The sequence below is a fragment of the Pantoea sp. SGAir0430 genome (genome assembly GCF_043549295.1).
This window is the reverse complement of the sequence record NZ_CP039427.1, coordinates 229554-344896: the sequence shown is the minus strand read 5'-3', so window position 1 is coordinate 344896 and position 115343 is coordinate 229554. Positions and strand designations below refer to the sequence as shown.

107 protein-coding genes, 1 tRNA gene and 3 pseudogenes (2 of these 111 cut by a window edge) are annotated in these 115343 nt (G+C 58.6%); 27 read left to right on the top strand and 84 right to left on the bottom strand.

Going from position 1 to position 115343, the window contains the following annotated elements; genetic code table 11:
* Together pta and E7738_RS01735 are read left to right on the top strand one after the other, a co-directional pair.
* Positions 1-1226 carry the 3' portion of a phosphate acetyltransferase gene (pta, locus tag E7738_RS01740; RefSeq protein WP_176428128.1) on the top strand. It extends 919 nt beyond the left edge of the window, so the window shows 1226 of its 2145 coding nt (coding positions 920-2145); the start codon falls outside the window, past its left edge; it ends in the stop codon at positions 1224-1226.
* A gap of 146 nt (positions 1227-1372) precedes the next feature.
* Entirely contained in the window at positions 1373-2632 is a 1260-nt protein-coding gene (locus E7738_RS01735; RefSeq protein WP_372772175.1) for a 4-aminobutyrate--2-oxoglutarate transaminase, read from the top strand.
* Between the two features lie 45 nt (positions 2633-2677).
* Here the strand turns inward: E7738_RS01735 and yfcD are convergent, their stop codons facing one another.
* Both yfcD and yfcF read right to left on the bottom strand, forming a co-directional pair.
* Complete coding sequence (gene yfcD / locus E7738_RS01730) at positions 2678-3223, bottom strand: NUDIX hydrolase YfcD (protein ID WP_021509200.1); 546 nt, start codon at positions 3221-3223, stop codon at positions 2678-2680.
* A gap of 105 nt (positions 3224-3328) precedes the next feature.
* The gene (yfcF, locus tag E7738_RS01725) at positions 3329-3970 is read right to left on the bottom strand and encodes a glutathione transferase (RefSeq protein WP_021509199.1); all 642 of its coding nucleotides are present in this window, start codon (positions 3968-3970) and stop codon (positions 3329-3331) included.
* Between the two features lie 204 nt (positions 3971-4174).
* Here yfcF and E7738_RS01720 point away from each other — a divergent pair, with 204 nt between their 5' ends.
* Positions 4175-5071 (top strand): TIGR01777 family oxidoreductase, encoded by an 897-nt coding sequence (locus tag E7738_RS01720; RefSeq protein ID WP_021509198.1) that lies wholly within the window; start codon positions 4175-4177, stop codon positions 5069-5071.
* 17 nt (positions 5072-5088) lie between these two features.
* Here the strand turns inward: E7738_RS01720 and E7738_RS01715 are convergent, their stop codons facing one another.
* Entirely contained in the window at positions 5089-5976 is an 888-nt protein-coding gene (locus tag E7738_RS01715; protein ID WP_058775816.1) for a LysR family transcriptional regulator, read from the bottom strand.
* 172 nt (positions 5977-6148) lie between these two features.
* Here E7738_RS01715 and E7738_RS01710 point away from each other — a divergent pair, with 172 nt between their 5' ends.
* Positions 6149-7018 carry an MBL fold metallo-hydrolase gene (locus tag E7738_RS01710; RefSeq protein WP_394516031.1) on the top strand — a complete coding sequence of 290 codons (870 nt, stop codon included), beginning with the start codon at positions 6149-6151 and terminating at the stop codon, positions 7016-7018.
* Positions 7019-7074: 56 nt separating this feature from the next.
* Here the strand turns inward: E7738_RS01710 and E7738_RS01705 are convergent, their stop codons facing one another.
* Positions 7075-7839: a meso-2,3-butanediol dehydrogenase gene (locus tag E7738_RS01705; protein ID WP_021509195.1), complete on the bottom strand. Its 765-nt coding sequence runs from the start codon at positions 7837-7839 to the stop codon at positions 7075-7077.
* A 278-nt stretch (positions 7840-8117) separates the two neighbouring features.
* Between E7738_RS01705 and E7738_RS01700 the strand changes: the two genes are divergently transcribed.
* From E7738_RS01700 to E7738_RS01690, 3 genes are read left to right on the top strand one after another with little or no spacing between them, the layout of a single operon-like run.
* A complete protein-coding gene (locus tag E7738_RS01700) occupies positions 8118-8867 on the top strand; it encodes a gluconate 2-dehydrogenase subunit 3 family protein (protein WP_236569506.1) in 750 nt (249 codons plus the stop codon).
* Positions 8868-10634, top strand: a complete 1767-nt coding sequence (locus E7738_RS01695) for a GMC family oxidoreductase (RefSeq protein WP_104188552.1) — start codon at positions 8868-8870, stop codon at positions 10632-10634.
* Positions 10631-11845, top strand: coding sequence for a c-type cytochrome (locus tag E7738_RS01690; protein ID WP_394516030.1), 1215 nt, complete (start codon positions 10631-10633; stop codon positions 11843-11845). The genes E7738_RS01695 and E7738_RS01690 overlap by 4 nt, the downstream gene beginning before the upstream one ends.
* Before the next feature lie 49 nt (positions 11846-11894).
* On the opposite strand, the gene E7738_RS01685 is transcribed toward E7738_RS01690, so the two are convergent.
* Genes E7738_RS01685 through dalD form a run of 3 tightly spaced genes read right to left on the bottom strand, consistent with a single transcriptional unit; the run spans position 11895 to position 16069 of the window.
* Positions 11895-13175 (bottom strand): MFS transporter, encoded by a 1281-nt coding sequence (locus E7738_RS01685; protein ID WP_288422057.1) that lies wholly within the window; start codon positions 13173-13175, stop codon positions 11895-11897.
* 29 nt (positions 13176-13204) lie between these two features.
* Positions 13205-14674 carry a xylulokinase gene (xylB, locus tag E7738_RS01680; RefSeq protein WP_104093065.1) on the bottom strand — a complete coding sequence of 490 codons (1470 nt, stop codon included), beginning with the start codon at positions 14672-14674 and terminating at the stop codon, positions 13205-13207.
* 12 nt (positions 14675-14686) lie between these two features.
* A complete protein-coding gene (gene dalD / locus E7738_RS01675; protein WP_031280035.1) occupies positions 14687-16069 on the bottom strand; it encodes a D-arabinitol 4-dehydrogenase in 1383 nt (460 codons plus the stop codon).
* 196 nt (positions 16070-16265) lie between these two features.
* Here dalD and E7738_RS01670 point away from each other — a divergent pair, with 196 nt between their 5' ends.
* Positions 16266-17213: a sugar-binding transcriptional regulator gene (locus E7738_RS01670; protein ID WP_282996024.1), complete on the top strand. Its 948-nt coding sequence runs from the start codon at positions 16266-16268 to the stop codon at positions 17211-17213.
* Between the two features lie 102 nt (positions 17214-17315).
* Here the strand turns inward: E7738_RS01670 and hisP are convergent, their stop codons facing one another.
* The 15 genes from hisP to E7738_RS01595 all read right to left on the bottom strand — a co-directional run bounded on the left by hisP (position 17316) and on the right by E7738_RS01595 (position 31402).
* A complete protein-coding gene (gene hisP / locus E7738_RS01665; protein ID WP_058769896.1) occupies positions 17316-18089 on the bottom strand; it encodes a histidine ABC transporter ATP-binding protein HisP in 774 nt (257 codons plus the stop codon).
* Positions 18090-18097: 8 nt separating this feature from the next.
* Positions 18098-18814, bottom strand: coding sequence for an ABC transporter permease (locus E7738_RS01660; RefSeq protein ID WP_021509186.1), 717 nt, complete (start codon positions 18812-18814; stop codon positions 18098-18100).
* Positions 18811-19497 (bottom strand): histidine ABC transporter permease HisQ, encoded by a 687-nt coding sequence (locus tag E7738_RS01655; RefSeq protein WP_282996022.1) that lies wholly within the window; start codon positions 19495-19497, stop codon positions 18811-18813. Before E7738_RS01655 ends, E7738_RS01660 begins: the two co-directional genes overlap by 4 nt.
* 193 nt (positions 19498-19690) lie before the next feature.
* On the bottom strand, positions 19691-20473 hold the full coding sequence (argT, locus tag E7738_RS01650; RefSeq protein WP_031280032.1) for a lysine/arginine/ornithine ABC transporter substrate-binding protein ArgT: 783 nt from the start codon (positions 20471-20473) through the stop codon (positions 19691-19693).
* A gap of 274 nt (positions 20474-20747) precedes the next feature.
* The gene (locus E7738_RS01645; protein WP_058769895.1) at positions 20748-21317 is read right to left on the bottom strand and encodes a UbiX family flavin prenyltransferase; all 570 of its coding nucleotides are present in this window, start codon (positions 21315-21317) and stop codon (positions 20748-20750) included.
* A gap of 113 nt (positions 21318-21430) precedes the next feature.
* A complete protein-coding gene (gene purF / locus E7738_RS01640; protein ID WP_021509182.1) occupies positions 21431-22948 on the bottom strand; it encodes an amidophosphoribosyltransferase in 1518 nt (505 codons plus the stop codon).
* A gap of 33 nt (positions 22949-22981) precedes the next feature.
* Entirely contained in the window at positions 22982-23467 is a 486-nt protein-coding gene (gene cvpA / locus E7738_RS01635; protein WP_021509181.1) for a colicin V production protein, read from the bottom strand.
* A gap of 250 nt (positions 23468-23717) precedes the next feature.
* Positions 23718-24467 carry a cell division protein DedD gene (gene dedD / locus E7738_RS01630; RefSeq protein WP_325923928.1) on the bottom strand — a complete coding sequence of 250 codons (750 nt, stop codon included), beginning with the start codon at positions 24465-24467 and terminating at the stop codon, positions 23718-23720.
* Positions 24457-25725: a bifunctional tetrahydrofolate synthase/dihydrofolate synthase gene (folC, locus tag E7738_RS01625; RefSeq protein WP_215800803.1), complete on the bottom strand. Its 1269-nt coding sequence runs from the start codon at positions 25723-25725 to the stop codon at positions 24457-24459. Before folC ends, dedD begins: the two co-directional genes overlap by 11 nt.
* 72 nt (positions 25726-25797) lie before the next feature.
* On the bottom strand, positions 25798-26706 hold the full coding sequence (accD, locus tag E7738_RS01620; protein ID WP_021509178.1) for an acetyl-CoA carboxylase, carboxyltransferase subunit beta: 909 nt from the start codon (positions 26704-26706) through the stop codon (positions 25798-25800).
* 132 nt (positions 26707-26838) lie between these two features.
* Positions 26839-27501: a DedA family protein gene (locus E7738_RS01615; protein WP_010617492.1), complete on the bottom strand. Its 663-nt coding sequence runs from the start codon at positions 27499-27501 to the stop codon at positions 26839-26841.
* 27 nt (positions 27502-27528) lie between these two features.
* Positions 27529-28341, bottom strand: coding sequence for a tRNA pseudouridine(38-40) synthase TruA (gene truA, locus E7738_RS01610; protein WP_058758421.1), 813 nt, complete (start codon positions 28339-28341; stop codon positions 27529-27531).
* Entirely contained in the window at positions 28341-29351 is a 1011-nt protein-coding gene (locus tag E7738_RS01605; protein ID WP_394516029.1) for an aspartate-semialdehyde dehydrogenase, read from the bottom strand. Before E7738_RS01605 ends, truA begins: the two co-directional genes overlap by 1 nt.
* A gap of 77 nt (positions 29352-29428) precedes the next feature.
* Entirely contained in the window at positions 29429-30565 is a 1137-nt protein-coding gene (gene pdxB, locus E7738_RS01600; RefSeq protein ID WP_394516028.1) for a 4-phosphoerythronate dehydrogenase PdxB, read from the bottom strand.
* 57 nt (positions 30566-30622) lie between these two features.
* A complete protein-coding gene (locus E7738_RS01595; protein WP_394516027.1) occupies positions 30623-31402 on the bottom strand; it encodes an AraC family transcriptional regulator in 780 nt (259 codons plus the stop codon).
* A 95-nt stretch (positions 31403-31497) separates the two neighbouring features.
* Here E7738_RS01595 and E7738_RS01590 point away from each other — a divergent pair, with 95 nt between their 5' ends.
* The gene (locus E7738_RS01590; protein WP_088517062.1) at positions 31498-32403 is read left to right on the top strand and encodes a DMT family transporter; all 906 of its coding nucleotides are present in this window, start codon (positions 31498-31500) and stop codon (positions 32401-32403) included.
* Here the strand turns inward: E7738_RS01590 and E7738_RS01585 are convergent.
* Both E7738_RS01585 and tctD read right to left on the bottom strand, forming a co-directional pair.
* Positions 32390-33766, bottom strand: coding sequence for a sensor histidine kinase (locus E7738_RS01585; protein WP_394516026.1), 1377 nt, complete (start codon positions 33764-33766; stop codon positions 32390-32392). The genes E7738_RS01590 and E7738_RS01585 overlap by 14 nt on opposite strands.
* On the bottom strand, positions 33757-34428 hold the full coding sequence (gene tctD / locus E7738_RS01580) for a transcriptional regulator TctD (RefSeq protein WP_394516025.1): 672 nt from the start codon (positions 34426-34428) through the stop codon (positions 33757-33759). The genes E7738_RS01585 and tctD overlap by 10 nt, the downstream gene beginning before the upstream one ends.
* A 132-nt stretch (positions 34429-34560) precedes the next feature.
* Between tctD and E7738_RS01575 the strand changes: the two genes are divergently transcribed.
* From E7738_RS01575 to flk, 4 genes are all read left to right on the top strand, one after another.
* Entirely contained in the window at positions 34561-35526 is a 966-nt protein-coding gene (locus E7738_RS01575) for a tripartite tricarboxylate transporter substrate binding protein (RefSeq protein WP_241492952.1), read from the top strand.
* An 11-nt stretch (positions 35527-35537) separates the two neighbouring features.
* On the top strand, positions 35538-35969 hold the full coding sequence (locus E7738_RS01570) for a tripartite tricarboxylate transporter TctB family protein (RefSeq protein ID WP_222986394.1): 432 nt from the start codon (positions 35538-35540) through the stop codon (positions 35967-35969).
* A gap of 12 nt (positions 35970-35981) precedes the next feature.
* Positions 35982-37490 carry a tripartite tricarboxylate transporter permease gene (locus tag E7738_RS01565; RefSeq protein WP_058775828.1) on the top strand — a complete coding sequence of 503 codons (1509 nt, stop codon included), beginning with the start codon at positions 35982-35984 and terminating at the stop codon, positions 37488-37490.
* 118 nt (positions 37491-37608) lie between these two features.
* Positions 37609-38640: a flagella biosynthesis regulator Flk gene (gene flk / locus E7738_RS01560; RefSeq protein ID WP_021509167.1), complete on the top strand. Its 1032-nt coding sequence runs from the start codon at positions 37609-37611 to the stop codon at positions 38638-38640.
* A gap of 14 nt (positions 38641-38654) precedes the next feature.
* Here the strand turns inward: flk and E7738_RS01555 are convergent, their stop codons facing one another.
* Positions 38655-39098 (bottom strand): rhodanese-like domain-containing protein, encoded by a 444-nt coding sequence (locus tag E7738_RS01555; protein ID WP_058769886.1) that lies wholly within the window; start codon positions 39096-39098, stop codon positions 38655-38657.
* A gap of 86 nt (positions 39099-39184) precedes the next feature.
* On the opposite strand from E7738_RS01555, the gene E7738_RS01550 reads away from it, so the two are divergent.
* Positions 39185-40603 (top strand): MocR-like pyridoxine biosynthesis transcription factor PdxR, encoded by a 1419-nt coding sequence (locus E7738_RS01550; RefSeq protein WP_394516024.1) that lies wholly within the window; start codon positions 39185-39187, stop codon positions 40601-40603.
* 62 nt (positions 40604-40665) lie between these two features.
* Here the strand turns inward: E7738_RS01550 and fabB are convergent, their stop codons facing one another.
* Positions 40666-41886 carry a beta-ketoacyl-ACP synthase I gene (gene fabB, locus E7738_RS01545; protein WP_021509164.1) on the bottom strand — a complete coding sequence of 407 codons (1221 nt, stop codon included), beginning with the start codon at positions 41884-41886 and terminating at the stop codon, positions 40666-40668.
* Between the two features lie 155 nt (positions 41887-42041).
* Between fabB and mnmC the strand changes: the two genes are divergently transcribed.
* Positions 42042-44054, top strand: coding sequence for a bifunctional tRNA (5-methylaminomethyl-2-thiouridine)(34)-methyltransferase MnmD/FAD-dependent 5-carboxymethylaminomethyl-2-thiouridine(34) oxidoreductase MnmC (gene mnmC / locus E7738_RS01540; RefSeq protein WP_394516023.1), 2013 nt, complete (start codon positions 42042-42044; stop codon positions 44052-44054).
* 29 nt (positions 44055-44083) lie between these two features.
* Here the strand turns inward: mnmC and E7738_RS01535 are convergent, their stop codons facing one another.
* From E7738_RS01535 to prmB, 6 genes are all read right to left on the bottom strand, one after another.
* A complete protein-coding gene (locus E7738_RS01535) occupies positions 44084-44365 on the bottom strand; it encodes a YfcL family protein (RefSeq protein WP_010617478.1) in 282 nt (93 codons plus the stop codon).
* Positions 44366-44398: 33 nt separating this feature from the next.
* A complete protein-coding gene (locus E7738_RS01530) occupies positions 44399-44944 on the bottom strand; it encodes an elongation factor P hydroxylase (RefSeq protein ID WP_058775832.1) in 546 nt (181 codons plus the stop codon).
* A 66-nt stretch (positions 44945-45010) separates the two neighbouring features.
* The gene (locus tag E7738_RS01525; protein WP_152390613.1) at positions 45011-45808 is read right to left on the bottom strand and encodes a sulfite exporter TauE/SafE family protein; all 798 of its coding nucleotides are present in this window, start codon (positions 45806-45808) and stop codon (positions 45011-45013) included.
* Between the two features lie 9 nt (positions 45809-45817).
* A complete protein-coding gene (gene mepA / locus E7738_RS01520) occupies positions 45818-46642 on the bottom strand; it encodes a penicillin-insensitive murein endopeptidase (RefSeq protein WP_394516323.1) in 825 nt (274 codons plus the stop codon).
* Between the two features lie 8 nt (positions 46643-46650).
* Positions 46651-47736 (bottom strand): chorismate synthase, encoded by a 1086-nt coding sequence (gene aroC, locus E7738_RS01515; RefSeq protein WP_058758410.1) that lies wholly within the window; start codon positions 47734-47736, stop codon positions 46651-46653.
* A gap of 46 nt (positions 47737-47782) precedes the next feature.
* Positions 47783-48715: a 50S ribosomal protein L3 N(5)-glutamine methyltransferase gene (prmB, locus tag E7738_RS01510; RefSeq protein WP_021509157.1), complete on the bottom strand. Its 933-nt coding sequence runs from the start codon at positions 48713-48715 to the stop codon at positions 47783-47785.
* Positions 48716-48868: 153 nt separating this feature from the next.
* Here prmB and smrB point away from each other — a divergent pair, with 153 nt between their 5' ends.
* Positions 48869-49417 carry an endonuclease SmrB gene (smrB, locus tag E7738_RS01505; protein WP_021509156.1) on the top strand — a complete coding sequence of 183 codons (549 nt, stop codon included), beginning with the start codon at positions 48869-48871 and terminating at the stop codon, positions 49415-49417.
* Positions 49418-49706: 289 nt separating this feature from the next.
* On the opposite strand, the gene sixA is transcribed toward smrB, so the two are convergent.
* From sixA to E7738_RS01485, 4 genes are all read right to left on the bottom strand, one after another.
* A complete protein-coding gene (sixA, locus tag E7738_RS01500) occupies positions 49707-50189 on the bottom strand; it encodes a phosphohistidine phosphatase SixA (RefSeq protein WP_021509155.1) in 483 nt (160 codons plus the stop codon).
* 195 nt (positions 50190-50384) lie between these two features.
* Entirely contained in the window at positions 50385-52514 is a 2130-nt protein-coding gene (gene fadJ / locus E7738_RS01495) for a fatty acid oxidation complex subunit alpha FadJ (RefSeq protein WP_394516022.1), read from the bottom strand.
* Entirely contained in the window at positions 52514-53824 is a 1311-nt protein-coding gene (gene fadI, locus E7738_RS01490) for an acetyl-CoA C-acyltransferase FadI (protein ID WP_021509153.1), read from the bottom strand. Before fadI ends, fadJ begins: the two co-directional genes overlap by 1 nt.
* 168 nt (positions 53825-53992) lie before the next feature.
* The gene (locus tag E7738_RS01485) at positions 53993-54289 is read right to left on the bottom strand and encodes a YfcZ/YiiS family protein (protein WP_309786691.1); all 297 of its coding nucleotides are present in this window, start codon (positions 54287-54289) and stop codon (positions 53993-53995) included.
* Between the two features lie 358 nt (positions 54290-54647).
* Between E7738_RS01485 and fadL the strand changes: the two genes are divergently transcribed.
* A complete protein-coding gene (fadL, locus tag E7738_RS01480) occupies positions 54648-55931 on the top strand; it encodes a long-chain fatty acid transporter FadL (protein WP_021509151.1) in 1284 nt (427 codons plus the stop codon).
* A 71-nt stretch (positions 55932-56002) separates the two neighbouring features.
* Here fadL and mlaA read toward each other — a convergent pair whose 3' ends face one another.
* Genes mlaA through ccmA form a run of 10 tightly spaced genes read right to left on the bottom strand, consistent with a single transcriptional unit; the run spans position 56003 to position 63762 of the window.
* On the bottom strand, positions 56003-56770 hold the full coding sequence (mlaA, locus tag E7738_RS01475) for a phospholipid-binding lipoprotein MlaA (RefSeq protein ID WP_021509150.1): 768 nt from the start codon (positions 56768-56770) through the stop codon (positions 56003-56005).
* A gap of 35 nt (positions 56771-56805) precedes the next feature.
* Complete coding sequence (gene ccmI, locus E7738_RS01470) at positions 56806-58017, bottom strand: c-type cytochrome biogenesis protein CcmI (RefSeq protein WP_394516021.1); 1212 nt, start codon at positions 58015-58017, stop codon at positions 56806-56808.
* Positions 58017-58472, bottom strand: a complete 456-nt coding sequence (locus tag E7738_RS01465) for a cytochrome c-type biogenesis protein (protein WP_021509148.1) — start codon at positions 58470-58472, stop codon at positions 58017-58019. Before E7738_RS01465 ends, ccmI begins: the two co-directional genes overlap by 1 nt.
* Positions 58469-59026: a DsbE family thiol:disulfide interchange protein gene (locus tag E7738_RS01460; RefSeq protein WP_010617464.1), complete on the bottom strand. Its 558-nt coding sequence runs from the start codon at positions 59024-59026 to the stop codon at positions 58469-58471. The genes E7738_RS01465 and E7738_RS01460 overlap by 4 nt, the downstream gene beginning before the upstream one ends.
* The gene (locus E7738_RS01455) at positions 59023-60981 is read right to left on the bottom strand and encodes a heme lyase CcmF/NrfE family subunit (RefSeq protein WP_058769877.1); all 1959 of its coding nucleotides are present in this window, start codon (positions 60979-60981) and stop codon (positions 59023-59025) included. Before E7738_RS01455 ends, E7738_RS01460 begins: the two co-directional genes overlap by 4 nt.
* Complete coding sequence (gene ccmE, locus E7738_RS01450) at positions 60978-61463, bottom strand: cytochrome c maturation protein CcmE (RefSeq protein WP_021509145.1); 486 nt, start codon at positions 61461-61463, stop codon at positions 60978-60980. Before ccmE ends, E7738_RS01455 begins: the two co-directional genes overlap by 4 nt.
* Positions 61460-61693: a heme exporter protein CcmD gene (gene ccmD, locus E7738_RS01445; RefSeq protein ID WP_031280028.1), complete on the bottom strand. Its 234-nt coding sequence runs from the start codon at positions 61691-61693 to the stop codon at positions 61460-61462. Before ccmD ends, ccmE begins: the two co-directional genes overlap by 4 nt.
* Positions 61690-62430, bottom strand: coding sequence for a heme ABC transporter permease (locus E7738_RS01440; RefSeq protein WP_031280027.1), 741 nt, complete (start codon positions 62428-62430; stop codon positions 61690-61692). Before E7738_RS01440 ends, ccmD begins: the two co-directional genes overlap by 4 nt.
* A 58-nt stretch (positions 62431-62488) precedes the next feature.
* Complete coding sequence (ccmB, locus tag E7738_RS01435) at positions 62489-63148, bottom strand: heme exporter protein CcmB (RefSeq protein WP_058758454.1); 660 nt, start codon at positions 63146-63148, stop codon at positions 62489-62491.
* Positions 63148-63762 (bottom strand): cytochrome c biogenesis heme-transporting ATPase CcmA, encoded by a 615-nt coding sequence (gene ccmA, locus E7738_RS01430; RefSeq protein ID WP_394516020.1) that lies wholly within the window; start codon positions 63760-63762, stop codon positions 63148-63150. Before ccmA ends, ccmB begins: the two co-directional genes overlap by 1 nt.
* A 243-nt stretch (positions 63763-64005) precedes the next feature.
* On the opposite strand from ccmA, the gene E7738_RS01425 reads away from it, so the two are divergent.
* Positions 64006-64947 (top strand): formate/nitrite transporter family protein, encoded by a 942-nt coding sequence (locus tag E7738_RS01425; RefSeq protein WP_394516019.1) that lies wholly within the window; start codon positions 64006-64008, stop codon positions 64945-64947.
* A gap of 88 nt (positions 64948-65035) precedes the next feature.
* A tRNA-Arg gene (locus E7738_RS01420) sits at positions 65036-65110 on the top strand.
* A 34-nt stretch (positions 65111-65144) separates the two neighbouring features.
* Here E7738_RS01420 and E7738_RS01415 read toward each other — a convergent pair.
* The 29 genes and pseudogenes from E7738_RS01415 to E7738_RS01275 form a co-directional block, all read right to left on the bottom strand.
* Positions 65145-66509, bottom strand: a complete 1365-nt coding sequence (locus E7738_RS01415) for a VasL domain-containing protein (RefSeq protein ID WP_394516018.1) — start codon at positions 66507-66509, stop codon at positions 65145-65147.
* Positions 66510-66563: 54 nt separating this feature from the next.
* A pseudogene (locus E7738_RS01410) lies at positions 66564-67344 on the bottom strand (GIY-YIG nuclease family protein); the annotation flags it as partial.
* A 103-nt stretch (positions 67345-67447) separates the two neighbouring features.
* On the bottom strand, positions 67448-68212 hold the full coding sequence (locus tag E7738_RS01405; RefSeq protein ID WP_394516322.1) for a transcriptional regulator: 765 nt from the start codon (positions 68210-68212) through the stop codon (positions 67448-67450).
* Between the two features lie 67 nt (positions 68213-68279).
* Positions 68280-68918, bottom strand: coding sequence for a hypothetical protein (locus E7738_RS01400; protein ID WP_394516017.1), 639 nt, complete (start codon positions 68916-68918; stop codon positions 68280-68282).
* Between the two features lie 823 nt (positions 68919-69741).
* Positions 69742-70197 carry a type VI secretion system baseplate subunit TssE gene (gene tssE / locus E7738_RS01395; RefSeq protein ID WP_394516016.1) on the bottom strand — a complete coding sequence of 152 codons (456 nt, stop codon included), beginning with the start codon at positions 70195-70197 and terminating at the stop codon, positions 69742-69744.
* Positions 70197-70742 (bottom strand): type VI secretion system lipoprotein TssJ, encoded by a 546-nt coding sequence (gene tssJ, locus E7738_RS01390; RefSeq protein WP_031280024.1) that lies wholly within the window; start codon positions 70740-70742, stop codon positions 70197-70199. The genes tssE and tssJ overlap by 1 nt, the downstream gene beginning before the upstream one ends.
* The gene (tssG, locus tag E7738_RS01385) at positions 70720-71805 is read right to left on the bottom strand and encodes a type VI secretion system baseplate subunit TssG (protein WP_394516015.1); all 1086 of its coding nucleotides are present in this window, start codon (positions 71803-71805) and stop codon (positions 70720-70722) included. Before tssG ends, tssJ begins: the two co-directional genes overlap by 23 nt.
* Complete coding sequence (gene tssF / locus E7738_RS01380) at positions 71769-73523, bottom strand: type VI secretion system baseplate subunit TssF (protein WP_394516014.1); 1755 nt, start codon at positions 73521-73523, stop codon at positions 71769-71771. The genes tssG and tssF overlap by 37 nt, the downstream gene beginning before the upstream one ends.
* A gap of 41 nt (positions 73524-73564) precedes the next feature.
* Positions 73565-75166 (bottom strand): type VI secretion system protein TssA, encoded by a 1602-nt coding sequence (tssA, locus tag E7738_RS01375; protein ID WP_021509127.1) that lies wholly within the window; start codon positions 75164-75166, stop codon positions 73565-73567.
* Positions 75163-78603 (bottom strand): ImcF-related family protein, encoded by a 3441-nt coding sequence (locus E7738_RS01370; protein WP_031280023.1) that lies wholly within the window; start codon positions 78601-78603, stop codon positions 75163-75165. The genes tssA and E7738_RS01370 overlap by 4 nt, the downstream gene beginning before the upstream one ends.
* A complete protein-coding gene (locus tag E7738_RS01365) occupies positions 78587-79645 on the bottom strand; it encodes a hypothetical protein (RefSeq protein ID WP_081035989.1) in 1059 nt (352 codons plus the stop codon). The genes E7738_RS01370 and E7738_RS01365 overlap by 17 nt, the downstream gene beginning before the upstream one ends.
* A gap of 77 nt (positions 79646-79722) precedes the next feature.
* A complete protein-coding gene (locus tag E7738_RS01360; RefSeq protein WP_021509124.1) occupies positions 79723-79980 on the bottom strand; it encodes a PAAR domain-containing protein in 258 nt (85 codons plus the stop codon).
* A gap of 18 nt (positions 79981-79998) precedes the next feature.
* A complete protein-coding gene (locus E7738_RS01355) occupies positions 79999-82449 on the bottom strand; it encodes a T6SS phospholipase effector Tle1-like catalytic domain-containing protein (protein WP_394516013.1) in 2451 nt (816 codons plus the stop codon).
* Complete coding sequence (locus E7738_RS01350) at positions 82437-82970, bottom strand: DUF3304 domain-containing protein (protein ID WP_394516012.1); 534 nt, start codon at positions 82968-82970, stop codon at positions 82437-82439. The genes E7738_RS01355 and E7738_RS01350 overlap by 13 nt, the downstream gene beginning before the upstream one ends.
* Before the next feature lie 101 nt (positions 82971-83071).
* Positions 83072-83258 (bottom strand): annotated as a pseudogene (locus E7738_RS01345) (hypothetical protein); the annotation flags it as partial.
* Positions 83246-83779: a DUF3304 domain-containing protein gene (locus E7738_RS01340; protein WP_394516011.1), complete on the bottom strand. Its 534-nt coding sequence runs from the start codon at positions 83777-83779 to the stop codon at positions 83246-83248. The gene E7738_RS01340 and the pseudogene E7738_RS01345, both read right to left, overlap by 13 nt.
* A gap of 101 nt (positions 83780-83880) precedes the next feature.
* Positions 83881-84067: pseudogene (locus E7738_RS01335) on the bottom strand (hypothetical protein); the annotation flags it as partial.
* The gene (locus E7738_RS01330) at positions 84055-84588 is read right to left on the bottom strand and encodes a DUF3304 domain-containing protein (RefSeq protein ID WP_264251161.1); all 534 of its coding nucleotides are present in this window, start codon (positions 84586-84588) and stop codon (positions 84055-84057) included. The gene E7738_RS01330 and the pseudogene E7738_RS01335, both read right to left, overlap by 13 nt.
* A 57-nt stretch (positions 84589-84645) precedes the next feature.
* Positions 84646-85431, bottom strand: a complete 786-nt coding sequence (locus tag E7738_RS01325) for a DUF4123 domain-containing protein (protein ID WP_241798990.1) — start codon at positions 85429-85431, stop codon at positions 84646-84648.
* On the bottom strand, positions 85432-87810 hold the full coding sequence (locus tag E7738_RS01320) for a type VI secretion system Vgr family protein (protein ID WP_394516010.1): 2379 nt from the start codon (positions 87808-87810) through the stop codon (positions 85432-85434).
* Positions 87807-90464: a type VI secretion system ATPase TssH gene (gene tssH, locus E7738_RS01315; protein ID WP_394516009.1), complete on the bottom strand. Its 2658-nt coding sequence runs from the start codon at positions 90462-90464 to the stop codon at positions 87807-87809. The genes E7738_RS01320 and tssH overlap by 4 nt, the downstream gene beginning before the upstream one ends.
* A 172-nt stretch (positions 90465-90636) precedes the next feature.
* Positions 90637-90918, bottom strand: coding sequence for a type II toxin-antitoxin system RelE/ParE family toxin (locus tag E7738_RS01310; protein WP_071813636.1), 282 nt, complete (start codon positions 90916-90918; stop codon positions 90637-90639).
* Positions 90919-91152: 234 nt separating this feature from the next.
* Positions 91153-91644 (bottom strand): type VI secretion system effector Hcp, encoded by a 492-nt coding sequence (gene hcp / locus E7738_RS01305; protein ID WP_021509115.1) that lies wholly within the window; start codon positions 91642-91644, stop codon positions 91153-91155.
* Between the two features lie 3 nt (positions 91645-91647).
* Positions 91648-93354, bottom strand: coding sequence for an OmpA family protein (locus E7738_RS01300; RefSeq protein ID WP_394516008.1), 1707 nt, complete (start codon positions 93352-93354; stop codon positions 91648-91650).
* Positions 93351-94040, bottom strand: coding sequence for a type VI secretion system protein TssL, short form (gene tssL, locus E7738_RS01295; RefSeq protein WP_394516007.1), 690 nt, complete (start codon positions 94038-94040; stop codon positions 93351-93353). The genes E7738_RS01300 and tssL overlap by 4 nt, the downstream gene beginning before the upstream one ends.
* A complete protein-coding gene (gene tssK / locus E7738_RS01290) occupies positions 94037-95377 on the bottom strand; it encodes a type VI secretion system baseplate subunit TssK (protein WP_394516006.1) in 1341 nt (446 codons plus the stop codon). Before tssK ends, tssL begins: the two co-directional genes overlap by 4 nt.
* Positions 95378-95394: 17 nt before the next feature.
* A complete protein-coding gene (gene tssC / locus E7738_RS01285; protein ID WP_394516005.1) occupies positions 95395-96942 on the bottom strand; it encodes a type VI secretion system contractile sheath large subunit in 1548 nt (515 codons plus the stop codon).
* A 33-nt stretch (positions 96943-96975) separates the two neighbouring features.
* On the bottom strand, positions 96976-97473 hold the full coding sequence (tssB, locus tag E7738_RS01280) for a type VI secretion system contractile sheath small subunit (protein WP_132464887.1): 498 nt from the start codon (positions 97471-97473) through the stop codon (positions 96976-96978).
* A 615-nt stretch (positions 97474-98088) separates the two neighbouring features.
* A complete protein-coding gene (locus E7738_RS01275; RefSeq protein WP_058770793.1) occupies positions 98089-98952 on the bottom strand; it encodes a helix-turn-helix domain-containing protein in 864 nt (287 codons plus the stop codon).
* A 182-nt stretch (positions 98953-99134) separates the two neighbouring features.
* On the opposite strand from E7738_RS01275, the gene E7738_RS01270 reads away from it, so the two are divergent.
* The gene (locus E7738_RS01270) at positions 99135-100034 is read left to right on the top strand and encodes a DMT family transporter (RefSeq protein ID WP_021509108.1); all 900 of its coding nucleotides are present in this window, start codon (positions 99135-99137) and stop codon (positions 100032-100034) included.
* A 36-nt stretch (positions 100035-100070) separates the two neighbouring features.
* On the opposite strand, the gene E7738_RS01265 is transcribed toward E7738_RS01270, so the two are convergent.
* Entirely contained in the window at positions 100071-100310 is a 240-nt protein-coding gene (locus tag E7738_RS01265; RefSeq protein ID WP_021313687.1) for a hypothetical protein, read from the bottom strand.
* 280 nt (positions 100311-100590) lie between these two features.
* On the opposite strand from E7738_RS01265, the gene E7738_RS01260 reads away from it, so the two are divergent.
* Together E7738_RS01260 and E7738_RS01255 are read left to right on the top strand one after the other, a co-directional pair.
* Positions 100591-101808: an L-lactate MFS transporter gene (locus E7738_RS01260; RefSeq protein WP_371221196.1), complete on the top strand. Its 1218-nt coding sequence runs from the start codon at positions 100591-100593 to the stop codon at positions 101806-101808.
* Between the two features lie 281 nt (positions 101809-102089).
* On the top strand, positions 102090-102242 hold the full coding sequence (locus tag E7738_RS01255; RefSeq protein WP_021509106.1) for a hypothetical protein: 153 nt from the start codon (positions 102090-102092) through the stop codon (positions 102240-102242).
* A 73-nt stretch (positions 102243-102315) separates the two neighbouring features.
* On the opposite strand, the gene E7738_RS01250 is transcribed toward E7738_RS01255, so the two are convergent.
* The 4 genes from E7738_RS01250 to E7738_RS01235 all read right to left on the bottom strand — a co-directional run bounded on the left by E7738_RS01250 (position 102316) and on the right by E7738_RS01235 (position 104910).
* Positions 102316-102597: a membrane lipoprotein lipid attachment site-containing protein gene (locus E7738_RS01250; protein WP_021509105.1), complete on the bottom strand. Its 282-nt coding sequence runs from the start codon at positions 102595-102597 to the stop codon at positions 102316-102318.
* A gap of 254 nt (positions 102598-102851) precedes the next feature.
* Positions 102852-103655 (bottom strand): hypothetical protein, encoded by an 804-nt coding sequence (locus E7738_RS01245; RefSeq protein WP_104093031.1) that lies wholly within the window; start codon positions 103653-103655, stop codon positions 102852-102854.
* Between the two features lie 9 nt (positions 103656-103664).
* A complete protein-coding gene (locus E7738_RS01240; protein ID WP_127834392.1) occupies positions 103665-104117 on the bottom strand; it encodes a universal stress protein in 453 nt (150 codons plus the stop codon).
* Between the two features lie 7 nt (positions 104118-104124).
* Entirely contained in the window at positions 104125-104910 is a 786-nt protein-coding gene (locus tag E7738_RS01235) for an IclR family transcriptional regulator (protein WP_021509102.1), read from the bottom strand.
* 149 nt (positions 104911-105059) lie between these two features.
* Between E7738_RS01235 and E7738_RS01230 the strand changes: the two genes are divergently transcribed.
* The 3 genes from E7738_RS01230 (at position 105060) to ypdK (ending at position 107969) form a co-directional block, all read left to right on the top strand.
* Positions 105060-106661, top strand: a complete 1602-nt coding sequence (locus E7738_RS01230; RefSeq protein WP_394516004.1) for an MFS transporter — start codon at positions 105060-105062, stop codon at positions 106659-106661.
* Positions 106662-106666: 5 nt separating this feature from the next.
* Positions 106667-107695 carry an efflux RND transporter periplasmic adaptor subunit gene (locus E7738_RS01225; protein WP_394516003.1) on the top strand — a complete coding sequence of 343 codons (1029 nt, stop codon included), beginning with the start codon at positions 106667-106669 and terminating at the stop codon, positions 107693-107695.
* 202 nt (positions 107696-107897) lie between these two features.
* On the top strand, positions 107898-107969 hold the full coding sequence (gene ypdK / locus E7738_RS01220; protein ID WP_006120362.1) for a membrane protein YpdK: 72 nt from the start codon (positions 107898-107900) through the stop codon (positions 107967-107969).
* Positions 107970-108011: 42 nt separating this feature from the next.
* Here the strand turns inward: ypdK and alaC are convergent, their stop codons facing one another.
* The gene (gene alaC, locus E7738_RS01215; protein ID WP_150361607.1) at positions 108012-109247 is read right to left on the bottom strand and encodes an alanine transaminase; all 1236 of its coding nucleotides are present in this window, start codon (positions 109245-109247) and stop codon (positions 108012-108014) included.
* A 119-nt stretch (positions 109248-109366) separates the two neighbouring features.
* Positions 109367-109891 (bottom strand): GNAT family N-acetyltransferase, encoded by a 525-nt coding sequence (locus tag E7738_RS01210; RefSeq protein ID WP_031280018.1) that lies wholly within the window; start codon positions 109889-109891, stop codon positions 109367-109369.
* 467 nt (positions 109892-110358) lie between these two features.
* Here E7738_RS01210 and E7738_RS01205 point away from each other — a divergent pair, with 467 nt between their 5' ends.
* Together E7738_RS01205 and E7738_RS01200 are read left to right on the top strand one after the other, a co-directional pair.
* Positions 110359-112050: a sensor histidine kinase gene (locus tag E7738_RS01205; RefSeq protein WP_058781787.1), complete on the top strand. Its 1692-nt coding sequence runs from the start codon at positions 110359-110361 to the stop codon at positions 112048-112050.
* Positions 112047-112775 carry a LytR/AlgR family response regulator transcription factor gene (locus E7738_RS01200; RefSeq protein ID WP_021508252.1) on the top strand — a complete coding sequence of 243 codons (729 nt, stop codon included), beginning with the start codon at positions 112047-112049 and terminating at the stop codon, positions 112773-112775. The genes E7738_RS01205 and E7738_RS01200 overlap by 4 nt, the downstream gene beginning before the upstream one ends.
* Before the next feature lie 35 nt (positions 112776-112810).
* Here the strand turns inward: E7738_RS01200 and glk are convergent, their stop codons facing one another.
* Both glk and E7738_RS01190 read right to left on the bottom strand, forming a co-directional pair.
* Entirely contained in the window at positions 112811-113776 is a 966-nt protein-coding gene (gene glk / locus E7738_RS01195; RefSeq protein ID WP_058758366.1) for a glucokinase, read from the bottom strand.
* A gap of 154 nt (positions 113777-113930) precedes the next feature.
* Positions 113931-115343: the 3' portion of an alpha-keto acid decarboxylase family protein gene (locus tag E7738_RS01190; protein WP_104188604.1), read on the bottom strand. 249 nt of this gene lie beyond the right edge of the window; the window shows 1413 of its 1662 coding nt (coding positions 250-1662); its start codon lies off the right edge, out of view; it ends in the stop codon at positions 113931-113933.

The window sequence follows — 115343 nt, the reverse complement described above, 5'->3', positions numbered from 1 at the left end:
GCTATCAGATTGAAGCGCCGATCGCCCGTCTGTGCGAACGCGCCTTCCAGACCGGCCTGCCGGTGTTCATGGTAAAAACCAACACCTGGCAAACCTCGCTCAGCCTGCAGAGCTTCAATCTGGAAGTGCCGGCTGACGACACACAGCGCATTGAAAAAGTGCAGGAGTATGTGGCCGGCTTTATCAATGCTGACTGGGTTGAATCGCTGACCGCCACGTCCGAACGCAGCCGTCGTCTGTCACCGCCGGCATTCCGTTATCAGCTCACCGAGCTGGCGCGTAAAGCCGGCAAGCGCATTGTCCTGCCGGAAGGCGACGAACCGCGTACCGTTAAAGCGGCAGCGATTTGTGCCGAGCGCGGCATCGCCACCTGTGTGCTGCTGGGCAATCCGGATGAGATTCAGCGCGTGGCCGCAGCGCAGGGCGTTGAGCTCGGTAAAGGCATTGAAATTGTCGATCCGCAGGTGGTGCGTGACAACTACGTGCCGCGCCTGGTTGAGCTGCGTAAGAGCAAAGGCATGACCGAAGTGGTCGCGCAGGAGCAGCTGGAAGATAACGTGGTGCTGGGCACCATGATGCTGGAAAGCGGCGAAGTTGACGGTCTGGTCTCGGGCGCGGTTCACACCACCGCCAACACCATTCGTCCGCCGTTGCAGCTGATCAAAACCGCGCCGAACAGCTCGCTGGTCTCCTCGGTGTTCTTCATGCTGCTGCCAGAGCAGGTGCTGGTATACGGCGACTGCGCCATCAACCCGGATCCTAATCCGGAACAGCTGGCCGAGATCGCGATTCAGTCCGCCGACTCCGCCAAAGCCTTCGGCATCGATCCACGCGTAGCGATGATCTCCTACTCTACCGGTAACTCCGGTGCCGGTAGTGACGTAGAGAAAGTGCGTGAAGCAACGCGCATTGCGCAGGAAAAACGCCCGGATCTGGTAATCGATGGCCCGCTGCAGTACGACGCCGCGATCATGGAAGACGTCGCCAAGTCTAAAGCGCCGAACTCAGCGGTGGCCGGACGTGCGACGGTATTTATCTTCCCGGATCTCAACACCGGTAACACCACTTACAAAGCGGTGCAGCGTTCTGCCGACCTGATCTCCATCGGGCCGATGCTGCAGGGCATGCGCAAACCGGTTAACGACCTGTCACGCGGTGCGCTGGTCGATGATATCGTCTACACCATTGCGCTGACGGCGATTCAGTCGCAGCAGGCTGAAGGCTAATCCCCTTCCCCGCTCCGCATCAGCACGCCCGCCCGGGCGTGCTTTTTTTTATCCTGCGCCACAACCCTGCCCGTATAAACGCACTGGCAAAATCCCGCCTGCGCGCTAACACTGATTACACTCTCCCGCGACTTACGAGGTCAGCAATGAGCAACAGTGATGTGCACAGCCGTCGGTTACAGGCCACGCCGCGTGGTGTGGGCGTGATGTGTGATTTCTTTGCGGCGAAAGCCGAAAACGCCACGCTGTGGGACCAGCAGGGGCGCGAATATATTGATTTCGCCGCTGGCATTGCGGTGCTCAATACCGGCCACCGGCATCCCAAAGTGCTGGCGGCGGTACAGCAGCAGCTGACGTGCTTCACCCATACCGCGTTTCAAATCGTGCCGTATGAGAACTACATTCACCTTGCGGAGCGTCTGAATGCGCTGGTGCCGATTGAAGGCGCCGTGAAAACCACCTTCTTCTCTACCGGCGCCGAGGCGGTCGAGAACGCGGTTAAAATCGCGCGCGCAGCCACCGGCCGCCCGGGGATTATCGCCTTCAGCGGCGCGTTCCACGGTCGCACCAATATGACCATGGCGCTGACCGGCAAAGTTCTGCCTTACAAAACCGGCTTCGGCCCGTTTGCCAGCCCGGTGTTTCACGCGCGCTACCCCAATGCGCTGCATAACGTCAGCGTGCACGATGCGCTCGACAGTCTGGAGACGATTTTCCGCAGCGATATCGCGCCACAGCAGGTGGCGGCCATCATCTTTGAACCGGTTCAGGGCGAAGGCGGATTTTATGTCGCGCCGCCAGAGTTTGTGACGGCGCTGCGTCAGCTGTGCGATCGCCACGGCATCCTGCTGATCGCCGATGAAGTACAGAGCGGTTTTGCGCGCACCGGCAGGCTGTTTGCCAGCGAATATTATGAGGTGCAGCCGGATCTGATCACGCTGGCGAAAAGTCTGGCAGGCGGGTTTCCGCTGTCGGCGGTAAGCGGCCGGGCCGCGGTGATGGATGCACCGGAGCCGGGCGGTCTGGGCGGCACTTATGCTGGCCATCCGCCGGCAATTGCCGCCGCGCATGCGGTGCTGGATATTATCAGTGAGGAAAACTTGTGCGAGCGTGCGCAATGGCTCGGTACGCAGCTGGCGGAAGCGTTGAACGGCGCCGGATGCCGTGCGCTGGCCGAGGTACGCGGTTATGGCTCGATGATGGCGGCGGAATTCCATGACGCCAGCGGCCGGCCCTCGGCGGAGATCGCCAAAGCGATTCAGCAGCAGGCGCTGGCCGAAGGATTGATCCTGCTGACCTGCGGCGTGCACAGCAACGTGATCCGCTTTCTTTATCCGCTAACCATTCCGGACGCCCAGTTCAGCACAGCGCTGAATATTCTCACCCATATTCTCAGCCAGCATTAAACACAAAAGGCACCCTTAGGGTGCCTTAATGCGGAAGCGCAGGAATCAGGCTTCGCTGCTTTGCTTACTGCGCACCGCGTCACTGTTGCGGCTCAGCCACAGCGACAGGGCTTTGAGTGAATCATCGGTGAATTCATCACAGCGGGCGGTGATCTCTTCCGGCGTCATCCAGAACACTTCATCCACTTCCTCTTCCTGCATGGCAAACGGACCGTGCGACACGCAGCTGAACAGTCCACCCCATACGCGGCAGTGCTGATCTTCGAAGTAGAATTTGCCGTGCTCGGCGAACGGGACATCGGCGATGCCGAGCTCCTCTTCCGCTTCACGACGGGCGGATTCCAGCAGGTCTTCACCGCTTTGCACTACGCCGCCCGCAGTGGCATCCAGCATACCCGGCATGAAATCTTTGCTCTCGGTACGGCGTTGCACCAGAATCTTGCCCATGCCGTCGTGCACCACAATATAGGTAGCGCGATGGCGCAGACATTGCGCACGCATCTGCGCACGGCTGGCCTGCGCAATCACTTCGTTTTCTTCGCTAACGATATCCACCCACTCGATACCGTCACCTGCCGTTTGATCCACCATCCGGTAACCCTTTCTCTGTTTTCGGCGTGCCCAGCACGCGCCTGTTTGCGATGCTTTATTAGAATGAGCGCTAAGGTAAAGCGTTCTTTTCGTCGCCGCAAGGTTTTAGCGTGCTTTACCCGACTCGGCCAGCCACAGCTGCACCGAGGCGCGCTGCCACTGGAATTCTGCATAGTGCTGCAGCTTCACCGGCAGCGGATCGCCGTGCAGCGCCAGCCGGTTAATCATCACCGCCAGGTCGGTGTCGGCAATCGACCACTCGCCAAACAGGTTCTGTTGGCCGTCCGGCAGCAACCGCTGCACCGCGGCAATCAGTTTACTGGCGGCCTGTTCGCCAGCGGGCGTGAGCGGAGCAAAGCGTTCAGCAGCAAACAGCACTTCGGTAGGTCGCTCCGTGCGCAGCGCCAGTAAATCGCTGCGCAGCCACGCCTGCACTTCGCGCGCGTGAGCACGTTTTTCGCGATCGCGCGGATAGAGGCGCTCAAACTCCGGCGCCGGAAAACGCTCTTCGAGGTATTCGGCGATGGCCGAGGATTCATTCAGGCTGACATCATCAATTTGCAGCGTGGGCACACGGCAGGTCAGCGACAGGCCGCGGTATTCATCGTCAAGCTGTGCATTGCGCGACAGGTCAACGCGCCTGACCGTAAAGGGAATGCCCTTCTCGGTAAGCGCAACATAAACTGACATGGCATACGGGCTAAAAAAACAGGAATCGGACCACAACGTAATGGCGGGATAGTTCATCAGCTGCCTCGGCTAAGCGTCAGGTGTGCATCATGTTTACCGATTTTTGCCGGCTAAGGCAATGGCGCGCTGGTCCGATGTTTTGCCGCAGGACCAAGGCAAACTGGCGGTTTTTCACCATAAGCGTAAGCGCTGTCACGCCGCAGCGGCACTTCTCTTCTATGCTCAATTCAGAGCAGATAATTAATGACAGGGAGACTAAACATGCACCTGCTAATTACCGGTGGTACCGGCTTGATAGGTCGCCATTTAATTCCGCGCCTGCTGCAGCTGGGCCATCAGGTGAATGTGGTAACGCGTGACGTGGCGGCCGCGCGGGAAAAACTCGATGCGCGCGTGATGCTGTGGTCGGGCATTAACCAGCAGTCCGATCTCAATGCTATTGACGGCGTCATCAATCTGGCGGGAGAACCGATTGCCGACAAGCGCTGGACCGAGCAGCAAAAGCAGCGCCTGTGCGAAAGCCGCTGGCAAATCACTGAACAGATCGTCTCGCTGATCCACGCCAGCAGCAATCCGCCGCGCCTGTTGATTTCCGGCTCGGCCACCGGCTTTTATGGTGATACCGGCGATGTGGTGGTGACCGAGGACGATCCGGGCCACGAGGAGTTTACCCACACCCTGTGCGCCCGCTGGGAGCAGCTGGCGCTGAAGGCGCAAAGCGAGCGCACCCGCGTGTGCCTGCTGCGCACCGGCGTGGTGCTGGCGCGCGAGGGTGGCGCGCTGAGCAAAATGAAGCTGCCGTTCAAACTTGGCGTCGGCGGACCGATTGGCAGCGGCAAACAGTACCTGCCGTGGATCCACGTGGACGATCTGGTCAACGCCATCCTGTGGTTGATCGATAACGATCAGTTGCAGGGCCCGTTTAACATGGTGGCGCCTTACGCGGTGCGCAACGAGCAGTTCGCCGCCACGCTGGGCCAGGTGATGCATCGTCCGGCCTTTATGCGCACCCCGGCCAGCGCCATCAAACTGATGATGGGAGAATCCGCCGTGCTGGTGCTGGGCGGGCAGCACGTGCTGCCGAAGCGGCTGGAGGAGTCCGGCTTTGGTTTCCGCTGGTACGATTTGCAGGAAGCGCTGCAGGATGTCGCCGGCTGATGCATCTCCGCTCAGGCTTACCGCGGCGCCACGGCGGGCGTGTGGCAAAGCTGCTGCAGGAAACGCGCCGTTAACGGTCGGGCATCCTGCCTGCGCCAGACGGCATACAGCACGATCTCCAGCGCCAGATCGGGTAGCGGCATCAGCACAACGTTATCCGGAACGATGCGCGCCAGGCTGTGCTGGATCAGGGTGAAACCCAGCCCGGCTTCGACACAGGCAAGCGCCGCCAGCGGACCATTCACTTCAAAACGAATATCCGGCTGGAAGCCGGCGCGCTGGCAGGCTGCCAGCAATCGCGCCCGCGCGGCAGGGTTGAGATTTTCCTGGTCGGCAATCCACGCCCGGCCGTGCAAATCAGCCGCCACGGGTGCGGTCAGCGCACTGGACGCTGGCATCGCCAGCAGCACCGGTTCGGTCGCGATCTTCTTATGCACAAAATCCGCGTCGTCGTGCGGCAGCGTATGCACAATGGCAATATCGATCGCCCCCGCCTCTAACCGGGCAATTTGCTGTGCGGAACGTAACGCATGCAGCCGGACATCAATGCCCGCCCCCGGTGCCAGCCGTGCCAGCGCCGCGGGCAGCAGGCGCGAGTGAATAGCCGCCTCCACATATCCAATATCCAGCCGCCCGACGTCCCCCTGCTGCAGATGCTGCGCATACTCTTTTAACCGTTCGTGATGCTGCAAAAAGGGCGTCACCTCGGTGAGAAAGCGCTTACCCTCGTCCGTCAGGCGCAGACGTTTCTTTTCACGGTGAAACAGCACCATGCCCAGTTCGCTTTCCAGCTGCTGAATTTGCCGGCTAAGCGGTGACGGCGAAATATGTAACCGTTCCGCAGCCTGACCAATATGCTCCAGCGCCGCGACAGTGGCAAAGGCGCGCAAAATTTTTATGTCCATGACAATCCGGGTCTCAACTCTGTCAAAAATGACACTGGTCACCTTAACGGTGTTAGCGTCATTATCGCGCTGACAGCCACTGACGCAGCATTATCATCGCGCTAATCCGCCGCGAAAATTGCCGCGTTATTTTGTTTAACGTGAACGAGTAAATTAGCGCACAGAGATCATTATGAGCCAGGCAATATTTTCATACACCATCGGGAAATATCAGGTCAGCGCCATCAGCGATGGCACCATGCAAGCCAGTCTGAGTTTATTAACGGATATTCACCACGACGATGCGGTCGAACTGCAACGTCAGGCAGGCATAGCACAGCCGGGCGACATCCATGTGTTTTGTTATCTGATTCGCGGTCAGGGACGCGTGATTCTGGTGGATACCGGGATGGGAAAACGCGATGCGCAGAGCGGCAAATTACTGCCTCATCTGCAGCTGGCCGGGGTGACGCCGGACGACATCGATACCCTGTTATTAACCCATGCGCACCCCGATCATATTGGCGGCTTGCTGGACAGCGCGGGTCAGCCGGTCTTTCGCCATGCCCGGCTCTGCCTCAGCCACAGCGAAGCCGCCTTCTGGCAGGATGATGCGGCGATCAGCCAGCTGAGTGAACGCGCGCAGTTAAACGCGGCGCTGGTGCGGCGCACGCTGCAGGCTTATAGCCCGCGGCTGCAGCTGATGGCGGATGAGGAGATCAGCCCGGGAATCCGTGCGCTGGCGTTGCCCGGTCATACCCCGGGGCATTGCGGGTTTCGCATTGATTCAGACGGCGAGCGTTTATTGATTTGGGGTGATATTGTGCATTACCCGCCTGTTCAGCTGGCCTGCCCGCAGGTTTCCATTGCCTTCGATATCGATCCCGTCATGGCCAGAGAGACGCGCCAGCGTATTTTGCAGCAGGTGGCAGCGGAAAATACGGTGATTGCCGGTATGCATTTTGGCGCGTCTGGCTTTGCCAGAATCGTGGCGTTAGAGAACGGCGGTTATACGGCCAGCTATGTGTCAGCGTGTCACGATGGCGAAGCGGGTGAGCCATGACGGAATAACAGGCGGATTGACGGTGACAGTACACCTGACTCTCCGCCTGTTATCACTCACGCCTGTTTCGGCTGGCCGTTCGACGCCGTCAGACCGCCATCGACCGGCAGGTTAACGCCGGTGATATAACGCGCGTCGTCGCTGGCGATGAAAGCAATCGCGCTGGCGATATCTTCCGGTTCACCGGCGCGGCCCAGCGGAATACGGTCATAGAAGCGTGCGAGCAGCGCCTCATCGTTTTTCATCTCTTCGGTGAGATCGGTGAAGGTAAAGCCCGGGCAAACGGCGTTAACGCGCACGCCGTCGGTGCCATAATCCATCGCCAGCGCACGGGTAAAATTGGTCACCGCGCCCTTGGCGGCGTTGTAGACACTCATGCCCCAGTCGCCGCCCAGTCCGGATACCGACGAGGTATTCACCACGTTGCCTTTACTGTTGAGCAGCGCGGGCATAAAGAAGTGGGTGCAGTAAAATACACCGTCGAGGTCAGTGCTCATCAGCGATTTCCAGTCCGCTATCGACACTTCGTGAATTTTGCCCTGCACGATGCTGCCGGCGTTATTCACCAGCACATCCACGCGTCCATACTGCTGCTGCACTTGCTCTGCCAGCTGTTTAACCTGATCCGCATCGCCGACGTCGCAGGGTGCCACCAGATGCTTCTCGCCGCTCAGCGTGCTCAGCACCTGCTCCAGCTTGTCGCGGGTTCTGCCCACCAGCACCACCTGTGCGCCTTCACTGGCGAAACGCTGCGCCGCTGCGGCACCAATGCCGGATCCGGCTCCGGTAATCACCACCACTTTCTCTGCAAAGCGCGACATATTTCCTCCTGGTTATTTCGTGGTTGAAACGGTTAAGCCTGGCAGCCAGCGCGCTGAGTTCAAGCGAAGCCTGCAGATTTAACGTGGCGCTTAGTTCAGAAAAAAACCGGCGGATTATCAAATAGTGCACTTTTTTGTACGGTTATTGGTCGTCACCACCCAGCCCGTCTACAGTTAACATTCGCCATAAAAATTTACAAAAACTGAAGATTCCGGACCGCTGTGCCGCCGCGCACGCCGGCCGGTTACGCCTTATCTTGTTACTCTGTCTGGAAGCGATGATGAAAAAACGAGCCAAAACCCTGCCCGGTGTCACACGACGCCAGGTGCTGACCTGGTCGACGCTGGGCGTTGCCGCTGGCGTCACCCGCGCCGCCGATGCTGTCTCCCTCAAGGGCGCTCCCGGCTGGACACCCTTCGCCGATAACCCACCGGAACAGTTCCAGGCTCAGGGCTGGCTGTTCTTCACCGAAGAAGAAGCGCGCACCGTGGAGGCCATGGTTGAGCGCATTATCCCGGCGGACGAGCTGAGCGTGGGCGGCAAAGAAGCCGGCTGCGCTGTCTTTATCGACCGCCAGCTGCACGGCTTTTATGGCACCTTCGAACGTCTCTACATGCAGGGCCCGTTTCAGCAGGGCACCACCGAGCAGGGCGACCAGTCGCCGCTGGTGCCGCAGCAGCGCTATCGCCAGGGGCTGGCGGCGCTCAACCGCTACGTGCAGCAAACCTCGCAAAAGAACTTTGTCGATCTGACGCCAGCGCAGCAGGACGCGCTGCTGGCAGACATGGAAGCCGGTAAGGTGCATTTCAGCGGCTTTGATGCGCAGTCGCTGTTTCTCGAGGTGCTGAACAACACCATGGAAGGTTTCTTTGCCGATCCGATCTACGGCGGCAACAAAGACATGGTGTCGTGGAAGATGCTGGGCTTTCCCGGCGCGCGCTACGACTATCGCGAATACATTGAGCGCCATAACGAAAATCTGGGCTTAGAGCCGATCAGCATTGCGCAATGGAAAGCACGGGGATAGATGATGAAGAAATTACCGAAAACCGATGTGGTGGTGATTGGTCTCGGCTGGGCCGGATCGATTATCGCCAATGAACTGGCCGACGAAGGCCTGGAAGTGATCGGCATTGAGCGCGGCCCGTGGCGCGACACCGCGCGCGACTTCAATATTGGCACCGTCACCGACGAGCTGCGCTACGTGATGCGCGAAGAGCTGATGCTACGTACGCGGCAGAACACCTGCACCATGCGCAACAATCCGTCGCAAACCGCCCTGCCGATGCGCACCTGGGGCTCGTTCCATCCGGGCAACGGCACCGGCGGCGCGGGCAATCACTGGGCCGGCATTACCTTTCGCTTTCAGCCGGAAGAGTTTCGCCTGAAAAGCCACCTGACCGAACGCTACGGCGCCAGTGCCATTCCGGATGAGCTGGTGCTGCAGGACTGGGGCACCAGCTGGGAAGAGATGGAGCCGCACTACATGCAGTTTGAGCGCGTGGCCGGCACCTCGGGTTACGCCGGCAATATTCAGGGAGAGAAACGGGCGGGCGGCAATCCGTTCGAAGGTGCGCGGTCGGCCGACTATCCGACGCCGCCGCTGCGCCAGCCCTATGGTCCGACGCTGTTTGCCGAAGCAGCAAAAAATCTCGGCTACCAGCCCTTTCCGGTGCCCTCCTCGCTGGTCTCCGAGGCGTACACCAATCCCTATGGCGTCACCATGGGTCCCTGCACCTTCTGCGGCTTCTGCACCAACTACGGCTGTGCCAACTACTCGAAAGCCAGCGCCATCACCACCGTGCTGCCGGCGCTGATGCGCAAAGAGAACTTTACCGCGTACACCAACTGCGAAGTGCTGGAAGTGCTGACCGATGCCAGCGGCAAACAGGCCACCGGCGTCACCTACATTGATTCCTCCGGCGATAAGTGGGAACAGCCAGCCGATCTGGTGATCGTCGCCGCCTTTACCTTTGAAAACGTGCGCCTGATGCTGCTCTCCGGCATTGGCCAGGCTTATGATCCGGTCACCAATAAAGGCACCACCGGTCGCAATTACGCCTACCAGACCGCCAACGGCGTCACGCTGTTTTTTGACAACAAAAACTTTAACCCGTTTATCGGTGCCGGCGCGGTGGGCATGGGCATTGATGAATTCAATAATGATAATTTTGACCACAGCGGTCTGGGCTTCTTCGGCGGCGGCAGCATCCGCGTGACGCCCATCGGCTCGGCACCGATTGGCTACCGGCCGCTGCCGCCCAACACGCCCAAATGGGGCTCGAAGTGGAAACGCGCGCTGAAAGATAACTACCTCAGCACCATGTCGATTGGCTGCGAGGCCAGCAGCTACACCACGCGCACCAACTATCTGTCGCTCGATCCCAACTACAAAGATCCGCATGGCAGACCGCTGCTGCGCATTACCTTCGACTTTGCGGCGAACGATCTGAAAATGGCGCAGTACTGCACGGGTAAAGTGGCGGAAATCGCTAAATCGATGAACCCGCGCGAGATGATTGTCAAACCGATGACCGGCCACTGGAGCAGCGTGCCGTATCAGTCGTCGCACGTGGTTGGCGGCTTTATCATGGGCAGCGATCCCTCAACCAGCTCGGTCAATAAACATCTGCAGGTGTGGGATGTACCGAACCTGTTCGTGGTGGGCGCGTCAGCCTTTCCGCAAAACCCGGGCTATAACCCGACCGGCACCGTCGGCGCGCTGGCATTCAAAGCGGCGCATGCGATTCGTCACTACTATCTGCAACGTCCCGGGGAGATGATTACCGCATGAAAACACGCCTCTCTCTGTGCGCTGCCGCGCTGCTGCTCACCAGCTTTGTGTCTCACGCCCAGCCGGAATACGATCAGTACGCGCGCGGCAGCTATATCGCCACGCTGGCGGACTGTACCGCCTGCCACACCGCCGATCCGCAGCAGCCGTTTGCCGGGGGCGTCAGGTTGCAGACGCCGTTTGGTACGCTGGTCGGCGCTAATATCACGCCGGACCGCGAAACCGGCATCGGCAACTGGCGCTATGAAGATTTCCGCCGCGCGATGACCGAGGGCATCGGCCACGGCGGCAAGCGTCTGTACGGCGCGATGCCGTTCACCGCGTACACCAAAATGTCGGATAAGGATCTGCAGGATTTGTGGGCATGGATGCAGACGCTGCAGCCGATACACAACCCGGTCGAGACCAATCAGCTGCCCTTCCCTTTCAACATCCGCACCAGCCTGATGGTGTGGAACTGGATCAACTTTGACCAGGGCACGTTCCAGCCGGACGCCCGTCAATCCGCCCAGTGGAATCGCGGTGCGTATCTGGTGCAGGGCGCGGGCCACTGCGGCACCTGCCACACGCCGAAAAACCTGCTCGGCGGCGATAAAAATGGCGCGTTTCTGCGCGGTGAAGTGGTCGAAGGCTGGATGGCGCCGGACATCACCGCGAACCCGCACAGCGGGCTGGGCAAATGGAGCCAGCAGGATATCGTCAGCTACCTGCGTACCGGCGTGAACCGTTTCGATATCGCTTCCGGTCCAATGGCCGACGCGGTGCGTCACTCCACGCAGCACTGGCGCGATGAAGATCTGCAGGCGGTGGCGGTGTACCTGAAAAGCGGTGAATCGCGTGATGAGCAAGCGCCCGCCGCACTTGCCGCGACGGACGATCGCATGAAGCTGGGCGCGCAAATCTATGCGGCGATGTGTTCAGCCTGCCACAGCCCGGGCGGTCGCGGTGAGAAGAATATCTTCCCGCAGCTGGCGGACAATCCGTTGCTCAATCAGGATGATGCCACCTCGCTGATTCGGGTGGTCGCCGCCGGCAGTCGCGGTGTCGATACCGATGCCCGCCCCACGGCACCGGCAATGCCGGCCTTTGCCGGCACGCTGGGTGATGAGGAGATCGCCGCGGTGGTGAGCTACATCCGCAACAGCTGGGGAAATGCCGCCGCACCGGTCAGCGCTGACGACGTGAAGAAAGTGAAACAGAAGCTGGAATAGCGCCGTGTCAGCACCGGCAGCGGCGGCTGCCGGTGCGACAGGCTCAGCTTTAGCTGCGCTGCTGCACCACCGACGACTTCACTGCTGACGCCTCTCGCGTGTGTCCCGGCTGCGGCACGCGAATGATAAAGGTCAGCACGCCGGCGAACAGGTAGAGCGCGGTATAGGCCCACACCACCCCGACGATATCGAAGAACGGCAGCAGCAGTGAAGCAATCGCCGGGGCAACAAAGTTACTCAGCCCGGCCGACAGATTGTAAATCGATACCGCTGCGCCCTTATGATGCGGTTCCAGCGTCGGGAACACCGCGGTCATTGGCACAAAGGCAGCGACAAAGATCCCCAGCATGATCGCCGGAATCAGCGCCACCCAGAAATTATGCCCGGCATACAGCGGCAGGTAGTAAAACGCCAGGCTGGAGATCGCCATACCGAGACAGCCGAACCAGCGCACCTGACGGATCCAGCCCAGCTTCTCACCGGTAATGCCCCAGAAAATATTGGTAAAGATAGTGACGAAGAAGAACACCGCCCAAATCTGCAGCCATTCGGAGATGGTAAAGCCGAGCCGATCGACAAACAGCAGCGGCATGATGATGGCAAATCCGAACAGCGACAGCGTATTGATGATGCGGATCAGGCAGGCATAAAACACATGCTGGTTGGTGAACAGAATGGTTACGGCACGCGACATCTCCGTCATCTTATCGCGCAGCGGCAGATTAACGCGTGAACGATCCACCGGCACGTTGCGCAGGCTGAAGTAGGCCAGCACACCGCCGCACGCCACCCAGACAATCGCCAGCCATAAGGTGCCGGTTTCGCCCAGCATCGGGATGGTCAGGCTCGGCAGATAGCTGCCCACCACGCCAATCCCCACGGAGTACATCGCCCAGAACCAGCCGGTGGCGGCGGCCAGCTTGTCACGCGGCAGCACCTGCACCAGCATCATCATGAACGAGTAGATAAACAGCGGATAGGCCAGGCCGCGAATGCCGTAGAACAGCACCATCAGCGGATAGTTACGCAGCCCGAGCCCCAGCGACATAAACAGCGCATGCATGACGATCCACAGCACAAAGCCAATCATCATGGCGCGCTGCGGCGTAATCAGCTCCGCCACCACGCCGGAGGCCCACGCCGCCAGCGCGGCGGCCAGACCATAAAACGTAAACACCACCGCCGACTGGGCCGGCGAAAAGCCCATGTCAGTGATGTGGCGCGACAGGAACGCCATTTCGAAGCCGTCGCCGGCCATGAAAATGGCGATGGCCATAAAGCCCCAGAACATCTTTTTCGGTAAGCCAAACCAGTATGCGTTCGATTGCATGACAATCTTCCTTCCGTTCGCTAATCCGATCAGGCAGGCAGCAACGCGCGCGCCTGCTGTTGTTGTACATAGAGTTCACGGAACAGGCGCAGCCGCTGCTGCAGCACGGCCCCGCGCGCCGCATCGGGCTGATAGCGCGCCTGCACCGGCGGCTTCAGGCACACGTCGGCTTCACTGCCGCCGTCGGCCAGCCACGCCAGTCGCGCCGCACCCAGCGCGCCGGAGGCGCTGGCCGGATGGGTCACTATCGGCAGCTGCAGCACGTCGGCAATCAGCTGCGCCCACAGCGTGCTGCGCGCACCGCCGCCGGTCAGGCTGCACTGCTGAATCTGCTGCTGCGTATCGCCCAGCACCGCCAGACCATCCGCCAGGCCAAACGCCACGCCCTCAATCACCGCATAGCCGAGCAGCGCGCGCGGCGTTTCGTGGCGTAAATGGAAAAATGCCCCGGTCGCCTGCGGATCGTTATGCGGCGTGCGTTCGCCGGAGAGATACGGCAGAAACAGCGGTGCCTGACGCAGCTGTTCCGCGCTGAGCTGTGCCATCTCGTCCATCAGCTGGCTTTCGGTGACCGACAGCAGATTGCACAGCCAGCGCAGACAGCTGGCGGCGCTGAGCATCACGCTCATCTGGTGCCAGCGTCCCGGCAGCGCATGGCAGAAAGCGTGCACGCCGGATTGCGGATCGGCGCGCAGCCGATCGTTAACCACAAAAATCACGCCCGACGTGCCGAGCGAGATAAAGGCATCGCCCGCATTAACCGCACCGACGCCCACCGCCGACGCGGCATTATCACCGCCGCCGCCGGCCACGCTCACCGTGGCGGCTAAGCCCCATTCGCTGGCCAGATCGGCGCGCAGCGTGGCGCTGACCGCGCTGCCCTCAACCAGTTCGGGCATCTGCGCGCGCGTCAGCCCGCTAATTGCCAGCAGTGCGTCAGACCAGTCGCGCTGCGCCACGTCGAGCCACAGCGTACCGGCGGCGTCCGACGGCTCGCTGACAAAGCGCCCGGTCAGACGCCAGCGCAGGTAATCCTTCGGCAGCAACACCTTGTCGATGCGGCGGAAGATTTCGGGCTCATGTTCCGCCACCCAGTGCAGTTTCGGCGCGGTAAAGCCGGGCATAATCAGGTTGGCGGCGATTTCCATCATCTGCGGATGCTGCTGGCGCAGCGCATCACACTGCGCCGCGCTGCGCGTGTCGTTCCACAATATGCACGGCCGCAGCACCTCACCGGCGGCATCCAGCAGCACGGCGCCGTGCATCTGACCGGAGAGACCGATGGCGCGAATCGCGGCCCACGCGTCCGGCGCCTGCTGGCGCAGCCCGGCGATCGCCTGACCACACGCCTGCCACCAGCGCTCGGGATCCTGCTCCGCCCAGTGCGGATGCGGGCGCTGCACGCTGAGCGTGGCGTGATTCGACGCCACAATCTCGCCCTGCGGGTTAACGATCAGCGCTTTGAGTTCAGAGGTGCCAATATCAATGCCGAGATACATGCTGTGCGCTCCTTACACCGTCGCCGGCTGCAGCAGTTGCTGCTCAATGGCGTCTACGCTGCGCGTCACCAGCGCATGAAAAGCGCGGTCATCGGCCAGTTCGGCAAACAGCGCGCGGTCGCTGAGGAAGGTTTGTAGCGCATTCTCGCCGCTCAGCTGCTGGCGCAGCGCGTCAGCATTGAGCACGCCATCCTGATACGCATACGGCAGCTGGTTGCTGGCCCAGCGTTGCAGGAACAGGTAGAACAGCGCCGGCAGCACGGCGGTAGCGGTCGGTTCTGCGCCGCGCTGATAGCATTCGCGCAGCGTCGGCGTCACCATGCCGGGGATTTTCGATAGCCCATCGGCACCAACGCGCTGGTTGGTATCTTTGATATAGGGATTGCTAAAGCGCGCCAGCACCACGTCGCGATAATCCGCCAGATCGAGCGGGCTGGGCGACAGCGACGGGATCACGTCCTGCGTGATGTAGTCATACGCCAGCTGATAAATCGCAGGCTGACGCGTGCTGTCATCAATGTAGTCATGGCCGGTGAGCGTGCCGGCCCAGGCAATCGCTGCGTGCGTGGCATTGAGAATGCGGATTTTCGCCTCTTCCCACGGCAGCACCGACGCCACCAGCTCCACGCCCACCTTTTCCAGCGCCGGGCGTCCGGCGATGAAATCATCCTCAATCACCCACTGGATAAACGATTCCGCCATCACCGCCGCGCCATCGTCTTTGCCGGTGGCCGCTTTGACGCGTTCGGCGACATCCGGCGTGGGGCGCGGCGTGATGCGATCCACCATGGTGTTTGGCGAAGTGGTGTTATCGCGCACCCAGCTGGCCAGCGCACTGTCGCCCTGCGCGGCGAGAAACGCCAGCATGCCGTGACGAAAACGTTCGCCGTTGTGACGCAGGTTGTCGCAGTTGAGCAGCGTGACCGGCGCACCGCCGCTGGCCACGCGCTGGCGCAGAATGCGGGTCAGCGCGCCGTAAATAGTGCGCGCCTCACCACGGAGATCGGCCTGGATATCCGCCTGGCTGAGATCGAGCTCATGCGCCGGCGTCAGGTAATAACCGGCTTCGGTCACGGTAAAACCGATCACTTTTGTCTCAGCGCTGGCGCCCTGTGCCACCAGCGCACTGATCTCCGCGTCCCACGGCAGAATGGTGCGCAGCGAAGTGATGGTTTCATACGCGCGCTCGCCCTCCGGCGTCACGGTTTCCAGCACGTACTCGCCGTTTTGCGCCTGCAGCTGGTTGAGCAGCGCTACCGCATCGCCGCGGATGTTGCCGAGCGCGATGCTCCAGCTGTCATCGCCCTGCTGGCGCAGCTGGTGCAGATACCACGCCTGATGCGCGCGGTGAAAAGAGCCTGCGCCGATATGCATCCACACTGATTTCGTCGTCATAGTCGCCTCGAAATAAACATTTGCCACAATTGAGGGCATTTGCCCGATGAGGCGTAGCATAGTCGCCGCCGGGGCGATCGTTCTGCGAGATCCATCACATTTAATACTTTTGCTCTTTTTTAGGGCTTTTGCTCAGTTAACGCTTCAGGGGCAAGACGCGATAAACTGGCGTATCGGAGTTTGACGGAACAAGGCGATGAGCAGAGAAGAGAAGAAGCAGGAGCTGGCGGCGCGGGCAGCGTGGATGTATTACGTGGCGGGCGTCACGCAGCAGGAGATTGCGCGCGCGCTGGGCTTATCGCGGCAGGTGGCGCAGCGGCTGGTCTCCAGCGCGCGTGAAATGGGCATGGTCAGCGTGAAGATCGACCATCCGGTCACGCACTGCCTGCATCTGGCGCGCGAGATCGAACAAAAGTTTGGCCTGACGCTGTGCCGCGTGGTGCCGTCAGCCGGGCTGGATGATGAGGCGATTCAGCAAATGCTGGCGGTGGAAGGCGCGGCGGTGATGGCGCAGTTTATCAACGAAGAGACGCCGCAGGTGTTTGGCATCGGTTCCGGCAAAACGCTGCGCTCAATGATTGATGCGCTGCCGTGGGTTGAACGGCCACAGCATCAGTGTGTGTCGATGATCGGCGCGATTGCGCGTGACGATTCCGGTACCCGCTACGACGTACCGCTGAAAATGGCGGAGAAGATGCAGGGCAAATATTTCTTCATTCCGGCGCCGCTGTATGCTGACACGCCGCAGGATAAGACGATGTGGGTGCAGCATCAGGTCTATCAGCGCGTCACCCAGCGTGCGCTACAGGCGAACGTGGCGTTTGTCGGCATTGGCGAAGTAATGCCGGGCTGCCCGCTCAATGCCGAAGGCTTTATCACCGATGCGCAGGTAGAAGCGCTCAACGCGCGCGGCGTGGTAGGTGAAATGCTGGGGCATTTTTTCAATCGGCAGGGAGAGCGGGTGTACGGCGAAACCGATGAGCTGCTGACCAGCGTGCTGCTGGAGAGCCAGACGCAGCGCAATATCATCGGCTTTGCCGGCAGCGCGCGCAAATACGCAGCGATTCACGCCGCGCTGCACGGCGGCTGGATCTCCGGGCTGGTGACGGATGAAGACACCGCGCTGAAACTGCTGAATGATTAATTAAAAATTTCTGTGATTCGTCGCGGCGCGCTGTATCGCGTGGATTTGTCCGCCGCATCGCCGGGAAACGCGCAGTACATTGCGCCGCTACGGTTCAGAAACCTATTTCAACGATCCCTTCAAAAACTGCTGCAGGCGCGGGCTTTTCGGGTTGCCGAACAGTTCGTCTGGCGCGCCCTGCTCTTCGATTTTGCCCTGATGCAGGAAAATCACGTGGTTGGATACGTGACGGGCGAACTCCATCTCGTGCGTTACTACCACCATGGTTTTGCCCTCTTCGGCCAGCTTCTGCATGATGCGCAGCACTTCGCCTACCAGCTCCGGATCGAGCGCCGAGGTCGGTTCGTCAAACAGCAACACTTCCGGCTCCATCGCCAGCGCGCGGGCAATCGAGACACGCTGCTGCTGGCCGCCTGACAGATGCACCGGGTATTTGGCACGCGCGCGCGCATCAATACCGACTTTATCGAGGTATTTAATTGCCCGCTCACGCGCTTCGGCTTTGCTCAGCCCCAGCACCTGAATCGGTGCTTCAGTGACGTTATCCAGCACCGTCATGTGGCTCCACAAATTAAAGTGCTGGAACACCATGGTCAGCCGGGTACGCAGCGAACGCAGCTGCTCCTTGTTGGCCACTTTCAGCTGGCCATCGGTGTCGCGCACCAGGTTTATCGCCTCGTTGTTAACCGCGATGGTGCCTTCACTCGGCTTTTCGAGGAAGTTGATGCAGCGTAAAAAGGTACTTTTCCCGGAACCGGACGAGCCAATAATGCTGATCACATCGCCGGCGTTGGCCTGCAGCGACACGCCCTTCAGAACTTCATGTTCACCGTAACGCTTATGCAGTTCGGTAACGCTTAATTTATTTTCAGCCATAGTCATACTCAGTGCGACGAAGAGGGTTTCACATGCGCGAGGAAGCGGCGCTCCGCAAGGCGGAACAGGCTAATCAGCACGTAAGAGATAATCAGGTACAGCACCGCAGCGATGCCGAACGCGGTGAACGGCTGATAGGTCGCCGAGTTGATATCGCGCGCGATTTTTAGCAAATCCGGCACGGTGGCGGTGAACGCCAGCGCGGTGGAGTGCAGCATCAGAATCACTTCATTGCTGTAGGCGGGCAGCGCGGTGCGCAGCGCCGACGGCAGAATGATGCAGCGGTAAAGTTTAAACGGCGAGAAACCATAGGCGCGCGCGGCTTCGATTTCACCGTGTGGCACGGCGCGAATGGCACCGGCAAAAATCTCGGTGGTATAAGCACAGGTGTTCAGGGTAAATGCCAGCAGCGTACAGTTCAGGCCGCTGCGGAAGAAGGCGTTCAGCAGCTCGGAGCCTTTCACCACCTCCAGCGTGTACATGCCGGAATAGAACACCAGCAGCTGCACATACAGCGGCGTGCCGCGAAACACATAGGTAAACAGCCACACCGGCGTGGAGATATAGCGATTTGGCGACACGCGCGCGATGGCCAGCAGCACCGCAAGGCTGCCGCCAATTACCACGGAAAGAATCAGCAGCCACAGCGTGATGGCCACGCCGGTAAAACGGTAACCGTCGGTCCAGAGCAGTTGTTTCCAGTACTCCTGAATAATCTCGATCATAACTCTGCCCTTTTCACCCCTACCGAGTAGCGGCGTTCAAGCCACCACAGCACGCCGTTGGACAGCGTGGTAAACACCAGATAAATCACCCCGGCAACAATCGCGAAGTAGAACGGTTGCCAGGTACTTTTGCCAGCCAGCTGCGTGGCTTTTACCACATCTTCAAGGCCGAGCAGCGACACCAGCGCGGTGGCTTTGAGGATCACCTGCCAGTTGTTGCCGATGCCGGGCAGCGCAAAGCGCATCATCGCCGGGAACAGAATGCGACGGAAAGTTTGCGAGCCGGTAAAGCCGAAGGCGGTGGCGGCTTCAATCTGCCCTTTCGGCACCGCGAGAAACGCGCCACGGAAGGTTTCAGTGAAGTAAGCACCGTAGATGAAGCCGAGCGTAATAATACCGGCCACCATCGGGTCGATATCAAACTGCGCCATGCCGAGCGCATCGGTTACGGCGTTGAGGGCAATCTGCAGACCGTAAAAGATCAGCAGCATCAGCACCAGGTCGGGCACGCCACGGATGAGCGTGGTGTAGCCTTCAAAAATCATCGCCAGCGGGCGATTGCGGGAGAGTTTGGCGCCGGCCCCTATCAGGCCCAGCACCACGGCCAGTACCACCGAGCTGAGCGCCAGCTCAAGGGTCACCAGCGTGCCTTTGAGAATTACTTCAGAATAGCCATAAAACATGGGTTCGATCCTGTCGTGAGGGAAATAAACAAACGCTGTCCAACAACACACGGACAGTCCTGACCAGGATGTGAATCACGGAAGGATGGTGGCAAGCGTATGAACTCCGGGAGTTTACATAAGTAAGCGCCCGGAGTGAATAGTTATGACCCACGTTAGCGTGACTCAATACACCCGTTCAGGAACAGGAGTCTTAATCGCCGTAAACGTTGAAATCAAAGTACTTCTTCGCAATCTTGTCGTAGGTACCGTCTTTGCGCATGTCGTTAAAGGCTTTGTCAATGGCAGCTTTCAGATCGGCGTCATCTTTACGCAGGCCCATACCGGTGCCGACGCCAAAGATTTTGTCATCTTTCACCGCAGGACCGGCGAACGCGTAGTTTTTCCCGACCGGCTGCTTAAGGAAGCCTTCGCTCGCCTGCACTTCATCCTGGAACGCCGCATCAATACGGCCAGCGTTCAGGTCCTGATACACCAGATCCTGGTTGGCATACGGCGTGACGGTCACCCCTTTTGGACGCCAGTATTCATTGGCGTAGGTTTCCTGCGTGGTGCCCTGCAGCAGGCCGATGTTCTTGCCCTTCAGCGACTCAATGGTCGGCTGCAGTTTAGACCCCTTCGGCGCCACTAAACGCGCGTTCGCTGCATACAGTTTTTCCGAGAAGGCGATCTCTTCCTGACGTTTCTCGGTGATCGAGAGTGAAGAGATGATGGCGTCGATCTTCTTCGCTTTCAGCGACGGGATCAGCGCATCGAAATCACTTTCCACATAAGTACATTTGGTCTTGATACGCTTACAGATCTCGTTGGCCAGGTCGATATCAAAGCCAACCAGCTGGCCCTGCGCGTTCTTGGACTCAAACGGCGGGTAAGTTGGATCGGTCCCGATGCGCAGCGACTGCGGTACCGCTGCGAACACGCTCGCAGCGCCGGACATAGCCAGCATCAGAGAAAGAGCCAGAACTCGCTTTTTCATAGGTAACCCTCAAGTGAAGTGCTTATTGTTATGTGGTGCGTGATGTGTTTGCGCTGAATGTTTTGCAGGTTTCATGCCAGTTGTGCAAATCGGCGAAACTGTGCGCAGGCGCACTAAATACCGCGTCCATCTGGGACGCAAGCACTTAGTTTGTGAGGGAAATATAACAGCGGTGTGAGGAAGAAAAAGTGAGATTGTTAACTTTTGGTGCACAAGATGCACGAACAGTGATCGGCCCCGCGCTTTTGCACGCATTCAGTGCATTATTGCACCATCATGCACCCTGCCAGCGGGTAAACAGATCTTCCGGCAGCTCGATATCAAACTGATCCAGCACGCGGTTGACCGTCTGATCAATCAAATCGTCGATGCGCTGCGGGCGGTGATAAAACGCCGGCACCGGCGGCATAATCAGCGCGCCGAGTTCGGCGGCCGTGGTCATCATGCGCAGATGACCGAGATGCAGCGGGGTTTCCCGCACGCACAGCACCAGCCGGCGCTGCTCTTTCAGCACCACGTCGGCGGCGCGCGTCAGCAGACTGTCGCTGTAGCTGTGCACAATGCCCGACAGGGTTTTCATGGAACACGGCAGAATTGCCATACCCAGCGTCTTGAACGAGCCGGACGAGATGCTGGCGGCGATATCGCGCACATCGTGCACCACATCGGCCAGCGCCTGCACGTCACGCAGGCTGTAATCGGTCTCCAGCGCCAGCGTTTGCCGCGCCGCCGGGCTCATCACCAGATGGGTTTCCACTTCGGCTAACGGTTGCAGCACCTGCAGCATACGCACGCCGTAGATCGCGCCGCTGGCGCCGGAAATACCAATGATGAGTCGTTTCATAATTCAGCCCTGCTGCAAAAGAGTGCGCCAATAATAGCCGCTCCGCCGCCATAAATACAAAAACAAACAGGGCGGGATTGCGCCCGCCCTGTTTCGTCTGCCTGAGACTGACCTTAACCTTCGTTATGCAGTTCCAGGTTCTCCACTTCGTTCTGACGCGCAATCGCTTTGGCATCGTCGTTACGCAGCGACTGCAGATATTCCAGATACTGCAGGTCAACGTCTTTGGTGACGTAGATGCCGTTGAACACTGAGCATTCGAACTGGGCAATATCCGGGTTCTCTTCACGCACCGCGTCGATCAGATCCTGCAGATCCTGGAAAATCAGCGCATCGGCTTTAATCAGCTGACGAATCTCTTCCACTTCACGGCCGTGCGCAATCAGCTCGGTAGCGCTCGGCATATCGATGCCGTAGACGTTAGGGAAGCGAATCTCCGGTGCCGCCGACGCCAGATAGACGCGCTTCGCGCCCGCTTCACGCGCCATCTCGATAATCTGCTCAGAGGTGGTGCCGCGCACAATCGAGTCATCCACCAGCAGCACGTTTTTATCGCGGAACTCAGCGCGGTTGGCGTTGAGCTTACGGCGTACCGCACTGCGGCGCAGCTGCTGGCCCGGCATGATAAAGGTACGGCCCACGTAGCGGTTTTTCACAAAACCCTGGCGGTACGGCTTATCAAGAATACGGGCGATCTCGAGCGCGGTATCGGTCGAGGTTTCCGGAATCGGGATCACCACGTCAATATCAAGATCTTCCCACTCGCGGGCAATTTTCTCGCCCAGCTTGGTGCCCATGCGCACGCGTGCGCTGTAGACGGAGATCTTGTCGAGGAACGAGTCCGGACGCGCAAAGTAAACGTACTCGAACAGGCACGGATTGCTTTTCGGATTCTCTGCGCACTGGCGCGTCGAGAGCTGACCCTGCTCGGTGATGTACACCGCTTCGCCTGGCGCAACGTCACGAATAAATTCGAAGCCGAGCGTATCCAGCGCCACGCTCTCTGAGGCCACCATGTATTCGGTGCGGCCATCGGCCAGCTCACGCTTGCCCAGTACCAGCGGACGGATACCGTTAGGATCGCGGAACGCAACCATGCCGTGACCGATAATCATCGCCACCACGGCGTAAGCGCCGCGCACCTGCTGATGCACCGCCGCCACGGCAGCAAAAATGTTGTCAGCTTCCAGCGGATAGTGCTGAAAGCGATCCAGCTCCTGAGCAAAGATGTTGAGCAGGATTTCGGAATCTGAGGTGGTATTCACATGACGGCGACCGACTTCGAACAGCTGCTTGCGCAGTTCATGGGCGTTGGTCAGGTTACCGTTGTGAGCCAGCGTGATGCCGTACGGCGAGTTCACGTAGAAGGGCTGCGCTTCAGAGGCGCTGGAGCTGCCGGCAGTCGGATAACGCACGTGGCCGATACCCATATTTCCCTGCAAACGCTGCATGTGGCGCGCTTCAAACACGTCGCTGACCAGGCCATTGGCCTTACGCAGACGGAAGCAGTTCAGCGCATCGATGGTACAAATGCCGGCGGCATCCTGCCCGCGGTGCTGCAGCACCGTTAACGCGTCATAGATCGACTGGTTTACTGGCATAAAACCGGTGATACCAACAATACCGCACATGTTGTCATTTCCTCATTAGCCGCACTCCCGGTGTTACCGGGGTAAAAAACTCGACGTGCTTTTCAGGTAATCGAAAAACCACCTGATGATGTAACTGAACTGGGGAATGAGTTGAGACTGTTGCCAGTCCGGACTTTTTGAAAAGCCGGTGAATGTATCAAGGAAGAAGAGAATGGCGGATACAATCAGCACGCCACGCAACGCCCCGAAACAGACCCCCAACACCCTGTCGGTTCCCGACAAGCCGGTTTTCTCAACCAGCGAGCCGATCACATAGTTCACGATGGCACCCACAATCAGGGTGGCAACGAATAACACCGCGATGGCGATGCCGTTGCGAACCAGTTCGTCGTCAAAACCTGTAAACCAGACTGCAAGGTAGGCGTAGTAATGACTGGCGACAAAAAACGCGCATCCCCAGGTAACAAGAGATAAGGCTTCCCGGACAAACCCGCGAATCAGGCTGACCAGAGCCGAAAAACCAACTACCGCAATAATGACGTAATCAATCCAGATCATGAACGCTTCCAGTACAGTGCATTTGCACCCCTGCATCCAGTTCGGGGCGCATTCTAACAGAAAAAGAAAACGTTTGCGTAGGGTTTTCCGGTTCTGTCCCGAGAAAAAGGGCGATGAAAAAAACTTTCCTCGCCCTTGTTGATGTCAGCCATTTAACCTGCTGATATTGCATAAATTTTCAGTAACGCTTCGCTAAAAAACACGCCAAAAGCCGCGCCTGTTTCTGCTATCGGCGCGGCTTATCAGTTGATCAGCGTGTGCTGTACGGCTTCACAACACCGCCGAGGCCGGAGATGCCTTTCAGCTCACCGAGTGCGCCCTGCAGTTTCGCTTTGGACGCATCCGGCCCCACGTAAATGCGAGTGATCTGCCCCTGCACCGGCGTCGACGGCACGGTAAAGGCACGATAGCCGGAGAGCCGCAGCTGCGCCACGATCTCATTCACTTTGGCGGCGTTCTTCAGGGCACCAAGCTGCACCACATACGCCTGTCCTGCTGGTGCGACCGGCTCGCTCTGCTTCGGCGTTTCCGCCGCTTTGGGCTGCTCTGTGGCTTTGGGCTGTTCTGTCGCTTTCGGTTGTTCTGCCGGCTTCGGTTTCGGCTGCTCCACCGGTTTAGGCTTCGGCTGCTCGACCGGCTTCGGCTTCACCTGCTCTGCCGGTTTCTGCTGCTGGTGCACCGGCGGCGGTGTCACGACGCTGGGCTGGCTGTTTTGCGCTGGCTGCGTGCTGCCGCTGGCGGCACTGCTCTGCGTTGCGCTGCTGGCGGGCGCCTGCTGCGCCGCGCTCGCGCCTTCCGGCGGCTGCGACGGCAGCGGCTGCGTCACCGGCGGCACCATTTCGCTGTCCTGCTGATCGTCAGGCTTTGGCACCAGCGGAATCGCCGCGAACTCCTCTTTATAATGCTTTTTCTTACCATCCAGCAGACCCGGTAACACGATGACGCCAATCGCCACCAGAATCACCGTACCCACTAAACGATTCTGAAACTTACTTGCCACTGCCGTTCTCCGCTGCCATCGATTGCATTACCTGCGCCACGGTGTGGAACGAGCCGCACACCAGAATCACATCGTCGGGCTGAGCCTGCTGCCGCGCCGCCTGCCACGCGGCTTCAACGCTCTGCCAGGCGCTGCCGCCCTGCAGATGCGCCATCAGCTCATCAGCGGACGCGCCGCGCGGGCCGTCGAGCGGCGCGCAGTACCAGCGGTTGACCTGCGGTGCCAGCGCGGCCAGCGTCCCGGCGATATCCTTGTCGTGCAGCATGCCAACCACCGCATGCACCGTGCCGTGTGCCGGCAGCTCAGCGAGACGTGAAGCCAGATAATAAGCCGCATGCGGATTGTGTGCCACATCAAGGATCACGCGCGGCGCGGTGCTGACCGTCTGGAAACGTCCCGGCAGAATCGCCAGCGGCAGATGCTGACGAATCAGCGCCTCGCTCACCGTCAGGCCGGAAGCGCGCAGCGCCGCAATGGCGGTGGCCGCGTTAGGGAGCGGCACCTGGGGCAGCGGCAGATCGCGCAGTTCACCCTGGGCATCCTGCAGCGTCCAAGTGTCGCCCTCGCGCTGCCACTGCCAGTCGCGGTTAATTTGTAACAGCTGCGCACCCTTCTCCGCGGCCACCTGGGCAATGGTGTCGGGCATATCGGCCTCGCCGACCACCGCCGGTTTACCGCCGCGGAATACGCCGGCCTTCTCGCGGCCGATGCTGGCGCGATCCGGCCCCAGCCAGTCGGTGTGGTCCAGCGCAATGCTGGTGATCACCGCCACGTCGGCGTCGACAATGTTTGTCGCATCCAGCCGGCCACCCAGCCCCACTTCCAGAATCACGACATCCAGCTGCGCTTCACGGAACAGATTGAGCGCGGACAGCGTGCCAAACTCAAAGTAGGTGAGCGAAATATCGCCGCGTCCGGCCTCAATGGCGGCAAAGCTGGCGCTGTGCCGGGCTTCATCCAGCTCAGCGCCCTGCACGCGCACGCGTTCGGTGTAACGCACCAGATGCGGCGAGCTGTAGACGCCAACGCGATAGCCTGCGGCCATCAGCAGGGTTTCCAGCGTACGGCAGGTGGTGCCTTTGCCGTTGGTGCCGGCGACGGTGAAGACAAACGGAGCGGGTTTTAGCAGGTCGAGGCGTGCGGCGACGCGCTGAATACGGTCCAGGCCCAGATCGATAGCCTGAGAATGCAGATGCTCAAGATAATGAAGCCACGTGGCCAGAGGCGACGTGGCTTGCGGGAGGTGAAGAGTGTCCATGTGCCCTGTTAGCTCTTTACGATGTGGTGCATGAATAAAAAGGCGCATCACTCTGCGCCTTTCGGTTGCCTGTCAGGCTTCGTTGCTCTCCGGCTCAGCCGCAGTCGGGCGATCACCATCCTGCAGCGGTGCCGGCAGGTTCATCATTTTCGCCAGCAGGCTGGCCAGCTTAAAGCGCATTTCCGGACGACGGATGATCATGTCGATCGCGCCTTTTTCGATCAGGAACTCACTGCGCTGGAAGCCCGGCGGCAGCTTTTCACGTACCGTCTGTTCAATTACGCGTGGGCCGGCAAAGCCGATCAGCGCTTTTGGCTCAGCGACGTTCAAATCGCCCAGCATCGCGAAGCTGGCGGAGACGCCACCCATGGTCGGGTCGGTCAGTACCGAAATATACGGCAGACCGCGCTCCTGCATTTTTGCCAGCGCCGCACTGGTTTTCGCCATCTGCATCAGCGACTGCAGCGCTTCCTGCATACGCGCACCACCAGAGGCGGAGAAGCAGATCAGCGGGCAGTTGTCTTCCAGCGCCTGCTCAACCGCACGCACGAAACGGGCGCCGACCACCGAGCCCATTGAGCCGCCCATAAAGGAGAACTCAAACGCGGCAGCCACCACCGGCATACCGTGCAGCTGGCCTTTCATTACCACCAGCGCATCTTTCTCGCCGGTCTCTTTCTGTGCCGCAACCAGACGATCTTTGTACTTCTTCGAGTCGCGGAACTTGAGCAGGTCTTTCGGTTCCAGCTCGCTACCCAGCTCTGTCATCGAACCTTCATCCATCAGGCTATGCAGACGCTCGCGCGCGTGCATACGCATGTGGTGGTCGCACTTCGGGCAGACTTCAAGGTTGCGCTCCAGCTCGGCGCGGTACAGCACCTGACCACAGCTATCGCATTTGGTCCACACCCCTTCCGGGATGCTGGCTTTGCGCGAAGGCGTGGTAGTGCTTTTATTCAGTATGCGTTCAATCCAGCTCATTGATGACCTTTCTGTTTAATGCTGACCTGGTCCAGTCTTGTCGTTACTGCTGAAATCACCTTCAGCAGGCCGTAAATGTCGCTCATTAAACCACAACCCGTTCACGCTGTGGATAAAAATCTGGTAACAGGCTTACTGCGACTTGTGCTGACGCGCCTGGCGGCGGTGACGCCACACTTCAATCACGCCTGGCAGTACCGAGACAATGATGATGCCGACAATCAGCAACTTAAGGTTTTCCTGCACCACCGGCAGGTCACCAAACAGGTAACCGGCATAGGAGAATAGCAGGACCCACAGCAGCGCGCCTGTCACGTTAAAGAGCGCGAAGTGGCGATAAGACATGTGTCCCATTCCCGCCACAAAGGGGGCAAAGGTTCGCACGATTGGCACAAAGCGCGCAAGTATAATGGTTTTGCCGCCGTGGCGATCGTAAAACGCGTGGGTTTTGTCGAGGTAGCTGCGGCGGAAAATTTTCGAGTTCGGGTTACTGAACAGCTTCTCGCCAAACAGCCGGCCAATGGTGTAGTTAACCGCGTCGCCGAGGATCGCGGCAATCACCAGCAGCGTCACCATCAGGTGCACGTTGAGGTCGTTGCCCGGCAGCGCCGCCAGCGCACCGGCGACGAACAGCAGCGAATCACCCGGCAGGAACGGCGTAACCACCAGCCCGGTTTCACAGAACAGAATCAGGAACAAAATGGCGTAAATCCAGATGCCGTACTGCGCCACCAGCTCGGCCAGATGCACGTCAATGTGCAGAATGAAATCGACGATAAAGTGGATAAACTCCATAACAGCTAACTCCCTGACACTTTCCGATTAAAATGAATCCGCGAGGAACAACGGTCCCAGCGCAGGCTGAGGTAACGCAAACTGAGCAGGGTAATCCACCGCCACCAGATACAGCCCTTCGGCTTTCGCCGTTGCCGCCGCCAGCGTACGATCTTTTGCCGCCAGCAGCGTGGCCATCCACGTTTCCGGCTGATTGCCGCAGCCAATCTCCAGCAGACTGCCGACGATATTGCGTACCATGTGATGCACAAAGGCGTTGGCTTTGATATCGACAATCACGTACGGCCCCAGGCGCGTGACGTTGAGATGCATCACGTTGCGCCACGGCGTGCGCGACTGGCACTGCACTGCACGGAACGAGGTAAAATCGTTCTCACCCAGTAAAGCCTGGGCGGCGCGGTGCATTTTTTCCGCATCCAGCGGATGGTAAAAATGGGTAATGCCGTTGCCGAGAATCGCCGGGCGCAGCCGCTGGTTGTAAATCACGTAGCGATAACGGCGCGCGGTGGCGCTGAAGCGCGCATGAAAGCTTTCCGGCACCGCTTTCACCCAGCGCACCGCAATATCGTCTGGCAGGTTGGCGTTCACGCCCAGCGTCCAGGCGCTGTCGGCACGCGAGGAGGTGGTCTCAAAATGCACCACCTGGCCGGTGCCGTGCACGCCCGCGTCGGTGCGTCCGGCGCAGAACACGTTCACCGGGTGATTGGCCACTTTCGCCAGCGCTTTTTCCAGCTTTTCCTGCACGCTGCGTACTTCATTCTGGCGCTGCCAGCCGTAGTAACGGCTGCCGTCATACTCAATGCCGAGCGCCAGCTTAAACGGGGTCGCGTCTTCCAGCATTAATACAGATACTCCTGCACCAGCTTCTCTGCAGTTTTCACCGCCATCAGCGCGCCGCCGAAGCGGATGTTGTCGGCCACCGACCAGAACTGCAGCAGCTCCGGGATGCCGTAGTCGTTGCGCACGCTGCCGATGCTCAGGGCTTCATTGCCGGAGGCGTCGCTGACCGGCGTCGGGTAATCACCGTCGTCGCTCAGGCTGATATCGTCGGCGCGCGCCAGTTCGTCACGCGCTTCCTCCGCCGACAGCGGCCGCAGGTTTTCGATATAGACGATCTGCGCGTTGCCGTAGAACACCGGCGCCTGCACGCTGCTCACCGCAATCGGTAATCCTTCGTCCTGCAGCACTTTACGCACCTGATCGACCAGCCGGCGCTCGCTCGCCACGCTGCCGGCACTGTCCGCCTGCTGCGGCAGCAGGTTGAACGCCAGCTGGCGGCCAAAATAGTGCTCATCGGCCGGTACGCCGTTCAGCAGCCGCGCGCTTTCACCGGCCAGGCCGTCTACCGCCGCTTTGCCGTGGCTGGAGACCGACACCAGGTTGGTCACCTGCAGACGGCCTAAACCGGCGGTATCCACCAGCGGTTTGATGGCGCTTAACAGCTGGCTCACCAGCGCATCGGCCACGGTAATGATGTTGCGATTGCGGTAATCCGCCAGCACCTGTGGATTGACATCCGGCACCACCAGCGGCACGTCCGGCTCCAGCGCGAACAGGTCGCTGCTGTCGATTACCAGGCAACCCTGGCTGGCGGCTTCTTCAGCATAACGCGCCGACGCCTCGCGACCGGCGGTAAAGAACGCCAGCTGCGCCTGCGACCAGCCAAATTCCGCCGCATCCTGCACGCGCAGCGAGCGACCGTCAAAGCGCACGCTTTCGCCGGCGCTGTTTTCACTCGCCAGCAGATATAACTCACCAACCGGGAACTGGCGTTCCGCCAGCAGTTCCAGTACAGCGTTCCCTACTGCGCCTGTCGCGCCCAGTAGCGCAATATTCCAGCCGTCAGACATGTTGGTTTACTCCAGACAATGACATAAAAAAGAGAGGCGATGACATGCATCGCCCATTAATTCAGAAAAATCAGAGATTAGTGATTCGCCCGCAGCGTGGCGCTGAAGCCAAGCTGATTGAGCAGCGCCGCGCTCTCCGCCTCATCACAGATCACCTGCAGCGAAGACCACTCGCGGCGCTCGACATACTGCTTGCGCAGGCGATCAAATTCGCCCGGCTGCGCGGCCACTTTGCGCAGTGGCGCATCGTCGCGGCGCACATCATACACCAGATGCACCAGGCGTTTCAGTGTCGGCTGATCGAGCTTGCCGTGCAGCGTAAGGGTGCCAAACTCGGGGCGCGGCAGCAGCGTGTCCAGCGCCACCTGCTGCGGCTGACCGATAAACGCGCTCCACGCCTCAAATACCTGAGTGGTGCCGCGCGCCTTCCCTTCAAGGGTATAACCGGCGATATGCGCGGTGGCGATATCGACCTTGTCCAGCAGATCGAGGTTGAGATCCGGCTCCGGTTCCCACACGTCCAGCACCACGCTGAGATCGTTACGCAGCCGGAGCACCTCCAGCAGCGCGGCGTTATCCACCACCGGACCCCGGCAGGCATTGATCAGAATGGTGTTGGGGCGCAGCGCCATCAGCAGTGCGGCATCTGCCAGATGCCAGCTTTTATAGCGCCCATCTTTAAACAGCGGCGTGTGAAAGGTCAGGATATCGGCCTGCGCCACCAGCGCGTCGAGCGAGTGAAAATCTTCGTCATCGCCGCGATCGGCGCGCGGCGGATCGCACAGCAGGGTTTTTACTCCCCACGCGGCGAGGCGTTTAGCCAGCCGTCCGCCCACGTTACCGACGCCGACGATGCCCACGGTGCGATCGCGCAGATCAAAGCCGTCGCGTTCGGCCAGCAGCAGCAGCGCGGAGAACACGTACTCCACCACCGCAATCGCGTTACAGCCCGGCGCGGCCGAGAAGCCGATCCCGGCCGCCGCCAGCGAGGCATCATCGACATGATCGGTGCCGGCAGTGGCGGTGCCGACAAACTTCACCGGCGTGCCGGCCAGCAGCGCGGCATCCACTTTGGTGACGGAGCGCACCATCAGCGCGCTGGCATCCTGCAGTTCGGCTGCCGGCAGCGGGCGGCCCGGCACCGCCACCACCTCTCCGGTGCGGCTGAACAGTTCACGGGCGTAAGGCATATTTTCATCGACGAGAATTTTCACGGCGGCGGTCCTGTCTGCTTGAAATAAACGGGGCATATCATGGCACAAAGCCGGGGATTAACCTAACCGACTGCGATAGCGATCCGGCGTGGTGCCGGCCTGCTGCTGAAACATCACGATCAGCGCGGAGGCGGAGCTGTAGCCCAGCTCGTGGGCGATGCCCTGCACGCTGCAGCCCTGCTCCAGCAGCGCAATTGCGCGCAAAAAGCGTAAACGCTGGCGCCACTCGCTGAATGACATCTGCAACTGCTGCTGACAGCGCCGCGCCAGCGTACGCTCGGTGGTAAACACGCGCTTCGCCCATTGTGCCAGCGTGGTGTTATCACCCGGATTCTCTTCCAGCGCGCGCAAAATCGGCGCGAGGAATTTATCGTCGGACATCGGCAGATAGCTGGTGTTCACCGGCGCGAGACGCAGCCGATCAATCAGCACTTCGCACAGCCGCCAGTCGGCGTCGCTCTGCGGCTGCTCCAGCACGCGGCGGGCAAAATCATTCATGATGGCGTGCACGATGGCGTCCACGCTCAGCAGGCAGGCTTTCTCCGGCATGCCGGCGCATAAATCAGCGGCAAGGTTGAAGGTGCGAAACTGCGCCTGACAGTGGTTGTAGCTGCTGTGGCGCTGGCCCGGCGGGATCCAGATCGGCATTTCGGCCGGCGTCAGCAGCCGCTCGCCCTCCACTTCCATCTCCAGCACGTGGCTGGTGACGAATATCGCCTGGCCCCAGTCGTGCTGGTGCGGCAGGTATTCAGTTTTGGCGTTGGTTTGCTCATAGCGCATGAAAAAACGCAGCAGCGGCGCGTCGCGCGGTGGCTGATACTCAACCTGAAGATTCATTCTGTCCGGTCACTAACGAATTTTGTCCGATTTTAACTATCTGCTTTAAACCGGTCAAACGTAAGCTAGTCGCGATTTACATTTGGAGCCGTACTATGAACTTATTGTTACCGCTGGTGGCGGTGCTGATTTGGTCGATCAACACCATCGTCAGCAAGCTGTCTGCCGGCAGCATCGATCCTGCTGCCATCTCTTTTTACCGCTGGCTGCTGGCGCTGCTGGTGCTCACGCCGTTCTGCCTGCCGGGCGTATGGCGCCATCGTCACACCATCAAAACCCAGCTGTGGCGCTTGCTGGTGCTGGGCCTGCTCGGCATGGTGCTGTACCAGAGCCTCGCCTATTATGCGGCACACAGCGTTTCGGCGGTGATGATGGGGATTCTCGGCGCCACCATTCCGCTGCTGACCATCCTGCTCAGCCTGGTGGTACTGCGCCTTGCGCCGACGCGCGGCATCCTGATTGGCGGCCTGCTGTCGTTTGCCGGGCTGGTGTGGCTGGTGAGCGCCGGCAACCCGGCGCAGCTGCTGAGTCAGCGCCTCGGCAACGGCGAGCTGATGATGCTGGCAGCCTCAACCTCCTACGCGCTGTACGGCGTACTGACGAAGCGCTGGGCAATCCCGCTGCCGACGTGGCAAAGCCTGTACGTGCAAATTTTCTTCGGCGTGCTGTTGCTGCTGCCCGGCTTCTGGCACGCGCCGGAGGTGGCGCTGAATGCCGACAATATTCCGCTGGTGCTGTTCGCCGGGCTGTTTGCCTCGATTGTAGCGCCGTTCCTGTGGATCCTCGGCGTGCAGCGCCTCGGCGCCAGCACCACCAGTATTTTCATGAACGTGGTGCCGGTGTTTACCGCCCTCATTGCCGTGCTGTTCCTGCACGAACAGTTGCATGCTTATCACTGGATTGGCGGCGGTCTGACGCTGGTCGGGGTGATCCTGGCGCAGCGGCTGAAAACCCCGCTGCGTAAAGCGCGCGCGATGACTCCACCGATCAGCGAAAGCTAACCGTCACCCGCAGGCCGCCCAGCTGCGGGCTGCGGTCCAGCTGCAGCTGCGCGCCGTGCCAGGCGCAGATATCCTGCACCAGCGCCAGTCCGATGCCCGCGCCGGGCTGGCTGGCGTGATCGAGCCGGCCAAACGGCTGCAGCGCCTGCCGCTGCTGATCCGCCGCGATGCCCGGCCCGCTGTCTTCAATCTCCAGCACCTTTTGCCGCAGCCGCGCGGTCACCGTACCGCCGTGTGGCGTGTATTTGATGGCGTTGTCCAGCAGATTGGCGCACAGCTCGGCCAGCAACAGCGCATCGCCCTGCACCTGGCTCGCCGCCTGCTCTTCAAAGCCCAGGTCGATCTGTTTACGCCGCGCCGCCGCATAACCGCTAAAACAGGCCTGCTGCACGATGTCGCTCAGGTTGACCTCACTGAAAGGCTTGTCTTCGCCGTGACGCGCCCTGATTTGCGCCAGCTGTAGCAGGCGATCGGTGAGCTGAACGGTGTCGTCCAGCGTGTGGCGCATGCCCTGCAGGCTTTCGCGCCACTGCTGCGGGTCGTCGCTGCTGAGCGCGACGCCAACCTGGGTTTTCAGGATGGTGAGCGGCGTGCGCAGCTGGTGCGACACATCGGCGCTAAAGCGTTCCTGCCGCGCCAGAAGCCCGCGCAGCCGCTCCAGATGGCGGTTGAAGGCGACGATCAGCGGCTGCAGTTCGGACCACGGCAGCAGCGACGGCAGCGGCGTCAGTTCGCCCGGCGCGCGGCGCAGCATCATGCGTGACAGCCGGCGCAGCGGGCGCAGCACTTTCCGCAGCAGCAGCCCGGCCAGCAGCAGCGTGATCAGCACCAGAAAACTCTGGCTGATCAGCGCAGTGCGCAGCAGACTGTCGGCAAAGGCGTGGCGTGAGTTAAGCGTTTCCGCCACCAGCACCAGCGCCATGCCCTGCACGCCTTCCTCGTTCACCGGCTGCCACAGCGCGGCCACGCGAATCGGCTGCTTGCGGTAGTGCGCATCGTAGAAATGCACCAGCGCCGGATAGACATCGGACAGCGGCGCGTTGCCCGGCACCAGCGGTAAATCGGGATAGCCGGACAGCGTGTGCCCTTCAGGCGAAATCACCTGGTAGAACAGCTGGTCGTTCATGTTGCGCTCAAAGCTGTCCAGCACCACCCACGGCACATCCACCTCCAGCCGCTGATGACGTACCACCAGCCGCTCGGCCACGGTGCGCGCCGAGGCCAGCAGCGAGCGATCGTAGGCCTGATTTGCCGCCTGCAGCGCGCTCTGATAGTGGGTGTAGACCGATAATCCCCACAGCAGCAGCAGCGGCACCCCCAGCCATGCCAGCAATTCGCCGCGCAGCGAGTGAATCAGTCGCACGGCTGAACCTCGAGGCTATAACCGAGGCCGCGCAGCGTGATGATCGCCACGTCGCTGCCCGCCAGCTTTTTGCGTACCCGATGCACATACAGCTCAATGCTCTCCGGGCTGGCCTCATCCGCCAGCGTGAAGGTCTGCTCGTACAGATGCTGGCGCGACACCGGCCGCCCCGGACGCTGCATCAGCGTCGATAGCACGCTGGCCTCGCGCGGCGTCAGCGGCAGCGGTTTGTGATTCAGCAGGAAATAGCCTTCCGCATCGCGCTCCAGCTGGCCGAGGCTTTGCGTCTGCGTTGCCTGCCCCTGGCTGCGGCGCAGCAGCGCGCGCAGCCGCGCGTCCAGCTCGTCCAGCTCAAACGGTTTAGTGAGGTAATCATCGGCGCCGGCATTCAGTCCCTGCACGCGCTGCTGCAGCGCGCTTTGTGCGGTGAGCAGCAGCACCGGCACGTGTTGCCCGCGCCGGCGCAGGCGCGCCAGAACCGCCAGGCCATCGAGCCGCGGCAGCGACACGTCCAGCACTACCAGCGCATAGTCTTCGCTTTGCAGCACATGGTCCGCCGCCACCCCGTCGGCCACCCAGTCCACGGCGAAGCCTTTTTGCGTCAGCGCTTTCTGCAGCCAGTTGGCCAGCTCCACGGTATCTTCCACCAGTAAGAGACGCATATCACATCCTGTTAGTTTTGCCGATGGCTGAAAGGTAAATGAAAGGTTGCTGTTTTAACAATTCAGCAACCCCGAATGTTCGGTGGCAATCACACTCTGGAAGAAACAATGGAGCGACAGATGAAAAAAACAATGCGCACCGCCTTTGCCACAACCCTGCTGGCTTTTTCCCTCGCGGCGGCTCAGGCCGCAGCACCCGAGCGGACCGAATGTATCGCCCCGGCCAAACCCGGCGGCGGTTTTGATCTGACCTGTAAACTGATCCAGGTTTCCTTGCAGGAAACCGGGCAGATCACCACGCCGATGCGCGTAACCTACATGCCCGGTGGCGTCGGTGCCGTGGCTTACAACGCCATCATTGCGCAGCGGCCCGCCGAAGCAGGCACGCTGGTGGCCTTCTCCGGCGGGTCGCTGCTGAACCTGTCGCAGGGCAAGTTTGGCCGTTACTCGGTGGATGACGTGAAGTGGCTGGCGGCCGTCGGCACCGACTACGGCATGGTGGCGGTGCGTGCCGATGCACCGTGGAAAACGCTGGGCGAGTTGCTGGCGGCGATGAAGAACGATCCGACCAAAGTGGTGGTTGGTGCCGGCGCCTCCATCGGCAGCCAGGACTGGATGAAAACGGCGCTGCTGGCGCGGGAAGCCGGTATCGATCCGCGCAAAATGCGCTATGTGGCGTTCGAAGGCGGCGGCGAACCGGTCACCGCGCTGCTTGGCAATCACATCCAGGTGGTATCAGGCGACATGAGCGAAATGGTGCCCCATCTGCAAAGCGGCAAGATGCGCGTGCTCGCCGTGATGAGCGATAAACGTTTGCCGGGCGAACTGGCTGACATCCCGACCGCCAAAGAGCAGGGCTTTAACGTCGAGTGGCCGATCATTCGCGGCTATTACCTCGGCCCTAAAGTCAGCGACGCCGATTATCAGTGGTGGGAACAGGCGTTTAAAAAACTGGTCACCACCAAAGAGTTTCAGCAGCAGCGCGATCTGCGCGGTCTGTTTGAGTTCAACCTGTTCGGGAGCGAGCTGGACGCTTACGTGAAAAAACAGGTGGCTGACTATCGCGAACAGGCGAAATCCTTCGGCCTGGCGAAATAACGGAGGCGCACATGAGCGATCGTATTTTTGCTGCCATCTGGCTGGTGCTGTGCCTGGCCGGACTGTTTATCGGCTGGCAGATTCAGAGCGAGTACAGCTACGAGCCGGTTGGCCCGCGCCCTTTCCCGCTGCTGCTGCTCGGGCTGATGGCGATCTGCGCAGTGATGATGCTGCTGCGTAAGCCGGACAGCGTGCAGTGGCCGGTGGCCTCAACGCTGAAAAAGCTGCTGGCGCTGTGCGTGATGCTAATCGTCTACGGCTGGCTGTTTGAGCGTCTTGGTTTTGCCCTGTGTACCACGCTGCTGACCTTTGGCATCGGCATGCTGTTTGGTGCGCGCTGGTGGGCGGCGGCGCTCTCCGGCGCGGTAATGGGCATTTCACTGTTCTACGCCTTCGATCATCTGCTGGATGTCACCCTGCCCTTCGGCAGCTGGCTGAGCTAACGGGAGTCACTTATGGATACCTGGTCTTTTCTGATGCAGGGCTTTGCCGTCGCCATGACGCCGGAAAACCTGATGATTGCCCTGATAGGCTGCTTTATCGGCACCATCGTCGGCCTGTTGCCGGGGCTGGGGCCGATTAACGGCGTCGCGATTCTGATGCCGCTGGCGTTTGCGCTGCACTTACCGGCGGAATCCGCGCTGATCCTGCTGGCAACGGTGTATATCGGCTGCGAATATGGCGGGCGCATCTCGTCGATTCTGCTCAACGTGCCGGGGGATGCCGGGGCGATCATGACGGCGCTGGATGGCTATCCGATGGCGCAGCAGGGCAAAGCCGGTGTGGCGCTGTCGATCTCGGCGGTCAGCTCGTTTATCGGCTCGACCATTGCCATCATCGGCATCATTCTGTTTGCGCCAATCCTCGCCAACTGGTCGCTGGCGTTTGGTCCGGCAGAGTATTTCGCGCTGATGGTGTTCGCCATTGCCTGCCTCGGCAGCATGATGAGCCACAACCCGCTGAAGTCGTTTCTTGCTGCACTGATTGGCCTCGGCATGGCGACGGTGGGCGTTGATGCGAATACCGGCGTTTATCGCTTTACCTTTGACAGCGTGCATCTCTCGGACGGCATCCAGTTTGTGGTGGTGGTCATCGGCCTGTTCTCGGTGAGCGAAATTCTGCTGATGCTGGAGTCCACCAGCAGCGGCCAGAAGATGGTGCGCGCCAGCGGCCGCATGCTGTTCAACATGAAAGAGGCGGCACAGGCCACCGGCGCAACGCTGCGCGCCTCGTTCATTGGCTTCTTTGTCGGCGTGCTGCCAGGGGCCGGCGCCACCATCGCCAGCGCCATTGCCTATATGAGTGAGAAGAAAATCAGCGGCAGCGATCAGTTTGGCAAGGGTGACATTCGCGGCGTGGCCGCGCCGGAAGCGGCGAACAACGCCTCAGCCTGCGGATCGTTTATCCCGATGCTGACGCTGGGCATTCCCGGCTCCGGCACCACGGCGGTGATGGTCGGCGCGCTGACGCTGTATAACATCACGCCCGGTCCGGCAATGTTTACCGAGCAGCCGGACATCGTCTGGGGGCTGATCGCCGCGCTGCTGATCGGTAACGTGATGCTGCTGATCATGAACATCCCGATGATCAACATCTTTGCGCGCATGCTGACCATTCCGCTGTGGTTCCTGGTACCGGCAATTGCCGCGATTTCGGCGGTGGGCGTGTATGCGGTGCACAGCACTACGTTTGACCTGCTGCTGATGGTCGGGCTGGGTATTTTCGGCTATATCCTGCGTAAGATGGATTTCCCGATGTCGCCGCTGATTCTCGGCTTTGTGCTGGGCGAAATGCTGGAGCAGAACCTGCGCCGCGCGCTGTCAATCAGCAACGGCAACCTGCCAATTCTGTGGGAAAGCCTGATCTGTAAAGTGCTGCTGGTGCTGGCTGTCGCCGTGCTGGTGGTGCCGCCGCTGTGGAAGCGCTGGCGTCGCAAGCGCATGAAGCTGGCCGCCGCCGAATAAATCCGTGTCTTATTGTTTTTCTCCCTGCCGCCCCCGTGGATTTCCCGGGGGCTTTTGCTATCATGTGCCATCGTTTTTCCGGCGCACCCGGATCTGACTCGTTTTCAAGGATTCCGCCATGCAACCTCTCAGCGGTCCCGGTGTGCCCGCGGGCGATCGTTCCTCTGTTAACCCGGCTAACGGCACCGGCCGCCCCGGCGCGGCACTGGGCGACCAGCCGCTCTCCCCGGCCCAGCGCACCACGCTGGAACGCCTGATCGTCCGGATCATGTCACTCAGCACGCTGAAAGCGCCCGAACTGTGGGCTGGCATACGCCACGAAGTAGGCGTGAAAAATGACGCCGAACTGCAGTCGCGCCATTTTCCGGCGGCGGAGCAGCATCTCAACAGCCGTCTGACGCAGGTGCAGAACAGCCACGCCACGCGTCAGCTGTTGCAACAGTTGCTGGAAAAGCTGCCGCAGGGCAACAATCGCCAGGCGGTGAGCGATTTTATCCGCCAGCAATTTAACCAGACGGTGTTGAGCGCACTGAGTCAGGATCAGCTGCGTCAGGTGCTGACCATGTTGCAGAACGGTCAGATGGCGATCCCGCAGCCGCAGCAGACGCGCACCACCGATCGCACCCTGTTACCGGCCGAACAGCAGGCGCTCAACCAGCAGGTCACACGGCTTGCCGCCGCGACCGGGGAATCGCCGGTAAAAGTACTGGCCGACACGTTGAAACTGGTTAATCTGAAGAGCGGCGACCCGGTTCCGTCACGCCACTTCCCGCTGCTGACGCAGTTTTTGCAGGTGCGCCAGACGCTGAGCCAGCACAGCGCGCCGACGCTGCAGCTGCTGGAAAGCTCGCTCAAACAGCCGCTGAGCCACGACGAGCAGCGCATGCTGGAGGATTACAGCCTGCAGCGCTTCCAGGCCACGCCGCAGACGTTGCTGACGCCGGCGCAGAGTCAGGATCTGCTGATGCTGCTGTTCAGCCGCCGCGCCGAGCGCAACAGCGAAACGCCGCTGGCCGACAGCGAGCTGCGTCCGCAGCCAATCTGGGCACCGTTTGTTGAAATTCTGCCGCGTCCACTGGCGCAGCGCCCGGCGCTGACGCTGGTGCTCGGCCTGGCGCTGTTCTTCTTTTTGCTCTGGCTGCTGCTGTAGTTAAGCCATCGTACTCAGCAGCCGCACTCCGCCGCGGGTGCCGCGGCGGGCCACTCGCCTGCCGCCGCGCCCCACGCCATCGGGTGGCCGTCGCGTTTCCAGAAATCCAGCCCGCCAATCAGCTCTTTAACCTGAAACCCCAGCTCAGCCAGCTTTAGCGCCGCTTTGGTCGAACCGTTGCAGCCGATGCCGTCGCAATAAGTCACATAGACGCGGTGACGATCGAGCCGCGCGGTGCTGGCCGCATCCATTTCGCGATGCGGCAACGACAGCGCGCCGCAGATATGTCCGGCCTGATATGCGTCGCGGCTGCGGGCATCAATCACCACAATCTGCGTGACGCCCTGCGCCAAATCCGCCGCCAGATCCCAGGCATCGGTGTAATAGCTGAGTTTGTGCTGCAAATAAGCCACGCTGTGCTGCGGGCTGGCGGGCGGATAAAACAAAACGGCTGACATGGCATTCTCCTGTTGTGATTCCCCTGCAGTGTACGGCAAAGTGGTCTGCATTCTGATACCACTTTGACCGGAACGATAAGACCATTATGCACCATGCCTTTTTGCCGCTGTTTCGCCATCAGACTCAGGGCGGCTTACGTCAGCGGCTGTGCGCTACGCTGCGCCAGGCCATTGTCAGCGGCCATTTGCGCTTCGGGCAGAAGCTGCCCTCCAGCCGCCAGCTGGCTGCCGATCTGGCGCTGTCACGCGTGACGGTCGAAGCCGCTTACAGCCAGCTGGAGAGCGAAGGCTACGTGCAGCGGCACAGCGGACGCGGCACCTTTGTCGCCATCGCCCTGCCGCCACCGGCGGAAAAGGCGACAGCGCAGCGCGCACCGCGCTTTTCGCAGCGCGGCACGCAGGTGCTGGCGACCGGTGGCTGCCAGGATCCCCCTTTTCCCCTTGCCTTTGCCGCCGGATCACCGGAACTGCGCGCGTTTCCGCACCGCCAGTGGCAGCGGCTGAGCCACAGCGTACAGCGCGTGCTGGGCAGTAAGGTGATGGGCTATGGCGATCCGCTCGGTTATGCGCCGCTGCGCCAGGCGGTGGCGGATTATCTGGCGCTGTCGCGCGGCGTGCGCTGTACGGCTGAGCAGGTCATCATGCTCACCAGTTCACAGCAGGCGCTGCAGCTGCTGGCGCTGATGTTTCTGGATGCAGAGGATGAAGTGTGGCTGGAGGAGCCGGGCTACCGTGGCGCGCGTAACGCCTTTCTCGCCGCCGGTGCCCGCTGCCGCGCCATGCCGCTGGACGATCAGGGCGCGCTGCCACTCAGCGGCCGGGCGCAACTGGTGTATCTGACGCCCGGCCACCAGTATCCGACCGGCACACCGATGAGCCTCGCGCGGCGACTGCAGTGGCTGGCGTGGGCACGTCAGCACGATAGCTGGCTGATCGAGGATGACTACGACAGTGAATTTCATTATGACGGTCGCCCGGCGCCGGCGCTGCAGGGCATGGAAGCCGATAGCCGGGTCATCAGCCTGGGGACTTTTTCCAAAACCCTGTTTCCATCGCTGCGGCTGGCGTGGATGGTGGTGCCCGCGGCGCTGGTGACGGCGCTGGGTCGCGCACGCAGCGTACTGGACGGCCACAGCGCCCTGCTGCCGCAGGCGATCACCGCCGAATTTATCCAGCAAGGCTATTTCGCCAGCCACCTGCGGCTGATGCGTCAGCTCTATCATAGCCGGCGCGATCGGCTGCTGACACAGATCGAACAGCATCTGCAGCCGTGGCTGCGGCCGATGCCGGCGACAGGCGGGTTACAATTGACGGTTGAGTTATTACAGGGAGATGAGGCGCGGCTCACGCAGCAGGCGCAGGCCGACGGTCTGCTGCTGCCGCGGCTTTCGCTCCTTTACGCCGGCGCATCGCCACAGCAGGGCTGGATACTTGGCTTTGCGGCGTTGACGCCCGGCGAAATTGACCGCGCCTGCGCGAAGCTGGTAAGGCTGCTGGCAACCTGAATCCGTCAGCGACAAAAACAACAAAGGCCGGATTAACCGGCCTTTGAGCATTAGTGTAAGCGTTACGCCTGGTATTTACGCAGGGTCAGCGTGGCGTTGGTGCCACCGAAGCCGAAGCTGTTGGACATCACCGTGGTCAGCGCTTTTTCGGTTGGCTGCGTCACAATGTTCATGCCTTTCGCTGCGTCATCCAGCTGTTCCACGTTAATGCTTGGCGCGATGAAGCTGTGCTCCAGCATCAACAGGGTGTAAATCGCTTCCTGCACACCTGCCGCACCCAGCGAGTGACCGGTCATGGCTTTGGTCGCGGAGATGTATGGCGTGTTGTCGCCAAACACTTCGCGAATCGCGCCCAGCTCTTTCACGTCGCCGACTGGCGTTGACGTGCCGTGGGTGTTGAGGTAGTCGATTGGCGTATCCAGACCCTGCATCGCCATCTTCATGCAACGCACCGCGCCTTCGCCTGACGGAGCCACCATGTCAGCGCCGTCAGAGGTTGCGCCGTAGCCGACGATCTCAGCGTAGATGTGGGCACCACGCGCCAGCGCATGCTCCAGCTCTTCCACTACCACCATACCGCCGCCGCCGGCGATAACGAAGCCGTCACGGCTGGCATCGTAAGTACGCGACGCTTTTTCCGGGGTTTCGTTGTATTTGGTGGAGAGCGCGCCCATGGCGTCGAACTCACAGGCCATTTCCCAGCTCAGCTCTTCGCCGCCGCCAGCAAATACCACATCCTGTTTGCCCAGCTGAATCTGCTCCACCGCGTTACCGATGCAGTGTGCTGACGTCGCGCACGCCGAGCTGATGGAGTAGTTAACGCCGTGGATTTTGAACGGCGTGGCCAGGCAGGCAGAGACGCCGGACGCCATCGCTTTGGTCACCACGTACGGGCCAACGCCTTTCAGGCCGCGCGGGCCACGCATCGCGTCGGCACCGAACACCTGATAACGCGGGGAACCGCCACCGGAACCGGCAATCAGACCAACACGCGGGTTGTTCTGGTACTGCTCATCCGTCAGGCCGGAATCTTTGATTGCTTCTGCCATCGACAGATAGGCATAGATTGAGGCATCACTCATGAAACGCACGATTTTGCGATCGATGAGCCCGTTAGTGTCCAGTTTGACGTTACCCCATACATGGCTGCGCATGCCGGCATCTTTCATCTCTTCGGAGAAAGTGATTCCGGAACGGCCTTCACGCAGGGAAGCCAGCACTTCCTGCTGGTTATTACCAATACTGGAAACGATACCCAGGCCAGTAATCACTGCACGTTTCATTCAATAGTCCTCATTCCACTTCTTTTGGATTGACGTGCACTCTAGCTTACAGTTGTACGCCGAACAAGTCCGATCAGCCATTTCCTTTTGTAAATTTGCGTCATGTGACGCCACTCGCTAAAATCGCGCCACTGCCTGAAAAATGAGCCTTTCCCGTGAAGTTATCCCCGGTTGAACACGCGCAATTAAACTGGAACGATCAGGGTACACCTGTTTCCCGAGCGTTCGACGACGTCTATTTCTCCAACGACAACGGACTGGAGGAGACGCGCTATGTGTTCCTCGACGGTAACCATCTTCCGCAGCGATTTGCCGCACATCCGCGCGATCTGTTCATCGTTGCCGAGAGCGGTTTTGGCACCGGACTCAACTTTCTTACCCTGTGGCAGGCGTTCGATCGCTTCCGCGCCGCCCATCCGCAAGCCGGCTTGCGCCGCCTGCACTTCATCAGCTGCGAAAAATACCCGCTGACCCACGCCGATCTGGTGAGCGCGCACGCGCACTGGCCGGAACTGGCCCCGTGGGCCGGACAGCTACAGCAGCAGTGGCCGCTGGCCCTGCCCGGCTGTCAGCGCCTGCTGTTCAATGGCGGCGAGGTGACGCTGGATCTGTGGCTGGGTGATATTAACGCGCTGATTGATACTTTTGATGACAGTCTCAACGGCCAGGTTGACGCGTGGTTTTTAGATGGCTTCGCGCCGGCGAAAAATCCGGAGATGTGGACGCCTTCGCTGTTCGCCGCCATGGCGCGGCTGGCGCGTCCCGGCGGCACCTTCGCCACCTTTACCTCGGCGGGCTTTGTGCGGCGGGGCTTACAGCAGGCCGGCTTCAGCGTGGCGAAGCGCAAAGGCTTCGGCCACAAGCGTGAAATGCTGACCGGCGTGCTGGACAGCGCCCCCGGGCAGCTAGCGGCTCAGCCGTGGTATGCGCGTCCGCAGGCCGCCAGCCGCGAGGTGGCGCTGATTGGCGGCGGCGTGGCCAGCGCGGTGCTGGCGCTGGCGCTGCTGCGGCGTGGCTGGCAGGTTACGCTGTACTGCGCCGATGCCGCCCCGGCGCTCGGCGCATCGGGTAACCGTCAGGGCGCGCTTTATCCGCTGCTTAACCAGCACGATCCGGCGCTCGCCACTTTTTTCCCGGCGGCGTTCAGCTTTGCCCGTCGCCTGTATGATGCGCTGCCGGTGATGTTCGAACATCAGTGGAGCGGCGTGCTGCAGCTCGGCTGGGATGCCAAAAGCGCAGAGAAGATCGCGCAGATGCTGAGCATGGATCTGCCGCACGAGCTGGCGCACGGCGTCAGCCCGCAGCAGGCGCAGCAGCTGGCCGGCGTCGATCTCGACTGCGGCGGCATTTTCTATCCGCAGGGCGGCTGGCTGTCGCCGTCACAGCTCACCAGCAATCTGCTGGAGTATGCCCAGACTCAGGGGCTGCGCATGCACTGGCTGCATCGCGTGACGCAGCTGGCACGCCAGCAGGCTGGCTGGACGCTGCAGTTTGCCCACCAGCCCGCGGTCACCCATCAGCAGGTGGTGCTGGCTAACGGCCATGCGCTGCAGGCGATCGGGCAAAGCCGCGATTTGCCGGTGTATGCGGTGGCCGGTCAGGTCAGCCATGTGCCGACCAACGCGGCGCTGAACCCGCTGCGCACCGTGCTGTGTTACGACGGCTATCTCACCCCGGTCAGCCCGAACTTTGCCACGCACTGCATCGGTGCCAGCTACCATCGCGGTGAAACGACAACCGCTTTCCGCGCCGACGATCAGCAGGAGAATCGCCAGCGGCTGATTAACTGTCTGCCGCAGGTCAGCTGGCCGACGCAGGTTGACGTCAGCGCTGATGAAGCGCGCAGCGGCGTGCGCTGCGCCACGCGCGATCATCTGCCGATGAGCGGCAGCGTGCCGGATTACGCGGCGACGTTCAGTGAGTATGCGGATCTAGCGGCGCGGCGCGCGCGCGGCGAGCAGATTGCGGAAGCGCCGGTGCATCCCGGCCTGTTCGTGCTCGGCGCGCTGGGGTCGCGCGGACTGTGCAGCGCGCCGCTGGCAGCAGAAGTGCTGGCGGCGCAAATGAGCGGCGAGCCGCAGCCGCTGGACAGCAGCACGCTGGCGGCGCTGCATCCCAACCGTTACTGGGTGCGCAAATTGCTGAAAGGGAAAAAGGCAGGACGCTAAAGCGCGGGGCGAGCGATCGCCCCGGCCAGTCAGGCAGTGAGGCGCGCCTGGGTAAACAGGTTATCCCACATGCCCACCACCAGCGCCTGGTCGCGCGGCGACAGCTCACCGGCGGCGATGGCGTTTTGCAGGCTGTTGGTGACCTGAATCTGCAGCGCTTCCGGCGTGTGTTCGCCGCTCTGCTCAATTTCCGCTACTGCCAGCGTCAGATGGCCACGCAGATAACCGCTGGCAAACAGTTCGTCGTCGCTGGCATGTTCGACCATATCGTCAATCAGCGCCAGAATGCGGGACTCGAATTCTACGATCATCTTCTCATCATCCTTCATTTATCGGAGTGCGGCTCACAGATCTTCCGGCCACGGAAACTGTGCCGCCGTCAGTGCAGGCGTACCATAATAGCTGGCTAACGCATCAATAAAGCGCGCCGGACGCGCCGGAATGCCGTGCTGCAGATAATGCATCACCTGCGCATGCACCTTGCGCTGAAACGCGATGCGATCCGGTTCACAATCGCCGTCGAGATTGTCACAGCTGACGTTGAAGGGAAAGCCGGCTGCCACACAGAACAGCCACTCCAGCGCCTGCGGCTTAATCTCCACCGCTTCAAACTGGCCCTGCGTTTGCGCATCGCGCCCGTCCGGGCAGTACCAGTAACCAAAATCCACCAGCTTACGCCGCGCTTCACCGGCAATGCACCAGTGCGAAATTTCGTGCAGCGCGCTGGCGTAAAAGCCATGGGCAAACACCACGCGGTGCCACGGTGAGGTGTCATCCGCTGGAAGATAAATAGGTTCATCATCGCCTTTAATTAGACGCGTCTGAAAATCGTCAGCAAAGCAGCCGTCAAAAATATCCACCAGCTGCTGATAATGGTGCTCTTTACTCATAATATTTTAATCTTTAAACAAACCGCCGCCATTGTCGCACTGGCGGCCGGTTTTGACGAGTGCGGATTACAGTGCGGCAAACCAGGCGAGAATGACACTGCCGTGGCTGTCCCACAACAGCTTAGCGCTCATCACGGCAGACACCGTCACCACCATCGGGCGAATCAGCTTCTGACCGCGGCTCAGCACCAGCCTGGCGCCGAGGCGTGCGCCAATAAACGCCCCCAGCAGCATAATCACGCCGGTGCCCCACACCACCTTGCCGCCGAACATAAAGAACAGCAGACTGGCGAAGTTGGAGGTGAAATTTAGGATTTTGGCGTGGGCGGTGGCTTTGGCCAGATTGAAGCCGCAAAGCGTGACGAAGGCCAGCGCATAAAACGAGCCGGCACCCGGGCCGAAGAAGCCATCGTAAAAGCCGACGCAGCCGCCACCGACCAGCGCAAACGCCAGGCCATGCAGGCGCTGCTCGCGATCGGCCTCGCCAAGACGTGGCATCAGCAGGAACCACAGCCCGATGCTGATCAGCAGCAGCGGCAGAATCTGACGCAGTATCTCAGCCTGAATATGCTGAATCAGCAGCGTTCCGCCAATCGCGCCGAGAAAGGTCATGGCGATATTCAGCCGCTGCTCGCGCAGTTTCACCGCGCCGCGCCGCACAAAATAGAGGCTGGCCGAGAAGGAGCCGCCAACCGACTGCAGCTTGTTGGTCGCCAGCGCCTGCGCCGGTGAAAGACCGGCTGCCAGCAGCGATGGCACGGTCAGCAGACCGCCACCGCCGGCGATGGAGTCGATAAAGGCCGCCAGCACCGCGACCAGAAACAGCACGCCAAGCACCATCGGGCTGACAACAAACAGATCCATCTCAGGTTCCTACAGTAGATGCTTATCAAGTAACGCCTGGCAGGAAGGCGGCAACGGCGGCGGGGATTTCTTCACCGGCGGCGTGCTGCCCGGCTTCTTCGGCAGGAACCAGCTCTCCAGCTCTGCGCCGCAGCCATCGCCCGGCGGCGGTGGCGCCTGATCTTCGCACTCCAGGCTGCCAGGCGGACAGCGCAGGCGCACGTGCATGTGTGCCCGGTGGGCGAACCACGGCCGCACTTTGTGGAGCCACGCACGATCGTTACCGGCATCGGCACAAAGCTGCTTTTTAATTGCCGGATTGACGAAGATGCGCGTGACGTCGTCATCTTTCGCCGCCAGCTTGATCAGGCTGTCGATCTGCGGCTGCCAGTGACGCGCAATCACCTGGCGGTCGTCCGGCCCAACCAGATCGAGCGGCTGCGGCTTCAGCAGCTGCTGTGCCGTCCAGCGGCTCTGCGGCAGCTGCAGCCAGATATCCACGTCGAGACCGGTCTGATGGCTGGCGTGGCCGCTGCTAAAACGTCCGCCGGCGGCCATGCCCATATCACCAATCAGCACCTGGCCCAGCTGCAGCTGATGCGTCTGGGTGCTGAGGCGCTGGATAAAGGCGATCAGGTCCGGGTGGCCGTAATAGCGGCGCTGATCCTGACGCATCACCTGATAGTTGGGCGAGTTGAGCGGCAGCTGCTGCGCCCCGACGATACAGCCGTTGGCAAAACTGCCGATGGACTGCGGGCTGCCGGCAATCGGTTGATGGATTTGCTGCCACGGCGTGGCAGCCAGGCTGGCCGCACTGCACAGCAGCGCGGCAAGGGAGAGAAGCAGGCGGCGCATCATGCGGCTTACCAGCGCGGGACGCTGCTGTTAACGTCAGCGTTCTGCCCACGCTGGCGCAGCAGGTGATCCATCAGCACAATCGCCATCATCGCTTCCGCGATCGGTACCGCGCGGATGCCAACACAGGGATCGTGACGGCCTTTGGTGATCATCTCCACTTCCGCGCCGTCGCGGGTGATGGTGTTGCCCGGCACGGTGATGCTGGAAGTGGGCTTCATCGCCAGGTTGGCGCTGATGGTCTGGCCGCTGCTGATCCCGCCGAGAATGCCGCCGGCATGGTTGCTCTGAAAACCGTTGCTGCGGATTTCATCACGGTGCTGACTGCCGCGCTGGTTGATCACCGCGAAACCATCACCGATCTCCACGCCTTTCACCGCGTTGATGCTCATCAGCGCGTGCGCCAGGTCGGCGTCGAGGCGATCAAATACCGGCTCACCGAGGCCCGGCGGCACGTTTTCGGCCATTACAGTGACTTTGGCACCGATAGAGTCACCCTCTTTTTTCAGCGCGCGCATCAGTTCGTCCAGCGCATCGAGTTGGTCGGCATCGGGGCAGAAAAAGGGGTTATCTTCCACGATACTCCAGTCTTTCAGCTCGCAGGCGATGTCGCCAATCTGCGCCAGATAGCCGCGCACCACGATACCGTGCTTCATCTGCAGATACTTTTTAGCAATGGCACCGGCCGCTACGCGCATGGCGGTTTCGCGGGCCGAGGAGCGGCCGCCGCCGCGATAGTCGCGCAGACCATATTTTTGTTCGTAGGTATAATCCGCATGGCCGGGACGGAACAGATCTTTAATCGCGCTGTAATCCTGCGAACGCTGGTCGGTGTTTTCAATCAGCAGACCGATGGAGGTGCCGGTGGTGACGCCTTCAAACACGCCGGACAAAATCTTCACCTGATCCGGCTCGCGGCGCTGGGTGGTATAGCGCGAAGTGCCGGGACGACGACGATCGAGATCGTGCTGAATATCGGCTTCGGTCAGCGGGATGCCGGGCGGCACACCATCAACAATGCAGCCAAGCGCAATACCGTGCGACTCGCCAAAGGTGGTAACGCGAAAAAGTTGTCCGATGCTGTTTCCGGCCATGGGGGTTCCTTGTTGCGATGTTGCGGGCGAGCGCTCGCCCCGATTTTTAGTCTTTATAGAATGAGAAGTGCGACTGCGCCGCGACGATTTGATCGCGCGTCAGCATGAACACGCCGTCACCGCCGTTATCAAATTCCAGCCAGGTAAAGGGCACGTCCGGATACTGCTCCATCATGTGCACCATGCTGTTACCGACTTCGCAAATCAGCACGCCCTGCTCGCTGAGGTAGTCCGGCGCGCAGGCCAGGATGCGGCGCACCAGCTTCAGGCCGTCGCTGCCCGCGGCCAGACCGAGTTCCGGCTCGTGGCGATATTCGTTCGGCAGGTCGTCCATGTCTTCGGCATCGACGTAGGGCGGATTGGTGACGATCAGATCATATTTAACCTGCGGCAGATTGCGGAACAGATCGGCGCGAATCGGCGTGACGTGATGCAGCAGACCGTGCTCTTCAATATTCTGTTCAGCCACGGCCAGCGCGTCGGTGGAGATATCGACGGCATCCACTTCCGCTTCCGGGAAGGCGTACGCACAGGCGATGGCGATACAGCCGCTGCCGGTGCACATATCGAGAATGTGGCGTGGCGCGCCGTCGATCAGGCCGGCAAAGCGGTTTTCGATCAGCTCGCCAATCGGTGAACGCGGCACCAGCACGCGCTCATCGACGTAGAATTCATGGCCGCAGAACCAGGCTTTGTTGGTGAGATAGGCCACCGGAATGCGCTCGTTGACGCGACGGATTACGCGTTCCACGATGCGGTGACGTTCGCTGGCGGTCAGGCGCGCGTGGCGCATGTCTTCCGGAATATCCAGCGGCAGCCACAGCGTCGGCAGCACCAGTTGGACCGCTTCGTCCCAGGGATTGTCCGTGCCGTGGCCGTACCAGATGCCCGCCGCCGAAAAGCGGCTTACTGCCCAGCGCAGCATATCCTGAATGGTGTGCAGTTCGTTCACTGCCTCATCGACGAAAATCTTGTCCACGTAGCCCTCCGCAGGCCATAAAATCAATCGGCCGATAGTGTGCCATGAAGCCGGGCAGAATTCAGCGCAGCGAGGTGAAAAAGCTGACATTTTTTGACGCTTAGCGGTAAGGTAACGGCCAGACACCCGCCATTTCTGATGATTCACTGAGACATGAGTAAAAAGACGCCGCTAAGCCAGGACGACCAGGCGCTGTTCCGCCAGCTAATGAGCGGTACGCGCCAGCTGAAACAGGATACGATCGTGCACAAACCGGCAGTGAAAAGCCGTGAAGTGCCGCTGAAGCGGCTGCTGTCTGAGCAGGCCGATAACAGCCATTATTTCTCCGATGAGTTTCAGCCCCTGCTCTCCAGCGACGGGCCGACGCGCTATGTACGCGCCGACGTCAGCCATTACGAGCTGAAAAAATTACGGCGTGGCGATTACACGCCAGAGATTTTTCTCGATCTGCATGGGTTAACCCAGCTTCAGGCGAAACAGGAACTCGGCGCGCTGATTGCCGCCTGCCGCCGCGAGCATATTTTCTGTGCCAGCGTGATGACCGGCCACGGCAAGCACATTCTCAAGCAGCAAACCCCGCTGTGGCTGGCACAGCATCCGCACGTGATGGCGTTTCACCAGGCACCCAAACTGTTTGGCGGCGACGCCGCGCTGCTGGTGTTGATTGAAGTCGAAGAGTGGCAGCCGCCGGAATTACCCTGACCGGCAAAGGGACAGCGAGTGGGAAATAAAGTGATCTCTATTATTCCCCAAAATAATTCAGGTTGCAGCAAGGCGGCAAGGGAATGAATCCCCGGGAGCTTATGCGAAGAAGTGCTTGGGATGAAATGACTTAGCCAACGCAGTTGCGGTTTGAGCGCACATCATTCCCCAAAATAATTCAGGTTGCAGCAAGGCGGCAAGGAAATGAATCCCCAGGAGCTTACATCAGTAAGTGACTGGGGTGAATTGACGCAGCCAACGCAGCTGCAGCCTGAAGTATGAAGGGGAATTACATGGCTTTGGCTAATTTGGCCGGACTCACCTGCCACGCCAGCTTGCCTTCGCAGGCGTCGGCATCAAACTCCACGCAGGCAATGGCGGAGGTGGCGAACATCGGTGGCGCTTCCTGCGGGCAGAGTTCAGATACCAGATAACCCACCAGCGGCAGATGCGAAATCACCAGCACCGCGTGCGCACCCTGCACTGCCAGCGCCTGTAAATGGCAGGCGACCATGCCCGGATCGCCGCCTGGCGTCAGTTCTGGCAGCACTTCCTGCCCTTCCGGCAGTTTCAGCGCTTCACGTACCGTGGCGAGCGTTTGCCCGGCGCGCAGATAAGGGCTGACCAGCACCTTATCGATTCCCGGCGTCTGACCATTCAGCCAGCTCGCCATCTGACGTGATTCGTCGCAGCCACACAGGGTGAGAGGACGAACCGCATCACTCGCTGCTTCCAGAGCTGCGTCGCCGTGACGCATGATAAAAACTTGCATAAAGCACCGCTGTTGTTTGTCGATATCGCCGGGTACCACAGCACCAGACGCTTCATTCTGCGAATGAACGCTGTGTTTTACCCCAATGGCTTGAGTATAGTCAACCGGTTGTTTATTAAATAAGCATATCTCAGAATGGTGCCGCGCCAGGCACTGCGCGGCCCCGATTCTAACCCGCTGAATCCGTGCGGCTATTCATGAATGTGCAGAAGTGTAAAAATTCGTTTTCCCTTCTGACATTGCCACTAACGCGTCACAGGGCGTAAAACGCTCGCCGTATTGCTGCATTAATGTACGTAATGTATTGACGATCTCGCCCGCACCACGCTGGTCAATATAGCGGAACGGCCCGCCGAGAAACGGCGGAAACCCGATGCCAAACACTGCCGCGATGTCGCCATCGCGGGCGCTGCGGATCACCGCTTCGTCGAGACAACGTACCGCCTCGTTAAGCATCAGCATCACACAGCGCGTGGCGATCTGCTGCTCGCTCTGTTTCGCCTGGGGTTTTAACTGCAGCAGGCGGTACAGACTGGCATCGGCCTGACGTTTGCGCGGCCAGCGCGTGCGCTGATAATCATAAAAACCTTTCTGGTTTTTGCGCCCTTTGCGATCGTCGGCCAGGATAGCGCTCACCGCCTGCGGCGCGCTGAAGCGTGAACCGTAGGCCTGTTCGAGAATCGGGCTGATTTTGCTGCCGACATCAATACCGACTTCATCCAGCAACTGCAGCGGGCCGACCGGGAAACCAAATTTCACCAGTGCGCTATCAATGTGTTCAATGGGCTCGCCCTCCAGCAGACAGCGCATGGCTTCATTTATATAGGGCGCGAGAATGCGGTTAACATAAAAGCCGGGACGGTCAGCGACCACCACGGCGGTTTTGCCCTGACGACGCGCCAGATCCACCGTGGTGGCCAGCGTCTGTGCTGAAGTGCCGCTATGCGGAATCACCTCGACCAGCGGCATCTTGTCTACCGGACTGAAGAAGTGCAGGCCGATAACATTCTCCGGGCGCTGCGCGCCGGCGGCGATCTGCGCAATCGGCAGCGAGGAGGTGTTAGACGCAAAGATGGTGTGCGGCTGACAGTGTTCTTCAATCTCGGCCACCATTTGCTGCTTCAGCGCCAGATCCTCAAACACCGCTTCGATCACCAGATCGCGCTGGCGGAAGCCCTGATAATCGGTGCCGCCGCTGATGCGCGCCATCTGCTGCTGGCGTTCCGCCGGCTTGAGCTGGCGCCGTTTTACCTTTTTGCTCAGCAAATCCCAGCTGTACTGCAGCGCGTGGTTAACGCCGTTCAGGTTGATATCGCGGATTCGCACCGGCAGACCGGCTTTCAGCGCGGTGACGCTGGCAATCCCACCGCCCATCAGCCCGCCGCCCAGCACGCCAATCTGCTGCAGCGGGCGCGGCGGCGCATCCGCCATCGGCTCTTTCTTCAGGGCGGTGGAAGCAAAAAACAGGCTGCGTAGTGCGGCCGACTGCACGGTCATCGCCAGCTCGCCAAACGCGCGCGCTTCCGCGGCGTGACCGGCGGCGCTGCCCTGCTCCAGCCCGATGCGCACCACCTGCAAAATGCGGTCGGTGGCCGGATAGTTACCGTGGGTTTTACCATCGGTCTGGCGTTTGGCCAGCGTAAACAGCAGCGGACGCGCCAGCGGCCCCTGCAGCAGGCGATCGCGGCGCGACAGGCTGCGTGCGGCGTGCTTTCCTTTATGGACACGTGCCACGGCGGTTGCCAGCAGAATCGCCTGCGGCACCGCATCATCCACCAGGCCAAGCTTCAGCGCCTGCTTAGCGCGCAGCTGTTTGCCGCTGAGGATCAGCGGCAGCGCCTGCTGCACACCAATCAGACGCGGCAACCGCTGGGTGCCGCCGGAACCGGGCAACAGGCCGAGCTGCACCTCTGGCAGGCCGAGACGGGTTTTCTCATCCAGCGAGCAGATGCGCGCATCGCAGGCCAGCGCCAGCTCCAGCCCGCCGCCAAGACAGGCTCCATGAATGGCGGCGACCACCGGGAACGGCAGCGCGGCGATCTCCGCCATCACTTCCTGTCCCTGCCGCGCCAGCGCTTCAGCCTGCTGCGCCGTTTCACAACGGGCGATCATGCTGATGTCCGCACCGGCGACAAAGTTGTCGCGTTTGCCCGAAATCAGCACGATGCCCGCCAGCTGCGCATCGCTGCGCGCCTCCGCCAGCACCGCGCGGATTTGCGGCACAAACTCCGCTTTCAGGGTGTTCATCTTTTCGCCCGGCACATCAATGGTGATCACCGCAACGTGATCCGGACGCATCTGTAAATGGAATGCAGATTCGCTCATTATTCGGCCTCCAGAACCATCGCGCTGCCTAATCCGCCAGCGGCACAGGCGGTTACCAGCCCTAAGCCGCCGCCGCGCCGCCGCAGCTCATGCAGCGTTTGCGTGATCATGCGCGCGCCGGTGGCGGCGAACGGATGACCGTAGGCGATGGAACCGCCCAGCACGTTGAAACGCGTCTCGTCGACTTCGCCCAGCGCGCGATCGCGCTTCAGCACTTCACGCGCAAAGCGTTCATCGTTAAACAGCCTGAGGTTGGCCAGCGTCTGCGCGGCAAAGGCTTCATGCATGTCGATCAGGGTCAGATCGCCGAGGGTAATGCCGGCGCGATCCAGCGCCAGCGGTGATGCGTAAGCCGGTCCGAGCAACATGTCCTGCCAGACATCAATCGCGGCAAACGCATAGCTGCGCAGGTATCCGAGCGGTGTAATGCCCAGCTCACGCGCGCGCCCTTCGCGCATCAGAATCAGCGCCGCCGCGCCATCGGTCAGCGGCGTGCTGTTGGCCGCGGTGACCGAGCCGTGGCGACGGTCAAACGCCGGACGCAGCTTTGCATAATCCGCCGCACTGGCGTTAAAGCGAATGTTGTTGTCCTGCTCAATCGGTGCTTTCCACGGCGGCACAAACGCCGGCATCACTTCCTGCGCCAGCACGCCGGATTGCCAGGCCTGCGCTGCACGCTGGTGCGAGCGCAGCGCCAGCGCGTCCTGCTGCTCACGCGTAATACCGTGCGTTTTGGCCATCTGCTCGGCGGTGTCGCCCATGCGTAAACCGGTGGAGTATTCCGCCACTGCCGGCGGCACCGGCAACAGATCGCGTGGGCGCAGGCGGCGTAAGATGTGTAATTTTTTGCTCAGGGTGCGGGCTTTATTGAGGTCAACCAGCGCGCGCGCCAGCGTTTTGCTGACGCCAATCGGCAGCACCGAGGAGGAGTCAGCGCCACCGGCAATACCTGCATCAATGGTCCCGGCCATCAGGCTTTCCGCCACGTTGGCCACTGCCTGAAAGCTGGTGGCGCAGGCGCGGCTCACGCTGTAGGCATCGGTGTGCACGCTCAGTCCGCTGCTCAGCACGATTTCACGCGCGATGTTGGGGGCTTCCGGCATCTGCACCACCTGGCCGAACACCAGCTGATCGATCACCTCCACCGGCAATTCGCTGCGCGCCATTAATTCGCTGACCACCATGCGCCCCAGCTCCAGCGCCGGAATGCCATGAAAGTCGCTTGCCTGGCGGGCAAACGGGGTGCGTAATCCGTGGGTAATGGCGATACGTTCGCCCTGACGCGTCAGCAGCGGCTGCGCTTTGCTCATTGCACTCACCTGTAATTTACGACCTGAGCATCATTGCCCAACAGGTCTGACCTGATCATCAGTGTTAACCAGGTGTTGCTAAGTCGCCAATAACAGAAGAAAAAAAGTGCGAGGAGTAACACGAAAAAGAGGCAACGCTGCCGAAAAAGCGGGTCGGCAGCGGCGGGATTAGCGTAAGCCGAGCTGGAAAATCAGGGTTTCGGCCTGGCAGGCAAAGGTGAAATCGACGTCCAGGCGCACGCCGTCTGCTTCGTCGGTAAAGCGCGAATGAATCTCGCACGGATCGGACTCGACCTGGCGCGCTTTGGCGCTCAGCTCGGCCAGCATTGCTTCTGCCGCCTGACGGTCAGCGAACACACCTGACCAGTTGGCGCTGCAATCGGTATTGTCCATCACGGTGCCCACGTCAACGCAGCAGCAGGCTGCCGTTTCGTTCGCACTACAGTTTCTAATGGCATCAGTCATGTTTTTCTCCTGACGATAAATCAACACTATCGGATCATTTTCTGCTGCAAAGTGTACGCCGGATGCCACGTCGCGGCTATCTTCCGCCCGCTAAGTGACGAATATCACACTAAAATTTGATCCAAAACAAATTTGACTCGCTATGCTGGAGCAGAACCGCAAGGATTTTGTTAAGCAGATCTGATTTTATCGATCAAAGCAGAAATATTTTAAAAACAATATTGCAACAAATACACAGGTCGGACCTATACTCGTCGCACTGGTCTGATATGTGTCTGTATCGTCAGTCCCTACAATCCGCCGTCCTTTGTTACGCGACGTAACTACGTTTAATAATAATTTAGATGAGGTTGTGGTCATGAACCATAAGAACCTGTTTGCAAAGTCAGCTGTGGCAGCTGCAGTGGCGCTCGTCTCTTCTCACGTCTACGCCGCAGGCTTTCAACTTAACGAATTCTCAGCAATCGGCCTGGGCCGCGCCTATTCCGGTGAAGGCGCCATGGGTGATACCGCCGCCTCTGCCAGCCGTAACCCAGCCACTATGGCCCTGATGGACCGCCCTTCTTTCTCCATCGGTGCCGTCTATATCGACCCGGAAGTGGATATCAGCGGTAACAGCCCGACCGGCAACAGCCTCAACGCCAGCAATATTGCGCCTAACCAGTGGATCCCGAACATCCATTATGTGCATCCGATTAACGATCAGTGGTGGATTGGCGCCTCGGCCACCTCGAACTACGGTCTGGCCACCGAATTTAATAACGGTTACACCGCGGGCGGCTTTGGTGGCAAAACCGATCTGATGACCGGCAACTTCAACCTCAGCACCGCTTATCGGTTAAATGATAACTTCAGCTTCGGCGTCGGCTTTGACGCGGTGTACGCCAAAGCGAAAATTGAGCGCTACGCCGGTGAAGCCGGTGCCCGCGCCGGTCTGCCGGCCGATACCCAGGTCGCGCACCTGAAAGGTGACGAATGGGGCTACGGCTGGAACGCCGGTATCCTGTATGAAGTGGATAAAAACAACCGCTTCGGCTTCACCTATCGTTCCAAAGTGAAGATCGACTTCGACGGCGACTATAAGAGCAATATCCCGCGCGCCTTTAACGGCACGCCGCAGGCGATTGCGCTGGGTCTGCCGTATGGCACCAGCGGCGCCACCATTCCGGGTTCGCTGACGCTGAACCTGCCGGAAATGTGGGAAGTGTCCGGCTGGCATAAAGTGGCGCCACAGTGGGCGGTGCACTACAGCCTCGCTTATACCAGCTGGAGCCAGTTCCAGGAGCTGAAAGCCACCGGCAGCAACGGCCAGACGCTGTTCTATAAAGATGAAGGCTACCGTGATGCATATCGCATCGCGTTAGGTACCACCTACAACTACGACGATAACTGGACGTTCCGTACCGGTATCGCGTTTGATGACAGCCCGGTGCCGGCGGATAAACGTTCCATCTCGATTCCGGATCAGGATCGCCTGTGGCTGAGCGCCGGTGCGTCTTACGCCTTCACGCCGGATGCGTCGGTGGATGTCGGGGTTTCCTATATGCACGGTCAGCACGTGACGGTGAAAGAAGGTCCTTATACCTTTAATTCCGAAGGTAAGGCCTGGCTGTACGGCGCTAACTTTAACTACAAATTCTGATAATCAGTGCAGCGGCCCATGCGGGTCGGCAGCTGAAAACAAAACGGCGACCTGTTGGTCGCCGTTGTCATTTATTGAGAGTCGATATCTTTTAAATCGTCCTGAATCGCGCTGGCGTTCGGGTTCTCCTCCGGCTTCAGCTTGCCGCCGCTGGCGAGGAAATCGTTACGCTGGAAATAGGCGTTGCGGATAAAGGCGTACGGATCCTGCTGCTGTCTGAGCAGGCCGTCGGAATCAAGCAGCTGCGCGCGCGTTTCCACCCCTTCCAGCGTCCATTTACCGATCGACATTGGCCAGGTAAGCCAGCTCAGCACCGGATAAAGCGTATCGACGTAGTCGCCGCCATCCTGACGCACGGTAAAGCTGCCGTAACCTGGCAGCACCACGTACGGACCGTAGCCAACGCCATAACGGCCCAGCGTGCTGCCAAAGTGGTGCGGCACTTCACGCGCCAGCTGGGGATTGGCTTTGCCGGCGACGTCGATGAAACCGCCGAGGCCGAGCACGGTATTCAGGAAGAAACGGGTAAAGTGAATGCCCGCCTGACGCGGCTCGCCGACCAGAATCGAGTTCACCATGCTGGCCGGTTCATCAAGGTTACCGAGGAAGTTGCTCAGCCCGGTACGGGCCGGCACCGGCACGTAATCACGCCAGGCAACCGCCACCGGGCGCACTACATAGGGATCCAGCACGTTGTAGTTGAAGTTAAACATCGTGCGGTTGAACCCTTCGAGCGGATCGCTGCGCTGCGCAGGCGTCGTCTCGTCGGCCGGTTTGGAACTGGCACATCCCACCAGCAGTAAACTGGCCAGCGCCAGGCCGGTCAGGCGATTATTCATTCTTCTCTCCCTGTGCAGATAAAAGGTGTATCGCTTCAGGGCTGCTGCTGATTGACCTCAACAGCCATCGGCTGGTGACCATCCCAGGGGGTGACCGCGCTTAAACCAAACCAGTCGCCGGACTGCGGATTAGCACTACCATCGCGCGAAATGCGCACCCTGACCTGCACCTGATGCTGCGCCGAAAGCAGGCGATCCGGCATCATGGCGTTGCTGTCATCCAGCGTAAGCGATAGCGGGAAGTGGCTGAGCGGTAAACGCTTTACAGCCACAGGCACCGGTGAAACACCGTCAGACACAGAAATATACAACACTCCGCCCGGCGGTAACATTTTTTCTGCCTCTGGCGTTAAGCTCACCGTCAATGCCAGCTGGCTATTTTGCTGTCCCGCGTCGGTTTTCGCTTGTTCAATACTGCGCTCTATCATGGTAATGCGTCGATCGCCGGCCGGCAGCAGCTTCAGCATCACCTGCCATGCGCCAATCGCTTCGCCATACTGCTGCTGCTCAAAGGCATTGAACGCCAGCAGACTGAGGGTGCGCACGTTGCTGTGGTCGCGCTTCAGCAGGTCTTTCAGCAGCATATTGGCCTGGCGGTTATCCTGCGGATCGCTGGAGCGCGTCAGCACTTCGGCATAATCCTGCTGCAGTTCAAGGTTGTCCGGCGCCAGCTGCAAAGCGTGCTCAAAGGCCTGGCTGGCATCGGTGGCGTTGTTCAGCACCATGCCGAGGCGGCCCAGCATCGCCCAGTCATTGAGGTTTTGCGGATCGTTTTGCAGCGAGGTGCGCAGGCCGAGCTGCAGACGCGCCAGCTCTTCCATGGTCAGCGGCTGCGCATTGGGATCCATCACCCGCGCGCGCAGCGCCGGGTACTCCTGCTTCACGCTCTGCCAGCCCGCCAGCTGGGCGAGGCCACCGGTTTTCAGATAAACGCCCACCGACACCAGCACCAGCACGATCACGCCCGGCAGCAGCACCCAGCGGCTGCTGTGATGCGCGCGGGCCGCCGCGTCGCCGGGCACGTCGGTCAGCAGCGTTTGCTGCAGTTCGCGCACCATCTCCGGACGTTCACTGACCACGCCCTCGGCTTCATCATGCTCCAGCTCGCGCAGGCGCTGCTGATAAAAATCGGTATTGAGACGATCGCGATCGCCGCTGCTGGCCTGACGCTGCCGCCAGCCGGCACCGACAAACAGCGCCGTCGCCGCCGCCAGTAAAATAATCAGGGTAATCCAGAATCCAGTCATTACGGCTTCCCGTCACGCTTCAGAATCGCCGCAAGGCGCTGTTGTTCATCGTCATCCAGCTCGCTGCGCGCGTTGCCGCGTCGGCTGCGCAGAATAATAATCAGCCCGCCGAGCACCACAAACAGCGCCGGCCCAACCCACAGAATCAGCGTCGATGGCGTCACCGGCGGTTCATAAGTGACGAAGTTGCCATAACGCGCCACCATGTAATCAATGATCTGCTGGCGGCTCTGGCCCTGCTTCATCAGCTCATACACTTTCAGCCGCATGTCGGCGGCAATCATCGCGTTGGAGTCGGCAATACTGTTGTTCTGGCACTTCGGGCAGCGCAGCGATGCGGTGAGCTCGCGATACTGCTCCTCCTGCTGGACCGAATCGAACTGATAAGTATCGATCGCGGCCCACAGGCTGGTGCTCAGCAGCAGACCCGCGAGCAACATAAGCAGCTGTTTCATACGCCGGCCTCCTTGCTGTATTTCTGCCACAGCGGCTTCACCTCTTCATTCCACACCCGGTCGTTCATGTCGCCGGCGTGGCGGTAGCGGATAATGCCGTGGCCATCAATCAGGAAGGTCTCCGGCGCGCCGTAGACGCCGAGATCCAGACCGAGCATGCCGTCGCCGTCATACAGGCTCAGCGCATACGGATTGCCGAGCGTGTTAAGCCAGGTGACGGCTTTGCTGCGATCGTCTTTGTAATTGAGGCCAACCACGCGAATGCCCTGCTCCGCCAGCGTGTTGAGATATTGATGCTCGGCGCGGCAGGTCGGGCACCAGGTGGCCCAGACGTTCAGCAGCAGCGGTTTGCCATCGGTCAGCACCTGCTGGTTATAGATTTTGCCCGGCTGATCCAGCGCTTCGAGTTTAAACACCGGCACCGGTTTACCGATCAGCGCCGATTCGAGGCGCGTAGGATCGTCACCGCTGGCGTTGCGCGTCAGCTGCCACAGCAGCGCTGCCGCCAGCAGCAGAAACAGGACTAAAGGAATAAACAGGATCTTTTTATTCATGCCAGTTCCTCGCGCTGCGCTTTTTTGCGCGAGCGATAGCGCGGATCGAGCAGGCACAGCAGGCCGCCCACCGCCATAAACACGCCGCCGAACCAGATCCAGCGCACAAAGGGTTTGTAATAAATACGCACCGCCCAGGAACCGTCATCCAGCTCTTCGCCCAGCGCCGCGTAGAGATCGCGCGTGAAGCCGCCGCTGATCGCCGCTTCCGTCATCATGGTGCGCGCTGCGGTATAGAAGCGCTTCTCTGCATGCAGCACCGCTTCTGGCTTACCGTTGCGTGTGACATCGATAATCGCCACGCCACCGCTGTAGTTGGGGCCCTGCAGATTGTGCACGTCGCGGAAAATAAAGTGATAGTTGTGGATATCCACGCTGTCGCCGGCCTTCATGCGCACGTCACGCTCAACGCTGTATTGGGTGCTGAAGGCAATGCCCACCACCGTCACCGCCACGCCAAGATGGCCCAGCACCATGCCCCAGTGGCTGCGCGACAGATGGCGCAATCCCGCCAGAAAACGGTGCCGATGGGTAGCGCGTTCGTGCAGCTCCATCAGCGTCAGCAGGATCACCCAGATGGCCATCAGCAGGCCAATCACCGTCATCGCTTCAATGCGATCCTGCAACAGCCACGGCAGCACGATCGACAGGATCAGCGTCACCAGCAGACCCACACCGAGCCGCTTCCACAGCTTTTGCGGCTCATCGCGGCGCCAGCGCACCAGCGGCCCGATGCCGAGCATCAGTGCGAACGGCGCCATCAGCCATGTGAACATGGTATTGAAGAACGGCTCGCCAACCGAAATGCTGCCCAGCCCGAGCTGTTTATGCACCAGCGGCAGCAGCGTACCGAGCAGCACCACCAGCATTGCGGCAATCAACAGCACATTGTTCCCCAGCAGGAAGGATTCGCGCGACCAGGCTTCGCTCTGCACGCGGCTGCGCACCTGGCCCCCTTTCAGGGCGTACAGCAGCAGCGAACTGCCGATGACAATCACCAGGAAGGCGAGGATAAACATACCGCGCGCCGGATCCGAGGCGAACGAGTGCACCGACACCAGCACGCCCGAACGCACCAGGAAGGTGCCCAGCAGACTTAATGAGAACGCGGTAATCGCCAGCAGCACCGTCCATGACTTGAAGCTGCCGCGTTTTTCTGTCACCGCCAATGAGTGCATCAGCGCAGTGCCGGCCAGCCACGGCATAAAGGACGCGTTTTCGACCGGATCCCAGAACCACCAACCGCCCCAGCCGAGTTCGTAATACGCCCACGCGGAACCGAGCACGATACCAATAGTCAGAAATACCCATGCCGCAGTGGTCCACGGACGTGACCAGCGCGCCCAGGCAGTATCCAGCCGGCCTGCCATCAGTGACGCGATGGCAAAGGCAAACGCCACCGAGAAGCCAACATAGCCCATATAGAGCAGCGGCGGATGGAAGATCAGCCCGATATCCTGCAGCATCGGGTTGAGGTCGCGCCCATCAATCGGGAAGTTCGGCAGCGTGCGGGTAAACGGATTCGAGGTGAGGATGATGAACAACAGGAAGCCGAGGTTGATCATCCCCATCACCGCCAGCACGCGCGCCAGCGCATCCTGCGGCATGCCGCGGCTGAAAATCGCCACCGCTAATGTCCAGGTGCTGAGCAGCAGCACCCACAGCAGCAGCGATCCTTCATGCGCGCCCCAGGTGGCGGCGATGCGGTAATACACCGGCAGCAGCGAATTGGAGTTAGTGGCAACGTAGCCGACGGTAAAATCGTTGACCACAAACGCGTGCACCAGCACGAGGAACGCGGCGGCGATGCACAGGAACATGCCCCAGGTGAGCGGACGCGCCAGCGCCATCAGCCGGCCATCCTGACGCGCCGCGCCCCACAGCGGATAAATACTCAATAACAGCGCTAAGCCCAGCGCCAGACACAGCAGAAAGCTGCCAATTTCCGGCATCATGATTGTGTACCCGCCTGCTGATAGGCCGCTGCCGGTCCGTTATGATTCTTCTTCATTGCGTCCTGAATTTCCGGCGGCGTATACTTCTCATCGTGCTTCGCCAGCACCTCTTTGGCGTTGACCAGATTGCCGTCTTCCAGCACGCCCTGCGCCACCACGCCCTGCCCTTCGCGGAACAGATCCGGCAGAATGCCTTCGTAGCTGACGCTGACCACGCCGTTGGCATCATATAGTTTGAACGACACCGCCAGCGTTTTCGGATCGCGTTTGACGCTACCGGGCATCACCATGCCGCCGACGCGCAGGCGCTGACCGGCCTCTGGCTTCTGGTGATCCTCACCTTTGCCGTACAGAATTTCACTCGGGGTGTAGAACAGGTCGATGTTGGAACGCAGCGCGTACATCACCAGCGACGTGGCAAGGCCTAAGCCCACCAGCACCGCCACCACCACATACAGGCGGTTACGACGACGGATATTCACACGGACTCTCCTGCTGCTTCACTGGCAGCTTGTTTAGCTTTTGCCGCGCGGATGCGGCGCTCGCGGGACTGACGCTGGCGAATCTCTGCCAGCAGGCGGCGACGGAACAACACGGTGTGCAGCACCAGACCGATCAGCGGAATCAGCGTAAAACACACGGCCAGCCAGACGTAAAAGGCATAGCCGCCCATGGCGAAAAACTCGCTCCACGATGAGAAGGCAGGCGTCATGCTTTGCGTCCTCCCTGCGCCACGTCAATCGCCCACGGGCGGTGACGTTCGGTAAACAGAATCAGGTTGCGCAGACGCATCAGGGTGAGCGCACCAAACACCAGCAGATAGCCGAGAATCGACCAGCGCAGCGGCGTGCGCATGCTGGGATCGATCGCCTGTTGCAGAATGCCCGACGAGCCCTGATGCAGCGTGTTCCACCACTGCACGGAGAAGTGAATAATCGGCAGGTTAACCACGCCGACCAGAATCAGGATGCCGGCCGCGCGTCCGGCGGTGCGGCGATCGTCGAAAGAGTGATAGAGCGCAATCACGCCCATATAGAGGAACAGCAGCACCAGTTCAGAAGTCAGACGCGCATCCCAAATCCACCAGGTGCCCCACATCGGCTTGCCCCACGCCGAGCCGGTCACCAGTGCGATAAAGGTAAATACCGCCCCCACTGGCGCCATCGCCGCAGCCGCCAGATCGGCCATTTTCATCTGCCACACCAGACCGATAAAGGCGGCGATGGCCATCGAGGCATAGACGCCCATCGACCACATCGCCGCCGGCACGTGAATGTACATGATGCGGAAGCTGTTGCCCTGCTGATAATCCGCCGGCGCAAAGCCGAATCCCCAAATCCAGCCGAGCAGCAGCGCGCCGACGCCCAGGACTGCGAACCAGGGAATCAAGCGACCGCATAGCTGGTAAAGCCGCTCAGGCTTTGCCCACTGGTGTAACCATTTCCACATTGACATTGCTCACACTAAACAAGAATTCGGATGGCGGCCTCTCTGCCGGAGGCCCGCCTTAATGCAGACTGATGCGCAGCGCGGCAGCAGTCGCAAACGGCGACAGCGTGGCGCTGACCGCCAGCATGGCGCCGAGAATCGCCAGATAACCGCCGATCGGTAACCCCTGACCGGCCGCATCAATTGCCGCGCTGGCAAAAATCAGTACCGGTATCGACAGCGGCAACACCAGTAAACTCAGCAATACGCCGCCGCGCCGCAGCCCGACGGTCAGGCCGGTGCCAATCGCACCGAGAAAACTCAGGGTTGGCGTGCCGATTAGCAGCGTCAGCGCCATTGCCCGCCAGCCAGCAAAATCCAGCGACAGCAGCAGCGCCGCCAGCGGCGAGAGTAAAATCAGCGGCAGCCCGGTAATCAGCCAGTGCGCAATCACTTTGCCCAGCACGGTGATTGGCAGCGGCGTCGGCAGCAACAGCAGCTGCTCCAGCGATCCATCAAGAAAGTCGTCGCGAAACAGCCGCTCCAGCGCCAGCAGCGATGCCAGCAGCGCGGCTACCCAGGCGACGCCGGGCGCGATGCGCGCCAGCTGCTGCGGCTCAGGGCCAATGCCTAACGGGAACAGCGTAATCACGATGAGAAAAAACCACAGCGGATTAACCACTTCCGCGCCGCTGCGAAAGGCAATCTTTAACTCACGCTGAATAACCCGGCCAAGCATCACGCCCACTCCGATGTAAGACGAATTTTGCGCACGCGCGCATGGCTGTCCGGCAGATCCTGATGGGTCGTCAGAATCACCACGCCACCGTTATCGGCATGATCGGCGAAGCGCGCCATTAATTTTTCCACGCCGTGTTTGTCGATGGCGGTCAGCGGCTCATCCAGAATCCACACCGGAGCCGGGCTGAGCCACAGTCGCGCCAGCGCCACGCGCCGCTGCTGCCCGGCAGAAAGCTGAGCCACCGGCACCTCTTCATAACCCAGCAGATTGACCTGCTCCAGCGCGTCATACAGCGTGTCTTCGCTGCGATCGCCGTGCCAGAAATGCAGATTCTCCCGCGGCGACAGCACCGATTTCACGCCCGGATGATGGCCGAGATACAACAGGTTTTGCTGCCATATTTCGCGCTGCCGGCGAATAGACTGCTGTTGCCAGCGTACTTCGCCCTGCTCTGGCCGGCTTAACCCAGCCAGCAGTCGCAACAGTGAAGTTTTGCCTGCGCCGTTGGGCCCTTCGATTTGCACCACATCGCCCGCCTGCATCTGAAAACTCAGTCCGTGGAACAGGGTTCGCTCATCGCGAACGCAGGCGAGATTAATCACTTCGAGCATAGAAGGGAGATTCATAGCAATAAATGAGGCGGGAATAATACCACACTCAAACCAGGGGCCGAAGTCTGCGCGCAAGCTCCCCCTTCCCCCAAATGAGGTATTCATGCGCATCAGATCAAGAAAGCGCTCAAAAAACCACCTTTGCTAATCTCTTGTTACTCTTAATTTGAATCTTTGTAACATTTCGCCCTTGCTAAAAACGTCTACGCTTATTACGCACTGGCATTATCACCGGGAGAAAAAATGAAGCCATCGCCATCAAATAACACGCATGACAATGACGTGGATAGTGAAGAAAAAGAACAGGGAACGGATATTGAAGTGGACGAAGACGCCCTGCCCTCGCGGGCTGCGGCGATCCATGAAGAGATTCGACAGGACGGCGAAAAGGAGCTGGAACGCGACGGCATGGCGCTGCTGTGGTCAGCGATTGCCGCCGGCTTATCGATGGGTGCCTCGCTGATGGCGAAAGGCATTTTTCAGGTACACCTCGCTGGCGTGCCCGGCGCCTATCTGCTGGAGAATCTCGGCTACACCTTTGGTTTTGTCATCGTGATTATGGCGCGCCAGCAGCTGTTTACTGAGAATACCGTCACCGCCGTACTGCCGGTGATGCATAAACCCACCGGCGGCAATTTTATGCTGCTGCTGCGGCTGTGGAGCGTCGTGCTGATCGGCAATTTGATTGGTACCGCGCTGGGCGCGCTGGCGTTTAATCATATGCCGATTTTCGATGACGCCACGCGCCAGGCCTTCACCGCCATCAGCGAAAAAGTGATGGAGCACACGCCGGGTGAAATGTTTGCCAACGCAGTGATTTCGGGCTGGATCATCGCCACCATGGTGTGGATGTTTCCTTATGCTGGCGGCGCCAAAATTGTGGTGATTGTGATGATGACCTGGCTGGTGGCGCTGGGCGATCTGGCACACATTGTGGTCGGTTCGGTTGAAGTGCTGTATCTGGTGTTTGCCGGCACGCTGCCGTGGCAGGAGTTTTTGTGGCCGTTTGCACTGCCCACCCTGCTGGGCAACATCACCGGCGGTACACTGATTTTTGCCCTGATCAGTCACGCGCAGATCCGTAACGATATGAGCGAAGCGGCCAAAGCCAAAGCGCGAGCCGAACAGAAGCGTAAAGAGAAGCAGGAAAAGCAGGAAAAGCAGAAAGATCAGGAAAAAGCGTGATCGCCACCGCCTGATTGCTGACACTTTGAGCAAACAGGCGGCCTACGGTTAAAATCCCCTGCACGGTGCGCTATACTGCGCGCCGCACGTCTCCTTAGTTAAATGGATATAACGAGCCCCTCCTAAGGGCTAGTTGCAGGTTCGATTCCTGCAGGGGACACCAGTAACGCCTCTTCTGCTTTGGTTTACCGCTTCGCTTATTGCTCATCTCCCTCTGCCACCTCAATGCTGTTTTTCATCTGCCACAAGGTGTAAATCTGCGATCGCAGGTGCTGTTCGAGCTGGCGGATAAGCTGCTGCCGCTGGGGGGCACTGGCTGGTAGCGAGTGGATTTGCCGCAATTGTTCCTCAATGGGCTCAGCCTGCTGAAAACGGGTCATCATGCCAAATACCGAGGACTTCAGCTCACTCACCGTGATGTATTTGCCTTTTTGCTCATCCAGTCCATTCAGCCGCTCGCTTAACTGTGCCAGCTTCATCATCCCCTGATGCCAGGCCGCAAGGTTTTGCGCTGGCAACGTGCTGGCCTCAAGCTGATACTGCCACCGCGCAGATAACGAACCCGTCTGTTCGGGCCACAGCGCCTGCGCCTGCTCCACCAGCTGCTGGCCATACGCAATATTCCAGTCGGGCGCGAGTTGCTCCAGGCGAGATAACTGCTGCTGCGTGTCGGCGATCAAGGCTGATGGTAAGGAGGTCCGCTGCCGCAGCACATCCCGCTGCTGTGGCGTGAGTGTGGCGGGCACAGGACCCAGCGATGCCACCAGCTGAGCCTGCAGTGGATCGGGCCGGTGCAGATATTGCCAGCCGCCCACCGCGACCACGCTGATAAGCAGCATGGTAAACATCCCGGCACTGAAAAATTGCCAGTTATTACGACGGGCCAGCGCCGCTGTCTGCACCTTTATCTTCGGCTGATGTTGCTGCTGCGCGACATACACCCATCTGGCGCTATGAGGGGTTTTCGTTTCATGCGGATGTGCGGATATTGCCCCGTCATCTATCGTGGTGCCGGGCAAGATGTCGCTGGTCGTATCGTCACGGCTTTCCAGCCTGGCGGCACTGTTGTGCATCAGAGCACGCAACGTATCAAGCTGGCTAAGGTGTTTAAGCTCCAGCCGCTGTAACACGGTCCCCAGGCGGGTAAGCAGTTGTTCAGCACGATAAAGCTGACTCAGATCGTCATAATTCAGGGAAAGGGTGCGCATCTGCTGCTGCACGCGCTGGCTCAGGCTGGTGAGAATGTCCATGCGCGCGTGGATCGGTTGCGGCCACAGCACACCCCACTGATGGCTCACCAGCGCTTCCAGTAGCGCCAGACCTTCATTCAATCCGACCAAACCAGCCAGTTGCAGGCGGGCAAGCGTGAACCAGGCCGCGGTCTGCAACTCCACTCCGTTTTGTTCGAACAGAGAAAGGCAGCGTTGTTCAACATAAAGCCAGTCTATATCTGGCCGTGCCGGATGGGTCAATTTGCTCAGCTCTTCACGCAGAGCAGCATAATCCGGCAGCTTACGCGGGTCGCTGCCGGTTTTAATTTTACGTTGGGAAAGATTGTCCATGGCCAGATATCCATATGGCGTAGTTGAAGCAGTAGCAATTATTATTTATGCGGCTTAACTTTCTGCATACTCAAGGGCTTGCAAATACTGCAAAGCTATCGGATCTGCAAGGTATTCCACCAGCTCATGATGGCGTTCCACTTCATCGATAATGCGACTGAGTACGATGCGGAAAAACTTTTTACGCAAGTGGATCCTGTTAATCCGGTAACTTTCCAAATAGTCATGCAGGATATTTTCAAGTGCGGGTGCGTCATCGCATGAACTCATAGCGTGAACATCAAAATAAAAAGGTACGGCAGTTCCGCTCGTTTTTTTACGCGCTTCTTGGGTTTCAGTCGTCATTTCATGCCAATTTTGAAGACATTTTCACCGAAGGATCCAATATTCGAAATCATATACACATGTCCCTGTTTTGGAAGCTGAACCATAGATTTGACACGTTCATATTGCTGGTGTACCTCCTGAATTTTCTGCTCCAGCGCCAGGCGCTGTCTTTCCAGCTCTTCCCTGTGGGCACCTTCGGCAGCGAGCAGGGCTTCTTCCTGTAAACACTGCTGCTCAGCAAGGCGTTACTCTTCCTCTTCCGCTTCGCGCTGTTGCTGGTCCAACTCATCCTGACGCTGTTTCTCTTCCCGCATCTGATGCTTAATCTCAGCCTGATACTCTTTGTCTTCCTGCGCTTTTTCAGCAGGACAACTTTATCCAGAAACTACTGCCTGACGCCTTCCCAGGCAGCATTATCTTCGAGTTCCAGAAAGGTGATTTTCTCACTAAAGGCAGAGTAAGCCTCTCTTTTCCTAATCAGCTGGTCGCATTTACTTTGCCAGTTATTCTTACGAATATTTTGGGTTCGGCAATAGCAATGCGCTGCATTTTTCATCCATTTTTAAAGTAATAGTGACAACCAATGAAGGGAATGATTAGTGCTTACTGATTTAGATATTTTTACAAGTTTTCCAATCAAAATCACCACCCCCTCTAAAATTCTGTTTAGGATAGTTATCAGGCAGCGTCAGGGACCATCCTTTTAGCCTTGATACGCAAACAACAACAGGAAAAAGGGAATAATCTATTGACTCACTAATGAACTGAGCTTTACCTATATTGCTCAGGAATTTATCACCTCGATTCCAAATTGCTTTTCTTAGTCGAATATTCCACTCTCGATAACTTATGCCAGCAATATATCTCCCTTGTCCATTTTCGTTTGTTTTCTTCCAATTAACCTCCCCACCATCACTTAAATATTGCCATATTGCATAGCGCTCAAGTTCAAATTGACTGGGTAATTCACTGGCGTGTGCAGAATTAACATGGTCAAGCAAATGCGGGTCTGCCAGCAACATAGCCATTGCTTTATGCATATAACCAAGCATGATTTCAGGATGCTCCGGCAATCCTTCTTCAGCATTAAACAAACTAAGATACGATAAATAAAGTGCATCATTTTGTACTGTTCTTCCGTTATCTTTAGCTGTTGCAACTATTTTTGCAGCACGATATTGCAAACTCCCCCAGGATTCTGCGCCGCTGATTGGTCTGTAACGATGAGGATAAAGATTTCCTGTAAGGAATCCTTCTGCAGATTTTAGATCCCCGTTGTCCATTGCTGAAACTGCCCGAGCATGATCGGAAAGTGTCAATGTATTATTTTTAATATTTTTTGCAGTATTGATTATAGGTATGCATCCGGAAGACATAACACTAGAAAACACCACAAAAAAAGCAGAAATCGTGACCCTTTTAATTTTATTCATGAGCTCCCCTTTACTTATATATATATTGCGTTGTTATTTTATATGGTTCAAGTGTAAGCAAGACAACTGTGCGGCCTTTTTCGTAGTCGCTCTGCCATTTTGGGCAATTTGTTATTTTGCTAACATCCAGTCCTTTATTATACCACTCCTTCTGTTTTCTCTTACATTCAGAAAGGCTTTTATAAAAATTCCTCTTGTCAGTAACTGTCTCTTCTTTATTTTTAGCCAGACCATATTGCTTTTCCAGAAATTTAGTTTGTTTTTGATAAATCTCAAGCCCCTCTTTTCCATTATCAACTATCGCTAATTTATTTTTGTTATCATGCTGTTCATCGACTGATGCTGTAAATACGGCACCTATCAGTCCGGCTTTCTTATCAAAATATAAAATCACATGCTGGAATTCATTAGCATTCAATTCAGATGGTTCTACCTCTGCAGAGATTAGGTTAGGATCCATCCCTGCGTAGTTAATACCCTGGACTTCTAATGAGTACAACGGAATATTCCTTGCCTCATCGTAACTCATACCCCACCTTAAATTGTATGGCGCTGATGGTTCACCATCGTGATTAACACTGGCAACAGCGGCTACAAATATAGACGAAAGGAAACACGCCCCTACTATCATTAACTTTACTTTTTTCATTACCATCTCTCTTTTTAATACACCTATTTGAAATCACCTATCATTCAACAATGAATGCATCAGTGATCAACTTTTATAACATCAGTCCTTTTATCAGCCACCAATGATGAGTTGGCTACTTTAATAATTCGGACATCAACCGGGGCAAGACGGTCCTAAGCCACTATATTTCTGACATCCTAATCACAATACATGCGCCACGATAACAACATACTGGCGCAGTGGTTACTGAGTAAAAACATTAATATTAAACCCCATAAAATTGATTAAATATTCAATCTCTTTGGGTTATCATTGCCATCTGATAGGTCACACTTCTTTCAATTGGTTAAATGATTCACTTTGGCGAACAGAAATACCTTCAGGTTTCAGGATAGGATTAACACAGATTTGCTTGCTATATCTCCAATGCGTCAAATACTTTCTCATCACTAAGGAAATCAGCGCAATTTCATTTCACATCATTAAATTATAATCAATAAAATAGCACCCCCTGTTTATTGGCATGGATTTGCACTCGTGAGTGGCGACAAAAAATTAACAAGGCATACATTATGATGGAAATATCAGCACCTGACCTATAATGAAAAAAATAACAGTAGATGCTGACGAACGGCTTGCTACAGCAAAGGAAATTCAACATATAGTTTTGTGTATGTATTACTAATTGGCTCCATTTCCTGAATTCTGATGTCATTTTTTTAACACGTAAGGTCCGGTCGTATTTAGCCATTTTGATAATTCATGGGATGTCCTAATCATGCCCATTGCACGACATCACTTGCTGCCAGTTTTTGTTACGGATATTCATTCACTAACCGGGCTAAACTCTGGCCTGGTGAGCAAGATACTTCTGCTGCTTAAGATGCCTCAACAGAACCCGTCCCTCGGGCATAAACTCGGTGCCATAGCGTACGAGGCCAATGCCTTTCAATTCAGCATCAATGGCATAACGCAACTCACCGGGGACATTCTGCTCCAGTAGCACCACTCTGATGCTCTTCAGGCGCGGCTCATACCTGAGCAAAACAGCAGACAGGGTGCCAATCAGCTCATGGGCAGTACCCGGCATGCCCTGCAGGATTTTGGTCATATCGGGCAGACCATAGTCTGGCAGATGCGCCAGCGTGCCGGCGCGGCAGTTGAGGATGCGCTGCATGTTATCGAGCACGGACAAAATCACCTGATTTTGTTCGCTGACCTGATCGAGAGCCAGGCCACCGGTGAAGTTACCGGTGAGCATTTCATACAGCGAAGGTGTGTTATGTCCCTGGGGCATCAGTCGTCCTTGAGCGGTTGTAGCGTCAGATGGTTGTTCCCGGCTTCCAGAATGCGCGGCTTATCCGGGTCAAGGTCTTCACGCCCTATCACCAGCTTCCAGGTATTGTTAACCCTATCCGGATGGCGGAACAGCCCTGCCACGGCGACAAACTGCGCATCTTCTTCCATTGGCATATCGAGGTTCGCATCACCGCCAGGTTTTACTACTACATCCCGGGTCGCCAGCAGATCGGCTTTCAGGATGGTGTCGCCATCCCTGAGTAGCTGCTGATAGATCGTTTTGTCGAAGGTTTTACGGTCTTTCAGCTGCCAGACCCGAATAACCACCGGCTCAGACAGCGAGTTACTTTCACGGGAATCGGTGTTAAGCGCCTCACGAGCGGTGAAATCCAGGTGCAGCACCTTAATCTTTTTGTAAAACATGGCGTTAAATGCCGATTTAGTGCCATCGGTGATACCCTGCGTCACCCCACACCCCGTCAGGCTGAATGCCAGTAGCGCAGGTAGCCAGCATGCGGATTTAATCAAACTTGTACGTAACACGTCGGTTTCCTTGTTGTGATGATTCAGGCTCCAGCCCGGCGTAATAACCCAGTTCCGTGGTAAAGGTCTGCGGAATATCCTCCGGGAGATCTTCATCTTGCGCGCCCAGTACGCCATTCATCCCCAGCCAGAATGGGCCTTCGCCGAGTGGCGGTGCAGCCAGCAGGCGGGTTCGGGTGGTCAGGGTGATTTTTGCTTTAAAACGCCAGCCGAGATACACCCGCAGCATCACCAGAAAGTCCTGATATAACAGGCCATCCGGTTTCCAGCCCTGTGATTCCTGCTCGTTATCGGTGGACAGAGCAATCAGCAGCTGGCTGTTGGCATCCATCGCCTCTTCGCCCAGCGGCGTGTTGCCATCCAGCAGAAAATCGTCATCACCGTAAAAGCCCAGCGGCTGGCTGACAGCTACCGGTCGCAGGCAATACGGGCTCACCTGCACCGTCGTGTCGGGTGCCAGCAGGCTCACCAGGGCCTGCATCCCCTCCTGGGTTTTACCTGGCTGCTGCAGCACACCCAGCAGCGCCAGAAATCGGGACACCGGGGTGGCGATGTGCTCTGCGGTGCCCGGTATCCCCAGTCCCACCAGACCCAGCAGTGACTGCGTGATAGCGTCAGTACCGCCGGGCTCAAAGGTGGCCGGGTAGGAGTATTTACGCCAGACACGGTAAAACTGCGTCAGGATACGGTGGCTGAAGATATCCAGAAAACCCTGCAGCGCCTCATGCCCTTCGCGACGCTGAGTGATGTCGTCGAGATAGGCGGTCGGCAAAGGGGAATCAACTCCGTACATCCCCATAAAGGTCGTGCGGATGAGCGGTGGCTTGCTGTCATCCTCCTCGTCATATTCGACAGCCTTTATTTCGCTGGCCGGAAATCCCATCCCCGGATGTGGCGCAAACCGCACCGGGTCATCCACCGGGTGGCTGGTCGAGCCCATCAGCGGCCTGCCAGGATTACGCTTCTCCAGCAGCTGGCATAAGCGGTAAAAGTTGATACGGTGAAGGTCGGCTTCCAGCCGCGGGGTCAGCCGGGAATGCGGCGGTTGTGCTTCTCTTCCCATTCCAGGCGCTCTCCGGTCGGTTGCAGGATGATAATCAGGCGGTTGAACAGATAGATATCGGTATACAGCGCAAAGAAACGGCTCAGCATCTCGCCGAACAGACAGATGTCGCCGCGCCCGGCAAAGCCGTGACTGTCCAGCGTCACCTCAATCTGCACACCGCGTACCAGATAGCCCTGCTCGAAACGCTCGGTTTCGCGGTGCTTAACGTCAATGATGGCTTCCAGCCGACGGCGGTTCATCTCACTGTCGGTCCATTCGTACAGCGCCAGCGTCCCGCGTAGCACGTCGGCATTGTCCATCATCGACAGGAATCCGCTGCCGAGATGGCTCAGCACGCGCCAGTGGAAACGGTCCTGCGCCGGTGGATAACAGGGTAGTGTCGGCGCACATAGGTTACGCACGGCGATGCTGGCTGAGGTGGTTTTCATCACCGTATCAAGCACCGTGCTCTGCAGAGCACGTCGTGGCAGTTGGCCATTGGTGCCAGTGAGCGTCAGCGACAGGCTCTCGTCTTCCGGCACCGTGTGGTTATCAAACGCTTCACCGCCAAGGATAAGCCAGGTGTTATGCAGTCCGGACGGACCGCGACGTACGCGAGTGTGGTAGTAATATTCGGGGGCCTGATGGCGCATCATGCCGCCTTTATGGCGAAAGCTCGAAAACGGCACGTAGCTATGCTGGCTGGATGACATCACCGAATCCACCGCATAAATCTCGGTATGACCATCCTGCACGCGCATCGGGCGCAGCATGTATTCGGTCTGCAGAGAGTTGAGCGTCAGCGGGTCAGATTCCAGCGGGAACAGGTTAATCACCGGCACACAGTTCAGGCGCAGATGTTTTTCGGTAAAGCTGAAGTCATGCTCCCAGCGCTCCGCCAGCACCACGTCGATTTCAAACCATGCGAGCTCAGCCGGAAAGAACACGGTCTCCAGCCCACGCAGGCCCGTGAACATGAATTTCTCGCGGAAGGTGAAATACTCCAGCAACAGCTGATAGCCGCTGAAACTGCTGCTGCCCTTCGGCCACAGGTCGTCGTTATCGCCAAAGCCCAGCGCGGTGAAATACCCGTCGAGCGGTCTTGTGTCGATGTCACCCGGCAGGCGCAGCCACAGGCGGGCGACATTCATGGTGAAGGCTTCATGCATGGCACAGGCCAGCGGGGCGTCTGCATTGAAGTAGAATGGAAGCTGGCTGAGATCGACACGACTCCAGTCGGCAAGATGGCTGCAGTTAAAGCGCAGCGTGATGACCGAACGGCCATCCGGATCGGTCGCCAGTCGGGCTCTCTCAAGCGACAATGGCTGAAGGGTAATCTCTTTGGTTGTAGTGTACCGGCAACGCGTGCCCTTCTCGCCGATCGGCCGCGAGTTCACCTCAAAACCTTTGACGATGCGCATCGGCTCTTTCATCTCGCGCCAGTCAGGGGTGAATTCCACCACCGACATGGACGGAATGGTACGCAGGTAATGTGGCCACAGCAGGCTGACCAGCCCTTCGGTTAATTCGGGCAAGTCATCATCGAGCTTCTCGCGCAGCCGGCCCATCAGGAAGGCAAAGCCCTCAAACAGCCGCTCCACGTACGGGTCGCGCGCTCCCGCTTTCTCGAGATTGAGCATTGCCGCCTGCTCGGGGTGAGCACGCGCAAACTCTTCACCTGCTTCCAGCAGGTAGCGCATTTCAGCGTCGTAATAACGCAGGGTTAAATCATCCATAAAAACCTGAATATGTGTGTTTGAAAGGTATGCCTGGCGTTTTAGCCGCAAAGCACTGCGCTGCTGGCCGGATCGAGCGCAATCAGACCCGCCAGAAGCTGGTCCATATCTGGCTGTAACCGTAATTTATCGGTTTCACTGCGTGTGGCTTTCATGCGTAGCAGTCTGAGGCGGCGCGATTTCACTTCAAACAGCAGTGCCGGTGCCCACTGTGTGAGGGTGATGGACTGTGCGGCACTGTCGAGCTCTCCCAGCAGATGCAGGGCCAGTTCATTTTTGCCCTTCTGCTCGGCCACGCGGGCCATCAGCAAACGCAGCAACCATTTGTCTTTCGCGGAATCCGCACCCGGGCGCGTCTGGAGCCAGCGAAGCGTGGCATCCAGACCGTCGGTGTCCGCTTTATCCAGCGCTTCCGGCTCGAGAGCCAGGATATCGTTATCTGTTTCACCGGCAGCACTGACCGGCTCATCCCGCCAGCCGGACATATCGTCCAGTACGTTCTGATTTATCCAGTTCAGCGTCACTTCATCGGCAAACGGCGTACCGTCATTAAAGGCCAGGGTTTCAAGCCCGGTAAGGCGACGCAGTAATCCTTTCAGGTCGGCGGCGATGATCCCGGCAAGCACCTCATGCCCCGATTTCATCAGCGCCTGGTGGATATACCACTGCAAATCCAGCCAGAGGTGATTGGCGCCACGCGAGAAGGTACTGTCCGCCTGCTCCAGTATCTCCAGCCAGCTCTGCTGCAGGTACAGGCGTTTGAGCATGGCACGCTGGTCTGCGCGAGGCGGATCTATGCGGGTTTTGCCTTGTGCATCTGGCGCAGGAATGCTGTGCAACGTGTCATGACGCAGGCTTTTCATCAGCCGGTGTGCGGCAAGCCAGCCATCGGGTTGCTCACGCAGATATCCGGTCAGGGTGCGGGCCTGGGCCAGTAAATCCTGACCGGAGGTGATGCGGCTCAGCACTGGCGCATCTGGCTCCGTCACAGGCGTGGAGATCTGTGACGGAGCCTTATCACCTGCGTTCTGCGGTACCACGGCATCCACACCACCGGCCTTCATCAGGCGGGATTCCAGCGCGCTGTACAAGGCATTCAGCTCTGGCCGCGATGCTTCCGGCTCTGTATCCAGGCTGTCGCGCAACAGCAGCAGCGCACCGGCAGTGCGCAGTGCATGGTCGCGAATCACTTCCGGCCAGAGTGACAGGCTGTCCAGAACGCGGGAGCTTGCGAGCCACTCCAGCGCCGGTTTACGGCTCCGCTCGCGCTGAGGATAAAGCTGCGTGCCATAGCGCTGCAGCAATCCCGCCAGCAGCTCAAGTCCTTCGGCAAAACCGGCTTCGCCGTCCTGGTGCAGGCGCGCCCAGCAATAATAAGTTGCAATGCGGATATCTTTGGCCGCAGTGGTCAGCAGTTTTTCGGCAAGCGTACAAATCAACCCGGTATCAATGCCGGAGAGCTTATTGACCTCTTCGCGGATACGCTGAAAATCATCATCATAGCCCGGGTCTTCACCGGTCGGACTGGCGCCACTTACCGGCACAAGCCAGGGCTGCCAGTTTTCCGTGCGCGTCTGCGCCTGCTGCCGCAGCTGAGTTTCGTCAGCCTGACAGGCGGTGACCAGATTCTGCAGTGTGCTCATTCTTCGACCTCCTCCATGTCACTGTTTGCGGTGTCAGCCATCAGCGCCTGCGCGGTGGCTGCGCTGTCGACACTGAATATTTGATCCGGCAGCGTGAAACCGCGCAGATCCAGCAACGCCAGCGGACCTTTCCCGAGTTGTGAGCGCAGCACCCACTGCAAAGTGCGACCGTCCGGGGCAGTAAAGCTCATCATCCACTGGCTGCGGTCAAGCTGCTGGCGTTTGCCCTGGTCCAGCCAGCGAATAAAGCCCCAGGTTCCGCTGTAATCCCCGAACAGACGCGCACCGGCGTTGACTGAGGTCCAGGTCAGCATCGTCCCCGGTTTGTAAGTGTCACCCGGCCAGCGGAAGCTCTGCCAGTCGGCCATCTGGTTGAAGTAATGCAGCTTTTGTCCATCAATAATCAACTGGGTTTCCACGACCTGCGGTACAGGACGCGCCTGCAGCTCAAAGCTGATGCCCTGGCTGCCATCGGTGAACAGAATGTCTGACAGCTGGCTCAGCTGATTAATCGCCCGCAGCAAGGCCGGGTTAAAGCTCAGCCCCTGGCTGTTGACCTTATCCGGCACCCACTGGCTGCCCTCTTTGTGCAGCACTCCGTTGAGCTCTGTCGTCAGGAAGCGCTCGATACGCCCGCTGTCCTTACGCACAAATTCAGCCAGCATGGGTAAAGAGGCATCACTTTTGCTGGCGGCAAACGGGAAACGTCCGTCAAAGGCAGTTTGCCAGTTGGCGACAATCGAGCGGCTCCATTTATCATTCAGGCTCGCCGCCGACGGCTGAAGCACGGTCTCCCAGGCCTGAGTCAGAGGCTGGACAAACATCGTGCTGCCAAAACCACTCCACTCTTCGCCCAGGCTTGCCGAAATCAGACTGCCGTACTGCTGGGTGTCGGTCAGATCCACACTTTTGCCCTGGAACACGGTCTGCGCCAGAGTCTGCATCATTGCCTGCGGATCAGAGGCGCTGGCCACCTGCTGCAGGCGCAGACGCACGCGGGTGATGCGGGTCAGATACGTCTGCAGGCTCAGTGACGTGTCCGCCGACATAACGTTGCTGCCTTTGTTTTTACCTAAAAGCTGAAGCAGTGGGCCAAAGGTGTCATCCAGCGGGCCCTGCGGCCCTGATGCAGACTGGTCAATCGCTGGCTTGTCCTGTCCACTTACGAGATCTTTAGCCGATTTGATAATTGAATCCGAAAGACTTTCGCTGTGCTGGCCGGTCTGCCCCTGCCAGGCAATGGTATTCATCAGGGCAATCAGTGGCGACTGGCGGACATCGCTCATCAGCGTCAGCTGGTCGGTAACGTCTGCGATGTTGTTCGCAGGATTAAGTCGCAGACTGTTAAGGAAGCTCAGCCAGCTACCGGCAAAGTCGGTGAAGTAACGTTGCGTCAGACGTGCTTGCAGGGCCTCCGGCGACAGATCTGAGGAGACCGCTTTCCGGCTGTCACTCAGCACCCAGTCAATTTCATCCCGGCGGGAGTTGGCGGCCTTTTCGATAGCCTGCTGAATACCGCCCTCCCACGCCTGACGGGTGAACATGCCCGGTACCACTTCATCAGTGGTGAACAGGCGGCGGGCATCAGTACCGCTGGTCATGTCTTCCAGCGACACATCGGCAAAGTTACGGCGCACCGATGTGAGCATGTTTTCATACAGCGTGCTTTCGGCGTTACGCCGGCCAATTTGCTGCAACAGCACCTGGCGGCTCTGGCTCACCAGCTGCGCATCCGGGGTGATTTTCCACTGTGGTTGCCCGGGCAGTTCGTTGATGTAGAAAGCCCACAAATCCGGCGCCAGGCTTTGCCACAGGCCGGTTGAGATGCCCTTTCGCGTCGGCTGTACAGTTTTCATGGTCTGGGCGTAATACGCGCCATCGGCTTTATCCGGACGCGCCATCATCAGCCAGGCCTTCAGCTGGTCATAGCCCAGCGTCGCCAGCTGAGCGCGCCGATCGCTGTTCGGTTCGGAATTCACCAGCGCATTGAGTTTTTTTGTCAGCGCAGCACTGGCCGGATCGCGGATCAGGCGATTGTTTGCCACGCCATACCAGGGCAGCAATGCCTCGAGCAGCTGCGGGTTATGGTCCAGGCCAAAACGCTGATACCAGGGAGCGCCTTCCTGAATACGGTGCTGCAGGCGACCGGCATGATTACGCAGCGTATGCAGCGCCGTCAGCTGGTTATCCGATACCGAAGGATGCTCCACCAGGGCATGGGCCTGCTCAGCAACAGAAACGATCTGCTGACGGTTGACCGCGAACGACAGCAGCGTTCCCGCCCCCCAGATACCCATGATGGCCATCAGCGTCCAGGCAAGCGTCTGTTCCCAGGCCATACCGACTCGGCGGCCACGAACACGGGTACAGTCGTCCACGATACCCCGCCAGGTCACCGGCAAAGTCAGCGCATGGCGTTGTGATTGCGGGATATATTTCTCAGCGTCGGCTGTTCCCTCTGTCGGATGAATAGAGTGACTGTCCGGCAGGCTGAACATCAGACCACGTAGCGGAACGCGCTGCTGAGAGGCTGCCAGCCATGGCACCAGTTGCTGAGCCCAGCGGGCGATACCGCCGTCTTTGAGGTGCTGACCCAGGCGCAGCAGGAAGTCGTGGCCGTTGTTCTCAGCGACCTGGCTCACCCCCTGCGTCCGCAGGTCCGACAGCATCCGTTCAAGCTGACGACAAATATCGTCAGGCTCAGCACGCAGAGGAAAAGTAGCCCCTACCGTCTGTTCAGTGCGTTTTGCCTGCGACCAGGCGCTGTCGCACAGCTGCCACAAATAAACCGGGGCGGAATAGCGCAGCAGTTCGCTGATTTTTTCCAGGCCGCGTAAATCGTTGTCGCTGATTTGCGGGGTCAGATTAAACGACTGCGGCATGACGCGGACAATCCCGTCCAGCGGACGCCCGCGGCGCAGTTTACGCAGCGCAGCGTATTTTTCCTTATCGGGTTCAGCAGTCAGGCTGCCGCCATAAATCAAGACCGTGCGGTTGCCTTCCAGCCACTGGCGGGCTTGCAGGTTGGGCACCAACTGAGCGATGGCGTTTTCATCGCCTGTGACTAACAGCAGGCGGACTTTACTTCGCCAGAAGAGGCTATAACGACGACGGAGATGGTTGCTGATGTCCGCCCTGAGCGGCAGACGGAGCGTTCTTTTCTTTTTGACCGGTCTGGAAGAAGCCTCTCCCATTACTTTTTCCCGAATCATTAAATGAAACGCGATAAACCCCAGCACCAGTACGCAGAGCGACACTCCCCAGACAACAAAACAGGCCGTCATGATTCGACGTATCACGTCCCATTCCGTGGAGAGATCTTCCCCCCAATACCACCACAGTAACCCACCTGCCAGCACAAGTAGCGTGACAGTAGCAACAAACAACACCGCCGTGGCAAACACCGAAAATTCAGCGGGTTTATTTTCCTTCACCATAAGGTTTAATAATTCCAAGAGCGAGAGTATGTAGAGGATCTTTGGCTATCCAGCCGCAGGGTTGTTGATAATTTTTTGCGTAAAGAGCCGCCAGAATCAGCACGATAAGCATTTCCATATCACCGGGGTTCCCCCAGTTGAGGTCCTGAACGTGATGGGTCACATTCCAGCCGCTTTGCGCCAGGGTGGGCAGCGCCGGCTGTGAGAACAGGATGCAGGTGTCATGCGGCGTTTCGAGGTCGCTTTGCTGCTCCGCTCGTTCGCAGACTGCGGTTAAAACCTCTTTCCCGGCGATATCGTAGACTTCCCCCCGGGTGAGGCTGACCAGCCCTTTCTGCGCAACCAGACACAGTGCAGCGGACTCACCGGCAGGCTGCGCAGAATTAAACGAGGCAGCTATCGAATGACACCCGGCGACCAGAATGGCCTCTGTTTCAGGAAGCGTTTGAGCCGTTGCGGCAAGTGCAGACAACGTCTCTTCGCCTTGCCATGTCTCCGGTTTTTCAGGAAGCGCCACGTCAGGAAATGAAACCTGCATTTGGCTACAGAATGCACGCCAGGCATCCAGAGAACCCTGCCAGTAGCAGCGCCATAAGTGTGGCAGAGAGGAATCTGCGCGCTGCGTCCGCCATTGCAGCACCAGCATTTTTGCCAGTAAAGCCTCGCGCTCAGCCACCGTATCGACCAGCGTTCGACCGATACGCAGCGCTTTCCCGCTCGTCTCATTTTTTATCTCAGGAACCCGATGCTCACGCTTTAGCAGCCGCAGCCAGTGTGGCGTATCGGTCCCGCCCGGGCCCAGCAGCACCATTTCACTGAGCGCGAAACGGTTCTGATGCCGCTCCCACCAGGCCTGCTGCTGCTGCTCAACCAGTTGTTGGTAATACCGGGCGTTATGGGCCGACGTCCGGTAATACAGCAAACGTATTAACCAGAGCACGCCCATCAGAATCACCGCGCCAGCCATTCCTTTTATCACCAGTCCGGCACCGCTCCCGGCAGGATGAAGCAGCGCGCCGCCTCCCCCGCACAGCAACACCATCAGCGCCCCCGCTGACAACCATCGCTTGCCGTCAGGGGCGCGCGCCACCCGGTAGGGTGGATACTCCGGTAATGGCCTCACAGCTCAATGCCGCAATCGGGAAAAGAGCTCACCAGCGTGCAGCCACAGGCACAACGATGACCATGCAGCGCCACCGGCTGTCCGTCCACTTCCGATAACGAACTGCCTTCGCTAATGACCGTGATGCCATGTTTATTGCACTTCACTGCATCGCCTTTACAGGCGATCCCTTTACCGAAGCAAAGATAATGCCCGCCCAGCACTTTCCCACCGTACTCCTGCAGGGTATCGCCCTCGCGTATCACTGCTTTCATCCTTCATCCCTCCCTGAATCAGGCCGTTACGGTCGCCTTAAGATTTTCCGCCCAGCTGGACTCAATCATCGTTTTTGCCAGTGCCAGCCGCTGATCGCTGATGAGCTGCGTTTGCTGTGCCACCACTGTGCCTGGCTCCATCGTTGGCGCCTGCAGCTGTGCAGCGTTGGGCAGCATTGGCAGCGGTTTGCCGGAAAGCAGATCGATGGCCTGCGTTTCGAGGTAAACGGCACCCACGGTACCGGCAAGCCCCGTAAGTTTGCCCTTCGCGCTTTTCTGTCTGATGATAACGGCCGCGCCTGCGGCAAGGGTCGCAACGCCCACTACCGCTCCGGCAATCATCAACGGCGTCATTGGCTTACTGCTGCAGCTGCCGAAATAGATCATCCGGTAAAGGAAATAGCTGCCCCAGGGTTCGCGGGAGCCGAAGGCGTTGTGCATAAACCACGCGCGGGAATCGTGGATCTGATCGTCAAACAGTGCCCGCACCAGCCCGCCAGGTTCAGTGGCGTTACTCGCTTCGCCGGCCGCCGGGAAAAGCACTTTTACACGATCGTCTCCGGCGTTTTTCATGCTGAGCCATTCGCCATACTCATTATCGTTATTCAGCAGGAAGATGGCGTTACTCATTGAATCAACGGCTGTAAAAATCCAGTTCCCGGTACCCGAGCGGGAGAGGCCGTGGTAATCCTCTCTGAACTCCTCTGCGGCCTGACGCAGCTGGGTTTGCCCCAGCGCGGCGTCGAAATCCTTTGGCCCCGGCGGGAGCATCAGGAAGCCATCTTCAGGTTTATGTTCGGCAATTTTTTCCTTACGAGCATCGTCAACTTTTTTCTGTGCTTCTTTCCAGTCATCCTCAGCCTGCTTTCTGACCAGCGGATCGCTGTCTTTATCCAGCCCATTTGCCGCCGAATCGACATAGAAGCGCTGAGTCTTGTAGGTTCCCCCGGCATAGCGGTTAATACGCCAGGCGGTGATCCAGCCCATCTGATCTTCAAGGGCTTTCTCCAGGCTGACCGGCGCGCGCGGCGGATCGTATATTGCGGCTTGTTCGGGGAGAATCGGGACCATGGGCGAACTCAGACCGAGGGTAAGCTCGCGCCAGGCGTTGAAACGATTGATTAACTCAGGTGCTACTGCAAATTCTAGCTGAAGCTCAGGAGACATCTGTCGCCATATATCCTTTTGTAAGTCTGTGGGAAGCGACAACGGGGATACTTTTAAAGGAGCACCTGAATTAAAAGCGCTTGCATAAAGGTCATGCAATGCCAATTGAGATAAAAGCAATCTATCAAATTCATCCTTTGCTTTTCCCTGATCGCCTGGCGGGTAGCCTCCGCCTAAATCCGAGTGCATGCCTGGATAGACGACTTCCTCGCTGTTCGCCGGATATTTACCATCCGGACGGCGGATCGAATCCAGCGGGAAACACAGCCGCTGCTCGTGGGAAGAGACCAGATGGACACACTTTTTGATCAATCCCCCATAGATCTTCTCTGCCGGCAACTCCTGGGTCTTGTCTGCCCAGCCCATATGCCCTTCCGCCACCGGGGCGATATGCGCCACGCCCACCGAAGCCACCGTATCCAGCAGGCCCAGGAACTCAACACTGAGCGAAATTTTCAGATCGCCCACTGCCAGGCACTGCTCGGGTTTGTCTTTTCCCTCCTCAGGCTTTGGCAGCAGTTCGCTAAGCCAGCGGACAAAAGCTCGTGCTGCCGCTGCGCCGCGCGAAAAGCCGTACACGTACAGCTTGATTCCCATCAGCTTTGGCTTTCCGGGCTCGACAGATACCAGGGCCTTTTGCAGCTCTGGTGCCATATCTTTCAGCAGGCTATGGAAGGTCTCAAAACGGTTGGCAGCGCCGGTCAGCCCAAAGGACGCCATAGAGGTGGCCATTTTTTCCACCGCCTTCCAGCTTTCGTCGTCCGACAGCGTATCCAGGCCCATTGTCCGCTTCAGGGCATCGATAATCCGCAGCAGGCCCCAGTTGATTCTGTCTTCCCCGTGCGTCGCCGCCGCCAGCCCCATCATGCTGAAATCCAGATCGTTCACCTCGGGAAAAGGCGTCCCGACGCCGGGAATATAATATTTATAGTATTTATTATTGCCGCTGCCGCTGGCATCCAGCAGCTCCGCTGTTTTATCCGCCAGCCCCCCGGCATAGCCCTGGCCGATGGTTGCGCGGAACAGACGGGCAATATTAGTGGGGTGCTTTGGGTCAGCAATATATAAGTCGTGATTGAGGTTATTGCCGGTGCCGTCAAAAAACAGGCTGATGTGTAAAGTTTTACAGCAGGGAGGCTCCACGCGCCGCCTGGCGGCCAGGCACAGCTTCTGCCGCCAGGCCAGCTCATCGCTGTCCTGCAGCGCGCAGTTTGCGCCAACCAGCGCAGCCTTGGTGGGTAAACGCCCCTGAGCCGGAAACGCTGGCGGGAACCATGCCAGATCGGTAATTATTTTGGACATACTTTCGGCTCCGGCATCTTAAGGGGCTCGTTGATCGGGTAGCCCAGCCGGCCGGGGCTCACGCAGCTGGTGGTCACCTTCACCTCATCACAGGGCATAAAGTGCACCGTTATCCCGCAGGTTTTTTGCCCCGTATAATCCGGTACTGGTACCACCGCACTGTGCTGCTTATTCTGGGCTTTTATTTTTTGGGCCCAGGATAAAAATTTTTGTTCATCAGCATAACCCGGAAAATCCATTGAGTATCCCACTCCTGTTTCCCAGTCGATTTTGACCGTCATACCCGGTCGCCAATTCGCCGGCACGCCATAGCAGCACCCCCCGCCGCCGCCCTGATACGGACCGATAATGTCAATTCCCGACTGACCGTCGACACTGAAATGGTTGATCGCCCATTCGGTGTGGTTGATGGCGACAATAATCCCACCGCCGCCGCTCCGGGTTTTGGCTTTCGCCACCGGCTGGCTACAGCCCGCCAGCAGCAGGGCACCCAGTACCATGAGGTAATGTCGTATTTTCATTTTGCATTCCTTTGATGAAGAAACGGATGACGTCCGTCTTGCTCAGCCATGACTTTTCGGGATGGCATGGCTGAGCATTACTGAAGAGGAATAAAGGCCAGATCGTGATTAAGGTTATTGCCGGTGCCGTCGAAGAACAGGCTGATATGCACAGCCCTGCCGCCAGGTAAGCTCGTGGCTGTCCTGCAGCACGCAGTTTGCGCCAACCAGCGCAGCCCTGGTGGGTAAACGCCCCTGAGCCGGAAACGCCGGCGGAAACCATGCCAGATCGGTAATTATTTTGGACATACTTTCGGCTCCGGCATTTGCAATGGCTCGTTGATTGGGTACCCCGGCCGGCCGGGGCTCACGCAACTGGTTGTCACCTTCACCTCATCACAGGGCAGAAAGTGCACCGTGATGCCGCAGGTTTTTTGCCCCGTATAGTCCGGCACTGGGACAACCTTGCTATGCTGGCGATTATTAGCACTCATTTTTTTTTCCCAAGCCCGATACTTAGCTGTATCCGCAAACCCAGGAAAACCTTTCATTGAGGCTTCTCCGCTTTCCCAGTCAACCTTAACCCTCATACCCGGTCGCCATTTCGCCGGCACGCCATAGCAGCACCCCCCGCCGCCGCCCTGATACGGACCAATAGCATCGATGCCAGACTGACCGTCGACGCTGAAATGGTTGATCGCCCATTTGGTATGGTTGATGGCGACAATAATCCCACCGCCGCCGCTCCGGTTTTCCGCCTTTGCCACCGGCTGGCTACAGCCCGCCAGCAGCAGGGCACCCAGTACCATGAGGTAATGTCGTGTTTTCATTTTGCATTCCTTTGATGAAGAAACGGATGACGTCCGTCTTGCTCAGCCATGACTTTTCGGGATGGCATGGCTGAGCATTACTGAAGAGGAATAAAGGCAAGATCGTGATTAGGGTTATTGCCGCTGCCGTCGAAGAACAGGCTGATATGCACAGCCCTGCCGCCAGGTAAGCTCGTGGCTGTCCTGCAGCGCGCAGTTTGCGCCAACCAGCGCAGCCCTGGTGGGTAAACGCCCCTGAGCCGGAAACGCCGGCGGGAACCATGCCAGATCGGTAATTATTTTGGACATACTTTCGGCTCCGGCATTTGCAATGGCTCGTTGATTGGGTAGTCCGGCCGGCCTGGGCTCACACAGCTGGTGGTCACCTTCACCTCATCACAGGGCAGAAAGTGCACCGTGATCCCGCAGGTTTTTTGCGCCGTATAATCTGGTACTGGTACCACCGTTCTGTGCTGCTTATTCTGGGCCTTCATTTTTTTTTCCCAGGCAAGATACCTGGCGTCATCACCAAAGCCAGGGAAACCATCCATATCTCCTACTCCAGTTTCCCAGTCGACTTTCACCGTCATACCCGGCCGCCATTTCACCGGCACGCCATAGCAGCAGCCACCTCCACCGCCCTGATACGGCCCGATAATGTCAATTCCCGACTGACCGTCGACGCTGAAATGGTTAATCGCCCATTTGGTGTGGTTGATGGCGACAATAATCCCACCGCCGCCACTCCGGGTTTTGGCTTTCGCCACCGGCTGGCTACAGCCCGCCAGCAGCAGGGCACCCAGTACCACGAGGTAATGTCGTATTTTCATTTTACATTCCTTGTATGGCAGCCTCTCCGGAAGGCGAACTGCCTCATGAACCCACTTTCAGACTTCTGCTGAGGACCGTCCGATCAGGGTCTTAATCACCCAATCCTCGCGCTCTTTATCCAGTATCATCCCTTTGGCGGTGGCTGAAAGCATGCCGTTGAAACAGGCCGTAAACCGTTCAGCCTGCGAAGCAAATCCCGTATCGGGAACGTCCCGATAGCGAAGCATCAGCCTGGCATCGCAGATGCACATCAGAGCTTCAAACTGGCTATCGCTCAAAGCGATGTTTTGGCACTTCTCGTTGATGGCGGGCTGTGCTCCCTGCCCCATCAGCAACCCCGGCTTCTCGTCAGGATCCAGCCAGCTCCAGAACAGCGCCGGGCGCTGCAACTGGGCCTGCTGATCAGGTTCCAGAATATGAGAGAACAAATAAGGAAAAATACGGGCATCAAAGTATCTGAACAGCCCCGCCCGTCCTTCATGTGTCGCATCGGTGCAGGTTGTTAACCATTCCGCCAGTGTCGCGAAAGTCCAGGGAGAACAGAGCACCAGTAGTGGAGCAGTCTTTTGTACTTTCTGAGCCAGCTCAATCAACCACTGTTTCTGAAGCGGATCGTTCAAAGAGATCCTGATCAACAGCGGCGACTCTTCTGGCAGGGCATCTTCCGGCAAGCCCTGATAGAGAGACTGCCATACCAAAGGTGGTGAAAAATCGTGCAGTACCGGAATGACGGAAAAATCAATACCGCACTGGTCGAGAATAAAATCAAGGTGGTTCAGGTTTATATCAGCGCAGGTTTGCTGAAGCAGATTCACCCAGTCAGTGATATGGGTCGTGTTCATTTATGCCTCCCTTGGCACAAAGCCCTGTGCCAGCCGCTGCGCCTTTTTCAGACACTCTTTGCATACTGATGAAGGCAATTCAGGCAGCGGATAATCCTCACTCGCCGGGCCCTGTAATTTATGTTGCCCCTTGAGGCTTAACAGGCCTGGACCATGCACGTTGATTTCGCCCTGTGGCGTGAGCTTGATGTAAGCGCCACCGCAGGCGAGCGTGATCCCATTCTTTGCCGTCAGCTGCAGGTGTCCCTGCGTTGACTGGACGGTGACATCCTTCAGGGAAGTCAGCGACAGCACATCACTATGTGATTCAATCTCCAGTGCACCTTTGGCAGATACCAGCCGCATTCCTTCCTGTAGGGCTAGCAGCGAAACCGCCTGACTTGCGTTAACCGAATAGCGCTGTGCTGCGGTGATATTGACTTCTCCCAGGCTCTGCAGATACAACCCTTTCCCGCTGTGCATCAGAGTCGTTTCCGGCGTAACGGCGGCAATACCCTTAGGTGAAGACAGCAGCAGCGCAGGCTCTTTAAGCTCACTGGCAGCGGAAACAAATGCTCTTAATGGCCCAGAATCAGGCGTTATGTTGTGGTGAGTCTGCGTAATCGTTCCCCATCCAGTTACCTGATTCAACGCTCCTTTTAGCAGACTGACCGCCGGCTGCATCTCCAGCACCTGGCCCTGTGCTTTCGTCTGGCCATCAGCGCTGATAAACATCCCTTTCTGTGCCCGGATGGCGCCCCAGCTGTCGGTTCTGAGCTCGAAACCCTCTCCACGCTTCTGCTTTTCGCCGTCGACCAGGTGCCCCAGATTCAGCTGACTCTTGCCGCCGTACTCGGTGCTGACCTTGACATGCTCTTTTCCGCGCTCGTCGTCGAGGCGGATTTTGTTGTTCGCAGGCGTGCGCAGCACGTTGCGTTTGTAGTTGCGGATGGTGACGTGGTCGCCGTGCGCCGAGTCGTGCAGCACGCCGGCGATGTACGGCCGGTCCGGGTTACCGTCCTCAAAGCCAATCGCCACTTCGGTACCCGCCAGCAGCGGCAGGTGCAGACCGTAAGTGTCGCCGGCATACGGGCGGGACTGGCGCACCCACAGACTCTCGAACCCGGCTTCCCGGTTATCCCGGTCAAACAGCATGTTGACGCGATAGCGGCCGTCTTTATCGATATGTCCGTAGGTGTCATTTTCCGTGGTACTGGTGACGCGGGCCGGTAATGTGCCGGCCATCACCGGGCGTGAGCCTGGCTCAGGACGGAAACTAAAATCCGTGCTGTCCGGGATCCCGTCAAAATGCACTTCAAAATCCCGGTCACGCCGCGCATGGCTGCGCATCGCCGTGATGACCACGCCCTGAGCAAACACCTCGGCCACTTCATACCCACCGGTGACGTTGAGCACCTGGCCCGGAGAGAGGGTCGGGCAGCTGGTGGTGGCATGGGTCCGGGTCTGGCCATTCAGGTAGCGCTCATGACGAATGCGGGCATAGAACGCACCCGACTCCGCAACCGGATTGCGGTCGTACGCATTACCCTGGGTAAGGTAGTTGTCCCTCCAGTGGTAGGCATCTCCACAGGTGGTGGCATCCCCGCGGGCCACATCAACCTCGGTATTCATGTCATCCGTGGCCTGGCGGTAATTGTAGTCGCGGGTGCTGACCTGCTTCTGCACCACGTTATGATGGCTCTCCATCCCCCACACCGCGTCCACTCCGTCTGAATGCTGGCCAGACGGCGGCACCGAGGGCAGCGTCAGGCCTTTTTCATACCCCTGCTGACTGTCGTAAAACTCCACCACGTCGATGTTCAGGCGAGTATCCGTGGTAAAGCGAAACCAGATACCCACCTCACCCAGCAGGCGGGTAATGAAACGCAGGTCATCCTCGCCGTACTGCATCACCTGCTCACGGCGCGGGTACTCTTTTGAGAGCGAGAACAGAAAATCCTGACCGCGCAGGGTGTGACGCTCGCGCAGGATTTTTTCCACAATCTGCGGCACCGACATGTCCTGATAAATGGCGTTCTGATGCGAACGGTCGAGCAGCGCCAGGCGTGGCTGCAGCGTCAGGGCATAATGGGTCTCATCTTTTGAGGTGCCGAGACGTTCAAAGCCGCTCACCACGCCCTGAAGGGTGCGCACCGCCTGCTGTATTTTAATGCCGTAACCCTGGTCAACCGGAGCCTGCAGCGTCAGGGAGGCCGCTTTCATCAGCATCATCTCTTTGCTGATGGCATGGTCAGAGCTGGTGAATTCAATACGGTAGCTGAACGGCCGGCTGAGCGCTTCATCGCCTTCAAACGCCAGCACATCAAGCTCTGCTTCACATCCCTTCACCGATAACTGGTGATGGCTGTGGCTGAATCTGATCGGGAGACGGGTGTTCATGCGTTATCTCCTTCAGTCCGGTTAAACTCCAGCCCAATCCCCTCTTCCTCGCTCCAGCTCAGCCATAGCGACTGTGGTTTCTGTCTGGCGGCCATGTGTCTCAGCAGTTGCTGACTCAGCACCGGCAGAATCTGCTGATTGAGCAGGCTGTCGACGTTGCGTGCGCCGGTATCCGGCAGCAGGCAGGCGGCGGTCAGCGCGCCATACAGGCTCTCATCAATCTGCGTGGTCAAACCGTAGTGACGGTGCAGGCGCTTGCTGACCTGTGACAGCTTCATTTCCACGATGGTGCGCATCGCCGCTTCTGCCAGCGGGCGATAAATCACCGTCTGGAAGCGCGCCAGCAGCGCCGGCTGGAAGTGGTCGCGCAATATCGGGCGCAGCAGTTCGTGGAGATTGCTTTCGCTGGCCTCCGGCTGTTCGTCCAGCAACTGCATCAGGTGGTCGCTGCCGAGGTTGGAGGTCATCAGGATCACGGTGTTGCGGAAGTCAATTTCCCGGCCTTCGCCGTCGCGCATAAAGCCGCGATCAAATACTTGATAGAACAGGTTCATGACGTCGCGGTGCGCCTTTTCCACCTCATCGAGCAGTACCACGCTGTACGGGCGCTTACGTACCGCTTCGGTGAGGATGCCGCCCTGACCGTAACCCACGTAGCCCGGCGGTGAACCTTTCAACTGGGAAACAGTGTGCGGCTCCTGATACTCGGACAGGTTGATGGTAATCAGCGATTTTTCACCACCGTACAGCACATCCGCCAGCGCCAGCGCGGTTTCAGTTTTACCGACGCCGCTCGGGCCAACCAGCAGGAATACGCCCTGCGGGCCGTTCTCTGACGTGAGTCCGGTCTTCGCCGCGCGCAGGCGCCGGGCGATAGCGGTCAGCGCCACGTCCTGCCCGACCACACGCTGGCCGATTTCGTTTTCCAGCGTCAGCAGTTCGGTTTGCTCGTCTTTCATCAGCGAGGACAGCGGCACGCCGGTCCAGTCGGCGATTACATTCGCGACGGTGCGGATGTCCACATCCACCTGAACCAGCACATCGCCCTGCTGCGCCTGTTCAAGCTGCTGTTGCAGGTCGGCAACGTCAGCCTGCTGGCTAATGTCCTTGCGCCTGGTCATCAGTTGCTGTGCCAGCGCTTTTTCGTGGCTAAAACGCGCTTCCTGCTCTTTGATGCGCGTCTCCAGTTCAGTCCGCTGCTGCTCAATGGCACCCAGGCGGTCATCGTGACGGTTGCTGCCGGCGGCGATATCTTCCCGCAGCGCCTGCGCTTCCAGTGCCAGCGCGGTCAGTTTTGCTTTCAGGCGCACAATTTGTTCTGGCACCGTGTCGAGACTCATTCGCACACGTGCGGCGGCGGTATCCAGCAAATCAACCGCCTTGTCCGGCAGCTGGCGGCCCGTCAGATAGCGGCGGGACAGCGTGACGGCTGCGCGTACTGCATCATCAGTGATATGCACGTTGTGGTGTTCGGCGTAGCGGGCTTTCAGGCCGCGCAGCATCAGGCAGGCGGTCTCGTCGTCCGGCTCGTCGACCTTCACCATCTGAAAGCGGCGCTCCAGCGCGGCATCGCGTTCGAAGTATTGCTTGTATTCAGACCAGGTGGTGGCGGCGATGGTGCGCAGTTCGCCGCGGGCGAGTGCCGGTTTCAGCAGGTTGGCGGCATCGGCTCCGCCGGCCTGGTTGCCGGCGCCAATGATGGTGTGCGCTTCATCGATAAACAGCAGAATCGGTACCGGGGACTGCTGCACCGCATCAATGACGTTTTTCAGGCGCTGTTCGAATTCGCCCTTCACGCCTGCGCCCGCCTGCAACAGACCAAGGTCGAGGGTGCGCAGAATAACCGGCTTGAGAGATTCCGGCACGTTGCCCTCGGCTATACGCAGCGCCAGCCCTTCCACCAGCGCGGTTTTACCGACGCCCGGTTCGCCGACCAGAATCGGGTTGTTTTTGCGACGACGCGAGAGAATATCCACTATCTGGCGGATCTCCGTATCGCGTCCAAAAACCGGGTCGATTTTGCCTTCTCTGGCTTTGGCAGTAACGTCGAGCGTGAATTTATCGAGTGCGTTCTGCAGCGCCGGATTGAGTTCGCCTTCCTTTATGGCCGCGCCGACCGGGCGCCCGACAAATTCCACCTCACCACCATGACTCTGCGCGAGTTCCGCTGCCTGTTGCCGCTCCGGGCGTTCCTCCGACTGCCCATCAAGCAGCGGGCGCAGACGCTCCAGCTGACTGTGGCCCAGCGTCAGCAGCGGCCACAGCCCGTCACAGCGCACCAGTTTCTGTTTATCAACCAGCGCCATCAGCAGATGGACGCTGCGGATCTGTTCCTCACCGTTGAGAGAAGCAATCAGCCAGGCTTCCTGCATCAGCGTCTGAAGAGTGTCAGATAACTGCGGACGCTGACGGACTGAACGCGGCAGTTTATCCAGCCAGGCAAGCAAATCCTGCCACAGCATATCCATATCCCACTCATAGCGGCGTGCCAGCACCGTCAGGTCACCTTCCCCCTGTTCGAGCAGCTTCAGCAGCCAGTGCTCCGGCAAAATTTCCGCATGGGCGCGGGTCTGGCACAGGGAGGCGGCCCCTTCCATCGCGCGAGCACAGTAAGGGTTAAGGCGACGTAATAAGGTTGATGAGTGATGCTCCATAAAGGCTTTCTCCATTCTGACGCGCACTATCTGGTTTTACCGTATGGGAACTATCGGTTTCAGATATCCCCAACCGGAAGATCCTCACTGCACACAATTAATGCCCTTTCAGGCAGGGTTACAGCATCTGAAACGCGACGATTCAATGGGGTATTTTTGATTTGGGCGGGGTCTAATAATGGCCGCCAATTTCCAGGATCGTTATGGACATTCCTACCACCGAGAATAAAACCCTGTGCTGCTGTGTAAGCCGGACAGAACAGAGGTTACTGTTGCCCTTCAACAGTTCATAATTCATATCTCCGGCAAGTCTTGCAGCATCTGACGGAGAACGGCCGGTTAGAATATATCTACGCCAGTCGTGATATTTCCGCATTCCGGCAGACGGCACACTGATTGATTTTCCTTTTTCCCAGCGCTGCCTGGCAGCTGAATCATCAAAAGTATATGGCATAGTTTTCTCCTTTTATGTCTCAGAAATAAGCCTGATTCATTCAGGCACGCTACCGCCCATCGCTTTTCCTTTTAGTAAGGAACCCTAAGCGCATTAGGTCAGATTTTTGGATGTTCACTTTTACACTGTCCCCTCAGCACAAAGGGGCCTTGCAAAAAGCTGCGGACAGGTTTCCCCATCCGCATCAGGCGTTACTCTAAATAACACCCCTGCAGCACCTGGCACGGCAGGTCATTACGCGGTGGCACGTTCGTTCCAGCTATCGGAATGAATGATGTTTCCATCTTTGTAGGTCCAGGTGATTTTTTCGTAACGCAGTTCAAGCTGTTCGAGGTGATTGTGCTTTTCGTAAGAAGGATTCTTAACGTCATGCATCAATGGATTTACTTTCACCACCTTCACATTCTCGAGTCTGGTGTTGAAGTATTCGACTTCCTGACCGGCGTCATTGATTTTGTACCACTTGAACTCTGCTGATTTCAGGGTCTGGCCGGTGGTCACTGCCTTGTACAGATACGGACTGGACGAGTCGATTTCCTTGGTGAACATAAACGGCGTGTGGATACGGGTGCCGGTCAGTTTGCCCGTGTTGTTGTCGGTCGGAATGTAGATATTGTGATCCTGAGCGACAACTTCGATGCTGCCTTCACGGTCCTTAACGTCTACGGAACCTTTGATGTCCGCACCGCCGTCGTCTTTCAGCCACAGATAAACAGGGATTGCCATGGATTACTCTCCGTTGTGTTGTGATACGTCATCATCCTGCGATGACGTCTGGGGATTGCCCGGTATCTGGCAGGCATCAGCCTGCGGTACCAGACTGATTTCGACACGGCGGTTGAGCGCACGCCCATCCGGTGTGTCATTGGTTGCGATTGGGCGGCTTTCGCCATAACCCTGCACCGCAAAACAGCTTTCCGGTACATCACCGGTGTCACGCATCCAGTCACGCACCGCTTCGGCACGTTTCAGAGAGAGCGTCTGGTTCAGTTGCGGGTTACCGGTGTTATCGGTGTGGCCGGCGACCACAATCAGCCAGCTCGGCTTCGCTTTGATGCCGACCAGTGAGTTCACCAGCATTTTGGTGGACCCGGCTTTCAGCGTGGATTTGCCGGAATCGAACAGCGACATGCTGTCGAGGCGGACAATTTTCGGCACCGGTTTCGGCTGCGGTTTTGGCGGCGGTGGCGGGGGCACATACGAACGGATCGCATCCAGCACAGGCATTCGCAGACGCTCGCCCTGATACAGACCAAGGCCCATCCGCATCGGTACGCCATTACGCGCCTGGTCATCCAGCCCGGCCGCATCGTCACGCAGAACGGCAACGGCGTCGGCTTTGGGTGAGAAATCCTGCATCGGGATGCGTTCATAGCGGGCAATATCGAAGCTGACACGCTGCAGCAACTGGCGATTGTTCCAGCCACTGCTGAGCAGTGCAGCCATGGCCGCCAGCGTAAAAATCGCGAGCGCATAACGGAAGGCTTGCCCACGCGGCGTCAGGCCTCGCCCTTCCGGAAGCAGCGGCATGATAAAATCCGGCAACGCGGCAATAACCGTACTGTCCGTTCCCACCGGCTGCCAGCCCGCTACCTGTTGCATCGCAGTATGACGGGACAGCCATGCCGTCCACACCGATGTGGCCAGACTTCCGGCCAGGATCGGTCCCAATCCCCACAGCACTGCAACCGGTGCAATGACCGGAACATCCGGGCTCTCATCAATGAAGACCGCTTTAACGTGCAACCGGAACCAGCTCATCAGGCTGTTCATCAGCACCTGTTGCTGCATCGCAGGCGCGCCACCGGTGGTGACCCATGCAGCGACTGAGCCCGGCGCTGAAGACGCACGCCAGACCCTCACCCCTTCCCCCGGGATAACCGCCTGCCAGAGCAGATCATTGGTCATCGCACTGCCAACCTGACCATTCAGAACCAGCGGCACAGAATGCCCGGTTTCTTTACGCAGCTGGCTGATTTGCCAGCGCAGCGCCAGCAGACGACGGGTAAGCCGCTCGCTGTCGGCGTGTTTTTGCGGACAGACGCTGACCATCACCGACAGCTGGCGGCCCCAGTCAGGACGCAATCGCAGAATCTGACGGGCAACCTGTTGCAGATCCTGATGTTCCTCCACGCGGATCCAGCATCCCTGTGTCACTGTAAGCACCGGTGACTGCTGCATACATGCCAGCGGCAGATCGCCACAGACCAGCACCACAGGCTGACGGTAAGTGGCTTCCGGGAGGTCATCCAGACGCAGGTCGACGTCATGCTCCGCACGACGCCTGGCGACAATCCACAACGCCAGGATAAGCCCCAGCACCGCAAGCAGAAAGAGCACCGAAACCAGTCGCGATACCGGCAGGAAACTCAGGCAAACCACGGCACTCAGCAGGGCGGCCCACAGCGCAAGCCCGCGCTGCTGTGCAGGACTCATTTCACGGCTCCCGGCAGCAGGGCCACCAGCATCTGATCCAGCCAGTTGCTCAGTCCCCACCACAGCGCAGCCACTACCACCACGCTCAGGCCAATACGCACGGGCCATGACGCCAGCCAGCCACCCATTTCTCGTCCGGTACGGCTTTCCGCCAGAACCGGATGGGTTGGTGGATAGCTGAACGGCGTGACATGTTCGCTGAGCGCGTTGACGAGTTTCTGGCGCTCCGGATCGTTAAGAGAGCGGAAACTGCCGAGGAACCCCAGCATCATGACCCGCTGAAAGCAGGTCATAACAGCCTGGTCAGGCGCCGGTTCACGCAGCACATCACGCATGCGATCGCACAGCGTATCACCGGCATCCATGGTGCCGAGGAAGTGCCCCTGCAGGGGAATGTCATACCACTGCACGCAGGCGTCATCCTCCACACCACGACCTTTGACCGCCTCATCAAGCAGCGCACACTGTGCGGTGAGAATATGCTGACAGCTGACTTCATCGAGTTCGCTCGCTTTCAGCTCACGCTGCACACGTTCGACATCGGCAATGCAACGCTCCCACAACGTGCGCCCTTCTCCATCCTGAAACGTCGGACCGTGACGCAGGCTGATGACCTGCAGCCAGGTATCCTGCAGCAGAGCATCAATATCAATGGGTGCAGCAGTACTGCGTTTAGGCTCACTCATGTTCTCAGTACCGCAAAAAGTTCAAGTTCAGGCTCGCCGAGCATGCCCGGAACGTAAAACATACAGGTGCCGCTCTGAAGCATTTCGCTGGCCAGAGAATGCGAGACATCAAGGCTGAAATACTGGTTTTCCAGACGCAGCGGAATGGCTGCCGGCACATGGCGCAGTGGCGTCAGTGGCACGCCCACCCGTGAGGAATTGACGATACTCCTGACATGATCGGGACTGCCGATCTTGCACTGTCGCGGGAACTGCTCCTGCAGTTGTGCCACCGGCATCGGTGAACGCACGGAAAGGTAGTAATCCGCCCCTTCGCGCAGACGGGAGTCATGCAGACGGGCCTGCCAGACGTGCAGCCGGGCATCGTGCTCAAGCTCAATCGCCACCACCCGTGACGGCAGGCTGGCTTCCAGCAGATCGCCCAGTAAGTCAAACAGCGGCGGGAAGACGTTATTCAGCTGTTCATGCTGCCAGACCGGAATAGCACTCACCTGATGTTCCAGCGAGAAAGTCAGCAGGCTGCCCGCAAGCCGCGCCAGTTCCGGGTACAAACGCTCCGGTGGGCTTTGCAGGTTACGCTGAAACTGGCTGAGCACCGGTTCTGCGCTGTTCAGGGCATTGAGCAGCCAGAACAACGACACATCAGCCACGGCAAAGTCGGCCATGCGCTCATTACTTTCACGTCGCATGGCCATCAGTCGACTCAGACGGGCACGCAGTTGCGTCATCAATTGTTCCAGCTGGGTTACCAGCCAGCGGCTGCCCTGCAGAGCCAGCAGTGGCGGAAGCCAGGTTTCATCGAGTGCCCAACTGCCCTGTGAATCCTGCTGCAGACGGGCGACCGGACAGGTCAGATAATCACTGTTGTTCTGATGGGCAAAACGCAGCGTCAGCTCTGGCTGCATCACTGCAATCTGCCGGGTATCGTCGCCAAAGGTGTTGCGGACATCCCGCCAGCGCTGGCGATAACGCACAGGGCGCTCGGCCACCTCATCGGGTTTAAGACAGTTGCCGCCATTTGCCCGCAGCAGCGGAAGCGCCAGAACCACCACCACGTCCTGTGATTCGCCCTCAAGCATCAGCACCGGCGGCAGGTCATCGGCATTATCGGTGTCGATAAGCGTGCCATCGGGGAAACGGATGTGCAGATGACGGGCCTGCAGGCGGCCCAGCTTCAGTGCATCAGGTTCGAAGGTGGCAGCAATCATCCCCCAGGGATGGCAGAGGCCCAGCCGGGCGATGCATTCCGCAGACCAGGCCGCATAGGCGACCTGTTGCTGGAAGTGCTGGGGAGAGACCATAACGCCCCTGCCCCATAACGGTTGTTCCGTTTTCATTGGCTTCCTGCCTTAGCTTACGATTTCGCCTTCGGCATCTGGGAAACCAGTGACAGGTTGACGTCCATGCCCTCAACCTGGAAGTGTGGGATGGCGTACAGCCTGACGCGGAAGAAACCCGGGTTGTCGTCGATATCTTCCACTACCACCTTCGCGTCGCGCAGCGGGTGAGAAGCCTGCAGCTCATCGCCCGGATCGGTCATTTCGGTCACCAGACTGCGCACCCAGGTGTTCAACTCCAGTTCCAGCAGACGCCGATCCTTGGTGGTGCCGATGTTTTCACGCTGAATCAGCTTCAGATAATGCGCGATACGCGACAGCAGGAAGATATACGGCAGACGGGCATTAATGCGGCTGTTAGCGGTGGCATCGGCAGTGTCATACAGCGCAGGTTTCTGGGTGGAGTTGGCCGAGAAGAAGCAGCTGTAGTCGCGGTTTTTGTAGTAGGACAGCGGAATGAAACCGAGATTGGCGAACTCAAATTCGCGGGTTTCCGGGATCATCACCTCACTCGGGATCTTCACCTGATTACCGGTGCCCAGATCGTACAGATGAATCGGCAGATCCTGCACCGCACCACCGGCCTGTGGACCACGGATTTGCACGCACCAGCCATTGTTAATGAAGCTGCGCACCATGTTGGATGCGAAGGCAAACGAGGCGTTGGTCCACAGGTATTTGTCGTGATCCGGACCTTTGACTTCTTCAACGTAGTTGAAGCTGCGCACCGGTACGGTGTCCGGGCCATACGGCAGGCGCCCCAGCACACGCGGCATCACCAGACCGATGTAGCGCGAATCGTCCGTCTCGCGGAAGGATTTCCACTTGATGTATTCAGCGCGGTCAAAATAGTTACCGATATCTTTGATGGCCGCCACGTCTTCCATTGAATCCTTGAGGAAGAATTGCGGGCCGGCAGAGCCGATAAACGGCATATGCGCCGCAGCAGACACTTTTGAAATATTGCGCAGCAGGGCAACATCCTGCGCAGACGCATCAAACTCATAAGCGGAAATCAGCGCCGCAATCGGCTCGCCGCCTGGTGTGTCATACTCATCAATGTAGGAGTGTTTATACAGACCGCTCTGGATAATTTCCGGGCTGTCCTCGAAGTCCTGACGCAGGTCTTCTTTAGACATATCCAGCAGTTCGACTTTCACGTTCTGGCGGAAATCGGTTTTATCAACCAGCGATTTCACGCCGCGCCACAGGCTCTCCACTGCCTGGAACTCTTCACTGTGCATTACCGCATCCAGCTGACGACTGATCTGGTGATCCAGCGCGGCGATATGATGGTCAATCAGGTTTTTGTCGAGTTTTTCAACTTTTGCGCCTGATTTTTTCAGGCACTCCAGAAATACCTGCATGCCGGCGGTTAAACGCTCATCCGCCGTTGCATCCGACATCGCCTGCGCATCCTGCCAGATATCCAGCGCGCTCAGTTCAGAAACCGGGTTGAGATTGATCTTTTCAAACAGGGTGGCATAAACCCCACCGGCTGCCGGACGCTCCAGCACCACGCTCTCGCCACCCGTCGCATTCTCATTATTTACAGACATCAGCATCTTCCTTATTAATCCGTTAAATCATCGTGATGGTTATGGCTGTTTTGGTGCCAGAGTTGAGAGCTCAGCGCGCAGTTCTGCGCTTAACGCCGGGTCCAGCAGGATTTTTTCCAGCTCTTTTCGGAAGGCCTGGTTATCCAGCAGGTTGGCTTTTAAATCACGCAGTAAATTACGCATGGAAAGCATGGCCTTCAGCTGAGGTATTTGCCGGGAGACCTGTTCCGGAGAGAAATCTTTCATGTTCTGGAAAGTCAGACTGATGCTGTCTTGGCTACCGTCATCGGCCAGCGTATTTTTAACGGCAACCGTGACTTTTGGCGAATATTCGGAAAGCACTGCGTCAAAATTATTTTTGTTCAGATTAACTTTGGCTCGCTCTGATAATGGTGCGGTCGCCTGACCATGACTGAAGTCGCCTGCCACCAGCAATTTCAGCGGAAGCTCGGTTTTCTTGCTTGCGCCCCCGGTATGCAGGTCAAGTTTTAAGTTAATACGTGCCTTTGGCACTTCATTCTGGAAACTATCTGCCATTTCATCATCCCTCTGTTTATCTCAGCGCACATTTTTCGCGCCATACTACTTTAGAGGTAACAACAGAGCAATGATCGATAAAAAAGCAAATAGCCAGATCTTTAAGCTACAAAAGTGACAGCAATAAGCCATTAACACTAAAAAATGCAGATCATTGTCACCTGAAACCAGCTAAAAAAACTGGCAAAGACATTAAAGACCGCACATTAATGCCAATAAAAAATAAAGTTGTGGATTAATATTAACAAAGCGTGAGTTTGTTGATTCAGGTCAAAATAAAAAATCCGCCAAAAACAATCACACCATCAAGAAAGAAATGACATAAAAAGATAAAAATTGCGGATAGCAGCAGTGCGGAATCTCATACAGGAGGGTAATGAGATGAAGTAAATATTTCAGGTAAAACAGAGCGCACTTAAGCCCCCGTGCTACATCCGTTCAACGTAATCGTATAAATCATCACCCATGCGGGAAATTTCGTATAAATAACGTTCGGGAGCGACCAGAGGGAATCAATCAGGATAGCGTGGTTCACGACATAATGACGTATGCGATCAATCGCGCCGCTGCTAATTCAGTAATCTATTCCTCACAAACTTCATTCCAACTGCCCCGTCAGCGCTGACGCCATGCCGAGGGTGCCATACCGTGCAGCTGGCGGAAGCGGTTGCTGAAATGGCTGGAGGAGTGGAAACCGCAGCGCAGGGCAATCTCGGTGAGCGACAGCGCGCTGAATTGCAGCAGTTGCTGCGCGGCTTCCATACGGCGGCGCATCACATACTGGTGCGGCGCTTCGCCGGTGCTGCTGCGGAACATACGTGCAAAATGGTATTCGCTGAGCGCCGCCTCTGCCGCCAGTTGGGCCAGCGTTAACGGCTGATCCAGCTGCGTATCGATCAGCGCCAGCACGCGGCGCAATACCGCCGGCGCCAGTCCGCCGCGCACCTGCGGCAGCTGCCACTGTACCTCGCTGTAGCGCTGCAGCAGATGGGTCATCAGTAGTGTTGAGGCGCTGCTCAGCATCAGCTGGTTGGCCGGTTGCTGCCAGTCGGCGCTCAGCAGAAAATGACGATACAGCTGGGTGATGCGGTCATCGTCGGCAAAAATCTTCTCATGCAGGTTAAGCTGCGCCGGGCTGCGATCCCACACCTGCTCACCGAGGTGACGCAAATGCGCATCGGTGCAGTAGAGGTGCACGAAGGATAAATCCGCACGCAGATCCCAGGTCGACTCAGTGCCAGACGGCATCAGGCAAAAGCGATCCGGCGCGCCGCCGTTGCGCCAGCCGTGCGGTGTTTTGTGCCAGGTGTCGTAACCGTCAGCCACGTACAGGCTAAGCGTATGGTGATCGCTGAGGTTGGTCACGCGATCGCCACTGTTGAACCACGCCGCCAGCCGAATGCCGCCGCTCAGCTGCACGCTATCGCGCAGCTGCGCTTTGTGACGCTGAAGCATAGTAAACGTCTGATATTCCGGCATGGTCTGACATCGCTCTCTGGGTTGATGTCCTGTAGTTTACGCAACTGACCGGACAGAAAACAGGCCAATGCCGGACCAGGCGGGAAAAAGCGCAAGAATTTGCAAGTGCTGCGCAAAGTCATGCAAGCCGCGCTCCTGTCGCTCAGGCACACTGCGAGCCTGATTCCGCCGGAGAGTTTCTGATGAACCTGATGTTATACCTCGCGGTGGTGCTGATTTGGGGCACCACCTGGATTGCGATTTTTCTGCAGCAGCAGGCCGCCGATACGCCGGTACTGGTGGCGGTGTTCTGGCGCTTCCTGTTCGCCTCGTTGACCATGCTGGTGCTTCTCCGGCTGTTGAAACGTCTGCGTACGCTGGATGCGCGTGACCACCTGTTTTGTCTGTTACAGGGCGGCTGCGTATTCGGTTTTAATTTTGTCTGCTTTTACCATGCGGCAGCGATGATCAGCACCGGACTGGAGTCGGTGATTTTTTCGATGGCGGTGCTGTATAACGCGCTCAACAGCTGGATCTTTTTCCGCCAGCGCCCGCCTTTCCGCCTGCTGCCCGCCGCCGCGCTGGGTCTCGGCGGAATTGTTGCGCTGTTCTGGCAGGATATTCAGTCAGCCCATGTTGCGCCGCAGCTGCTGTGGGGCGTGGGGCTGAGCGCGCTGGGCACGCTCGGTTTCTCCTTCGGCAATATGATTTCTACCCGCCATCAGCGTCGTCAGCGCGACGTGCTGACCACCAACAGCTACGCCATGCTGTACGGTGCGCTGATCATGGCCGTGCTGGCGCTGGTGAATGGCGACGCGCTGGCACCGGCACTCAATCTGCAGTGGCTGGGGGCAATGAGTTATCTGGCTTTGTTTGGCTCGGTGCTGGGCTTTGGTGCCTACTTCACGCTGGTGGGGCGCATCGGTGCCAGTCAGGCGGCTTACAGCACCCTGCTGTTTCCACTGGTGGCACTGACGCTTTCGACGCTGTATGAAGGCTATCAGTGGCATAGCAATGCTATCGTCGGGCTGGTGATGATTCTGGCAGGGAATATGGTGATGTTCGTGCGCTGGCCGGCTCATCGCCGGTTACGTCTGGCCTGAAGCAAGAGCGGGCATGGCGCCCGCTCTGTCACTCCTCTAGCGCCAGCCCCCGACGCCGATGTTGAGCTGGTGAGGTTGGTTAATGGCTTTTCTGGCAATCCAGTAAAGCAGAACGCGTTCATCATCTCTGTCGCGGTCGGCCATCGCCAGTAATTTCAGCGACAGGGTGGACCTGGTCACAGGCTGCTGTTCATCGCTTAACTCGATAACCGCCTGACCGATGATGCAGCAAACCTCATCCCCGCTGGATACGGATTCATATGCCCGGTCTTTCATATTTCCTCCTGTTGAGTGAACTATAAGCCTGGCAAAGTTCCTGTGTTTTGCCGCGCAGATGCTGCGCTTAAAACACCCTGTTACACATGCTCACCTGTCGCAATGCCTGTTCATGTGACGACATCCGCGCTGCGCTTAAGCAAAGGCGCAATGCCATTCATACCGTTTTCACAGCATTTCATTCCGTCTCCCGCTCCGTTCACGCCCGTCCGCACCACCCACGCCCGCGTGAGGCTTATTATCGCTGCAGCTTCCGTATTCCCGGATGGGAGAGAGAAAAATGACAACAGCCGTTACCCCTAATCATCAGCGTGTCCGTATTTTTACCCTGGCAGGCACCATCATTACCCAGTTCGCGCTCGGCTCGGTTTATACCTGGAGCCTGTTTAACGGCCAGCTGGCGCAGAAGCTGGATGCGCCAGTCAGCCAGGTGGCTTTTTCCTTTGGTCTGCTCAGTCTTGGTCTGGCGATTGCCTCCTCGCTGGCCGGCAAGCTGCAGGAGCGCTTTGGCGTGCGCAACGTCACCATCGGTGCAGGCATTCTGATGGCGATTGGCTTCTGGCTGACCGCCCATGCTGACAACCTGATGATGCTGTACCTGAGCGCCGGCATTCTGGTTGGACTGGCCGATGGCGCGGGTTATCTGATGACGCTCTCTAACTGCGTGAAGTGGTTTCCGGAGCGCAAAGGGCTGATTTCGGCCTGTTCGATCGGCGCTTACGGCCTCGGCAGTCTAGGCTTTAAATTTATCTGTGGCGCGCTGCTTAGCACTCAGGGGCTGGAAAATACCTTTGTGATTTGGGGTGTGCTGGCGATGACGATGATTATTGCCGGGGCCCTGATGATGCGCGATGCGCCGCTACAGCAGGCCGGTTCACGTCAGCAGCAGGCCACACAGGAGTTTACGCTGGCGCAGTCGGTGCGCCTGCCGCAGTACTGGATGCTGGCACTGATGTTCCTGACGGCCTGCATGAGCGGTCTGTATGTGATTGGCGTCGCGAAGGATATTGGTGAAGGCCTGGTGCACCTGAGTACGCAAACGGCGGCCAATGCGGTGACGGTAATTGCCATTGCCAACCTGAGCGGACGACTGATTCTCGGCGTGCTGTCGGACAAAATGGCGCGCATCCGGGTCATTTCGCTGGCACAGCTGGTTTCGCTGAGCGGCATGAGCATCCTGCTGTTCACCCACATGAATGAAACCACCTTCTTCCTGTCGCTGGCCTGCGTGGCATTCAGCTTTGGCGGCACCATCACCGTCTTCCCGTCACTGGTCAGCGATTTCTTCGGCCTCAACAACCTGACCAAAAACTACGGCCTGATCTATCTCGGCTTCGGCATCGGTAGCGTGCTTGGCTCGCTGGTAGCTTCGGTGTTCGGCGGCTTCACCGTGACCTTCAGTCTGATTATGACGCTGCTGGTGATCTCGCTGGTGCTGTCGCTCAGTATCCGTCTGCCAAATCGTCAAAACCTGGTCGCGCCAGTACTGCATAATTAATTCACCACCCTGCCGTGTAAATGCACGGCAGGCTTTTTATTGATAACCACAGAATGGATCACGCATTGAGAATGACTGTTATTTAACCTTGCATTTCAGAGTAATCGGGTTATTATCAGGCGCTATTCAGCTTATTCCGATTGGTTTATTTCCCGCCCTGTCACTTTTAGCTTTTAATTGACATATCTGGTAATAATTACGGAAATAACTCTACATTCACTGCATCTTCACTCCACTTTTCCCGGTTAATCTGGCCTCATTGGAAAAGAGGAGGACTCTCCATGAAGAAGTTAATAAAAGTCGCTTCGGTGGTGGCGATGATGACCATGCTAAGCGGGTGTATTATCGAGCACGACCATGGACGCGGTCCCGGCTGGGGTCACGGGCACGGCGGCGGCTGGCATCACGGCCATGGCGGCTATCGTCATTGGTAATTGGGCAAAGCACACACAGCACATAATAAAAAATGAATAAAGAAAGGGCGGGAATCAATCCCGCCCTTATTTTTTAGCTTTTCACCGCGTAATTACATTGATACCAGACTTTCTTCAGGCCAGGCAAATTGCTGTCCTGCGCCGGAAGCGATTCGACTTTATCGAAGCCGCGCTGGTTACAGTAATTCGCCAGATCAAGTTCCAGCGCATCTTTATCCAGCTTCTGTGGATCGTAACGATACTGTACGGTATTTGAACGGGCATCTTCATCCACGCGCTCAAAACCCCCGGGTTTGCTGACACTACAACCGGCCAGCATAAAAAGCGCTAACGCGCTAATAAGCATTTTATTCATTAGGGTGTCCTCATCAGACGTTGCAGTGTAAAAGGCAACGCCACACGCCTCTATAGGAAAAAGACGCGAAATGTCCGATTAATGCAAAGCTTTCGCCAATCAAATCAATAAAACCAAACGGTTTTCCTTATCACATCAGCAGTGAGAAGATGACTTCAGACAAAACGAAGTCTGCACCACACCAGGTGATACCCACAAAAAGACATACTGAAAGTGACCTTTATGCCCGTGCTGAGCGGGCTTTTTTTCGCCCGTTATCCGGTAAGGCTGACCATCTTACGCAAAAGATTGGCCGCTTGTTTGTCCGGCAATGCGAGAATTCCGCTGTAAAGATCTATCGACATCGCGCACATCGTGCCGCGATCCACCGCCGTATCCGCCGGCATATTCAGCTGCTGCAGCTTATCGCCCCACTTGCCATACAGTTTTTCCACCACGCGCTGCAGATCGCGCTGCGCCTGAGGCTGATCCACCGCCAGCTCATCGCCGGTACTGTTTTGCAGCAGTGCCTCGAGCGCTTCACCATCGCGCTGATTAAGCTCCGGCGACAGCACCTGTTGCAGATTGACGCCACCGCTGACCTGCGGATAGAGGAAACGGAAGCAGCGCTGCGTATCCTGCTGCTGCAGCGCCTGCATCTCCTGCACCGAAACGCGGATGTAGTTGATGATCGCCGCATCGCTGGCGCGCGCCATGCGCTGATTCACCAAATCCATCAGCCAGCCGCGCATATCGCCCAGCGCCTGCTCCGCAGGTACGCCCTCTGCCAGCTTGTGCTGCAGCTCACGATTCAGCAGTTGCCACAGCGCCGGCTCCTGCACTTTCAGCACGCGATAACCCGGCGCGTCGCTCAGTTGGGTAGCCACCTGCGCCGCCAGCGCCTCGCGCTCCTGACGCGGATGCAGCCAGCTAAACCACAGCAGATTGGCCAGCAGCACAGGCAGCAAAAACAGCAGGACACCCTGCCAGACGCGCAGCGCGGTGGTGCGCAGCAGTATCACGATGATGATCGCCAGCACCACAAAAGCGGCCAGCGTGAGCGGGAAAAGCGAGAACATGGAGCGACATTAATCCTTGCGAACGTCAATTAAAACCGGACAGCTGGCGCGTTCAATCACTGTTGCGCTTACCGAGCCTTTCAGCAGGCGGTTGAGCGGCGACAGGTGACGACGGCCCATTATAATCATACTGGCGTGCAACGCCTCAGACTGCGCCACAATGGTTTCCGCCGCCTCACCGGCCAGAATCAGCCCGCGTGCGTCAATGCCAGCGCGCAGCAGCGGTGCCAGCGCATGGCGTACCACCATTTCAGCCGTGTTTTGTTCATCCTGCGCCACGACAAAATCGTCTGGATCTTCCCCGGCGTCGATCTCAATCGGCTGATTGCACGACGAATAAGCCGGATCGACACAGCACAGCACGGTGACCTGCGCCTGTTGCGCCAGCGCCTGTTCAATGGTCAGGGCGATCACTTTTTCCGCCACCGGTGAGTTATCGATGGCCATCAGCAAGGTTTTCATCAGTCGGTTATCCTTCCGCAGCAGTTATTTTGCCAATTTCGCGAATCAGCGCCTCTTTACACTTTATCAGCGCTGTCCGGTAATGCGCTTCCTGGCGGTGAAAACGTGCCGTCGGCACCAGCAGTGAGATTGAGAAGCGCCCGAACAGCGTATCAATTGCGACCGCCATGGTGGAAATGCCCTCCAGCGTTTCGCCGCGATCGATAGCCAGTCCGCTGGCGCGCACTTCGGCAATCAGCGTCAGCAACTGCGGCAGCGTTTTTACCGTCATTTCCGTCAGTTCCGCATAGGCTTCGCCGACCATCACCCGCACATCTTCGTCGCTCTCCAGCGCCAGCAGCGCCCGGCCACCGGACGTACTGTAGAGCGGCAGATTCAGGCCGATGTGGGGCACCACGCGCAGCTCACGCGTGGCCACCACGTAATGGACAATCGCCAGCTGCGTCCCGCTGGCCCGCGCCAGCGACACCGTTTCATTGATTTCCGCCGAGAGTTGTTCGAGGAACGGCCGGACAATTTCCACCACGTCACTGTGCACGCTGGAGATCAGCTTCAGCAACGCCGGACCGAGGCGCAGCCCGCCTGCCCCGCCGCTGCGCACCAGCTGCGCGCTATCCAGCGCCGCCACGATGCGCTGCACCGTCGAGCGCGGCAGATCGACCACCTGCGCAATTTCACCCAGACTCATGCCGCCCGGATGCTCACCGAGCGCATTTAAAATTTTTGCCGCACGCGCAATGACCTGAATGCCACCCGCTTTTTCATCCTCACGGCTTGAGGGAGGTTCTACCATGATACGTTCCTTTTTGGCCTGCCCTACTTTAGCGCGAACGATCGCACTTTTACACCCTGTATCACATTGCAATACACCATATCGAAATGTAAGATGCGAGCTGTATCACATCGCAATACACTGCATCAACTAATAACGAGACACCTGCTATGAATGCCCAGCCCGTCGCGGCACCGGCACCGCATCCTTTTACCCTGCGCCTCGCGCTGGGGCTGGTGGGGGTGCTGATCGCCGCGCTGACCTCCGGATTAAACGATCGCGTCACCGACATCGCGCTGGCCGATATCCGTGCCGCAATCGGCATTAGCTACGATGACGGCAGCTGGATTATCTCGGCCTATCAGGCAGCGGAAGTCGCCGCAATGATGATTGCACCGTGGTTCGCCGTCACCTTTTCGCTGCGCCGCTTCGCGCTGGCGGTGTCGGCCGGTTTCATGGTGTGCGGTGTCCTGCTGCCCTTTATGCCCACGGCCCCGCTACTTATTGCGCTGCGCGTGGTGCAGGGACTGTTTGGCGGCGCCCTGCCGCCGCTGCTGATGACGGTGGCGCTGCGCTTTCTGCCACCGCCGATCAAACTTTATGGGCTGAGTGCTTACGCCCTCACCGCCACGTTTGGCCCGAATCTGGCGGCGTCGCTGGCGGCGTTCTGGACCGATGACGTCAGCTGGATGTTTGTGTTCTGGCAGGTGGTGCCGGCCATGCTGATCGCCATGCTGCTGATCGGCTGGGGTCTGCCGCAGGATCCGCTGCGCACTGAGCGATTTAAACAGATTGACCTGTTCGGCATGCTGAGCGGCTGCTCGGGCATGGCGCTGCTGATTCTGGCGCTGACGCAGGGTGAGCGTCTCGACTGGCTCAGCTCGCCGCTGTTTGTCGCCCTATTATTCAGCGCGCTGGCGTTGCTGATTGTGTTCTTTATTAATGAATGGTTTCACCCGCTGCCGCTGTTTAAGTTGCAGATGCTGCGCCGGCGTAATTTGTCGCACGGTTTGCTGGCGCTGGCGGGTGTACTGATTCTGGCGCTGTCCGGTTCGGCGCTGCCGTCGGCCTATTTTGGTCAGGTGGAGGGGTTTCGCACGCTGCAGTTCGCGCCGCTGGCGTTGACCATCGGCCTGCCGCAGCTGCTGATTGCACCGCTGGTCGCCAGCCTGCTGAATATCCGCTGGATTGACTGCCGCTGGGTGCTGAGCGTCGGTGTGCTGCTGCTGGCGACCGCCTGCCTGCTCGGCATGCAGATCACCACCGACTGGGCGCGGCAAAACTTCTGGCTGATGCAGATCTTGCAGGCGTTTGGTCAGCCGATGGTGATTCTGCCGGTGCTGATGAGCGCCACCAGCGTGGTCGCGCCGCCGGAAGGGCCGTTCGCCTCCGCCATGTTCAATACCGTACGCGGCTTTGCCAGCATTGCCGCCAGCACGCTGGTGGAGTGGTTTATCAGCCATCGTGAGCAGTTTCACTCCAGCGTGCTGGTCGATCAGGCTGCCAGTCGCAGCTGGCTGATGACCGCAGCGGATAGCCAGCAGGCCAGCAGCAGCCTGCCGCTGTTGGCCGACGGCAGCGCCAGCAGCGCGGCCAATCTCAGCGGCTTCGCCACCCTGCTGAAGCATCAGGCGATGGTGCTGAGCCTGAGCGATGCGTATCTGATGCTGATCGCCTTCGCTGCCGGGCTGTTAGTGCTGACGCTGTGCCTGGCGAAACGCGTCTGGCCACCGCAAACCCTGATTCAACCTGTTACCAAAACTCCGGAATAACTGTTATGCACGCTTTTGCTATGAAACGAACAATCCTGCTGAGCGCCCTGCTGCTGGTTTTGCTGGCGATGGCGTTCTGGCTGTGGTCAGCCATGACCGGCAACGACCATCGCACTGATGATGCCTGGGTGAATGCCGATTACACGCTGGTGGCTCCGAAGGTGTCCGGCTATATCGCCCACGTCAACGTGCAGGATAACCAGCGCGTGCGGGCTGGTGACGTGCTGGCGACGCTCGACGACCGCGACTATCGCGTGGCGCTGGAGATCGCGCGGGCGAATCTGCAGGTCAGCGACGCCAAACGGCTGAGCGCGCAGGCGCAGCTCGACCAGCAGCAGTCCACCATTGCCGAGGCCCGCGCCACGCTGGCCGCCAGCCAGGCATCGGCACAGTATGCCGGACAGAGCGCGGCGCGCTATAACCAGCTGTACAAGAGCGGCACCATAGCCGCTGACGATCAGCAGAAAGCCAGCTCAACCCAGCGTTCCGCCGCCGCTACGGTGCGCCAGAGCGCAGCGGCGCTGGCGGCGGCCGAACAGCAGGTGAAGGTGCTTGAGGCCGCGCTGCGTCAGGCGGAGGCTGATGTTGCGGCGGCGCAGGCCAGCGTCGACCAGGCCGGGCTGAATCTCTCTTATACGCGTATTATTGCGCCGGTGGATGGCATGGTGGGTCAGCGTTCGGTGCGCGTGGGAGCCTGGGTCAGCGCGGGTACGCGTCTGCTGGCCGTGGTGCCGCTACAGCAGACTTACATCACCGCCAATTATCTGGAGACGCAGCTGGCGGATGTGCGCCCGGGCCAGAGAGTGGTGGTGAAGATTGATGCATTGCCAGGCAAGACCTTCACCGGTCACGTTGACAGTATCGCCCCCGCTACCGGCGCCACGTTTTCCGCGATTGCCCCCGATAACGCCACCGGCAACTACACTAAAGTGGTTCAGCGTTTGCCGGTGAAAATTGTGCTGGATCCGCATCAGAGCGATCTGGCGCAATTACGTGTCGGCATGTCGGCGATTCCGCAGATTGAGACCCGATGAAAATGTGAGCAACTTCTCAGAAGTGACCTATTTATTTTCGGATCGATTCCGCGTAAATTAGCGCTCGATCCTGTTTCGGGGCAGCCCGAAGCGACCTGAGTAGAAAGCGTGTAGCGATGATGAACTCCACCTTTCTCTTATTCTGTTCGGGTTACGCTGGTTTGGGATCGCCATCATTGTAACCGCTCAGAGGAGTTGTTTTGTGAAATACGCCTTGATGGGAATCTCTTTCTTCGTCTTACTTTGGGTCGGCACCTTCGTGCTGATGCTGTAAAGACGCCAGCCGGGGCGACCGCTCAGTCGCCCCGATTTGTAATTACTCTGCTTCTTCCACCGCTTTTACCGTTCCCGGCAAAATACCGTCGGCGCGGAACATCGCTTTAATGCCACGCACCGCCTGACGAATACGATCGCTGTTTTCAATCAGGGCAAAACGCACGTGGGTATCGCCGTAGTCACCAAAGCCAATGCCCGGCGAGACGCACACTTTCGCCTCCTGTAGCAGCCGTTTGGCAAATTCCAGTGAGCCCAGATGCGCATAGTGATCGGGAATTTTCGCCCAGACGTACATGGACGCTTTCGGCAGATCGACCATCCAGCCCGCTTCATGCAGCCCTTTCACCAGTACATCGCGCCGGCGTTTATACTGCTCGGCGATATCACGCACGCACTGCTGATCGCCCTCCAGTGCCGCAATCGCTGCCACCTGCAGCGGTGTGAAGGTGCCGTAATCGTGATAGCTTTTGATGCGTGCCAGTGCCGCCACCAGCTCTTTGTTGCCGACCATAAAGCCGATGCGCCAGCCCGCCATGTTGTAGCTTTTTGACAGGGTAAAGAATTCCACCGCCACATCGCGCGCGCCCGGCACCTGCATAATCGACGGCGCTTTCCAGCCGTCATAGGTGATGTCAGCGTAGGCCAGATCGTGGATGACCAGCACGTTGTAGTGCTTCGCCAGCGCGATGACGCGCTCGAAGAAGTCCAGCTCTACGCACTGCGATGTCGGGTTGGACGGAAAGCCGAGGATCATCATCTTCGGTTTCGGGTAGCTTTCGCGGATGGCGCGTTCCAGCTCATTGAAGAAATCGACGCCCGCGACCAGCGGCACCGAGCGCACCTGCGCGCCGGCGATCACCGCACCGTAGATGTGAATCGGGTAGCTGGGATTGGGCACCAGCACGGTGTCACCGTGATCGAGCGTCGCCAGCATCAGGTGCGCCAGGCCCTCTTTCGAGCCGATGGTAACGATAGCTTCGGATTCCGGATCGATATCCACCTGGTAACGCTCGGCGTACCAGCGCGAAATGGCGCGACGCAGGCGCGGAATCCCTTTGGAGGTAGAGTAGCCGTGCGTGTCTTCACGCTGTGCCACCTGACAGAGCTTTTCCACGATGTGCGGCGGTGTCGCGCCATCCGGGTTGCCCATGGAGAAATCGATGATGTCTTCGCCGCGCCGGCGCGCAGCCATCTTCAATTCAGCCGTGATGTTAAATACATAGGGGGGGAGACGTTCAATACGCGAGAAACGACGGGGTGTGCTGTTATCAGCCATGATGTCCTCTGGATTACGTTAGCGCCCGGACCGTCCGAGCGACGCTGGTCACTGCCGTGACCGAAACAAGAACATAACGCGCTGATAACAATATTGTCGAGGGGGGACGGCAAATTTTCTTAGCCTGCTTCGTTTAAGCGCCCAAACACCCAATCGTTTACCCACTGGCCGTTGAGCCGGTAGTTATCGCGTAGCGTGCCTTCCAGCGCGAAACCGTTCTTTTCCAGAATGCGCCGCGACGGCCAGTTGCCCTCAATCACCAGCGCTTTGAGTTTGTGGAAGTCGGCCTGCAGCAGGAACGTGCACAATGCCTGCAACGCTTCGCTGCCGTAGCCCTGACCGGTACAGGCGTGACGCAGCATGTAACCCACTTCGGCCTGACGATACGGATGCCACTCGGCGCTGCAGCCAAACAGGCCAATCGCTTCACCGCTGTCGCGCAGGCGCGCCACCAGGCACAGCATGTGAAAACTGCTGGGTTGCCACGGTGCCAGCCGCTCGTTAAAGCGCTGGCGGATGTCGTTTTCATCGGGGATCTCGCTCACCCAGGTCATGGTCGCGGCATCTTCATGGACCGCTTTGAAAATCTGCCAGTCTTCCGGCTGTAACCGGCTGAGGGACAAACGAGGGGTGAGTAATTGCATGGCCACGCTCCGCTGTTGTGCTTACGGCAACATAGCAAACCGCATCCGTGACAACCAGTGAACGCTGCACGCTTTCAGCAATCCTCTTTTTGGCACTCAGGATTTCCTCTTTTCAGGTTTCATAGCGGATAATCTGCCTTGCTCTCCTTCAGGGGCGGATGTGACGGGCGGATCTGGTCGCCATAAATGGCGCCCCTACGGTGCATCCGCAGTCTTGTAGGGTGCGCATTCATGCGCACCGGCAGCGCGCATCTTCGTATCTGGTCGCCATAAATGGCGCCCCTGGAGTGCATCCGCGGTCTTGCAGGTTGCGCATTCATGCGCACCGGCAGCGCGCACCTTAAAAATTGATCCAGGCTATGAGAAACGTCTGCAGCTTGCCGGGACGCTGGCGGATCGCGATCACATTTTTTATCATGTCCGCAACCTTGCCTGCTCCGGAGAACACCGTGCCTTCCCATTTCGACATGCTGCTGGCGGTGTTTGACCGCGCCGCGCTGATGCTGATCTGCCTGTTCTTCCTGACCCGCACCCGCGTATTTCGTCAGCTACTGCAAAAAGATGAACACTCAATCGGCGAAAAAGCCGTGGTGACCGCCATCTTCTCGCTGTTTGCGCTGTTCAGCACCTGGTCCGGCATCAACGTTGACGGCTCATTGCTCAACGTCCGGGTGATTGCGGTCATGGCGGGCGGCATTCTTTTCGGGCCGTGGGTCGGCATTGCAACCGGCGTGATTGCCGGCGTGCACCGCTTCCTGATTGATATCGACGGCATCACCTCGGTGCCCTGTCTGATTACCAGCATCGTCGCCGGTATCGCCGCCGGCGCCATCAACCGCTTCGTCAGCAAAGAGCAGCGCTGGCGCGCCGGCATCCTCGGCGGCATGCTGTGTGAAAGCCTGACCATGCTGCTGATCGTGCTGTGGGCGAAACCGATGTCACTCGGTTTAACCATCGTGTCGGAAATTGCGCTGCCGATGATTCTCGGCGCGTCGAGCATTGGTTTGATTGTGCTGCTGGTGCAGAGCGTCGAAGGGGAAAAGGAGGCGATTGCTGCGCGTCAGGCCAAACTGGCGCTGGAGATTGCCAACAAAACCCTGCCGCTGTTTCGTCAGGTTAATAGCGACTCGCTGCGCAAAGTGTGCGCCATCATTCGCAGCGACATCCATGCCGATGCGGTGGCGATCACTAACACCAAACAGATTCTGGCTTACGTCGGCTACGGCGAGCAGAACTACCACAACGGCGACGACGGCATCAGTCCGACCACCGCGCAGGCGATCGCCAGCGGAAAAATTATCATTAAGAATAATGATGAGGCACACCGCACCAAAGATATCCACTCAATGCTGGTGATTCCCCTTTGGGAAAAAGGGGAAGTGACCGGCACGCTGAAAATCTATTATCGCCGCGCCCATCGTATTACCGGTTCACTGAAAGAGATGGCGGTCGGTCTGTCGCAAATCATCTCGACGCAGCTGGAAGTCTCGCGTGCCGAGCAGTTACGCGAGATGGCCAATAAAGCGGAACTGCGCGCGCTGCAAAGCAAAATCAACCCGCACTTCCTGTTTAACGCGCTGAATGCCATCTCCTCATCAATTCGCCTGAATCCGGACACGGCGCGCCAGCTGGTGATTAATCTGTCGCGCTACCTGCGTTACAACCTGGAACTCAACGACGATGAACCCATCGACATCAAAAAAGAGCTGTGGCAGGTGAAAGATTACATCGCCATTGAGCAGGCACGGTTTGGCGACAAGCTGTCGATGATTTACGACATCGATGAAGATCTGCACTTTTCGCTGCCCAGCCTGCTGATTCAGCCGCTGGTGGAGAACGCCATCGTGCACGGTATTCAGCCGTGTCGCGGCAAAGGCGTGGTCACGCTAAGCGTGAAAGATCTGGGCGATCGCGTGCGCGTGGCGGTGCGCGATACCGGTGCCGGCATCAGCGAAGAGGTGGTCAGCCGGGTGGCGCGCAACGAAATGCCGGGCAACAAAATTGGCCTGCTGAATGTGCATCACCGGGTGAAACTGCTGTCCGGCCACGGCTTAACCATAACCCGTCATCAGCCCGGTACGGAAATCGCCTTTACCCTCAGCAAAAGTGGTCAGCGGCTGTCCGGCCCGCTCACCCCGTTAGCGGAAACCTCAGCGTGAAAGCCATTATTGTCGAAGACGAATTCCTGGCGCAGCAGGAGCTAAGCTGGATGATCCAGCAGCATAGCCAGATCAGCATCGAAGCCTGCTTTGATGACGGGCTGGAAGTGCTGAAGTATCTGCAGACTCATCGGGTGGACGTGATTTTTCTCGATATCAACATCCCGTCGCTGGACGGCATGCTGCTGGCGCAGAACATCAACCAGTTTATCCATAAGCCGCTGATTGTGTTTATCACCGCGTGGAAAGAGCACGCGGTCGAGGCCTTCGAACTTCAGGCGTTTGACTACATCCTCAAGCCGTATCACGAGTCGCGCATCATCACCATGCTGAACAAGCTGGAGGCCAGTGCACAACAGCAGCAGGCGCAGCAGCACAATCCGGCAGCCAGCGCGCCGCAAACGGTGAATTTAGTTAAAGATGAGCGCATTATCGTGACCGATATTAACGATATCTATTACGTTGAAGCGCATGAGAAGCTGACGTTTGTCTACACGCGGCGCGAAGCCTATGTGATGTCGATGGCGATCAGCGAGTTTTGCAGCCGTTTGCCTGAGTCGATGTTCTTTCGCTGCCACCGTTCGTACTGCGTTAATCTGAGCAAGATTGGCGAGATCGAACCGTGGTTTAACAACACCTATCTGGTGAAGCTGCGCGATATGGATGCGCAGGTGCCGGTGAGCCGCAGCAAGGTGAAGGCGTTTCGCCAGCTGATGCATCTTTGAAGGCGAACGGCACGGGAAGCCGTTCGCCCGTCAGATTACAGCACGCGCCCCAGCGCCTGGCGCAGATGGGCACCGGCGCCAAGCAGGCCCGGCTGGTCGTGAGTAATCATGTAGACCGGAATATCAACGAGGTAATCGCGGAAGCGGCCTTTGTCTTCAAACGCCGCGCGGAAGCCGGACGCTTTAAAGAACTCGAGGAAGCGCGGCACGATGCCACCGGCAATGTAGACGCCGCCAAAGGTGCCGAGGTTCAGCGCCAGGTTGCCGCCAAACCGTCCCATGATGACGCAGAACAGCGTCAGCGCGCGGCGGCAGTCAATACAGCTATCCTGCAGTGCCCGCTCGGTGACATCTTTTGGCTTGAGGTTTTCCGGCTCGCGCTGATCGGATTTCACAATCGCCCGATACAGGTTAACCAGTCCGGAACCCGACAGCACGCGCTCGGCAGAAACGTGACCCAGTTCGGCGCGCAGCACTTCAAGAATCGCATCCTCTTCTTCACTGTTTGGCGCAAAGTCAACGTGACCGCCCTCACCCGGCAGGCTGACCCAGCGCTTATCAACGTGCACCAGATGGCTGACGCCCAGCCCGGTGCCAGCACCGTAGATGGCAATCGGTTTATCCTGCACCGGCGATTTGCCGCCGAACTGCAGGACGTCCTGCGCCGTCAGCATCGGAATCGCCATGGAAACCGCGGTGAAATCGTTAATGATTTCCAGCGTAGTAAAGCCCAGACTTTCCTTCATCTGACGCGTTGAGAAGGCCCAGTCATGGTTGGTCATCTCCACCCAGTCGCCGGTGATCGGACAGGCGATGGCGATGCAGCCGTCGGTAATGTCCTGTTGTTGCTCATCCAGATAGTGACGGATAACTGCTTCAAGGTTGTCGTAGTCTGATGTTGAGAATGTTTTGGCCTGGGAGATGGCGCCGGTCTCCACCTCACACAAGGCGAGACGAGCGTTAGTGCCGCCCACATCGCCGACCAGGGCGTATTTTGTCATTCTTCTGCTGCTCCGCTTGGGTCATAAACAAGTGCAGGACACTATAAAAGCCTGCCAATAAAACAACAACGCTCACCTTGCACGATGAGCGTTGGTCATTCAGTGCGACGCACAGCCTGACTGTCGCCAGCCCAACTGTACAGAGGCAACTGTCCTAAACTTTGTGGCTATTACGCTGGTGCAGCGCCGCCGTCACGGTACGCAGCAGCGGCGGCAGATCCTGTTTCTCCATCACCACTTCAATCAGTGACAGGCAACGCGCCTGGCTGAGCAGTGCCATCACGGCATCAAGCTGCGCCGTTTCACTGATGCGCCAGCTCTGAGCCGCACAATTCAGGCTCATCGCCTGCGGCAGCGCGGTCCAGTTCCACTGCGCGATGTCGTTGTAGCGCTGTTCCGCTCCATGGATCGCGCGTTCGACAGTGTATCCCTCATTATTCAGCAGAAAAATGATCGGGCTTAAGCCGTCGCGCTGGATCGATCCCAGTTCCTGAATGGTCAGCTGCGCCGATCCATCGCCGATGATCAGAATGACGCGGCGGTCAGGCTGCGCCGTCTGGGCACCAAAGGTGGCGGGTAAAGTATAGCCAATGGAACCCCATAAAGGTTGTACCAGCAGCTGCGCATCATGCGGTAAACGTAGCGCGGCAGCGCCAAACGCCGCCGTGCCCTGATCGGCAAGGATAATATCACCGGGCTGCAGGAAACGCTGCATCGCCTGCCAGAAAGCCTGCTGACTGATTACGGCGGCAGCAGCGGGCGGTGCATCGTCCGGCATGTCGGCCACGCCCGTGGCCCAGTGCGCGCAGTGGCGCTGATAAACCGGCAGCAGCGCGGCCAGCGCCTGCGCCATGCTCAGCGGTGCGAAGGTTTCTCCGGCGACGCTGGCATGAAACGGCTGCAGATCAATCACCCGCTGCGCCGACAGCTGCTGGGTAAACCCGGCGGTCAGGGTGTCGGTAAAACGCACGCCGACGCACAGGGTGACATCGGTGTCTTCAATTGCCGCGCGCACGGTTTCGCGGCTGCCGCTGGCGGCGTAGGTGCCGACGAAGCCCGGTTGCTGCTCATCCAGCACGCCCTTGCCCATCAGTAGCGTGGCTGCCGGAATGGCACGCAGCGCACGCAGCTCAGCCAGCGGCGCCTGCAGCTGCCAGCGGGCAGCGAGAAAATCGGCCAGCAGCGCCACGCGCTGCGCCGGTGCCAGCAGGCGTTCCGCCGCTGCGGCAAACGCCTGCGCCACGTCGCGGTTTTCAGCCGGTACCGGGCTGGCGCTGGCTGACGGCAGCGTTACCGTGGCGGCGGCGACATCCACCGCCAGCAGCAAATAGCCCGGACGGTGCTGCTGTAGCGCGCCAGCGATGACCCGATCAATTTCAGCCACGGCGTTGTCGGCGCTCAGCACCGCGCTGGCGGCACTGACTTCCTGGGCCATGCGCAGAAAATGGCCAAAATCGCCGTCGCCGAGCGAATGATGCACGCAGTCGCCCTGCTGCTGGGCGTGGCTGGCGGGAGCGCCGACGATGTGAATCACCGGCACATATTCGGCGTAGCTGCCGGCGATGCC

Bases quoted from the DNA above. Each gene is read 5' to 3' on its own strand.
- E7738_RS01735 (WP_372772175.1), top strand. From the start codon at position 1,373: ATGAGCAACAGTGATGTGCACAGCCGTCGGTTACAGGCCACGCCGCGT.
- yfcD (WP_021509200.1), bottom strand. From the start codon at position 3,223: ATGGTGGATCAAACGGCAGGTGACGGTATCGAGTGGGTGGATATCGTT.
- yfcF (WP_021509199.1), bottom strand. From the start codon at position 3,970: ATGAACTATCCCGCCATTACGTTGTGGTCCGATTCCTGTTTTTTTAGC.
- E7738_RS01720 (WP_021509198.1), top strand. From the start codon at position 4,175: ATGCACCTGCTAATTACCGGTGGTACCGGCTTGATAGGTCGCCATTTA.
- E7738_RS01715 (WP_058775816.1), bottom strand. From the start codon at position 5,976: ATGGACATAAAAATTTTGCGCGCCTTTGCCACTGTCGCGGCGCTGGAG.
- E7738_RS01710 (WP_394516031.1), top strand. From the start codon at position 6,149: ATGAGCCAGGCAATATTTTCATACACCATCGGGAAATATCAGGTCAGC.
- E7738_RS01705 (WP_021509195.1), bottom strand. From the start codon at position 7,839: ATGTCGCGCTTTGCAGAGAAAGTGGTGGTGATTACCGGAGCCGGATCC.
- E7738_RS01700 (WP_236569506.1), top strand. From the start codon at position 8,118: ATGATGAAAAAACGAGCCAAAACCCTGCCCGGTGTCACACGACGCCAG.
- E7738_RS01695 (WP_104188552.1), top strand. From the start codon at position 8,868: ATGATGAAGAAATTACCGAAAACCGATGTGGTGGTGATTGGTCTCGGC.
- E7738_RS01690 (WP_394516030.1), top strand. From the start codon at position 10,631: ATGAAAACACGCCTCTCTCTGTGCGCTGCCGCGCTGCTGCTCACCAGC.
- E7738_RS01685 (WP_288422057.1), bottom strand. From the start codon at position 13,175: ATGCAATCGAACGCATACTGGTTTGGCTTACCGAAAAAGATGTTCTGG.
- xylB (WP_104093065.1), bottom strand. From the start codon at position 14,674: ATGTATCTCGGCATTGATATTGGCACCTCTGAACTCAAAGCGCTGATC.
- dalD (WP_031280035.1), bottom strand. From the start codon at position 16,069: ATGACGACGAAATCAGTGTGGATGCATATCGGCGCAGGCTCTTTTCAC.
- E7738_RS01670 (WP_282996024.1), top strand. From the start codon at position 16,266: ATGAGCAGAGAAGAGAAGAAGCAGGAGCTGGCGGCGCGGGCAGCGTGG.
- hisP (WP_058769896.1), bottom strand. From the start codon at position 18,089: ATGGCTGAAAATAAATTAAGCGTTACCGAACTGCATAAGCGTTACGGT.
- E7738_RS01660 (WP_021509186.1), bottom strand. From the start codon at position 18,814: ATGATCGAGATTATTCAGGAGTACTGGAAACAACTGCTCTGGACCGAC.
- E7738_RS01655 (WP_282996022.1), bottom strand. From the start codon at position 19,497: ATGTTTTATGGCTATTCTGAAGTAATTCTCAAAGGCACGCTGGTGACC.
- argT (WP_031280032.1), bottom strand. From the start codon at position 20,473: ATGAAAAAGCGAGTTCTGGCTCTTTCTCTGATGCTGGCTATGTCCGGC.
- E7738_RS01645 (WP_058769895.1), bottom strand. From the start codon at position 21,317: ATGAAACGACTCATCATTGGTATTTCCGGCGCCAGCGGCGCGATCTAC.
- purF (WP_021509182.1), bottom strand. From the start codon at position 22,948: ATGTGCGGTATTGTTGGTATCACCGGTTTTATGCCAGTAAACCAGTCG.
- cvpA (WP_021509181.1), bottom strand. From the start codon at position 23,467: ATGATCTGGATTGATTACGTCATTATTGCGGTAGTTGGTTTTTCGGCT.
- folC (WP_215800803.1), bottom strand. From the start codon at position 25,725: ATGGACACTCTTCACCTCCCGCAAGCCACGTCGCCTCTGGCCACGTGG.
- accD (WP_021509178.1), bottom strand. From the start codon at position 26,706: ATGAGCTGGATTGAACGCATACTGAATAAAAGCACTACCACGCCTTCG.
- E7738_RS01615 (WP_010617492.1), bottom strand. From the start codon at position 27,501: ATGGAGTTTATCCACTTTATCGTCGATTTCATTCTGCACATTGACGTG.
- truA (WP_058758421.1), bottom strand. From the start codon at position 28,341: ATGCTGGAAGACGCGACCCCGTTTAAGCTGGCGCTCGGCATTGAGTAT.
- E7738_RS01605 (WP_394516029.1), bottom strand. From the start codon at position 29,351: ATGTCTGACGGCTGGAATATTGCGCTACTGGGCGCGACAGGCGCAGTA.
- E7738_RS01595 (WP_394516027.1), bottom strand. From the start codon at position 31,402: ATGAATCTTCAGGTTGAGTATCAGCCACCGCGCGACGCGCCGCTGCTG.
- E7738_RS01590 (WP_088517062.1), top strand. From the start codon at position 31,498: ATGAACTTATTGTTACCGCTGGTGGCGGTGCTGATTTGGTCGATCAAC.
- tctD (WP_394516025.1), bottom strand. From the start codon at position 34,428: ATGCGTCTCTTACTGGTGGAAGATACCGTGGAGCTGGCCAACTGGCTG.
- E7738_RS01575 (WP_241492952.1), top strand. From the start codon at position 34,561: ATGCGCACCGCCTTTGCCACAACCCTGCTGGCTTTTTCCCTCGCGGCG.
- E7738_RS01570 (WP_222986394.1), top strand. From the start codon at position 35,538: ATGAGCGATCGTATTTTTGCTGCCATCTGGCTGGTGCTGTGCCTGGCC.
- E7738_RS01565 (WP_058775828.1), top strand. From the start codon at position 35,982: ATGGATACCTGGTCTTTTCTGATGCAGGGCTTTGCCGTCGCCATGACG.
- flk (WP_021509167.1), top strand. From the start codon at position 37,609: ATGCAACCTCTCAGCGGTCCCGGTGTGCCCGCGGGCGATCGTTCCTCT.
- E7738_RS01555 (WP_058769886.1), bottom strand. From the start codon at position 39,098: ATGTCAGCCGTTTTGTTTTATCCGCCCGCCAGCCCGCAGCACAGCGTG.
- E7738_RS01550 (WP_394516024.1), top strand. From the start codon at position 39,185: ATGCACCATGCCTTTTTGCCGCTGTTTCGCCATCAGACTCAGGGCGGC.
- fabB (WP_021509164.1), bottom strand. From the start codon at position 41,886: ATGAAACGTGCAGTGATTACTGGCCTGGGTATCGTTTCCAGTATTGGT.
- E7738_RS01535 (WP_010617478.1), bottom strand. From the start codon at position 44,365: ATGATCGTAGAATTCGAGTCCCGCATTCTGGCGCTGATTGACGATATG.
- E7738_RS01530 (WP_058775832.1), bottom strand. From the start codon at position 44,944: ATGAGTAAAGAGCACCATTATCAGCAGCTGGTGGATATTTTTGACGGC.
- E7738_RS01525 (WP_152390613.1), bottom strand. From the start codon at position 45,808: ATGGATCTGTTTGTTGTCAGCCCGATGGTGCTTGGCGTGCTGTTTCTG.
- mepA (WP_394516323.1), bottom strand. From the start codon at position 46,642: ATGCGCCGCCTGCTTCTCTCCCTTGCCGCGCTGCTGTGCAGTGCGGCC.
- aroC (WP_058758410.1), bottom strand. From the start codon at position 47,736: ATGGCCGGAAACAGCATCGGACAACTTTTTCGCGTTACCACCTTTGGC.
- smrB (WP_021509156.1), top strand. From the start codon at position 48,869: ATGAGTAAAAAGACGCCGCTAAGCCAGGACGACCAGGCGCTGTTCCGC.
- sixA (WP_021509155.1), bottom strand. From the start codon at position 50,189: ATGCAAGTTTTTATCATGCGTCACGGCGACGCAGCTCTGGAAGCAGCG.
- fadJ (WP_394516022.1), bottom strand. From the start codon at position 52,514: ATGAGCGAATCTGCATTCCATTTACAGATGCGTCCGGATCACGTTGCG.
- fadI (WP_021509153.1), bottom strand. From the start codon at position 53,824: ATGAGCAAAGCGCAGCCGCTGCTGACGCGTCAGGGCGAACGTATCGCC.
- E7738_RS01485 (WP_309786691.1), bottom strand. From the start codon at position 54,289: ATGACTGATGCCATTAGAAACTGTAGTGCGAACGAAACGGCAGCCTGC.
- fadL (WP_021509151.1), top strand. From the start codon at position 54,648: ATGAACCATAAGAACCTGTTTGCAAAGTCAGCTGTGGCAGCTGCAGTG.
- mlaA (WP_021509150.1), bottom strand. From the start codon at position 56,770: ATGAATAATCGCCTGACCGGCCTGGCGCTGGCCAGTTTACTGCTGGTG.
- ccmI (WP_394516021.1), bottom strand. From the start codon at position 58,017: ATGACTGGATTCTGGATTACCCTGATTATTTTACTGGCGGCGGCGACG.
- E7738_RS01465 (WP_021509148.1), bottom strand. From the start codon at position 58,472: ATGAAACAGCTGCTTATGTTGCTCGCGGGTCTGCTGCTGAGCACCAGC.
- E7738_RS01460 (WP_010617464.1), bottom strand. From the start codon at position 59,026: ATGAATAAAAAGATCCTGTTTATTCCTTTAGTCCTGTTTCTGCTGCTG.
- E7738_RS01455 (WP_058769877.1), bottom strand. From the start codon at position 60,981: ATGATGCCGGAAATTGGCAGCTTTCTGCTGTGTCTGGCGCTGGGCTTA.
- ccmD (WP_031280028.1), bottom strand. From the start codon at position 61,693: ATGACGCCTGCCTTCTCATCGTGGAGCGAGTTTTTCGCCATGGGCGGC.
- E7738_RS01440 (WP_031280027.1), bottom strand. From the start codon at position 62,430: ATGTGGAAATGGTTACACCAGTGGGCAAAGCCTGAGCGGCTTTACCAG.
- ccmB (WP_058758454.1), bottom strand. From the start codon at position 63,148: ATGCTTGGCCGGGTTATTCAGCGTGAGTTAAAGATTGCCTTTCGCAGC.
- ccmA (WP_394516020.1), bottom strand. From the start codon at position 63,762: ATGCTCGAAGTGATTAATCTCGCCTGCGTTCGCGATGAGCGAACCCTG.
- E7738_RS01425 (WP_394516019.1), top strand. From the start codon at position 64,006: ATGAAGCCATCGCCATCAAATAACACGCATGACAATGACGTGGATAGT.
- E7738_RS01415 (WP_394516018.1), bottom strand. From the start codon at position 66,509: ATGGACAATCTTTCCCAACGTAAAATTAAAACCGGCAGCGACCCGCGT.
- E7738_RS01405 (WP_394516322.1), bottom strand. From the start codon at position 68,212: ATGTCTTCCGGATGCATACCTATAATCAATACTGCAAAAAATATTAAA.
- E7738_RS01400 (WP_394516017.1), bottom strand. From the start codon at position 68,918: ATGAAAAAAGTAAAGTTAATGATAGTAGGGGCGTGTTTCCTTTCGTCT.
- tssE (WP_394516016.1), bottom strand. From the start codon at position 70,197: ATGCCCCAGGGACATAACACACCTTCGCTGTATGAAATGCTCACCGGT.
- tssG (WP_394516015.1), bottom strand. From the start codon at position 71,805: ATGGGAAGAGAAGCACAACCGCCGCATTCCCGGCTGACCCCGCGGCTG.
- tssF (WP_394516014.1), bottom strand. From the start codon at position 73,523: ATGGATGATTTAACCCTGCGTTATTACGACGCTGAAATGCGCTACCTG.
- tssA (WP_021509127.1), bottom strand. From the start codon at position 75,166: ATGAGCACACTGCAGAATCTGGTCACCGCCTGTCAGGCTGACGAAACT.
- E7738_RS01370 (WP_031280023.1), bottom strand. From the start codon at position 78,603: ATGGTGAAGGAAAATAAACCCGCTGAATTTTCGGTGTTTGCCACGGCG.
- E7738_RS01365 (WP_081035989.1), bottom strand. From the start codon at position 79,645: ATGGTGTTGCTGTGCGGGGGAGGCGGCGCGCTGCTTCATCCTGCCGGG.
- E7738_RS01360 (WP_021509124.1), bottom strand. From the start codon at position 79,980: ATGAAAGCAGTGATACGCGAGGGCGATACCCTGCAGGAGTACGGTGGG.
- E7738_RS01355 (WP_394516013.1), bottom strand. From the start codon at position 82,449: ATGTCCAAAATAATTACCGATCTGGCATGGTTCCCGCCAGCGTTTCCG.
- E7738_RS01350 (WP_394516012.1), bottom strand. From the start codon at position 82,970: ATGAAAATACGACATTACCTCATGGTACTGGGTGCCCTGCTGCTGGCG.
- E7738_RS01340 (WP_394516011.1), bottom strand. From the start codon at position 83,779: ATGAAAACACGACATTACCTCATGGTACTGGGTGCCCTGCTGCTGGCG.
- E7738_RS01330 (WP_264251161.1), bottom strand. From the start codon at position 84,588: ATGAAAATACGACATTACCTCGTGGTACTGGGTGCCCTGCTGCTGGCG.
- E7738_RS01325 (WP_241798990.1), bottom strand. From the start codon at position 85,431: ATGAACACGACCCATATCACTGACTGGGTGAATCTGCTTCAGCAAACC.
- E7738_RS01320 (WP_394516010.1), bottom strand. From the start codon at position 87,810: ATGAACACCCGTCTCCCGATCAGATTCAGCCACAGCCATCACCAGTTA.
- tssH (WP_394516009.1), bottom strand. From the start codon at position 90,464: ATGGAGCATCACTCATCAACCTTATTACGTCGCCTTAACCCTTACTGT.
- E7738_RS01310 (WP_071813636.1), bottom strand. From the start codon at position 90,918: ATGCCATATACTTTTGATGATTCAGCTGCCAGGCAGCGCTGGGAAAAA.
- hcp (WP_021509115.1), bottom strand. From the start codon at position 91,644: ATGGCAATCCCTGTTTATCTGTGGCTGAAAGACGACGGCGGTGCGGAC.
- E7738_RS01300 (WP_394516008.1), bottom strand. From the start codon at position 93,354: ATGAGTCCTGCACAGCAGCGCGGGCTTGCGCTGTGGGCCGCCCTGCTG.
- tssL (WP_394516007.1), bottom strand. From the start codon at position 94,040: ATGAGTGAGCCTAAACGCAGTACTGCTGCACCCATTGATATTGATGCT.
- tssK (WP_394516006.1), bottom strand. From the start codon at position 95,377: ATGAAAACGGAACAACCGTTATGGGGCAGGGGCGTTATGGTCTCTCCC.
- tssC (WP_394516005.1), bottom strand. From the start codon at position 96,942: ATGCTGATGTCTGTAAATAATGAGAATGCGACGGGTGGCGAGAGCGTG.
- tssB (WP_132464887.1), bottom strand. From the start codon at position 97,473: ATGGCAGATAGTTTCCAGAATGAAGTGCCAAAGGCACGTATTAACTTA.
- E7738_RS01275 (WP_058770793.1), bottom strand. From the start codon at position 98,952: ATGCCGGAATATCAGACGTTTACTATGCTTCAGCGTCACAAAGCGCAG.
- E7738_RS01270 (WP_021509108.1), top strand. From the start codon at position 99,135: ATGAACCTGATGTTATACCTCGCGGTGGTGCTGATTTGGGGCACCACC.
- E7738_RS01265 (WP_021313687.1), bottom strand. From the start codon at position 100,310: ATGAAAGACCGGGCATATGAATCCGTATCCAGCGGGGATGAGGTTTGC.
- E7738_RS01260 (WP_371221196.1), top strand. From the start codon at position 100,591: ATGACAACAGCCGTTACCCCTAATCATCAGCGTGTCCGTATTTTTACC.
- E7738_RS01255 (WP_021509106.1), top strand. From the start codon at position 102,090: ATGAAGAAGTTAATAAAAGTCGCTTCGGTGGTGGCGATGATGACCATG.
- E7738_RS01250 (WP_021509105.1), bottom strand. From the start codon at position 102,597: ATGAATAAAATGCTTATTAGCGCGTTAGCGCTTTTTATGCTGGCCGGT.
- E7738_RS01245 (WP_104093031.1), bottom strand. From the start codon at position 103,655: ATGTTCTCGCTTTTCCCGCTCACGCTGGCCGCTTTTGTGGTGCTGGCG.
- E7738_RS01240 (WP_127834392.1), bottom strand. From the start codon at position 104,117: ATGAAAACCTTGCTGATGGCCATCGATAACTCACCGGTGGCGGAAAAA.
- E7738_RS01235 (WP_021509102.1), bottom strand. From the start codon at position 104,910: ATGGTAGAACCTCCCTCAAGCCGTGAGGATGAAAAAGCGGGTGGCATT.
- E7738_RS01230 (WP_394516004.1), top strand. From the start codon at position 105,060: ATGAATGCCCAGCCCGTCGCGGCACCGGCACCGCATCCTTTTACCCTG.
- E7738_RS01225 (WP_394516003.1), top strand. From the start codon at position 106,667: ATGCACGCTTTTGCTATGAAACGAACAATCCTGCTGAGCGCCCTGCTG.
- alaC (WP_150361607.1), bottom strand. From the start codon at position 109,247: ATGGCTGATAACAGCACACCCCGTCGTTTCTCGCGTATTGAACGTCTC.
- E7738_RS01210 (WP_031280018.1), bottom strand. From the start codon at position 109,891: ATGCAATTACTCACCCCTCGTTTGTCCCTCAGCCGGTTACAGCCGGAA.
- E7738_RS01205 (WP_058781787.1), top strand. From the start codon at position 110,359: ATGCTGCTGGCGGTGTTTGACCGCGCCGCGCTGATGCTGATCTGCCTG.
- glk (WP_058758366.1), bottom strand. From the start codon at position 113,776: ATGACAAAATACGCCCTGGTCGGCGATGTGGGCGGCACTAACGCTCGT.